The sequence below is a fragment of the Micromonospora sp. NPDC018662 genome (assembly GCF_044391475.1).
Classification (GTDB): domain Bacteria; phylum Actinomycetota; class Actinomycetes; order Mycobacteriales; family Micromonosporaceae; genus Micromonospora.
The window spans coordinates 318,341-431,989 of record NZ_JBISAC010000005.1 but is presented as its reverse complement, the minus strand read 5'-3'; the positions used below and the strand labels follow the sequence as shown (position 1 = coordinate 431,989).

General features: G+C 73.1%; 103 protein-coding genes and 2 pseudogenes (2 of these 105 only partly in view). 51 read left to right on the top strand and 54 right to left on the bottom strand.

Annotated features, from left to right (window positions below; genetic code table 11):
• On the bottom strand, positions 1–674 hold the 5' portion of the coding sequence (locus ACH495_RS18530) for a helix-turn-helix domain-containing protein (protein ID WP_396859009.1). 187 nt of this gene lie to the left of the window's left edge; the window shows 674 of its 861 coding nt (coding positions 1–674); the start codon lies at positions 672–674; the stop codon falls past the left edge of the window.
• A gap of 93 nt (positions 675–767) precedes the next feature.
• On the opposite strand from ACH495_RS18530, the gene yidD reads away from it, so the two are divergent.
• Positions 768–1,139 (top strand): membrane protein insertion efficiency factor YidD, encoded by a 372-nt coding sequence (gene yidD / locus ACH495_RS18525; protein ID WP_396859008.1) that lies wholly within the window; start codon positions 768–770, stop codon positions 1,137–1,139.
• A 21-nt stretch (positions 1,140–1,160) separates the two neighbouring features.
• Here the strand turns inward: yidD and ACH495_RS18520 are convergent, their stop codons facing one another.
• From ACH495_RS18520 to ACH495_RS18510, 3 genes are read right to left on the bottom strand one after another with little or no spacing between them, the layout of a single operon-like run.
• The gene (locus tag ACH495_RS18520; protein WP_396858937.1) at positions 1,161–1,895 is read right to left on the bottom strand and encodes a YqjF family protein; all 735 of its coding nucleotides are present in this window, start codon (positions 1,893–1,895) and stop codon (positions 1,161–1,163) included.
• Positions 1,896–1,900: 5 nt separating this feature from the next.
• Positions 1,901–2,266 carry a VOC family protein gene (locus ACH495_RS18515; RefSeq protein ID WP_396858936.1) on the bottom strand — a complete coding sequence of 122 codons (366 nt, stop codon included), beginning with the start codon at positions 2,264–2,266 and terminating at the stop codon, positions 1,901–1,903.
• 35 nt (positions 2,267–2,301) lie between these two features.
• Entirely contained in the window at positions 2,302–3,291 is a 990-nt protein-coding gene (locus tag ACH495_RS18510) for a hypothetical protein (RefSeq protein WP_396858935.1), read from the bottom strand.
• Positions 3,292–3,400: 109 nt separating this feature from the next.
• Between ACH495_RS18510 and ACH495_RS18505 the strand changes: the two genes are divergently transcribed.
• Positions 3,401–5,578: an MMPL family transporter gene (locus tag ACH495_RS18505; RefSeq protein WP_396858934.1), complete on the top strand. Its 2,178-nt coding sequence runs from the start codon at positions 3,401–3,403 to the stop codon at positions 5,576–5,578.
• Between the two features lie 60 nt (positions 5,579–5,638).
• Here ACH495_RS18505 and ACH495_RS18500 read toward each other — a convergent pair whose 3' ends face one another.
• Entirely contained in the window at positions 5,639–6,193 is a 555-nt protein-coding gene (locus tag ACH495_RS18500) for a PH domain-containing protein (RefSeq protein WP_396858933.1), read from the bottom strand.
• A 332-nt stretch (positions 6,194–6,525) separates the two neighbouring features.
• Between ACH495_RS18500 and ACH495_RS18495 the strand changes: the two genes are divergently transcribed.
• Positions 6,526–7,908, top strand: a complete 1,383-nt coding sequence (locus ACH495_RS18495) for a hypothetical protein (protein WP_396858932.1) — start codon at positions 6,526–6,528, stop codon at positions 7,906–7,908.
• A gap of 21 nt (positions 7,909–7,929) precedes the next feature.
• Here ACH495_RS18495 and ACH495_RS18490 read toward each other — a convergent pair whose 3' ends face one another.
• Entirely contained in the window at positions 7,930–8,592 is a 663-nt protein-coding gene (locus ACH495_RS18490; RefSeq protein ID WP_396858931.1) for a response regulator, read from the bottom strand.
• The gene (locus ACH495_RS18485; protein ID WP_396858930.1) at positions 8,589–9,728 is read right to left on the bottom strand and encodes a sensor histidine kinase; all 1,140 of its coding nucleotides are present in this window, start codon (positions 9,726–9,728) and stop codon (positions 8,589–8,591) included. Before ACH495_RS18485 ends, ACH495_RS18490 begins: the two co-directional genes overlap by 4 nt.
• A gap of 170 nt (positions 9,729–9,898) precedes the next feature.
• On the opposite strand from ACH495_RS18485, the gene ACH495_RS18480 reads away from it, so the two are divergent.
• Positions 9,899–10,411: a DUF1772 domain-containing protein gene (locus ACH495_RS18480; RefSeq protein ID WP_396858929.1), complete on the top strand. Its 513-nt coding sequence runs from the start codon at positions 9,899–9,901 to the stop codon at positions 10,409–10,411.
• Positions 10,412–10,486: 75 nt separating this feature from the next.
• Here ACH495_RS18480 and ACH495_RS18475 read toward each other — a convergent pair whose 3' ends face one another.
• From ACH495_RS18475 to ACH495_RS18460, 4 genes are read right to left on the bottom strand one after another with little or no spacing between them, the layout of a single operon-like run.
• Positions 10,487–11,563, bottom strand: coding sequence for a macro domain-containing protein (locus tag ACH495_RS18475; protein WP_396858928.1), 1,077 nt, complete (start codon positions 11,561–11,563; stop codon positions 10,487–10,489).
• A complete protein-coding gene (locus ACH495_RS18470) occupies positions 11,560–12,210 on the bottom strand; it encodes a DUF4433 domain-containing protein (RefSeq protein WP_396858927.1) in 651 nt (216 codons plus the stop codon). The genes ACH495_RS18475 and ACH495_RS18470 overlap by 4 nt, the downstream gene beginning before the upstream one ends.
• 36 nt (positions 12,211–12,246) lie before the next feature.
• The gene (locus ACH495_RS18465; RefSeq protein WP_396858926.1) at positions 12,247–13,608 is read right to left on the bottom strand and encodes a restriction endonuclease; all 1,362 of its coding nucleotides are present in this window, start codon (positions 13,606–13,608) and stop codon (positions 12,247–12,249) included.
• 12 nt (positions 13,609–13,620) lie between these two features.
• On the bottom strand, positions 13,621–13,845 hold the full coding sequence (locus ACH495_RS18460; protein ID WP_396858925.1) for a hypothetical protein: 225 nt from the start codon (positions 13,843–13,845) through the stop codon (positions 13,621–13,623).
• Between the two features lie 451 nt (positions 13,846–14,296).
• On the opposite strand from ACH495_RS18460, the gene ACH495_RS18455 reads away from it, so the two are divergent.
• Positions 14,297–19,693, top strand: coding sequence for an AAA domain-containing protein (locus tag ACH495_RS18455; protein ID WP_396858924.1), 5,397 nt, complete (start codon positions 14,297–14,299; stop codon positions 19,691–19,693).
• A 217-nt stretch (positions 19,694–19,910) separates the two neighbouring features.
• A complete protein-coding gene (locus ACH495_RS18450) occupies positions 19,911–21,164 on the top strand; it encodes a DNA sulfur modification protein DndB (RefSeq protein ID WP_396858923.1) in 1,254 nt (417 codons plus the stop codon).
• A gap of 155 nt (positions 21,165–21,319) precedes the next feature.
• On the opposite strand, the gene ACH495_RS18445 is transcribed toward ACH495_RS18450, so the two are convergent.
• Positions 21,320–24,391, bottom strand: a complete 3,072-nt coding sequence (locus tag ACH495_RS18445) for a DUF3427 domain-containing protein (RefSeq protein WP_396858922.1) — start codon at positions 24,389–24,391, stop codon at positions 21,320–21,322.
• 115 nt (positions 24,392–24,506) lie between these two features.
• Entirely contained in the window at positions 24,507–25,763 is a 1,257-nt protein-coding gene (locus ACH495_RS18440) for a helix-turn-helix transcriptional regulator (protein WP_396858921.1), read from the bottom strand.
• Between the two features lie 255 nt (positions 25,764–26,018).
• Here ACH495_RS18440 and ACH495_RS18435 point away from each other — a divergent pair, with 255 nt between their 5' ends.
• Together ACH495_RS18435 and ACH495_RS18430 are read left to right on the top strand one after the other, a co-directional pair.
• A complete protein-coding gene (locus ACH495_RS18435; RefSeq protein ID WP_396858920.1) occupies positions 26,019–27,002 on the top strand; it encodes an oxidoreductase in 984 nt (327 codons plus the stop codon).
• A gap of 212 nt (positions 27,003–27,214) precedes the next feature.
• On the top strand, positions 27,215–27,703 hold the full coding sequence (locus tag ACH495_RS18430) for a hypothetical protein (protein ID WP_396858919.1): 489 nt from the start codon (positions 27,215–27,217) through the stop codon (positions 27,701–27,703).
• Here the strand turns inward: ACH495_RS18430 and ACH495_RS18425 are convergent.
• On the bottom strand, positions 27,687–30,077 hold the full coding sequence (locus ACH495_RS18425; protein WP_396858918.1) for a hypothetical protein: 2,391 nt from the start codon (positions 30,075–30,077) through the stop codon (positions 27,687–27,689). The genes ACH495_RS18430 and ACH495_RS18425 overlap by 17 nt on opposite strands.
• 220 nt (positions 30,078–30,297) lie before the next feature.
• Between ACH495_RS18425 and ACH495_RS18420 the strand changes: the two genes are divergently transcribed.
• Positions 30,298–31,221 (top strand): S-4TM family putative pore-forming effector, encoded by a 924-nt coding sequence (locus ACH495_RS18420; protein ID WP_396858917.1) that lies wholly within the window; start codon positions 30,298–30,300, stop codon positions 31,219–31,221.
• Between the two features lie 43 nt (positions 31,222–31,264).
• Positions 31,265–31,645, top strand: a complete 381-nt coding sequence (locus ACH495_RS18415; protein WP_396858916.1) for a hypothetical protein — start codon at positions 31,265–31,267, stop codon at positions 31,643–31,645.
• A 14-nt stretch (positions 31,646–31,659) separates the two neighbouring features.
• Here the strand turns inward: ACH495_RS18415 and ACH495_RS18410 are convergent, their stop codons facing one another.
• From ACH495_RS18410 to ACH495_RS18395, 4 genes are all read right to left on the bottom strand, one after another.
• Complete coding sequence (locus ACH495_RS18410; RefSeq protein ID WP_396858915.1) at positions 31,660–32,334, bottom strand: hypothetical protein; 675 nt, start codon at positions 32,332–32,334, stop codon at positions 31,660–31,662.
• Positions 32,335–32,511: 177 nt separating this feature from the next.
• Positions 32,512–34,533, bottom strand: a complete 2,022-nt coding sequence (locus ACH495_RS18405; RefSeq protein ID WP_396858914.1) for a DEAD/DEAH box helicase — start codon at positions 34,531–34,533, stop codon at positions 32,512–32,514.
• Between the two features lie 155 nt (positions 34,534–34,688).
• Positions 34,689–35,216, bottom strand: coding sequence for a flavoprotein (locus ACH495_RS18400; protein ID WP_396858913.1), 528 nt, complete (start codon positions 35,214–35,216; stop codon positions 34,689–34,691).
• A 99-nt stretch (positions 35,217–35,315) separates the two neighbouring features.
• Positions 35,316–37,529, bottom strand: a complete 2,214-nt coding sequence (locus ACH495_RS18395; protein ID WP_396858912.1) for a choice-of-anchor J domain-containing protein — start codon at positions 37,527–37,529, stop codon at positions 35,316–35,318.
• A gap of 167 nt (positions 37,530–37,696) precedes the next feature.
• Here ACH495_RS18395 and ACH495_RS18390 point away from each other — a divergent pair, with 167 nt between their 5' ends.
• The 5 genes from ACH495_RS18390 to ACH495_RS18370 all read left to right on the top strand — a co-directional run bounded on the left by ACH495_RS18390 (position 37,697) and on the right by ACH495_RS18370 (position 42,024).
• Complete coding sequence (locus ACH495_RS18390; RefSeq protein ID WP_396858911.1) at positions 37,697–38,977, top strand: AAA family ATPase; 1,281 nt, start codon at positions 37,697–37,699, stop codon at positions 38,975–38,977.
• 63 nt (positions 38,978–39,040) lie between these two features.
• Positions 39,041–39,265 (top strand): hypothetical protein, encoded by a 225-nt coding sequence (locus ACH495_RS18385; RefSeq protein WP_396858910.1) that lies wholly within the window; start codon positions 39,041–39,043, stop codon positions 39,263–39,265.
• Positions 39,266–39,320: 55 nt separating this feature from the next.
• The gene (locus ACH495_RS18380; protein WP_396858909.1) at positions 39,321–39,629 is read left to right on the top strand and encodes a DUF6403 family protein; all 309 of its coding nucleotides are present in this window, start codon (positions 39,321–39,323) and stop codon (positions 39,627–39,629) included.
• Complete coding sequence (locus ACH495_RS18375; RefSeq protein ID WP_396858908.1) at positions 39,626–40,978, top strand: hypothetical protein; 1,353 nt, start codon at positions 39,626–39,628, stop codon at positions 40,976–40,978. Before ACH495_RS18380 ends, ACH495_RS18375 begins: the two co-directional genes overlap by 4 nt.
• Positions 40,975–42,024 (top strand): hypothetical protein, encoded by a 1,050-nt coding sequence (locus ACH495_RS18370; protein WP_396858907.1) that lies wholly within the window; start codon positions 40,975–40,977, stop codon positions 42,022–42,024. The genes ACH495_RS18375 and ACH495_RS18370 overlap by 4 nt, the downstream gene beginning before the upstream one ends.
• 27 nt (positions 42,025–42,051) lie before the next feature.
• On the opposite strand, the gene ACH495_RS18365 is transcribed toward ACH495_RS18370, so the two are convergent.
• Entirely contained in the window at positions 42,052–42,618 is a 567-nt protein-coding gene (locus tag ACH495_RS18365; protein ID WP_396858906.1) for a snapalysin family zinc-dependent metalloprotease, read from the bottom strand.
• Positions 42,619–42,806: 188 nt separating this feature from the next.
• Between ACH495_RS18365 and ACH495_RS18360 the strand changes: the two genes are divergently transcribed.
• The 5 genes from ACH495_RS18360 to ACH495_RS18340 all read left to right on the top strand — a co-directional run bounded on the left by ACH495_RS18360 (position 42,807) and on the right by ACH495_RS18340 (position 48,549).
• A complete protein-coding gene (locus ACH495_RS18360; protein ID WP_396858905.1) occupies positions 42,807–43,373 on the top strand; it encodes a Uma2 family endonuclease in 567 nt (188 codons plus the stop codon).
• Between the two features lie 204 nt (positions 43,374–43,577).
• Positions 43,578–44,291, top strand: coding sequence for a hypothetical protein (locus ACH495_RS18355; RefSeq protein WP_396858904.1), 714 nt, complete (start codon positions 43,578–43,580; stop codon positions 44,289–44,291).
• Between the two features lie 13 nt (positions 44,292–44,304).
• Positions 44,305–44,565, top strand: coding sequence for a hypothetical protein (locus ACH495_RS18350; RefSeq protein WP_396858903.1), 261 nt, complete (start codon positions 44,305–44,307; stop codon positions 44,563–44,565).
• A complete protein-coding gene (locus ACH495_RS18345; protein ID WP_396858902.1) occupies positions 44,562–44,978 on the top strand; it encodes a hypothetical protein in 417 nt (138 codons plus the stop codon). The genes ACH495_RS18350 and ACH495_RS18345 overlap by 4 nt, the downstream gene beginning before the upstream one ends.
• 37 nt (positions 44,979–45,015) lie before the next feature.
• Complete coding sequence (locus tag ACH495_RS18340; protein WP_396858901.1) at positions 45,016–48,549, top strand: AAA family ATPase; 3,534 nt, start codon at positions 45,016–45,018, stop codon at positions 48,547–48,549.
• A 694-nt stretch (positions 48,550–49,243) separates the two neighbouring features.
• Here the strand turns inward: ACH495_RS18340 and ACH495_RS18335 are convergent.
• From ACH495_RS18335 to ACH495_RS18300, 8 genes and pseudogenes are all read right to left on the bottom strand, one after another.
• Positions 49,244–50,098 (bottom strand): ABC transporter permease, encoded by an 855-nt coding sequence (locus ACH495_RS18335; RefSeq protein ID WP_396858900.1) that lies wholly within the window; start codon positions 50,096–50,098, stop codon positions 49,244–49,246.
• On the bottom strand, positions 50,095–51,108 hold the full coding sequence (locus ACH495_RS18330; RefSeq protein WP_396858899.1) for an ATP-binding cassette domain-containing protein: 1,014 nt from the start codon (positions 51,106–51,108) through the stop codon (positions 50,095–50,097). The genes ACH495_RS18335 and ACH495_RS18330 overlap by 4 nt, the downstream gene beginning before the upstream one ends.
• A gap of 32 nt (positions 51,109–51,140) precedes the next feature.
• Positions 51,141–51,233: pseudogene (locus ACH495_RS18325) on the bottom strand (NADPH-dependent FMN reductase); the annotation flags it as partial.
• A gap of 102 nt (positions 51,234–51,335) precedes the next feature.
• On the bottom strand, positions 51,336–52,319 hold the full coding sequence (locus ACH495_RS18320; RefSeq protein ID WP_396858898.1) for an aldo/keto reductase: 984 nt from the start codon (positions 52,317–52,319) through the stop codon (positions 51,336–51,338).
• Positions 52,320–52,378: 59 nt separating this feature from the next.
• Positions 52,379–52,597 (bottom strand): helix-turn-helix domain-containing protein, encoded by a 219-nt coding sequence (locus tag ACH495_RS18315; protein ID WP_396858897.1) that lies wholly within the window; start codon positions 52,595–52,597, stop codon positions 52,379–52,381.
• Between the two features lie 176 nt (positions 52,598–52,773).
• Entirely contained in the window at positions 52,774–53,628 is an 855-nt protein-coding gene (locus ACH495_RS18310) for an aldo/keto reductase (protein ID WP_396859007.1), read from the bottom strand.
• Positions 53,629–53,747: 119 nt separating this feature from the next.
• Positions 53,748–54,917 (bottom strand): endonuclease, encoded by a 1,170-nt coding sequence (locus ACH495_RS18305; RefSeq protein WP_396858896.1) that lies wholly within the window; start codon positions 54,915–54,917, stop codon positions 53,748–53,750.
• Positions 54,918–54,957: 40 nt separating this feature from the next.
• Complete coding sequence (locus ACH495_RS18300; protein WP_396858895.1) at positions 54,958–55,935, bottom strand: LysR family transcriptional regulator; 978 nt, start codon at positions 55,933–55,935, stop codon at positions 54,958–54,960.
• 38 nt (positions 55,936–55,973) lie between these two features.
• Here ACH495_RS18300 and ACH495_RS18295 point away from each other — a divergent pair, with 38 nt between their 5' ends.
• Together ACH495_RS18295 and ACH495_RS18290 are read left to right on the top strand one after the other, a co-directional pair.
• On the top strand, positions 55,974–56,852 hold the full coding sequence (locus ACH495_RS18295) for a serine hydrolase (RefSeq protein WP_396858894.1): 879 nt from the start codon (positions 55,974–55,976) through the stop codon (positions 56,850–56,852).
• A gap of 155 nt (positions 56,853–57,007) precedes the next feature.
• Entirely contained in the window at positions 57,008–57,991 is a 984-nt protein-coding gene (locus ACH495_RS18290) for an MBL fold metallo-hydrolase (RefSeq protein WP_396858893.1), read from the top strand.
• A gap of 10 nt (positions 57,992–58,001) precedes the next feature.
• Here the strand turns inward: ACH495_RS18290 and ACH495_RS18285 are convergent, their stop codons facing one another.
• The 4 genes and pseudogenes from ACH495_RS18285 to ACH495_RS18270 all read right to left on the bottom strand — a co-directional run.
• Complete coding sequence (locus ACH495_RS18285) at positions 58,002–58,541, bottom strand: DUF1697 domain-containing protein (RefSeq protein ID WP_396858892.1); 540 nt, start codon at positions 58,539–58,541, stop codon at positions 58,002–58,004.
• A 14-nt stretch (positions 58,542–58,555) separates the two neighbouring features.
• Positions 58,556–59,311, bottom strand: coding sequence for an FkbM family methyltransferase (locus tag ACH495_RS18280; RefSeq protein ID WP_396859006.1), 756 nt, complete (start codon positions 59,309–59,311; stop codon positions 58,556–58,558).
• A gap of 13 nt (positions 59,312–59,324) precedes the next feature.
• A complete protein-coding gene (locus ACH495_RS18275; protein ID WP_396859005.1) occupies positions 59,325–61,100 on the bottom strand; it encodes a sulfatase in 1,776 nt (591 codons plus the stop codon).
• 24 nt (positions 61,101–61,124) lie between these two features.
• A pseudogene (locus ACH495_RS18270) lies at positions 61,125–61,942 on the bottom strand (CDP-alcohol phosphatidyltransferase family protein); the annotation flags it as partial.
• Positions 61,943–62,099: 157 nt separating this feature from the next.
• Between ACH495_RS18270 and ACH495_RS18265 the strand changes: the two are divergent.
• Positions 62,100–62,603 carry an ArsR/SmtB family transcription factor gene (locus ACH495_RS18265; protein ID WP_396858891.1) on the top strand — a complete coding sequence of 168 codons (504 nt, stop codon included), beginning with the start codon at positions 62,100–62,102 and terminating at the stop codon, positions 62,601–62,603.
• A 32-nt stretch (positions 62,604–62,635) separates the two neighbouring features.
• Positions 62,636–64,099: a serine hydrolase domain-containing protein gene (locus ACH495_RS18260; RefSeq protein ID WP_396858890.1), complete on the top strand. Its 1,464-nt coding sequence runs from the start codon at positions 62,636–62,638 to the stop codon at positions 64,097–64,099.
• 79 nt (positions 64,100–64,178) lie between these two features.
• Here the strand turns inward: ACH495_RS18260 and ACH495_RS18255 are convergent, their stop codons facing one another.
• The 5 genes from ACH495_RS18255 to ACH495_RS18235 all read right to left on the bottom strand — a co-directional run bounded on the left by ACH495_RS18255 (position 64,179) and on the right by ACH495_RS18235 (position 68,703).
• A complete protein-coding gene (locus tag ACH495_RS18255; protein WP_396858889.1) occupies positions 64,179–65,597 on the bottom strand; it encodes an amino acid permease in 1,419 nt (472 codons plus the stop codon).
• An 89-nt stretch (positions 65,598–65,686) separates the two neighbouring features.
• Entirely contained in the window at positions 65,687–66,202 is a 516-nt protein-coding gene (locus tag ACH495_RS18250) for a hypothetical protein (protein ID WP_396858888.1), read from the bottom strand.
• Between the two features lie 85 nt (positions 66,203–66,287).
• On the bottom strand, positions 66,288–67,016 hold the full coding sequence (locus tag ACH495_RS18245) for a hypothetical protein (RefSeq protein WP_396858887.1): 729 nt from the start codon (positions 67,014–67,016) through the stop codon (positions 66,288–66,290).
• Between the two features lie 2 nt (positions 67,017–67,018).
• On the bottom strand, positions 67,019–67,807 hold the full coding sequence (locus ACH495_RS18240) for an ABC transporter permease (RefSeq protein ID WP_396858886.1): 789 nt from the start codon (positions 67,805–67,807) through the stop codon (positions 67,019–67,021).
• Positions 67,804–68,703 carry an ABC transporter ATP-binding protein gene (locus ACH495_RS18235; RefSeq protein WP_396858885.1) on the bottom strand — a complete coding sequence of 300 codons (900 nt, stop codon included), beginning with the start codon at positions 68,701–68,703 and terminating at the stop codon, positions 67,804–67,806. Before ACH495_RS18235 ends, ACH495_RS18240 begins: the two co-directional genes overlap by 4 nt.
• Before the next feature lie 133 nt (positions 68,704–68,836).
• Between ACH495_RS18235 and ACH495_RS18230 the strand changes: the two genes are divergently transcribed.
• From ACH495_RS18230 to ACH495_RS18210, 5 genes are all read left to right on the top strand, one after another.
• Positions 68,837–70,072: a sensor histidine kinase gene (locus ACH495_RS18230; protein ID WP_396858884.1), complete on the top strand. Its 1,236-nt coding sequence runs from the start codon at positions 68,837–68,839 to the stop codon at positions 70,070–70,072.
• A 53-nt stretch (positions 70,073–70,125) separates the two neighbouring features.
• Complete coding sequence (locus ACH495_RS18225; protein WP_396859004.1) at positions 70,126–70,854, top strand: response regulator; 729 nt, start codon at positions 70,126–70,128, stop codon at positions 70,852–70,854.
• A gap of 135 nt (positions 70,855–70,989) precedes the next feature.
• Positions 70,990–71,601 (top strand): hypothetical protein, encoded by a 612-nt coding sequence (locus ACH495_RS18220; protein WP_396858883.1) that lies wholly within the window; start codon positions 70,990–70,992, stop codon positions 71,599–71,601.
• A gap of 149 nt (positions 71,602–71,750) precedes the next feature.
• Positions 71,751–72,392, top strand: coding sequence for a DUF6642 family protein (locus ACH495_RS18215; RefSeq protein WP_396858882.1), 642 nt, complete (start codon positions 71,751–71,753; stop codon positions 72,390–72,392).
• Between the two features lie 31 nt (positions 72,393–72,423).
• On the top strand, positions 72,424–72,888 hold the full coding sequence (locus ACH495_RS18210; RefSeq protein WP_396858881.1) for a PPOX class F420-dependent oxidoreductase: 465 nt from the start codon (positions 72,424–72,426) through the stop codon (positions 72,886–72,888).
• Here the strand turns inward: ACH495_RS18210 and ACH495_RS18205 are convergent, their stop codons facing one another.
• Positions 72,889–73,530, bottom strand: a complete 642-nt coding sequence (locus ACH495_RS18205) for an NAD(P)-dependent oxidoreductase (RefSeq protein ID WP_396858880.1) — start codon at positions 73,528–73,530, stop codon at positions 72,889–72,891.
• A 60-nt stretch (positions 73,531–73,590) separates the two neighbouring features.
• Entirely contained in the window at positions 73,591–74,823 is a 1,233-nt protein-coding gene (locus tag ACH495_RS18200; protein ID WP_396858879.1) for a serine hydrolase domain-containing protein, read from the bottom strand.
• Between the two features lie 66 nt (positions 74,824–74,889).
• Here ACH495_RS18200 and ACH495_RS18195 point away from each other — a divergent pair, with 66 nt between their 5' ends.
• The 5 genes from ACH495_RS18195 (at position 74,890) to ACH495_RS18175 (ending at position 79,072) form a co-directional block, all read left to right on the top strand.
• Entirely contained in the window at positions 74,890–75,483 is a 594-nt protein-coding gene (locus ACH495_RS18195; protein ID WP_396858878.1) for a pentapeptide repeat-containing protein, read from the top strand.
• A gap of 292 nt (positions 75,484–75,775) precedes the next feature.
• A complete protein-coding gene (locus ACH495_RS18190) occupies positions 75,776–77,182 on the top strand; it encodes a hypothetical protein (RefSeq protein ID WP_396858877.1) in 1,407 nt (468 codons plus the stop codon).
• 168 nt (positions 77,183–77,350) lie between these two features.
• A complete protein-coding gene (locus tag ACH495_RS18185) occupies positions 77,351–78,226 on the top strand; it encodes a hypothetical protein (RefSeq protein ID WP_396858876.1) in 876 nt (291 codons plus the stop codon).
• Between the two features lie 101 nt (positions 78,227–78,327).
• On the top strand, positions 78,328–78,669 hold the full coding sequence (locus tag ACH495_RS18180) for a DUF1330 domain-containing protein (protein WP_396858875.1): 342 nt from the start codon (positions 78,328–78,330) through the stop codon (positions 78,667–78,669).
• A 91-nt stretch (positions 78,670–78,760) separates the two neighbouring features.
• Positions 78,761–79,072, top strand: coding sequence for a hypothetical protein (locus tag ACH495_RS18175; RefSeq protein WP_396858874.1), 312 nt, complete (start codon positions 78,761–78,763; stop codon positions 79,070–79,072).
• 22 nt (positions 79,073–79,094) lie between these two features.
• Here ACH495_RS18175 and dacB read toward each other — a convergent pair whose 3' ends face one another.
• Both dacB and ACH495_RS18165 read right to left on the bottom strand, forming a co-directional pair.
• Positions 79,095–80,678 carry a D-alanyl-D-alanine carboxypeptidase/D-alanyl-D-alanine-endopeptidase gene (gene dacB, locus ACH495_RS18170; RefSeq protein WP_396858873.1) on the bottom strand — a complete coding sequence of 528 codons (1,584 nt, stop codon included), beginning with the start codon at positions 80,676–80,678 and terminating at the stop codon, positions 79,095–79,097.
• 64 nt (positions 80,679–80,742) lie between these two features.
• Positions 80,743–81,459 carry an MIP/aquaporin family protein gene (locus ACH495_RS18165; RefSeq protein ID WP_396858872.1) on the bottom strand — a complete coding sequence of 239 codons (717 nt, stop codon included), beginning with the start codon at positions 81,457–81,459 and terminating at the stop codon, positions 80,743–80,745.
• 235 nt (positions 81,460–81,694) lie between these two features.
• Between ACH495_RS18165 and ACH495_RS18160 the strand changes: the two genes are divergently transcribed.
• Complete coding sequence (locus ACH495_RS18160; protein ID WP_396858871.1) at positions 81,695–81,976, top strand: iron-sulfur cluster biosynthesis family protein; 282 nt, start codon at positions 81,695–81,697, stop codon at positions 81,974–81,976.
• A gap of 1 nt (position 81,977) precedes the next feature.
• Here ACH495_RS18160 and ACH495_RS18155 read toward each other — a convergent pair whose 3' ends face one another.
• Positions 81,978–83,078: a hypothetical protein gene (locus ACH495_RS18155; protein ID WP_396858870.1), complete on the bottom strand. Its 1,101-nt coding sequence runs from the start codon at positions 83,076–83,078 to the stop codon at positions 81,978–81,980.
• 186 nt (positions 83,079–83,264) lie between these two features.
• On the opposite strand from ACH495_RS18155, the gene ACH495_RS18150 reads away from it, so the two are divergent.
• Positions 83,265–84,596: a cellulose binding domain-containing protein gene (locus ACH495_RS18150; protein WP_396858869.1), complete on the top strand. Its 1,332-nt coding sequence runs from the start codon at positions 83,265–83,267 to the stop codon at positions 84,594–84,596.
• Between the two features lie 53 nt (positions 84,597–84,649).
• Here ACH495_RS18150 and ACH495_RS18145 read toward each other — a convergent pair whose 3' ends face one another.
• From ACH495_RS18145 to ACH495_RS18135, 3 genes are all read right to left on the bottom strand, one after another.
• The gene (locus tag ACH495_RS18145; RefSeq protein WP_396858868.1) at positions 84,650–85,321 is read right to left on the bottom strand and encodes a PepSY domain-containing protein; all 672 of its coding nucleotides are present in this window, start codon (positions 85,319–85,321) and stop codon (positions 84,650–84,652) included.
• 139 nt (positions 85,322–85,460) lie between these two features.
• Positions 85,461–86,738 carry a sensor histidine kinase gene (locus ACH495_RS18140; protein ID WP_396858867.1) on the bottom strand — a complete coding sequence of 426 codons (1,278 nt, stop codon included), beginning with the start codon at positions 86,736–86,738 and terminating at the stop codon, positions 85,461–85,463.
• On the bottom strand, positions 86,735–87,427 hold the full coding sequence (locus ACH495_RS18135) for a response regulator transcription factor (RefSeq protein ID WP_396858866.1): 693 nt from the start codon (positions 87,425–87,427) through the stop codon (positions 86,735–86,737). The genes ACH495_RS18140 and ACH495_RS18135 overlap by 4 nt, the downstream gene beginning before the upstream one ends.
• 104 nt (positions 87,428–87,531) lie before the next feature.
• On the opposite strand from ACH495_RS18135, the gene ACH495_RS18130 reads away from it, so the two are divergent.
• The 3 genes from ACH495_RS18130 to ACH495_RS18120 all read left to right on the top strand — a co-directional run bounded on the left by ACH495_RS18130 (position 87,532) and on the right by ACH495_RS18120 (position 89,157).
• Positions 87,532–87,999: a septum formation initiator gene (locus ACH495_RS18130; RefSeq protein WP_396858865.1), complete on the top strand. Its 468-nt coding sequence runs from the start codon at positions 87,532–87,534 to the stop codon at positions 87,997–87,999.
• A 110-nt stretch (positions 88,000–88,109) separates the two neighbouring features.
• Entirely contained in the window at positions 88,110–88,514 is a 405-nt protein-coding gene (locus tag ACH495_RS18125; protein ID WP_396858864.1) for a hypothetical protein, read from the top strand.
• Positions 88,515–88,764: 250 nt separating this feature from the next.
• The gene (locus ACH495_RS18120; RefSeq protein ID WP_396858863.1) at positions 88,765–89,157 is read left to right on the top strand and encodes a cupin domain-containing protein; all 393 of its coding nucleotides are present in this window, start codon (positions 88,765–88,767) and stop codon (positions 89,155–89,157) included.
• Between the two features lie 52 nt (positions 89,158–89,209).
• Here the strand turns inward: ACH495_RS18120 and ACH495_RS18115 are convergent, their stop codons facing one another.
• Complete coding sequence (locus ACH495_RS18115) at positions 89,210–90,373, bottom strand: threonine synthase (protein WP_396858862.1); 1,164 nt, start codon at positions 90,371–90,373, stop codon at positions 89,210–89,212.
• A gap of 8 nt (positions 90,374–90,381) precedes the next feature.
• A complete protein-coding gene (locus ACH495_RS18110) occupies positions 90,382–91,416 on the bottom strand; it encodes a DNA polymerase ligase N-terminal domain-containing protein (protein WP_396859003.1) in 1,035 nt (344 codons plus the stop codon).
• Between the two features lie 70 nt (positions 91,417–91,486).
• On the opposite strand from ACH495_RS18110, the gene ACH495_RS18105 reads away from it, so the two are divergent.
• A complete protein-coding gene (locus tag ACH495_RS18105; RefSeq protein WP_396858861.1) occupies positions 91,487–92,269 on the top strand; it encodes an aldo/keto reductase in 783 nt (260 codons plus the stop codon).
• A 59-nt stretch (positions 92,270–92,328) separates the two neighbouring features.
• Here ACH495_RS18105 and ACH495_RS18100 read toward each other — a convergent pair whose 3' ends face one another.
• Positions 92,329–93,468 (bottom strand): cellulose binding domain-containing protein, encoded by a 1,140-nt coding sequence (locus ACH495_RS18100; protein WP_396858860.1) that lies wholly within the window; start codon positions 93,466–93,468, stop codon positions 92,329–92,331.
• Positions 93,469–93,689: 221 nt separating this feature from the next.
• On the opposite strand from ACH495_RS18100, the gene ACH495_RS18095 reads away from it, so the two are divergent.
• The gene (locus ACH495_RS18095) at positions 93,690–94,796 is read left to right on the top strand and encodes an FAD-dependent monooxygenase (RefSeq protein WP_396858859.1); all 1,107 of its coding nucleotides are present in this window, start codon (positions 93,690–93,692) and stop codon (positions 94,794–94,796) included.
• A 129-nt stretch (positions 94,797–94,925) separates the two neighbouring features.
• Positions 94,926–96,683, top strand: a complete 1,758-nt coding sequence (ctaD, locus tag ACH495_RS18090) for a cytochrome c oxidase subunit I (RefSeq protein WP_396858858.1) — start codon at positions 94,926–94,928, stop codon at positions 96,681–96,683.
• Between the two features lie 433 nt (positions 96,684–97,116).
• Here ctaD and ACH495_RS18085 read toward each other — a convergent pair whose 3' ends face one another.
• From ACH495_RS18085 to ACH495_RS18070, 4 genes are all read right to left on the bottom strand, one after another.
• Positions 97,117–98,343, bottom strand: coding sequence for an MFS transporter (locus ACH495_RS18085; protein ID WP_396858857.1), 1,227 nt, complete (start codon positions 98,341–98,343; stop codon positions 97,117–97,119).
• Between the two features lie 62 nt (positions 98,344–98,405).
• Positions 98,406–98,987, bottom strand: coding sequence for an isochorismatase family protein (locus ACH495_RS18080; RefSeq protein ID WP_396858856.1), 582 nt, complete (start codon positions 98,985–98,987; stop codon positions 98,406–98,408).
• A 14-nt stretch (positions 98,988–99,001) separates the two neighbouring features.
• Positions 99,002–100,288 (bottom strand): nicotinate phosphoribosyltransferase, encoded by a 1,287-nt coding sequence (locus ACH495_RS18075; protein ID WP_396858855.1) that lies wholly within the window; start codon positions 100,286–100,288, stop codon positions 99,002–99,004.
• Positions 100,289–100,304: 16 nt separating this feature from the next.
• Positions 100,305–102,977: a LuxR C-terminal-related transcriptional regulator gene (locus ACH495_RS18070; protein ID WP_396858854.1), complete on the bottom strand. Its 2,673-nt coding sequence runs from the start codon at positions 102,975–102,977 to the stop codon at positions 100,305–100,307.
• Between the two features lie 194 nt (positions 102,978–103,171).
• Here ACH495_RS18070 and ACH495_RS18065 point away from each other — a divergent pair, with 194 nt between their 5' ends.
• From ACH495_RS18065 to rdgB, 9 genes are all read left to right on the top strand, one after another.
• On the top strand, positions 103,172–104,734 hold the full coding sequence (locus ACH495_RS18065) for a hypothetical protein (protein WP_396858853.1): 1,563 nt from the start codon (positions 103,172–103,174) through the stop codon (positions 104,732–104,734).
• Positions 104,735–104,849: 115 nt separating this feature from the next.
• Entirely contained in the window at positions 104,850–105,140 is a 291-nt protein-coding gene (clpS, locus tag ACH495_RS18060) for an ATP-dependent Clp protease adapter ClpS (RefSeq protein ID WP_343443222.1), read from the top strand.
• Positions 105,137–105,640, top strand: coding sequence for a DUF2017 domain-containing protein (locus tag ACH495_RS18055; RefSeq protein ID WP_396858852.1), 504 nt, complete (start codon positions 105,137–105,139; stop codon positions 105,638–105,640). The genes clpS and ACH495_RS18055 overlap by 4 nt, the downstream gene beginning before the upstream one ends.
• Before the next feature lie 55 nt (positions 105,641–105,695).
• Positions 105,696–106,184: a Mov34/MPN/PAD-1 family protein gene (locus ACH495_RS18050; RefSeq protein ID WP_107162394.1), complete on the top strand. Its 489-nt coding sequence runs from the start codon at positions 105,696–105,698 to the stop codon at positions 106,182–106,184.
• Between the two features lie 69 nt (positions 106,185–106,253).
• Positions 106,254–106,601 carry a MoaD/ThiS family protein gene (locus tag ACH495_RS18045; RefSeq protein ID WP_396858851.1) on the top strand — a complete coding sequence of 116 codons (348 nt, stop codon included), beginning with the start codon at positions 106,254–106,256 and terminating at the stop codon, positions 106,599–106,601.
• Between the two features lie 10 nt (positions 106,602–106,611).
• Positions 106,612–107,577, top strand: coding sequence for a PLP-dependent cysteine synthase family protein (locus ACH495_RS18040; RefSeq protein ID WP_396858850.1), 966 nt, complete (start codon positions 106,612–106,614; stop codon positions 107,575–107,577).
• A gap of 223 nt (positions 107,578–107,800) precedes the next feature.
• Positions 107,801–108,547 (top strand): MBL fold metallo-hydrolase, encoded by a 747-nt coding sequence (locus ACH495_RS18035; protein ID WP_396858849.1) that lies wholly within the window; start codon positions 107,801–107,803, stop codon positions 108,545–108,547.
• A gap of 54 nt (positions 108,548–108,601) precedes the next feature.
• Positions 108,602–109,330 (top strand): ribonuclease PH, encoded by a 729-nt coding sequence (rph, locus tag ACH495_RS18030; RefSeq protein WP_396858848.1) that lies wholly within the window; start codon positions 108,602–108,604, stop codon positions 109,328–109,330.
• Entirely contained in the window at positions 109,327–109,950 is a 624-nt protein-coding gene (gene rdgB / locus ACH495_RS18025; RefSeq protein ID WP_396858847.1) for an RdgB/HAM1 family non-canonical purine NTP pyrophosphatase, read from the top strand. The genes rph and rdgB overlap by 4 nt, the downstream gene beginning before the upstream one ends.
• A gap of 103 nt (positions 109,951–110,053) precedes the next feature.
• On the opposite strand, the gene hutH is transcribed toward rdgB, so the two are convergent.
• The 3 genes in view from hutH to ACH495_RS18010 are tightly spaced (each overlapping or abutting the next) and all read right to left on the bottom strand, a layout consistent with a single transcriptional unit that may run on beyond the window.
• On the bottom strand, positions 110,054–111,592 hold the full coding sequence (gene hutH, locus ACH495_RS18020) for a histidine ammonia-lyase (RefSeq protein WP_396858846.1): 1,539 nt from the start codon (positions 111,590–111,592) through the stop codon (positions 110,054–110,056).
• Positions 111,589–112,788, bottom strand: a complete 1,200-nt coding sequence (gene hutI / locus ACH495_RS18015) for an imidazolonepropionase (protein WP_396858845.1) — start codon at positions 112,786–112,788, stop codon at positions 111,589–111,591. Before hutI ends, hutH begins: the two co-directional genes overlap by 4 nt.
• On the bottom strand, positions 112,785–113,649 hold the 3' portion of the coding sequence (locus ACH495_RS18010; RefSeq protein WP_396859002.1) for a formimidoylglutamate deiminase. It continues 482 nt past the right edge of the window; 865 of the gene's 1,347 nt are visible here — the last part of the coding sequence; its start codon lies off the right edge, out of view; it ends in the stop codon at positions 112,785–112,787. The genes hutI and ACH495_RS18010 overlap by 4 nt, the downstream gene beginning before the upstream one ends.

The following is a 113,649-nucleotide window of genomic DNA, read 5'->3' as shown; positions in this document are numbered from 1 at the left end:
CAGTCGCCGGCCGCCACCGGCAGGCTGTCCAGATCGTCCGGCACCGGCGCGCCGGTCACAACCGCGTGCCAGTAGTCCAGCTCGGTGCCCTCCGCCCGGGACCCGGCCAGGTCGTCGCTGACGTTGACGACGCCGCGCGGCTCCTGGTCGGACAGCGCCTCGATCCGGCGTACGGTGGCCGGGTCGACGCTCTTGACGAACGCCACGATGTCCGGGTTCATCCCCTCGTGGACCAGCGGCACCCGGGCCTTGCGGCCGGCGAGGTGGAACACGTCCTTGGCCACGATCCGGTAGTCCATGGTGGTGCTCCCTTCGACGACGAGCCGGAAGGACATCCGGGGCTGGGACCGCAGCACCGCACCGGTGCGCCGCGCCTGCGCCGGGCCGACGCCGTGCACGGCCCGGAACGCGCGGGCGAACGCCTCGTTCGAGCCGTAGCCCCAGCGGACCGCCACGTCGAGCAGCGACTCCCGGTCGGCGAGCACGTCGGCGCCGGCCAGCGTGAGCCGGCGACGGCGCACGTACTCCGACAGCGGCATCCCGGCCAGCGCCGAGAAGAGCCGCCGGAAGTGGTGCTCCGACGTGCAGGCGACGCGGGCCAGCGCGGCCACGTCGAGCGGCTGGTCGAGCCGTTCTTCGAGGTGGTCCATGGCCTGGTTGAGCCGATCCAGCACCCGATGCTCCTTCCTCATGACGCCCTCGACGCTATGGTTCCGCCCCACCCGTCGGGGCGACTGGCGGGGGTGTCGCATCATGGCCTCGTGATCATGCGGAAGCGACGCCACAAGAAGAAGAAGGACCGGGACTGGTGCGACTGCGACTGCGACCTGCTCGACTGTGACGGCCCGGGCTGCTGCGACCTGGGGCTGTTCTCGACGCTGCTCACCGTCGGCTCGGTGACCGCCGGCCTGGTGCGGACGCCGGCCGTGGACCGCGCCGGCCGGGCCGCCATCCTGGGTTATCGGCGCTGGCTGTCGCACCGCTGGCCGGGGACCTGCCGGTACACGCCGACGTGTAGCGCGTACGGGCTGGCCGCGGTGGAACGGCACGGCCTCGCGGTGGGTGGCCGGATGGCCGCCGACCGGGTCCGCCGGTGCCGCCCCGACGTGCCGCGCGGCACCCACGACCCGCTGCGCTGACCGCCGGCCGCCGCGTGCCGGTCAGGGGACCGACGTGGGACCGCCGAAGACGACCGGGACGCCGGGGGAGTGCAGCACGCTCACCGGCGGCCCGTCCGGTGCCGGCAGGCCGGCGGCGGTGACCAGCTCGTCGTCCAGGTGCAGCAGCTCGGCGCGGTGCAGCGGCCACTGCGGGTGCCAGTTCGGCAGGTGGCGGGTGCGCCCGTACGCCCGGGTGTGCAGGCCCCACCGCGCGGTGAGGAAGTGCTCCAGCGGCGTCGGCTCGGCGATCGGCACGCCGACCCGGACGGTCATCCGGCTGGTCGCGCCCGCCGGGCCGGGCCAGCGGCGCCGGCAGCGGTAGGTGAGCGTGTCGCCGGCCCGCTCCAGCCGCATCGCCGACCACTTGTAGGGCAGGCGCAGGGCGAGCTGGGCGACCAGCACCGGCACCAGCCGGGACGCGTCCAGCGAGCGGAACACCACCGCCCGACGGCCGGCGCCGTCGACCGAGTAGAGCCGCACGTTGGTCTCGGCGAACGTGCCGAAGTAGGGCACGCCCGGGCCCCGGCCGAGCCCCAGCCCGACCATCCGGAAGCCGATCAGCCCGACGTAGGTGAGCCCGTCGAGCGTGTCGGGACGGGTGCCGGCGGGCAGCAGCGGCGCGACCCGCTCCGGTGGCGCCGCCCAGTGCAGGAACGTGAGATCGTGCCAACGCTGCGCCAGCCAGGCCCGACGGATGGCGCGTGCGGGCGCGTGCTCGACCGGCTCGACCTCCACCGCTGTCACTCCGGCCGGTGGCAGACCGCCTCGACGTTGTTGCCGTCGGGGTCGCGGACGAACGCGCCGTAGTAGGCGGCGTGGTATTCCGGCCAGACCTTCGGCGCGTGCAGCACCTCGGCGCCGGCCGCCACCGCCGCGTCGTGGAACGCCCGCACGGCCGCCCGGTCGGGCGCGGTGAACGCGATGTGCACCGGCGCCGGGGCGGCGTCGGCCGGGGCGGGCTCGACCCAGAAGTCGGGCGTGTCGACGCCGTAGCCGATCGGCCCCGGCTCCATGATCCGCCGGCCGCCCAGCGGGGCGAGGACCGTGTCGTAGAAGGCGCCGCTGGCCCTCAGGTCGCGCACCGCTACGGAGAAGTGGTCGAGCACGTCGCCTCCCTGTGATCGTCGAGAACCCCGTCAGGCTACGAGCCCACTACGACACTTCCGGGGCGATCGAGGGCCACGCCCCCGGCCGCGTGCCGGGCCGCGCGCCGCCGCCGGGCGGTGTCCACGCCGACGAGCAGGCCGGGCAGCGCGCCGAGCAGCCAGATCACGCCCACCGGCCAGTGGATCAGCGCGCCCACCGCGCCCCGGATCCGCGGCTCGTCGCCGAGCACGTAGGACGCCTCCGGATCCGACGTGCGGCAGGTCAGCGTCCACGCCCCGGCTGCCGGCAGCCGGACCGAGGCGACCCAGTCGAACGCGGTGGCGTCCGTGCCGTAGCCGCCGGGCGGCACGCGGACCGGCTCCGCCACCCGGACCGCCGCGTCGGCGCCGGTGAGCCGGCAGCCCGGGTCCGCCGTCGAGGAACTCACCCCGAAGATCGCGTACGCCCCGGGCGCCGGCACCGTGACCCGCCCGGCCGACGTCGCGTAGGGGCCGGTGCCGCCGTACTCCGTCGGGGGGTTCCCGACCGTGCTGCCCTCGGCGCCGAGCCGGACCGCGGACTGCGCCAGCAGCGCCCCGAACACGACGGCGAGCGCGCCGACCAGGTAGCCGCGCCGCGACGGCGGCCGGTCCCGGCGGGCGCGGAGCGTGCCGGCGGCGTACCCGACCAGCGCGCCGGCCACCGCGAGCGCCAGGCCGCCGAGCAGCGCGCGCCCCCAGCGGGCCTCGCCGGCCAGCGGCGCCACCCACCGGAAGAACGCCAGCGACGCGCCGAGCAGCACCGCCGTGACCGCCACCGCCGTCGCCACCGCGAGCGCGGGGCCGGCGACGCCACCCCGGCGGGGCTGACCGGCCGCGACCACGGCGGCGAGCACCGGCGCCGCCAGCACCGGCCACCACAGCGCGGGGGCGACCGTCGGGTCCTCCTCCCACCGGTGGGTCCACTCGAAGAAGAGCAGCGGGACCGGCACGGTCGCCAGCAGCCACGCCGCCAGGACGCCCGGACCGGGCCGGCGAACACTCATCCACCGATCCTCGCACGTGTCCATCGACGTGGGAGCGCGTGCCGTCCGAAAAGGATTGGTCACCGACGGTAGGATGCTCGACGAGACAGTCGAACTCACGGGGGAAACGATGTTCGAGCGACTGGGCAGATTCGTCGTCGGCAAGGCGTGGTGGGTGATCGGCGGCTGGGTCCTCGCCGCGATCGCCGTGGTGGTCACCAGCCCGTCGCTGAGCGACATCACGTCTGCCGACCAGGAGAGCTTCCTGCCGCACTCCTACGAGTCGGTGCAGGCCACCGAGTTGGGCGCCAAGGCGTTCCCGCAGGCGGCCACCGCCACCGCCACCATCGTGGTCGAACGCGGCGACGGCAAGCCGCTCACCGCGGCCGACCAGGCGCGCGTCGGGCAACTCGCCCAGACGCTCAAGGGCCGGAACATCCCGCAGACCTCCGGCTACCTGACCGGCCCGCCGGCCGTCGCGCCGGACCGGTCGGTGCAGATCATCTCCGTCGGTCTCGACGCCGAGACGCCGGGCGACCCGAAACTGCTCGACGCCGTACGCGACCTGCGCGCCGCGCTCGGGCCGGACCTGGCCGGCAGTGGCCTGACCGCCGGGGTGGCCGGCGACGTGGCCAGCTTCGTCGACAACGAGAACACCTTCAACTCGGCGTTCGCGGTCGTCGGCGTCGCCACCATCGTCCTGATCATCGGACTGATCCTGATCATCTTCCGCAGCCCGATCGCCGCGCTGCTGCCGGTCGTGGTGATCAGCGTCGTCATGTCCGTCACCACCGGGCTGGTCGCCGCCGCCGGCAAGGCGTTCGACCTCAACGTCAGCCAGGACCTCCAGACCATCCTGCTGATCGTGCTGTTCGGCATCGGCACCGACTACATCCTGTTCCTGCTGTTCCGCTACCGCGAACGGCTGCGCGCCGGCGACGACAAGCGCACCGCGATGATCGTCTCGGTGCAGCGGGTCGGCGAGGTCATCACGTCCGCCGCCGGCGCGGTCATCGTCGCGTTCCTGGTGTTGCTGCTCGCCTCGCTCGGCTTCTTCGGCTCGCTCGGCCCGGCGCTCGCCATCGCCGTCGGCGTCATGCTGATCACCTCGCTGACCCTGATCCCGGCCATCGTGTCGCTGCTCGGCCGCTGGGTGTTCTGGCCGTCGAAGGCGTGGCAGCGCCCGCTTAAGGCGACGCTGTCCCGGCGGCTCGGCACGATCGTCGGCCGCCGGCCCGCCGTGGTGGCCGCCGCGTCCGGCGCGCTGCTCGTCGCGCTCGCCGCCGGCGTGCTCAGCTACCAGGCCGACTACGACTTCAGCGCCGGCTTCCCGCAGGACACCGAGTCGGCGCGGGCCGCCAAGGACCTCCAGCGCGGCTTCGCGGCCGGCGCGCTCGCGCCCACCGAGGTCTACCTGACCACCGGGAACGGCACCCCGCTCACCGACCAGCAGGTCAACGACTTCGCCGCCGCGTCGGCCGACGCGCCCGGCGTGGCCCGGGTGCAGCCGGCCGAGCGCAGCACCACCGACCCGAGCGTCGCCCGCGTCAACGTGCTGCTCGACGAGAACCCGGTCTCCAACGAGGCGATCACCCTGGTCCGCGACGACCTGCGCGACGCGCTGCACGACAGGGCCCCGCAGGGCACCAGGGCGCTGGTCGGCGGCCCGACCGCGATCTTCGCCGACATCAACTCCGCCAACAACCGCGACCTGTCGGTGATCCTGCCGGTCGCCGCCGCCCTGATCGCGCTCATCCTCGGGCTGCTGCTGCGCAGCCTCGTCGCGCCGATCTACCTGGTGATCGCCGTGCTGCTCAACTTCGCCGCCACGCTGGGCGCGACCGTCTATCTGTTCCAGGGCCTCCAGGGCAAGCCCGGCGTGACGTTCCAACTCCCGATCATCCTCTACCTGTTCGTGGTGGCGATCGGCACCGACTACAACATCCTCATGATCGCCCGACTCCGCGAGGAGGCACGGGAGGGCCACGAACCGCACCGCGCCGCCGCCATCGGGGTGGAACACGCCGGCCCGACCATCGCCGCGGCCGGGCTGATCCTGGCCGGCACGTTCGGCGTGCTGATGCTCGCGCCGATCTCGTTCCTCCAGCAGATGGGCTTCGCGGTGGCGATCGGGATCGTGCTGTCCGCGTTCGTCATGTCGATGTTCTTCGTGCCGGCGCTGACCGGGCTGATCGGGCACACGGCGTGGTGGCCGGGGCACGGCGACGAGCGGCGCGACGGGGGAGGGCGGCACGCGGCGCCGGCGCCAGAGCCAGAGCCGGAGCCGGTGAGCGAGGCCCAGGTCTGACGGCGGCCCGCCCCCGGCGGGGTCAGCTCCCGCCGGGGCGGACCAGCCCGACGGTGGAGGTCACCGCGTCAACAGGCGGAGGACGATCGCACCGGAGAAGATCGCGAACAGCGCGAGCGGTGCCCACCAGTCGGGGAAGCGGCTGCGGGTACGGCGTGGGCCCTCCTCGGTCCGCCGCTCGGCGGCGATCACGCGGAGGCGGTCCACCAGGTTCTGACGCTCGGATCCGCCGGTGTTCAGCAGCGAGTCGGAGAGACCCCAGGCCCGGACTCGTTCTCCTGAGGTCAGGGTGATGCGGACCGAGAGCTGATCGAGGTGGACAGCCGCCACCTCGCGGTAGGGGATGCGTTCGACAGCCAGCAGGTTGACCACCTCGAAGTGGTCGCGCCGGGCCGCCAGTCGCGTGCGGAAGCCCATTCGGAAGCAGATCCAGCCCATGACCGCGAAGAAGGCCGCGGCAGCGACGTCGAACGGGATGCCGGCCAGGCTCGGCCCGGACAACTCCCTCGGGACGGCCACCACCACGAACAACAGGAGGAGCCGTCCGATCCATCGGTCGGCGATGCCGTAGAAGACCCGATCCCTGCCGCTGCGCCCCATCGGGTCGACGCGCACGCTCCCACCCCTTCCGCCACCGTGCTGGCCCGCCAGGCCATCGGCCCGCGGACCGTAGCAGAGGACGCGCCTGTCCCCGGGCCGGAGCGGCCCGCCGCAACCGGCGTCGACGACCTCCAGCGCGCTCCGTCACCGACTCGGCAACCCGCTGCCGGTCACGGGTCACAGCCGGGTGACGCCGGCCGGAACAGGCTCGGGGTCCTGCCCGCGCGCAGACCGAGGAGTGATCCCCCATGCGACACCTCAGGTGGCCCCGACCTTTGCCGCGTCTCTCCCGACCCCTCCCGGTCGCCGGTCTGGCGGCCCTGTGCGTCACGTCGTTCGTCCTGGGCGTGGCGGTCCCGCACGGCCTGTCCCGAACGGCGCTGGCGGCCACCCCGGTCGCCGCGCCGCAGCCGACCCCGAGCCGGCAGTGCCCACCGAACGACCCGAACCTGTGGCCGTTCGGGGTCGTGTGCGGCCGGGACTTCGACGTCCCGTCGCCGCCCGAGGCGCCGAGCCTGGTGCCGACCATCGCCACCAAGACGACCACCCGCCTCTGGGGCACCGACCCGTTCCAGGAGGCCGTGTCGGTGACCCAGCACATCTGGCCGGCGGCGTTGCCGGAGAACGCGCCGGGGGAGACCGACAACGTCCCCGACCGGCCGTGGGGGCTGACGCTGGTCACGCCCGACGACCCACTCCAGGCGATCTCGGCCGTGCCGCTGCTGCACTTCCCGGACGACGCCCCCATCCTGTACGTCACCCGGACCGGCATCCCGACGGTCACCTTGAACGAGATCAAGCGACTCGGTGACACCGGCATCGTCCGCCGCAACGACGTCGACGCCTTCCTGGTCGGTGCCGCGGCGAACGACGCCGTCAAGCGGCAGCTCACCAGCATCGGGGTGAAGTGGGAAGCCGTCACCGGCCGGAACGTCTTCGAACTGTCGAACAACATCGACAAGCTCTACGGCAGCATCCAGAACCCGGACCTGGGCGTGCCGCAGATGGAGACCAGCGCCAGCACCGGCGGCAACGGGGCGCAGGACGTGCTGATCGGCTCGGCGGACGGACGCGACTGGCAGTACTACCTGCCGGCCACGCACTGGGCCTCGCACATGCCGGCCGGGCTGCTCTGGGCGCACCGCAACAGCATCCCGGCCGCCACGATCGAGGCGCTCAAGCGGCGCAACGGCCACGCCCTGATCTACGTCTTCGGCGGCCCGGACCAGATCTCGGCCTCGGTGGTGAAGACGCTCGGCACGTACGGCAGCGTCACCCGCGTGGACGCCGACGACGCTGTCGCGTTCAACACCCCGGCCACCACGACACCGTTCAACCTGTCCGTGGCGTTCGCCAAGATGTGGGACCCGGCCGGCATGATGGGCTGGAACATCCTGGGTCCCGGCCACGGCTTCACCCTGGTCAACATCGACAACTGGCAGGGCGCCGTCGCGTCCGCCCCGCTGTCGCACCTCGGCTACCACGCACCGCTGCTGTTGACCGACAACTCCGGCAAGCTTCCGGACGAGGTGGAGAACTACTACAAGATGGTGGCGCCGACGTTCATCACCACCCCGGCCGACGGGCCCTACAACATGACGTTCGTGATCGGGGACTACTCGATGCTGTCCTGGCCGCTCCAGGCGCACGTCGACTTCATCTCCGAGATGTCCAACCGGCGGGTCTGGAAGCAGTCCACCGGCGGCCGGTACGGCGACGGCGGCAACTGATCGACGCCCCGCCCCGGCGGTTCAGCTCCCGCCGGGGCGGACCAGCCCGCTCTCGTACGCGATCACCACGAGCTGGGCGCGGTCGCGAGCGGCCAGCTTCTGGAGCAACCGGCTCACGTAGGTGCGCGCGGTGTCCGGGCTGAGGAACAACGCCGCCCCGATCTCCGCGTTCGACCGCCCGGCGCCCACCTGCGCCAACACGTCCCGCTCCCGGGCGGTGAGCCCGGCCAGCCGCGCCGGGTCGGCCACCGGCGAGCGGGCCGCCGCGGCGAGCACCCGGCGCGTGACGGCGGGGGAGAGCAACGCGTCCCCGCCGGCCACCACCCGCACCGCGTCCCGCAGCGCGTCCGGCGGGGTGTCCTTGAGCAGGAAACCGGCCGCCCCGGCGGAGATCGCCTCGAACAGGTACTCGTCGTCGTCGAACGTGGTCAGCATGACCACCTGCACGCCGGTCAAGGTGGGATCGGCCAGGATCCGCCGGGTCGCCGCCAGCCCGTCCCCGCCGGGCATCCGCACGTCCATCAGCACCAGGTCGGGCCGCTGCTGGAGGACCATCGCGACCGCGCCGACGCCGTCGCCGGCCTCGCCCACCACCACGATGTCCGGCGCGCGTTCCAGCAGCGCCCGCAGCCCGGTCCGTACCAGATGCTGGTCGTCCACCACGACCACGCGGACCGGGTTCACGCGGCGACCCGCGCGAGCGGCAGGTCCGCGTACACCCGGAAGCCGCCGGCCTCGACGGCGCCCGCCGCGACCGTGCCACCGAGCAGCGCGACCCGCTCCGCCATGCCCCGCAACCCCTGGCCGGCGCGGCCCGGCGACCCGCCGCGACCGTCGTCGACCACCTCCACCGTCAACCGACCCGGCAGCGCGCGCACCGCGACCGTGACCCGGCCGGCCCTGGCGTGGCGCACCACGTTCGTCAACGCCTCCTGCACCACCCGGTAGACCGTGCTGCCCACCACCGCCGGCAGCGCCGCCACCGGCCCGTCGACGCGCAGCTCCACCGCCAACCCACCCCGGCGGACGCCGTCGACAAGCGTCGGGAGCTGCGCGAACCCGGGCGCCGGCTCGTGTGGGCCCGGCTCGCGGCGCAGCGTGCCCAGCGTGGCCCGCAGCTCCGCCATGGCGCTGCCGCTGACCGCGTGGATCGCCGCCAGCGCGGTCTCCGCCTGCGCCGGCTCGTGATCGGCAAGCGCCTCCCGCGCCACCGCCGACTGCACCGTGATCACCGACATGGTGTGGCCCAACGTGTCGTGCACCTCCCGCGCGATGCGCAGCCGTTCCGCCTCCACCTGCCGGGCCGCCTCCCGACGACGGTCCGCGGCCGCGGTCGCGGCCTGCCGGTGCAGCGCCGCCCGCAGCGACCGCCGGTTGCGCACCGCGTCCCCGAGCGCGATCACCGCCAGCATCAGCGCCGCCTCCGAGCCCAGCGCCGCCCCCACCACCACCGCGACGTCGTCGCCCTCCACCAGCCGGGCGGTCACCGACACCGTCAGCAGCCCACCGGCCACCAGCGCGGCCGGCACCACCCGCCCCCGCTCCGCGACCCCGTAGAGCACCGCGGCGGCCGGCGCCGCCACCCCGAGCGGCGGCAGGTCCAGCGCGTAGTACCCGAGGATGCCGACCGCCGTGGCCAGCAACGCCGGCAGCGGCCACCGCCGCGCGCACCACACCAGCGCGGCGAACCCGACCCCGAACGCGCCGGCCAGCGCCGCCGCACCGGCCGAGGTCGACTCCGTCGCCACGGCCACCACGACCAGGCCGAGCGTGGCCGCCGCGAGCAGCGCGTCGGCGCGGGTCAGCGAGAAGTCCGGCACGGAGCCGAGCCTAGGTCCGCGCGGCCCCTCGGCGCTGTCGCCCGCAGGCGTCAGGGACAACCCCCGGTTGTACGCCGAGAGGCGACAGCCGTGCACGCCGCCGCGCGGACGACGGCTGCCTGCCGCCGACCTAGCGTCGTTGACGTCCCCTTCGCGTGAGGAGAAGCATCGTGTCCCGCATCAAACTGACGTGGCTCGCGCTGATCGTGATGGTCTGGGCGGCCATGATGTCGTTCGGCGGGGTCGCCGCCGAGACCGTCATGCTCTACCCGAACATCTTCAACGACCCGCCCGCCTCGCTCGACCGCGCCCGCGCGTTCCTGGTCGACGGCGGCCCGCACGACTACTTCCCGCCGCTGGGCGCGTCAGTGGTGCTGAGCAGTCTCGCCGCGACGCTGCTCACCTGGCGCGACCGCCGGCTGCGCTGGTGGGTGGCCGGCGCGACAGTGGTCTTCCTCGCCTGCGAGTTCCTGTTCTCCGCGGTGTTCTTCTGGCCGCGAAACGAGATCATGTTCGTGGACCCGCCGGGGACGCACTCGCCGCAATACCTGCGGCAGGTGGCGTCGGAGTTCGTCGCCGGACACTGGGTGCGGTTCGCGGGTGGGGCGGTGACGGCCGGGTTGGCGTTCGTCGCGCTGCTGCGGTTCGTCCGTGCGACCGCGCCGGCGCGTGAACGCGGCTGACCTGCGGCGTCGGCGGGGTGCCACCGACCGGCAGGCGGCAACTGACCGCCCGACCTGCTCTCGGCGATGGTGGCCTCAGGTCCGTGCCGGGCTCGGCAGCAGCCCGACGTCCTGGAGCCGGCCGTGGGCCATTCGGATGTGGGCGGACGTGAAGAGCCGGGCCTTGCGCCCACTCCACGTGCGCACCCGATCGATCAGCTCGTCGATGTCGGTAGCCGGAGGATGTAGCTCGGCGGCGTAGTGCACCGTCGCCAACAGTTCGAGGCTGTACGGTGCCTCGAAACCGTCGACAAGCTGCGCGAAGCGGTCCAGCAGCGCGTCCGGGGCGGGATGTGCGGTGAACCAGGCAGAGATGTCGTCGGCCGCGCCGTCGACCAGGCGGACCGGCTGGAGCTCCTCGACCCGGGCGGATCGATCGCCGAACCCGGTGAGGTAGTGCCCCTCGATCCGGTCGAGGACGTGGTTGAGGTTCTCCGCGTAAGGGCCGTATCGCCCACGAGCGAAACGGAGGCGAAGGGGTTGGCCGAGCACTTGGAGGAAGTAGGCGATCTTCTGGATCTCCAGCACGGTGACGCCCTCACGGGGTTCGAGCGCGCGGGCGCGGTCGACGTAGCGCTCGATCGCGCGCAGCAGCGTGGCTCGGCCAGGAGTGAGCCCGGGCTTTTCCGTGGCCACCGGCATGTCACCGGGATCGGGGGCACCTTCGGGGGGGAACAGCAGCACCCGGACCTCGGGAAGCGCGGCGAAAGCCTCTTCGATCATGGGCTGAACCTCACCCCAGGCGAGACCGCCGTTGCCGCAGCCCAGAGCCGGGACCGCAACTGAAGTGATCTTCCTTTGGCGCACCACGCGGACCAGATCCGCCAGCCCTGAGCGGATGTCTTCGATCCGGGAACTGGCACGCCAGTGACCCTTGGTGGGAAAGTTGATCACGTATCGCCGGGGACCGAGGCGAGCTGAGTCGAAGACGAACATTTCGCCCAGCTTGACCTCTTGCGCCGCGCAGGCAGCTCGGTAGGCGGTGTAGTTGGCCGGGTAGGCGCGCTTGAACTGAAGGGCGATGCCCTTGCCCATGACACCCACCGTGTTGACCGTGTTCACGAGGGCCTCGGCATCGGCGGTCAGGAGGTTGCCATGGCTGATGACGATCACTCACGCACCTCCCCTCGCTGGTATCCGTAGTACCAGTGCTGTCTGACATCAACGTACGCGTCGATGATGCCAGCAGCTCGGAGGATGTGGACGACCTGCGTCCTCCGAGCCTCCGTCCGCACGACGAAACCCGTGATCAGGTCGAGCGGGAACTCGCGGTGGACCAGCAATTCGGCCATACGGCGTCGGACCCGGTCGGAGTCCTCGGGAACGTTCTTCCAGTACTTGGCTCGCATCAACGGCCAGTCCACCAGCGCGGCCAGGTCGCCGAGGGCTCGGGAGAAGGTGGTCACTCCCGCGGCGCAGTTGCCGTGGCTTGCCACCCAGGGCAGGCCTGCTCCATGCACCCGATCGATCGAAGTCACCAGGTAGACGAGCGGATCGTCCCCGCCGGGGTAGCAACCTTCCCTTCCGTCCCGATGCTCCCGCGAGATCCGATACATCATCGGCGACAGGGGCGCGAAGTAGAACGGCACGTAGTCCGCGACGACGCCACCGGGTGGACAGGTGACCGGGCGGGTCCGGCGACTGGCCTTGATGTCAGCGGCGCCGACATCGGTCCTCAGGTGCGCGCCAACAGAATTGTCAGCAAGCAGCTTGCCGGCGGAGAGGACGCTCGGAAGATTGTCGATGTGCGTGAAGTGCATGATCGGCGCACACTCGGGCTTCGCTGGGCGCACCGCTCAGTCCAGTTCACCGGGGTCGATCCGTGCCTTCACCTCCGCATGCTCCGCGAGCAGGTAGAGCAGGTTCGAACCGTCGATCAGCTCCAGCGGCTTCCCGGAGGCGAACTCGTAGGAGGCCGGACCGTAGCCACTGGTGGTCACGAGGATTCCCTTGGACGCACCCTCGTTCTGCAGGGTGCCGAACAGGTCGCGGACAGCGGAGACGTCGACCGTGTTGCGGTACCGCTTGGCCTGGATGACCACCTTGCCGCCGAAGATGGGTCGGGGGTCGAAGGCGACGCAGTCGACGCCGCCGTCTCGGGACGGTCTGGTCTGCTTGGTGTCCAGGCCCATCCTGGCGAAGAGGTTCTGGATCAGGCTCTCGAACTCGGTCGGGCTGAGCTTGAGCAGGTTCGGCCGCTGGTCCAGGTCGGCAAGTACGTCGACCTCGTCGACGAAACGCTTGTCGACCATGTCGAACTCGAGCACCGGCCGCACCGGCGCCAGCTCCGCCGGACGCTTGGAAACCGAGGCGTTGAGGTGTTGCAGGCAGGCCAGCGGCTCGACCAACTTCAGATTCAGCCCGGTGAACACGTCCCGGGTGGTCCGAAGCGTGACGAGGCACGGCTGGACGGACGCGCCGGTCCGCGGGTCGGTCGTGTCGACGATTCCGTTGAACACCACCGTCTCCACGAGTCCGGAGCGGTCAGCCTCGAACAGTTCATGCACCGTCCGCAACGTGACCTGGGCGACGAGATTCGCGTACCGTTCCTTGATCTCCTTGGCCGGGCGGGCAGCCGTGGTGATCTCGTCGCGCGACTTGACGTACCGGTATTCCCGGACCGCAGGGATCACGTCCAAGGTCGGCAGGTGGTACTCGACCACCAACTGCCGGGGCTCCGGCACATAGGCGAGCCGGTAGTGCTGAGGGAAGTCGTCCGGGTAGACCGAGTTGCCCAGCACCATGCCGAAGTATTCGACAACGGGGTCGGGCTCGGCGGCGGCGAGGGCCGCCGCGAAGCGCTCGATCTCCGCGTTGTGCGCATTGACTTCCGCGTCGACCTTCGCGCAGTGCTGCTGGTATTTCTGGTGGGCGGCCGACAGCCGGCGCTGCCGATCCGCCTCGGCCGCCGCGTGCTGCGCCTGAGCCTGCGCGAACGCCTGCTGTGCCGCCGCCATCTGCTGCTGGTGGCGCGCCTGGCCGCCGAACATCTTGCTGATACCGCTGGGGGCGGGAGGAGCGAAGCGCCGCCAGTCCGGAGGTGGCAGCGGGGTGCCGAGGGGTCCGGGGTCGAAAGGCGGGTGCTTCGCGGACCGCCGCAGGCGGCGAAGGTCGATGTGGTCGTCGACCTCGAGCGTTGCCGAGAGGAGTTTGTCCAACTCGTCGAGGTGCTACTGGAGGTCTGCGTTGTCGGCGACCACCTCGGCCGCACGCGCCTCCGCGTACAGCCGTTTTCTCTCGCGTTCGTTCGCCGCGCTGGCGCGCTGCGCGGCCTTCATCGCGCGGTCTGCCTCGCGGCGCATCTGCTGATGGTGTCGGTAGGCGGCGGCCTGAGCCTGCTTCTGGGCGCGCACCTGCCGCGCATGCGCCCGTTGCATCTCCTTGAGGATGCCCACAGTCGTTCCTCGGTGTCAGGAGGGTTGCGGAGTCGACACCATAGCCAGCGACCGCGACACGTGGACCGTGCCGAGCGAGGAGTTGGTCGTTGCTCGAGCGCAATTGGTCGCCATCCTCCCGAACGAGCCGGATTTTCATGTCAGATCTCAGACAGATGCCCTCAGTCCAGGCCTATCGCTCGGTGGAGGCTGATTGTGGACTGTCGGCGCACTCGCCCGCCGGAACGGACCGCGATCGTGCCAGCTCGGTCAGTGAATTCCTGACGACCGAGGACTCCCGCTCACGGGACTCCGACCGGTAGGGTCCGAGGACCGCCATGGGGAGGTCGGTCGTGATGTACGTGTTGTCGCGGCACATGTCGCAGTCGAGCCGAAATCTGCGGATGCTTCCAGCCCCGCCGGACTGACCACTCGGATCTTCGAACCTGCCCGATCAACACAAAGGGTGCGCATGCTCTCCCGCTCGACGTCCACTGTCGAACTCCCGTCGGTGATCCTCGACCGAGCCACCTCCCTGGTCGACTACCTCATGGCCGTGCGGGCGCAGATGGAGAAGCCCGCCCGGACGGTGCCGCACGCCGACGCCTTCTGGCAGCACGACCTGCCCGCCCATCCGGACTGCCAGGTCGGTGTCTCGCCGGACGGCAGCAGTTGGTTGCGGGTGGGTCTGCCGGCCGCCCCGAAGCCCCTGCGCCCACCGGCGGAGTTCGTCCCGCATCTGGCCAGCCCGGTCTCGTACGACAGCGAACCGCGCCTGGCGGCTGACGACGAGACGGTCGAGCGACTCACCGACCGCTTCGCGCAGTGGCGGGAACGCGACTGGCGTCCCTGGGCGGAACAGGCGCGGCGCACCGAGACGGTCCGCGGGCTGCACCGCGGCCTGTTCGACCTCAAGCATCGCCTCGACATGAACGCCGCCACCCAGGAGCTGGTCTGGGGCCACGGTCTCCTGCGTGCGGAGATCGACGCCCATCGGGTGCACTATCCACTGGCGGCGACGCCTGTGGCCATCGAGTTCGACGCCGACCGGTCGATGATCCGGGTGGTGCCGCAGGGGCCCGCCCGCCTCCAGACCGACCCGTTGACCGGCCTCGACGAGCGCTATCTCGGCCAGCTCCTCGCGCTCGCCGGCTCCGGCGGGCAGCTCGACCTCGACGTCTGGGACGACCTGAGCCGGGTGGAGTTCCTGGAACGGGCGCTGCGCCGACTCGGCCTCGACCCGACCGTCCGGGCCGTCGGCGAGCCCGCTCCGGCTGGCCCGTACGCCCACGACACCGGCGTGCTCTTCGTCCGCCCCCGGCAGCGGATGCTCCGGCGGTTCCTCGAGGAGCTCCGGGCCCGCCTGCTCGCCCAGGACACCGCGACCATCGGCGCGCTGGCGGCCATCCTCGCCCACGAGCCGAGCCGCCTGGAGATGCCGCACGACCAGCCGGATCGGTGGACACCGCTCGGCGAACGGCTGCTCATGCCGCTGCCCACCAACGAGGCGCAGGAGTCCATCGCCCGCCGGCTCGCGCAGCACCGCAACGTCGCCGTGCAGGGGCCGCCCGGCACCGGTAAGACGCACACCATCCGCAACCTGATCTGTCACCTCATGGCGCACGGCAAGCGGGTGCTGGTGGTGGCGCAGAAGGAGGACCCGCTGCGGGTCCTGCGGGACGGGCTGCCGGCGGAGATCCAGTCGCTCTGCCTGGCCGTCCTCGGCCGGTCCACCGACCAGCTCGTCCAGCTCCAACTGGCCGCCCGGGAACTCTCCGACCGCGGCGCGACGCTCGACAAGCGCGCCGAGCAGAAGCGGGTGGACCGGCTGCGCCGGCAGCTCGAGGAGACCGAACGCGATCTGGGGCAGGCGCTCGGCGCGCTGCGGACACTGGCCGAGAACGAGTCGGCGCACCACGAGATCGACGGCGTCCGCCTGTCACCCAGCGACGTGGGCACCTGGCTGCGGGAGCGCGCCGACCGGTACGGCGACATTCCCGACGACATCCCTCCGCACCTCGACCTGCCGCTGACCGTCGAGGAGTTCACCGACCTGCTCGACATCGCCCGCCGTACGAAGCGTCAGGACCGGGCCCAGGCGTTGCGGCACCTGCCGACGGTGGCCGCGTTGCCCGCCGCCTCGGCCCTGATGGCCGCCCGGCGGGACCTCGCCGCCGCTCGCACGGAGCTGGACCGGCTCGCCACCGACGGCGTGCTGCTGCCGGAGGTACGCGCGGTCGGCCGCCCGGCGCTCGACGACCTCGGCCGGCAGTTGCGGGAGGCCCACGCCATCCTCGCCCGGCGCGAGGGCGCCTGGACGGACCGGCTGGCCACGCTCCTCCAGGCCGACCCGAACTGGCGGGCCATGTGGACCGACCACGTCGAGGCCGTCCAGCGGGCGCTGACCGAGTTCGGCCAGGCGGCCCGGGTGGTCGCGGCGCACCGGGTCGACGTGCCGGAGGCGCACCTGGCCGAACCGCGCAAGCTGATGGCGCAGCTCGGCGAGCTGCGGCAGCGCTTCGCCGCAGGCAAGGGGGTCAGCAAGCTCTTCCAGGGCACGCTCGCCAAGCTCGCCGCCGAGTGCCGCATCGACGGCGAGGGCCTGCGGAGCGCCGACGACGTGGACGTGGTGCTCGCGTACCTGAACCTGCGGCGCCTGCGGCAGGAACTCGACACCCGGTGGGCCTACTGGCGCGGCCCGCTCCAGTTGCCGCCCGTGGCCGGCGACCAGCCCGAACTCTGGGTGGGCGGGCTGCTCACCGACGCGGCCACCGCCCTCGACTGGGACCGGCGGGGGTGGCCCAGCCTGCACGCGACCGTCCGTCGGCTGGTGCCCCGCGTCGAACAGACCGTCGACGTGCGCCGGCTGGCCGCGCTCACCGAGCTGGTGGCCCGGTCCGCGACCGTGTTCGAGCACGACCGCCTCGCCGCCGAAGAACGGGGTCTCGACGCCGCGCTCCAGACCGGCATGTCCACCGACGACGCCAGCGAGCTGTGGCGGCTGTTGGACCAGAGCCGGCAGGGCGACCTGTCCGCCTGGGACGGCATCCTCGACGAGGTACGCCGGCTGGCTGCCCTCCGGCCCGACGCGCAACGATTCACCCAGCTCACCGACCGGCTCCGCCCGGCGGCACCGGCGTGGACCGCCGAGATCGACGCCGGCACGGCGACCGCGCTGGCCGGCACCGGCGGCGACTGCCCGCACCGGTGGCAGTGGCGCCGCGCGCAGACCTGGTTCGACACCGTCGTGGGCAGCGTCGACCCGGTCGTGCTCGGCCGCCGCGTCGAGCAGACCCGGGACCGGATCCGCCGACTCACCCAGGAACTCGTCGTGGCCTCCTCCTGGCTGGAGGTCTCCAAGGCCCTCGACGACCGCCGGCGGGCCGCGCTCGCCGACTGGACCACCGCCCTCCGCAAGATCGGAAAGGGTACGGGGAAGAACGCCGCCCAGTGGCAGGCGCACGCCCAGCGGGCCATGAGCGCCGCGGTCGACGCCGTTCCGGTCTGGGTCATGTCCGTGGACCGGGCCATCGAGCAGTTCACCGCCGGGGCACACTTCGACGTGGTGATCGTGGACGAGGCGTCCCAGGCCGACATGTTCTCCCTGCCGGTGCTGAGCCTCGCCGAACGCGCCGTCGTGGTCGGCGACGACCAGCAGATCGGCCCGCAACTGTCGTTCGTCGGCACCGTCGCCGGCCTGATCAACTCGCACCTGGTCGACGTGCCGTCGGCTGAGCACTTCGACCCGGAGAGCAGCCTCTACGACCACGCCGTCCGCCGCTCCCCGGAACGCATCCTGCTCACCGAACACTTCCGCTCCGTACCGGCGATCATCGGTTTCTCCAGCCAGACCTACTACGGCGGGGAGATCGAGCCGCTGCGCACCGACCGGCCGGCGGGCATCGGCGAACCGGTCGTCGCGGTGCACGTGCCCGCCGGCATCCGGCAGGACGTCGCCCCGTACGGAAACGTCAACGTCGCCGAGGCGGAGGCCCTCGTCGCGCAGGTCGCGACGATCGTGGCCGACCCGGCGTACGAGGGACGCAGCATCGGCGTGGTCAGCCTGCTCAGCACCAGCGGGCAGGCGATCTATCTGCTCACTCGGCTCCGGGAGGAGATCGGCGAGGAGGAGATGGAACGACGCCGGATGCGCGTGGGTGACTCGTACACCTTCCAGGGCGACGAACGCGACATCGTCCTGGTCTCGATGGTCGTCGAACCGCACTCCGGGCCGGTCTCCGCGTTCACCAAGCGCGACCACCACCGGCGGGTCAACGTCGCCGCCTCCCGCGCCCGCGACCAGCTCTGGGTCTTCCACTCGGTGCAGCCGGCCGACCTGCGCGAGGACGACGCGCGCGGACTGCTGCTCACCTACTGCCAGAACGTCAACGCCGCCGAGGAGGCGTACGACGACCTGGAGCGGCGCTGCGACAGCGACTTCGAACGCGAGGTGCTGCGGCGCATCCTGCGCCGCGGCTACCGACCGCTGCCGCAGTTCCGCATCGGCGGCTACCGGATCGACTTCGTGCTGCCCGCGCCGGACGGCCGACGCCTGGCCATCGAATGCGACGGGGACGCCTACCACGGACCGGACCAGTGGGAGAGCGACATGCGCCGACAGGCGGTGCTGGAGCGCGTCGGCAACTGCGTGTTCGTCCGGATCCGGGGCAGCGTGTTCAGCCGGGACCCGGGGGCGGCGCTGGAGCCGCTCTGGCAGCGCATCGACGAGCTGGGCATCAGCGCCGCCCCACCTGCTGTCGCCGCGGTTCCGCCTGCTCCCGTCGTCTCGCCTGTCGCCTCCGCTCCGCCTGTGATCGACGCCGAGGTGGTGCGGCCCGTAACTGCCCCGGCCATGGCCGATGGTGACGAGCGGACTGAGCCGGTCGTCCCGACCGTCACCGTGATCGAGACGGTGCGGCCCGAGGGTGCGCCGGAGGCCGAGTCGCTGCGCCGAACCGAGGACGAGGCGGCGGCCGACGGCATGGTTCCCGTGCCGGTCGGCTACCGCAACGTCGCCTGGCTGCGGCCCTACGAGGCGGTGGCCGCCACGGACTGCTACAAGCAGTGCCGCGACGTGCCGATCCGACACGAGGGCAGGGTGCTCGGGTGGGCCCGGTACTACGACAGCGCCTCGCCGGAAGCCCGTAAGTATCGGGCCAACGTCCGGGTGGAGCGGGCACATCCGACCGGCGCGCGGCTGGTCTGCTGGGTACGCCCGCACGAGGCGAAGGCAGTGATCGGCGCGGCCGCCATGAAGCGGGACATGCCCGTGGAGGACAGTCGGGGCAGGCACGCCGGCCTGGTGCAGTATTTCCCGCCGACCAGCCCGGCCGCCGTCCGGTTCCGCAGCGTGACCCGGCTGCTGCGGCTGACCGGCGGCGACGGACCGGCCAGTCCCGCGCCCGATCCGCAGGCCGCTCTCACCGCCCCCGTCGTTGCCGTGCCGCCCGCAACCGAGGTGCCGGACCGCCAGGCGCTGGAGAAGGCGTTGCGACAGGCGATGGTCAGCGTCAGCGGCCGAGCGCCGGAGTCGGGCGAGGCGGTGCCCGAGGCGGCTGACCGGCGGGCGTTGGAGACCGCGTTCCACGAGGCGATGGTGCGCACCTATGAGCGGGCCCGGGACGAGGCGCACTACAACGCGACGCTGCTGCTGCGGATGGTGACAGAGAAGGGCGGCCTGGCGACGGCTCGGCAGTTGTTGCACCATCCGGTGGTGTCGGACGGGTTCACCGCGCTGTGGGAGCGAGGGCGGGTGGACCTGACCGCGGAGGCGGTGGTGATCCGGCCGGGGTTCCGGGAGCTGTTCACCGAGGAGGAGTTGGCGGTCGCCAGCAGCCGGGTGGTGGAGGCGTCCGCGCAACTGTCGTGAGGCCGGAGTCGGCCCGCCGGCTGACCGGCTTACCTTCGTGCGCGACGCCCATGAGCTGGTCGGCAGAGCAGAGAGTCCGGGCTACTAGGCGTCTACCTCTACAGAGTCGACGTCTTACGTGCGAGAAGCCACGTAGAACGTGAACAAGTTGACGTCCTACGTGGACTTCACTACAGTGCGGACTGTCATCCTCCATATAGGACGGAAGTGCTTGTCGATGTTCTTCGCTGAGCTGGGACTAACCCAGCATGACTCCCTGACTGCTGCTCAGCAGGCCGCAAGTGAGGCAGCGTCAGCGTCAGGTGGCCGGTCGTTCACGTGTGTCGTCTTTCAACAAGGCGGTCGCCTCATGCTTACGACCGCCTTCTCTCACTCCTTTCTTGTTAAGCACGTGGTCGCTGAGCCCGCAGTTAAGGGCGGAAACCCGCGTATGGCGACGAACCGCCCGATGGATACGGCTCATGTCCGGGCTATCAGCAAATATTTGACCGAGAATGAGCGAAACTACATCCTACCGCCGGTGACCCTCAATGTTCGGTCAGTTCCGGCAGTACACATCCCACGCGGAAACTTCGCTACGACGGTCGGGTTCGTCGTTATCGGCGACGAAACTCGATTCTCGGTGACAGATGGGCAGCACCGACTCGCGGCGATCATGAAGGCGAGCGACTCTATCACTGATCCGGATTCCACCTTCATGAGTGACAGCGTGTCGGTTGTCATCGTCGTCGAGCCGGACCTAGCCCGTATCCACCAAGACTTCGCTGATGCAGCGCAGACGAAGCAAATTCCCGCTAGCCTCCTTGCTGCCTTCAATACCCGTGAGCCGCTGAACAGGGTTTTGACCAAGGTTGTCGATGGCTCTAAGCTTCTACACGGGCGAATTGATGAGACTTCGAAGAGCCTTTCAAAGAACTCTCCCGCCATCTTCCTGCTCAATCAGGTGCGCGGCATGGTTAAGGAGATTCTATTTCATGACTACGCGCTGAGTGAATCTAGTATTCCGGCGAGAAGTAACCAGGTAATCGGTACCATCGAAAAGCAGGATTCCTTCGTTGAGCGAACCCTGTCGATGATGGAAGTCTTGACCGAAAATATGGTGCCGTGGAATGCGATTGCGAGCCTACCGACCTCCGGTGGTCCGGCGAACCAGGTCGTCGATTATCGCAAACAATACATCAACATGACTGCCACGGGTCTGGTTATCATCGGCCACGTAGCGTATGAGATCGAAAAGAATCAAGATCCTGCTTGGCGAACGGCTCGCTACGTCGATCTTGCCACAAAGATTGACTGGCGGCGTGATGCCAATATCTGGGAAGGAACTATTATCTCTGGCGACAAGATCAGCACCACTCGGGCACCGGGGCGTCTGGCGGCGGCTAGGGTCATGGCGGCAATTGGCTTGGTGGCGTCGACGAGCCTTGGGGATGATCCCCTGCCGGGGACTGAACCTCTGGTGAGTGCCTGATTCGAACCTGGGCATGCTGGCAGGCTCGGCTGGTTTTCATGAAACTGCCGGTCCTGCCAGCACCGCAAGGCGGCCGCAGGTAGCGCTTTGGCGGCGGCAAGATGATCAGCGGGTTCAACCAGTAGAAGCAAGCATTCGTGCGCCAGCATGATCAATCATGCGGCGATCGTCCTCGCTGTGGCATACACGTCAGCGGGTAACGGATGTCTCAGCAACCAGAGAATTCGCATGGGTCGATCTCCGGTGTGCTCCTGGTACGTCATCGACCCCGCATAGAGATAGGCAGGCGCCCCCAGGTCGCGGTCGGCCATCTTGGTCTCCCGGATGAACAGATGCACGGCCGACTTCTGCCTGACGTGGTCGACATACCGCCGCCCGGTCGCCGACGCCGCCGATGTGGTGCTCTGCGACTCCCACTGGAACAGCCTGTCGGTGATGGCCCGGTCGGCGTACATCGTCGTGGGGGAGTAGTGCTCGGCCGACTTGACCAGCGTGACGAAGAAGAGATCGGCCTGCTCGTTCGGTAGCCACTTCACGCCCTCGCGCAGCGACCCCGGGTTCGCCATGCCGAACGCCGCGCATGCCTCGTTACGGCTGTAGCGGGCGTGCACCCGCAGCGGCACCCGCCCCGAAACCGGCCGCTCGGTGACCCGGTGAATCCGATCGCGCAGCACGTCGGCGACCTGCCGTAGCTCCGCGCAGCGCGCCGACTCCGCCCAGAGCCGCTTGAGCCGGGCGTCGCGCTCGGTCAACGGCACCGCCGGCCCCCACAGGCTGAAGTGCAGCATGTCGAGCAGCCGCCCCGACGGCGGTTGCTGGCCGGCCGCCACCTGACGGATGAGGTCAAGCCGGTCGACGTCGTCGACGTGCAGCATCCGACCGATGGCCCGACCGAGTTCGCGGTCGTCCGGGCCACCAGCGGACGGGTCAAGCCCGGCCAGGCGTCGCAACCCCGCCCAGCCGCCGACGCTGGCCGACCGGTAGACGTCCTCGATCTCCAAGCCGGTCTCGTGCAGGAAGTCGGACAGGCCGACGTCGCCAAGCTGCCGGAGTTCCGCCACCAGCGCGTTCTTCGATGTCGGCAGTGCCGACTTCAGGTTGGCGAGCACGATGTCCTTCGCCACCCGGTCCAACTCGATGTGGCAGCCGCTGGGCAGCGACGGGAAGTCCTCCCGGACGGCCGACTCGACGGCCCGCCGGCTGACGCCGGCCAGGGCCCGCCACCGCAAATCGAAGCGGAAGTTGGCGTGTTGGCCGCCGATGAAGTCGAGCACCGTCAGGCACGGCTTGTCGTCGTCCAGCCGCAGCCCTCGGCCGAGCTGTTGAAGGAAGATCGTGGCGCTCTCGGTGGGCCGCAGCATGAGGATCGTGTCGACCATCGGCAGGTCGACGCCCTCGTTGAACAGGTCGACCGTGAACAGCACCCGCAACTCCCGCTTCCGGAAGCGGTCGATCAGCGCGTGCCGCTCACCGCGATCGAGCGTCGACGTCACCGCCGCTGACGGCACGCCGTGGCGGGTGAACCAGTCGGCCATGAACTCGGCGTGCCCGATGCTGACGCAGAAGCCGAGCGCCCGCATCCGTGCCACATCGGCGATGCGGTTGACCGCCTGGAGAATGAGCCGCGCCCGCGCGTGGTTGCCGGTGTAGACGCCATCCAGGTCGCCCTTGTCGTAGCCCTGGCCGCGCTTCCACCGCACCCGCGTCAAATCCACGTCGTCGTGTAGCCCGAAGTACTGGAACGGTGCCAGCAACTGCCGCTCCAACGCCTCCCACAGATGCAGTTCCACCGAGGCGCGGCCGTCGAACCACCGGCGTACGTCCCCGCCGTCGCTGCGGTCGGGGGTTGCGGTCAACCCCAGGAGTACGCGCGGCCGAAGCCGCTCCAACAGCCGCGTGTACGTCGGCGCTTCGGCATGGTGGAACTCGTCGACGATCACCATGTCGTACGACTCGGGGTTGATCTCCTGCCGAGACAGCGACTGGATCGACGCGAACACGTGCTTCCAGCCGTCCGGCCGATCGCCGCCGACCAGGGTTTCGCCGAAAGCCCCATCGCCCATCACCTGGCGGAACACCGACCGGCTCTGCCGCAGGATCTGCTCCTGATGCGCGACGAAGAGCAGCGAGTCGACCTGCCCGGCCCGCTGGAGTCGGCGATAGTCCAACGCCGCCACCACCGTCTTGCCGGTGCCGGTCGCCATCACCACCAGATTCCGCCAGCGACCGTGCACCAGCCGCTCGGCGTTGAGGTCGTCTAGGACCTCCTGCTGGTACGGGAACGGCCGCACGTCCAGGTTCGCGATCTCGGTTGGTGCTTCGTCGGCGCGCTCCCCGCGTAGCGCGACGCGCAGCCGATCGGCGTCCTTCATCGGGTCGTACGCCTCGAACGCCGAATCGTTCCAGTAGTCGGCGAACGTCGCCTCGAACGTGTCGATGACGTGCGGTTGCTCCAGGTTCGAGATGCGTACGTTCCACTCCACGCCGTCGACCAGCGCGGCCTTCGACAGGTTGGACGAGCCGACGTACGCGGTGGTGGTGCCGTTGTTGCGCCGGAACAGCCACGCCTTGGCGTGTAGGCGCGTGGTCCGGGTCTCGTAGGAGACCTTGACCTCAGCTCCCAACTCCGCGAGCCGATCCAGGGCGCGCTGGTCGGTGGCACCGAGGTACGTGGTGGTGATGACACGGACGCGACCACCTCGGTCGATCAGCTCCCTGATCGCCGGCTCGATGATGCGCAGCCCGTACCACTTGATGAAGGCGCAGAGCAGGTCGACTGCATCCGCGGACGCCATCTCGTGGCTGACCTCGTGCCCGATCCGTGGCTGATGCCGACCATTGACCAGCAGTGCGCCGGTGGAGAGCGGCGTGGAGGGGCGGATCGGGAAGACCGGCTCGGCTGGTGGAGTGGGAGGGGCGGCGATGGCGTGCAGGAGGCGTTGGGCATCGGCCACCTGGTCGTCGGCGGTGACGGCACGAGGCTCGGCCTCAGCGATGTGTGCGGCGATGCGGTTCGCCAGGTCTACCTGCCTGGCGACCTTGTTCTCGCCGCCGCCGACCGCGAGCAGCGCCCGCCGCGCGAGGGCGGCGAGGTGACGGGCGAGCACATCGTGCGAGTCGGCCGGGTCAAACTTCTCGTCCTGGACGAGTGCGCCCCGAGTCTTGCGAAGGCGTACGGCCAACTCGTGCGTGATGAGGTGTTCGTAGATTCCCGGCTCAAGATCCATCGCCTGACACCCTAGGCAAGGATCGAAATCGTTGGCACCGGCGAACCCGTCACGATCGGCTCAACGTCGGACATCTGACGGAAGCCGGTCCCGACGACGCGTGATGCCTTTCTCGTTATGCCAACAGGCCGGCTCGCTGTGCAAGCGGTCGTAGCCCTGGGGTTGCCGCTCGCCTCTCCTTCGTCATGAGATCGAGCAGGATGGCCCGTGCTTGGACGTTCGCATGCACCGCCTCGGCGGCCACCCGCTCGGCTTCCAGCAGATGCAGCACCGCAGTGGACCTGTCCGTCGATGACATGAACGCGGCTGCGGCCAAGTCGATGTGCACCTGAGCCCGCCGCCCGACGATGACGGGCGGAAGCCGTGAGGTGTCGAGGCGCGACCCGAGTTCCAAAGCGTGGTCGGGCTTCCGGGACCGGACGGCCGCAGAGACGGAATGGATGGCGACGTTCGTCGGACCGAAGGCAGTCCACAGCCGGTTTCGTTCCGCGCCCAGGTCGGCTGCCAGCCGCTCGGCCTGTGACAGGTATTGAGCTGACTCCTTCGTGTTGTCCTGCCCAGCGGCCATGACGGCGGCCAAGAGAAGCAGTGCCCCGTGAGCGGAGAGCACGTCGGGACTGGCCGTCGGATTGCTGGCGGCGAGGTGATCGATGCTGCTGCGTGTGATCTCCTCGGCCTCGCCCGCTCGGCCAGGCATCCGGAGGAGACCGCAGGCGGCCTGGTATGCCGCGATCGCCACGAGAGCCTGGTCGTCGCTGATCTTCGCGGCGGTTGCGGCCCGGTCCGCCGTGAGGAGCGCAGTCTCTCCATCGCCGACCTTGGCCGCGAGCTTGGCTGCCGCGAGGTAGGCGGCGGCGAGCAAACGGAAGGCGTCCCTGCTGTGGGACCCCGAGGGGTTGTTTGTCAGTTCGGTTGCCTGGCGCAGCACGTCGGGCAGCAGGCGGGTGGCGGACGAGTAGCTCGCTCGCTGGTAGAGATCGTGAATTCGCCGAACAGACCGTCGTAGCTGAGCGAGGGACTGTGCTGGCCCGGCCGGCGGCGTGAGGTAGTCGGTCAGGAAGCTCCGTAGGTTACCCAGAAGCTCCGGTCGCGCAGCGCTGGCGCTGTTGGCTTCGTAGTCCTCAGGTCCGTCTCCCATAGCCCGTCCTCGGCGCTTGGCCACTGACACGTCGGCGAGCATGCCATCGACTTGTTCGAGCGTAACGCCCAACGCGAACGCGATCCGGGTTCGGTGCCAGGGGTGCGGATCCGTCTCGGCGTTCTCCCACCTCACCACCGTGGACCGCTCGACGCCCAGGATGTCGGCCAAGCGTTCCTGGCTGTACCCGAGAGCCTTCCGTCGCTGGCAGAACCGCTGCCGCTTCAGCGCCATGCTCAGCCTCCCTCCGCTCTGTCGTCAATGTAGTCACGATGCGTCGAACTCGTGGGGCGGCGTATGCCTCATTTATGCGTCATACGGGCTCCTTCGGCGCTGTAGTTCCGCACCCCGTCCAAGCCCGAAGCTGATCGCATGGCCCGGGGCGGGTGCTGGGCTCCGGCGGTGCCGCGTCCCCCGATTCGTGGCTGCCCGCCGACCCCGCCCGCCCCGGCGCCCCGTCCACGACACCCGACCCGGAGGCGCCCGCCAATGTCAGCCGCACCCACCGACCTCCCCACCCCGACCACCGACGAGGAGCCGAAGCCACACGTGACCGACGAGGCACTGCTGCACACCTCCCTGCTTCGGCTGCTGGACGGCGGCGGCGACCGGGCCGGGCGCCTGGCGTCGCTGCGGGTGCTCGGGTCCGCGTACCGCGGCTTGGGGTGGCGGCCCTGGCACGCGGCGCCGATCGGCGCCGCGCTGCTGGCCTCGCGCGACGTGCGCCGGCGGCGGGTCTGGCGGCTGGTGGAGCGGACCGCCGCGCGGGTGGGCGACGGCCCGGCCTGGTGGCCGGCCGAGGTGATCGGCCACGAGCGCGACGTCGACACGATCGCCGTGCTGACGGTACGGCCCTCGCCGCGTCTGCCGTTCCGGGCCGGGCAGGCGGTGCCGGTGTGCACGCCCCGCCGGCCGGGGCGGTGGCGGTGGTTGTCGCCGGCCAACGCGCCGCGCGCGGACGGCACCGTCGAGTTCCACGTCCGTGCCGTCGGCTGCGTCTCCGGCAGCCTGGTCCACGAGATACGCCCCGGCGAGCTGCTCTACCTCGGCCCGTCCGCCGATTCCGGGCTGGAGCTGGCCGGCGGTGCCGACGATCTGCTGCTGGTGGCCGGCGGCACCGGGTTGGCGCCGCTGCGCGCCCTGGTCGAGCAGGTCGCCGAGGCGCCCGCCGGCCGGCGGGTCACGCTGGTCGTCGGCGCGCGCACGTTCGCCGACCTGTACGACGCGATCGCGTTGGACAAGCTGCAACAGGCCCACGACTGGCTGACCATCGTGCCGGTGTTCTCCGACGACCCGGAGGCCGAGCCGGCCGAGCAGGGCACCGCGATCGGCCTGGCGATCCACCACCACCGGCCAGGTCAGCACGTGTACGTGTGCGGGCCGCCCGCGATGCTCGCCGCCGCCCGCCGCTGGCTGCCCATCGCCGGGGTGCCCGCCGACCGCCTGCACCTGCCCACGCTCGGACAGCGGTGACCGCCGCATGGTGAACATCGAAAATCGACGTGCCGAATGTGCAGTCCGCAATTGGCAGTCGGAAAGAATCGACGCTGGAAATTCCACGCAGTGGTGGCGAAAATATCGGCATGGCGACAGGGTGCGCCCGGCGCTACCCCTGGTGATCAGGGAAGATGCCTTCCTATTCTGGTTGGACAGAGGGGATTATCAATGTCCAGCGGGGGTGTGAAATGGCGTTTTCGCGTGCGTACCGAATGGTGGTGGCCGCCGTCCTCGGCGGGTTCCTGATCAGCGCGGCCGGGCCCGCGCCGGGGATCGCGGCGGCGAACCGGGAGATGACCGACTACCTGGCGGCCCACCCGGGTGGGGTTCCGATGAGCGCCAACGAGATCAGCTACGGCGACGGCGCGGTGCTGGTCACGCTGCGCGCACCCGTCGGCACCTACGCGCTGGCCGACTGCCCCTATGGGTGGTACTGCTTCTACGACCGGCCCAACTTCGGCTATCCCCGGGGCAAGCTCTCCGACTGTGGCCGGCAGAACCTCGCGACGTGGCAGTGGCAGTTCCGGGTGGCGTCCGCGCACTACAACATCTCCAGCGGATCGGTCACGTTCTACTACGGCACCACCGCGTTGTTCAGCGTCGGCGCCGGCAACCGGGTTCGTGCCGACGCCGCGCCCTATCGGGACTGGGCCAACTACGTCAACCGTCCTTGTTAGTCGGCTTCGGATCGGCGCACGGCCGGTCGACGATGGTCGAGGTTCGCCCGCTGTCGAGGAACAGATAGGAGGCGAGCGTCTCGTTGCCGGCGCCGATCTTCTCGTGGCTGAGCAGCCGGCCGGTCCGCTCGTCGAACTGCAACGTCTCGCGTTGACCTTCGCCGTTGTCGGCGCTGATCGCGTACCCGTCCCGGCCGCCGCGGTCGGGGTAGCTGCCACTGTCGATGACGCCCTCGGTCCTGGCGAGCAACCGCAGCAACGTCACCCGCTGCGGCACCGAGAGCGGCCAGAACCGGTGGAACTCGGCGACCAGTTCCAGCAGGCCGGCCGCGTTGCGCAGCTCCGGCGGCCTCGCGTCCAGCAGGCTGGCGACCTGCGCGCGCAGCTCGGCCGGATCCTCCGACGGTGCCGGCGGCACGTCGGTCAGGTCGCTCGGGCCGAGCGGGGAGACCTTCGCCCGGGCCCGCCGGCCGTGCTCGACGGCCTGGACGGTGCGCCTACCGGTGCCCTCCATGGTCCACCAGAGCCGCTCCTCGCGGAACCGGTCCGGCCGGTCCGAGTGCGGCTTGAGGTCCTTCGGTGACCACACACGCAGGCAGATGTGGGCGTACCGGCCCCGGCTCGGCGGCTCCGACCGCTGCGCCACCCGGGCGGCGATCCGGTCGAGCTGCACGCCCGGGCCCACCGGCTCGAACGGCGTACCCGCACGGTCGTCGTCACGGCTGGTCGGCGGCGTCTCGGTCCGGTTGGCCGGTGGCACCGTGAACGGCGGCTGGGCGTTCCGGTTCGACGCGCCTTCCGCCGCCAGCAGTGGCACGAGGCTGAGGCCGAGCACGACGAGAGTCAGCGGGCCCCGGAACCGACGCCGGCCATCCTTGCCGGCCGGTACCCACCGCCCGACACGGGCGCGCCGCCTCCCGTCGATCCGGTTGGCCGCGGCATTCCGGTTGCGGGAGTCGGGCGACCGTTCGGCCGGGGCTGGATCCAGGGTGGGGCTCGCGTTGCGGGGCTGAGCCGGCGTCGCCCGGTGCCGCCCCGACGCGCCCGGATCATGCCCGTCGCCGGGAAGGAGGTACAGGTCGGGCGCGTTGACCCGCGGTCGGGCGATGTCCAATGGCCAGGGCGGCGGCCCGCCGACGCCGGCGGCCGGCGGTGTCACCTCGCGGTGGTGCTCCGCGCGGTGCGCCTCCAGCAGATGCGCAGCCAGGCAGAAGCACCACCGGGCGCCGTCCGGACTCACGTTGTCGTAGGTGGTGGCGGCGAGCGCGTGCACGACCAGCGACAGCCGGAACTGCGTACGCCACTCCGGACGCCAGTTGCCGTTGTCTGCGTACGCCATCCCGACCTCGTGCGTGAGCCGAACGATGTCGGCCAGCGCCTTCGGCAGTTGGCTCGGCGCGGGCTTGTCCGGCTCGACCAGATAGCGTCGGAGCGCCTCCGCCTGCCGGGGCGGCAGGCCGGGCGGCCACGCCCCGTCCGGGCCGGGTCGCGGCGTCACCCACCGCAGGACCATGGACACCAGAAAGGCCCCCAGGTCGCGGGCCAGCGACGCCCGGCTCTCGTACGACTCCAGGTCGATCATGAAGAACGTGGTCGGGCGGGGAGTGCCGTCGACGGTCGCCGGGATCAGCAGGTTGCCGCCGTGGAGGTCCCCGTGCGATCGCGCGACCAGGTAGCGGATGCGGAGGTCGCCGAAGAGTCCGCCCGACTCGGCCAGCCGCAACGGATTCGGCAGCATCCTGCCGTCGACGTCCAGCCAGTCGCCGTCCAGATCGCCGAGCCCCAGCCGGTCGGCGGCCGGGCGGATCGCCCCCAGCGCCTTCGCCACCGTCAACTCGCGCGCGACGTACGCGCGCACCGTGGTGGCGGTGGTGGACGGCCCGCCGTTCCCGGACGGGCGGTTCCAGTCCGTCGGCAGGGCGGTGACCACCTTGCGGCAGGCCGCGACGAGGAGGCCGTCGTCCTCGATCGCGTCCAGGGCGACCACCGGGTCACCGCCGTTGGCGACGTCCTGGAAGGAGAGGTGACGGCCGTCGCCGACCGGATGCCAGCCGTGGTGCTCCTTGACCATGTGCCGCTTGGCGAAGCCGCCTCCCTCCGCCTTCGCCAAGGCGTGCCGGCCCGACTCGGGTGATCCGTGCCCGCCCGCCGGATGGACCTTGACCAGCTTCTTGCGGTCGCCGGTCAGCCCCGGGCCGGTGGGGCTCTGCAAACTGATGGTGAACAGATAGGCGCCGGTGTATCCACGCAGTGGTTCTTCCTGCGGCAGCACCTCGGCGGTGCCGCCCCTGCTGGCCGCCCATTCTTGCAGCGCCGCCAGCACGGGCGCGTCCTCCCGGAGCCACGCCGGTGTGTCGTCGAGACCTTCGTCCATCGTGGTCGTTGAGCTTTCTGGTGATGAGGGATGGGCTGTGCTCGGGACTGAGTCCCGGATCAACGTACCGGACTCCGGTCAAAGTGCCCATCAACTCACATGGTCGGACGAATTACTACTTACTGGTAGTTAAGTGATTACGCTAAGATGTGATCAAAAAGCGGACAGTGACATCTAGCGGCGTGGATGTAAGATCGGGTCGGCGGACCGGGAGGTTGACGTGACGGACCGGACTGATTCCCTGCTCAGGCGTCAGGTCGACCCGGCCATGATGTCGCTGCTGCGAGCCATGTCGGTCTGCCACTCCCGCGCCCAACGCCTCGACGCGCTGCGCACCACGGTCTCCGTGACGGTCGCCGGCGTCGGCGCGGCGGTCGCCTTCATCGGCGTGTCGGCCACCGCCGTCACCGCGCTCGGCGCGCTCTGGGCCGTGGTCAACGCGCTCGGGCTCGCCACCTGGTCACGCGGGCAACTCCGGCGCGCGGCCACCATCCAGGAGATGTTCGACGTCGACCTGTTCGGCCTGCCCTGGAACGAGGTGGCGGCCGGGGACCGGGTCACCGCCCCCGAGATCAGCCGGCTCGACCGCGCGTTCCGGGGCACCGAGCGCTACCTGCGTGACTACTACGAGATCCCGGAACTGCCCGCACCGTACGACGTCCTCGCCTGCCAGCAGCAGAGCCTCGGCTGGGGCGCCCGGCTGCGCCGCCGCTACGCGTACACCGTGCTCGCCGCCGTGGCGACCTGGACGGCGGTCGGCATCGGCTACGGGGTGCTCGCCGGCCTGACCGTGGCCCACCTGCTGCTCGCCTGGTTCGTGCCGTCGCTGGGCGCGCTGCTGCTCGGCGTCGAGATCTACCGCGGGCAGCACGAGGTCGCGATCGAACGCGACCGGGCCATGGCCATCGTCCACGGCCACCTCACCTCGGCCGTCCGTGACCCGTCGACGAACGCCGACGACCTGCTCACCGTGGCCCGCCAGGTGCAGGACCTGCTCTTCCACAGCCGCTGCACCCAGCCCCGCGTGCCGAACTGGTTCTTCCGGCGGTTCCACGCCGCGGACCGGGTCGACTTCCAGTCCACCATGGCCGGTCTGGGCCAGGTGCTGCATGCGCCCGCCCCGGCGACCCGACTCGACGGCTGAACACGGGGCCGCGCGGAGCGCCCGACGTCGGTACCCTCCTCGGATGCCGCACACCGAAGACCCGCTGGCCGGGTTCACGCCGGCCCGGGCGTACACCAAGGATGTCGTCGCCGACGCGCCCGCCGCGCCCGGCGTGCACCTGGTGCTCGACGGCGGCGTGGTCGCCTACGTCGGCTACACCGGCAACCTGCGCGCGCGGCTGCGGCAGCACCTCACCGGCAACCGCGACTCGTCGGTGCTGCACGACCAGGTCGGCCAGCTCCTCGACACGCCGGGCCGCGCCGCGACCCGCGACGACATCGCCGGGTGGCTGGGGCGGTGCGAGGTCCGCTGGCAGGAGACCGACAACCCCGAGGGTACGAAGGAAGCGCTGGTCCTGGCGCTGCGTCCCCGCTTCAACCGTCAGGTGCCCAGCTCCCGCTGACCGGCCGCTCTGCTCTAGTTTCGGTCGCCGACATGCGGTGCGCGGAACCATGCTTCATCGCCGAGCGCACCGAGATAGATGTACGAGACGCCTCGAGCCCCCTCGCCGACCGGAGTGAAGAACTCCCTCGCCTCGTTGATGTACAACCGGCCGCCCTGGTATCCCTTGACCCTCCTCAGGCGGTGGGCGAGTCTCCGGGCCGCCTCCAGTCCTACGACACTCGAGAGAAGCTCCTGCCGGGTGCCCTGCGTGCTGGTTCCGACGCGGCGGTAGATGTCGTCGCCACCAGCGGCCAGGACGTGCCGAATCCCGATGTGCGGCCCGGGCCAGGGATCGCCGGGAGTCAAGCCCGGTGGTGCTACCGGGCTGAGCGTCCGTCCTTCGAAATCGAAGTCGAGCAGCTTGCGGTGGGTGCCGGCGAAGAAGTAACCCCCGCCCGTGCGAGGCACCAGGACATGGCGGAACTCGTTGATGTAGAAAATGCCGCCGAGTCGCTGGCTCTGCAGGTCCTTGATCTCGTTGACCTTGGCGACGAGCTTCTTGTGCCGGTTGTTGGTCCTCAGGTGCTCGCCGTTGCTGTCGCGGTAGATCAGTCGAACTTCCCAATCACCGCTGTGTCCGCGAACAATCGAGTACTTGGCGTCCTTGTTGCTGTTGGGCGGTGACAGGACGGGGTACGGCTGGATCACGCTCGCTCCTGAGATGGCGGGTCGAATCGATGCCAGACGTACGGGTCTCTGCCGTACCGCCGGGACGTCCGGCGAGCCTAGGCCGGCCGGCCCGATACCGTCCACAACAGATCCGGAATCATCCTCGTTATTGGCCGTCTTCCCGACATCGGTGCCCACGGGTGGGATCGCACTTCATCAGGACGGCCAGGAAAAGCCACCCGGTACGTGGGCCAGAAACCGCCGCTGGCCGCCTTCGAGGTACCAAGCCCGACCGTCGCTGGTGACAAAGAAGCTAATTCCTCTGTCAAATAGCTGACGCCATCCTTCCAGTGCCCGCCGTGCGTTCGCCACCAGATCCGCGGGTGCCGCGCTGTCGGTCCGAGCGAACTCGGTCACGCCGCCCGGAAGGCGTCGCTCGATGACACCGCCCATCTTCTGCCGGAGGCGGAAGGAACCTCCACCCTTGTCGAGTTGCCCACGAAGCGGTGTTCCTGGCGTCAACGTGCTCGGATCCTGACCCCCGTCCGTCGGTGACGTCTCCCGAGGTTCGGCCTCGAACGAGTCGGAGAGTTGTCCAGCGACGTGTGGGCCGGCGCCGGCCGGGCCGTCCCCCCAGACGAGGACGAGACGATGGGCCGGGGTTACCCGGAAGCGCCCTCCGGGACGTCCACGGACCAGCTGAACAAGCGACGCCGCGTGCTGCGGGTTACGGATCACCGAACCTGAGCTGTTCGTGACCGTTCCTAGGGTGTCGACCGAGTACTCCTGGCCGCCGAACGTGCCCTGCCACTGCACTGGTGTGCCAGGCGCTCGGTAGCCCAATCGCGCCCACTCCTGCTCCTCGGTCGGCCGAGGGGTGGCGGGCGGTCCGGGCATCCGTTCCTTCGCCTTCTCCGGGTCGAGAGACCAGCGCCAGTAGTGGTTCGCGCCCTCGCCGGTGAGGTCGGCCCAGTCCTCCTTGGCGTAGATCTGCTCGTCCACCGTGCCTGCGACGTAGATGAGGTGCATGTCGGCGTGCTTGCGCGGAGCGGAGTCATCGAAGCGGCGACGCAGCACCCTGCCGAGTGCCTGGATCCGCTGGCGAACGCTGGAGGTCGCCGCGACCGACACGCCGAGGTCTGCCTCCGGTACGTCGATGCCTTCGACCAGCGACTTCACGGAGACCAGGATCTGCGCCTGGCCGTGCCGAAACGCGTCCAACGCCGCCACCCGTGTTCGGGCGGCCAAGCGGGAATGCTCCAGCACGACGGATGTTCCCGTCAGATGCTGCCGCAGGTGCTCGTACAGGTCCTTTGCCTCACCAACCCGCTCGTGAAACATCAGTACGCGGCGGGCTGTATCCGCCCGGAGAGCTTCTTCGATGATCTGGTGGGCCACCCGGCCGCGTTCGAGGGCGCGGTAGAGCAGATCCTTCCGCCGGCTCGCGGCGGCCATGTATCTGCGGGCGACCGCGGCCACCTCGTCCCCGCGTCGCTGCAACTGCTGCACTCGCCCGACCTCGAAGCCGAGCGAGCGCAGTTCGTCAGCGAGATCATCCACCTGCCGGCTTATCTTGTCGTACTCGCGCCGTTCCTCATCGATGAGTTGGATGCCATGGTGATGAATCTCGTAGTCCGGCAGCCAGCCGGCGACACGTGCGTCGCGCAGGGTGAAGCGGTGCACGACGGGACCGAGACCCTGGCCGACGAGTTGCTCGTCGTAGCGCAGAGGCTGACCTGACTCATCGAGTTCCTCGCGATCCGGGGTAGCAGACAGGCCGAGTCGATAGTCGGCCTTCGTGTCCAGCACCCGGGAGAAGGTTCGCGCTCCCGCTCGATGGCACTCGTCGACCACCAACATCAGAGGTTGTGCGGTCTGCGCCGCAGCGGGAAGTTGCTTGGCGGCGGTGTTCAACACCGCTACCAACGCCCTGCAGCGGGAAAGATCAGCTGAGCCTCCGGCACCGAGCAGGCCGATCTCGGGTCGCTCCAGGTTCGTGTACCGCTCCAACGCCGCCTGCCACTGCCGGGCCAGCGCCTCGGTGGGAACAACCACAGCCAGCCGCAGTTCGGGATCGCGTTCGGCCGCGCGCGCGGCGCAGGCGAGCGCGATCAGCGTCTTCCCACCACCGGTGACGATCTCGAGCGTTCCCCGGTGCGCGCCACCAGTGCCACCGACCCACGCCTCGACGGCCTCTGCCTGCCAGGGCGCCAGTTCGAAGCCACGGGTCCTGATCACCGAGTCTCCCAGCGTGAACGAGTCGGTTGTGGTGCCGCTGACGCTACAACGAGCACGACGGTCGCGGGCCGGCCTGGCACCAACTCCAGGTAGCGGATCCGCGTACCTGATCGGGCCGGCAGTCCGGCGGCGGCCGAGTCTCGCCGGCGTGCAGCTCAGCCTCGGGGCCGGGCGGCGCGCAGCGCGTCGACCACCGCCGCCCACCGGCTCGGCGTCATCTCGTCCGGCGCACGCAGCACATCCCCGTCGTGCACCACCACCCCCGCCTCCCGCAACCGTCGCAGGTTCGGCAGGTACGCCGGGTGCGCGGCCAGCGCGGCGTTGACCCGGGGGAAGACGTGGATCGGCAGCCCGGTGCCGAGCAGCTCGTTGAGGATGCCCAGGGCCAGCGTGTCACTCGCCCCGGACGCCCACTTGTTCAGCGTGTTGAAGGTGGCCGGCACGACCGCGGCGGCGTCGGCGGGCGGGTGCGGCTCGGGGTCGCCGGGGCGGCGCCACTGCACGCGTACCGGATGACCGGTCTGCGCGGCGAGCGCGTCGCGGTCGAGCCAGCTTCCCGCGACGGGGGTGGCGATGAGGCAGACCCGCCACCCGTCGGCGGCGAGCAGTTCGGCGAGTTCGCCGATCCGCTGGGCCGGGGGAGCGGCGCAGACGACGAGGTGGAGCACCGGCGCGTCACTCATGCCCACAAGTCTTACCCGGAAACGGCCCCGCCCGAGCACCGTCTCGGGTGCTCGGGCGGGGCGAGGTGTTAATAGGGGGCCCTTCCTATACCGAATGCGTTAAAAGGGGGCCCCGCCTTTCTGGGTGATGCCGTTGACCTTCAGCGTGTACGGGGCGTACTGCTGGACCTGCTCGGTGGGCTCGTCGTAGGCGACCACGGCGACCACCTTCGGGAAGAGCGCGAGCAGCGCGAGCTGCGCCCGGTTGAGCGTCAGGCTCGACTTACCGTCGAACTCGAACTGCCAGGCGAGCGAGTGCTTCTCGTCCAGGCCGATGAGCCGCACGTTCCAGTTGTGCACGGCGATCGGCTTGATCTCGGTGGGCGAGTCGAACGCGGCCAGGCTGCTGCCGTCGCTGACCGGGGTGCCGCCGAGCGTGACGTCGTCGACGAGCAGGCCGCCCTCGTTGACGCCGCCGTCGCTGACGTAGCGGAAGCCGAGCAGGATGTTCTTGCCGGCGTACGCGGACAGGTCGAAGCTGTGCGGCTCGAACCCGTTGGTGGTGCCGTTGAGCGCCGGGCCGAGCGGGCCGTCGGTGGTCTTGTCGCCGGCGATCGCCGTGTAGGTGGCGCCGCCGTCGGTGGAGACGACCACGTAGCCGTAGTCGAAGCCGAGCTCCGCGCCGTACTTGGCGAGGAACCGCAGCGTCGGGTCGGCGGTCGGCACGGTCACCGGGGTGACCGCGGCGGCGTCGGTGTTGTCGGCGTTGCCGGAGAACAGCACCGGGTTGCCGGCGCGGTCCGGGTCGTCGGTGACGACGGTCCAGGCCAGCGGCAGCGCCGGCAGCGTCTTCGCGCCCTGGAACGACAGCGACCGCAGGTCACGGCCGCGCAGCACGGTGCCGTCGGCCTTCGCGAGCGGGACGTAGTCGGCGCCGTTGGGCGCCGCGCCGGGCGTGGCGTACGCGGCCGGGTTGGCCAGGTTGACGGTGGAGCGCAGGCTCTTCGTGGTCACCCGGCTCTTGGGTACGCCGAGCATGACGCCCCTGCGCGACTCCCCGACGATCTTGTCGACCAGCGTCATGGTCTGGTAGTCGTGGATCACCTGGTACATGTTCTTCGCGCCCTCGGCCTTGAGCGCCGCGTCCAGGCTGGCCAGCCCCTGCAGGTCGGCGTCGTTGTGCAGCCGGTGCACGATGTCGTTGCCGTAGCGGTCGTACAGGAACTGGATGAACGCGTACGCGTTGCCGTAGTCGGCGAGCACCGCGTTCGGGTTCGGGCTCTCGCCCCAGAGGTTCAGCGAGTTCTCCGGGCCGCCGCAGTCGCGCGGGTTCGCGTTGTACGGCGTCTGCACCGTGCCGAAGCCCTGCTGGCAGTAGAGGTGGCTGTCCGCGCCCCGGTCGAAGACGGTGGCCTTCGTGTCCACGTACCCGGTGAGCGTCTGCGCGAAGTCGGACAGGCCCTCGTTCATCCAGGTCGTCTCGAACGGGTCGCTGTAGTAGTGCGCCAGGTGCTGCCACTCGTGGGCGAACGTGCCCTCGTAGCTGAACGGGCGGGCCGGGCGGCTGGTGCACAGGTCGTCGGTCGGCTCGTTCGGCGGGTTCGCGCCGGTGCGGTGCAGCCAGTCGAACGCGTCGACGGTCATCACGTTGCGGTCGAACAGCTCGTTGAGCTGCGCCGAGAAGAAGCCGGCGATGTAGGTCGGCGCGGCCGGGAAGTCGTAGTAGTTGTCGTCCCGGACGTTGTCGATCAGGGTGACCGTCTTGTTGCCGCCGCCGGTGTAGTCGCCGCCGTTGCCCTGCGCGTCCGGGGGGATCTGGGCGTTGCTGCCGTCGCGGTCCGGCGGCCGGCTGAACGCCACCGTCTCCTTCGGGTACATGTTCGTGTCGAACTCGTGCACGAAGCTCTGCACCTGCGCGTCGGTGATCTGCGTCGACGTGGGGATCTGGTTGCGGCAGTCGTCGGCCGGGAACGCGATGTCGTTGGCGACCCACACCTCGACGTTGTCGCCGACGCCGCGCAGCGTGTAGTCCTTGCGGTAGTAGCTGCCCTGGAAGTCGTCCATGCCGAGCCACTGCCGGACGGTGCCGACCGGCGGCGTCGGGGCCGCGGCGGCCTTCGACCGGGCCTGGGTGCGCTTCTGGTAGCGGGCCGGGGTCTTGACCGGCTTGCCGTCGAGCGTGAAGTCCTTGCGGGTCAGCTCGCGGGTGTCGTCGACGACCGGCTTGGCCTTCGCCGTGGCCGGTGCGGCGGACGCGGCAGTGGCGGGCAGGACGCCGAGGAACGGTAGGACGAGTGCGATGGCTGCGGTACCGGCGATCCGGCTGCGTGCCATTGGCCCCCCTTGTCGGGTGTGCGGAATCCGGCCGACGGGGTCACCGTCGTGTGCGCCGGAGAGACATTCACCGTCGTTCGTACGCCACACCGTTGCCTTTGGCAACCAGTTGAACGTGTTAAGAAGGGGCCCCGCCTCTACCGAATCCGTTAAGAAGGGCCCCCGCCTTGCAGGTCATCGAGAGTGTGCTGCGCGATGTGCGCGAGGGCGCGCACCGGGGCGTCGTCGTCGACTCGCCGCCGGGCGCCGGCAAGAGCACGCTCGTCGTGCGCGCGGCCGCCGAGCTGGCCGTCACCGGGGACCCGCTGATGATCGTGGCGCAGACCAACGAGCAGGTGGACGACCTCATCGACCGGCTCGCCCGCCGGGCCCCCGAGCTGCGGATCGGCCGGCTCTCCGCGACCGACTACCGGCCGACCGAGCGGGTGACCGGGCACGGGACGGTCCGGGTCGCGGCGAAGGTCGCCGACCTCGGCGGGCCGGCCGTCACCATCGGTACGGCGGCCAAGTGGGCGACCGTGCCCGAGGGCTCCTGGCCGTGGGCGATCGTGGACGAGGCGTACCAGATGCGGGCGGACGCGCTGCTGCGCGTGGCCGGGCGGTTCGAGCGGGCGCTGTTCGTCGGCGACCCCGGGCAGCTCGACCCGTTCTCCGCCGTCGAGACCGCCCGCTGGACCGGCCTGACCTGGGATCCGATGCAGTCGGCGGTGGCCACGCTGCTGCGCCACAACCCGGAGCTGCCGGTGCACCGGCTGCCGGTGTCGTGGCGGCTGCCCGCCTCCGCCGCGCCGGTGGTGTCCGCGGCGTTCTACCCGTTCACCGGGTTCCGCGCCGGCACCGGGCCGGCCGACCGGGCGTTGACGTTCACCGCGGCCGGTCCGGGTGACGGCTACGACGCCTCGGTCGAGCTGGCCGCCGCCACCGGCTGGGCGTTGCACGAGCTGCCGGCGCGGCACACCGTGCGTACCGATGCCGAGGCCGCCGCGGCCTGCGCGGAGCTGGCGCTGCGGGTGTTGCGGCGCGGCGCGGTAGCGGTCAGCGAGGCCGCGCCCGGCGGCGCGCCGGTGACCGCGGACCGGATCGCCGTCGGGGCCGCGCACCGCGACCAGGTCGCGGCCATCCGGGCCCGGCTGGGCGCGGCCGGCGCGGGCGTCACGGTGGACACCGCCAACCGGCTCCAGGGCCGGGAGTACGACGTGACGATCGTGCTGCACCCGCTCTCCGGCCGGCGTGACGCGACCGCGTTCCACCTGGAGTCGGGGCGGCTGTGCGTGCTGGCGTCCCGACACCGGCACGCCTGCGTAATGGTGGCCCGGGCCGGCATCGGTGAGCTGCTCGACGCGTACCCGTCGACCGAGCGGGTGCACCTGGACGTGCCGGTGAAGTTCCCGGACGGGTGGGAGGCCAACCAGACCGTGCTCACCCACCTGGACGCGCACCGGGCCTGAAACACCGACGGGGCAGTCCGTTTGGATCTTCCGGCGGCGGCGGGCGGTGGGCACGATGTCCGGATGCATCCTCACGACCCGTACCAGCCGGACCCGTACCAGCAGCAGCCGCCGCCGTATGCCGCGTACTACCCGCCGCAGCCGGAGGAGGACGGGATCAACTGGACGACGGTCCTCTGGGTCGCGGTGCCGGCGCTGCTGGTGATCCTGTGCTGTGCCGGGTGCGTGGTCTCGGGGTTCGCCGGGGCGTTCATGGACGGCTTCCAGGAGGGGTACTCGTCGTCGTAGCCGGCGGGCCGCACCTCGACGCGCGCGGCTGGCGGCGGTGCGTTAGACAGGGATCATGACCGTGAGCGTGCTGCCCTGGCTGGGCGGGGCCGTGGTGGCGGTGGTCGCCGGGTTCCTCGCCACGGCGCTGCCCCGCCGCCGCGAGCGCGACCGGGCCCGGCGGGTCGCCTGGTCGTCGGCGCGGGCGGCGATCCACGACGCCACCGTCAGCCGGGACGCGACCAGCACGCCGGTGCCCGAGGCGGAGCGGCTGCTGGCCCGCGCCGAGCTGCTCGCCGCCGCGCGCGACGGCGGCGCGGACGCGGCCCGCGAGGCGACCGCGCACGCGCGTCGCGCCGACGCGCTGTGGCGGGCCGGCCGATGAGGGTACGCCGGGAGCTGCTGCGCTGGTCACTGCTGGCCGTGGCGGCGGCGGTGCTGGCGGTGTTCCTGGTGGCGCAGCGGCAGAGCGTCGACGTCAGCTACGGGCGTTCGCCGTCGTCCGCCGCGCTGCCCGAGGAGGGCTCGGCCGGGGAGTTGAGCGACGCCACCGTCCCCTCGGTCGAGGAGATGACCGCGCTGGTCGCGGCCGACCCGGTGGTGCGCCTGCCCGGCGCGGTCGCGCGCTGGGACGAGTCGCGGGTCCGCGCGGCCATCGGCGGTGACGACACCCGGATCCTGGTCGCCCCGCCAGGGCTGGACGAGGCGGAACGCAAGCGGGTCAAGGACGTGCAGAACGCCGCGATCCGGATCGTCGGCACCGAGGTCAGCGGTGGTCTCTACCTGGCCACGGCGGACGACCTGCCGGGCTGGCGGGCGCAGTTCGCCACCGGCGACGTCACCGGGCAGGTGCTGGCGCTGCTCGCCGGGCTCCGCAAGCAGCCGTCCCCACCGGACCGCGACGACCTGCGCTGGCGGGAGCCGACCGCCGCCGAGCTGGCCCCGGTGACCGCCGCGCTGCGCGCCACCGGCCGGTGGATCGGCCCCGGCGCCACGCTGCGCGGGCTGCCGGCGAACGCCGCGACGGACGCGTTCCCGGACGGGGCCTGGTTCGTCGTGCTGCCGGCCCAGCCGTACGGGGCGCCACTGCCGGCGTACGGGCCGGCGCTGCACCGGCTCGCCCCGGACCGGCCGGTGGTGGTGATGTACGGCGGCTGGATCGAGTACCACGGTCCGGGCGCGGCGGACTTCGCCGAGGTGGCCGGCGCCAGCTTCTACGCGCAGTACGGCGGCCGGCTCAGCCGCTACGCCTACCCACAGGTCAACGTGCTCGGCGCGTACCTGGCCCGGGTCACCGACGTGCGGTACGCGGGGCTGTTCGACAGGCCGCTGCCGTACCGGCCGTTCGATCCGCTGCGGGTGGCGTTGCCGGCGCTGCCGTGGCTCTTCGCCGGCTGCGTGGCCGGGTTCGTGGTGCTGTCGATCCGGACCGTGCGCGGCGCCGGCCGGGGCCGGCCGGACGACGTCGGGCCGGGCGGCACGCCGGCGCGGCTGGCCGGGCTCTCCGCGCTGGCCGTGGAGCTGTCCCTGCTCACCGACGCGCGCAGCGACCCGGCGCTGGTGCGCGGTGTCGGTCGACTGCGCGCCGCCCGGTACGCGCTCGACGACGGGCTGCCCGACCGGCACGTACGCGGGCTGCTGGCGGACGCGGCGGCCGAGCTGGACGGCGTGGCCCGGGGCGTGCGGATGCCCGGCTACCGGCCGGACGTCTACCTGCGCGGGAGGCTGTCGTGACCGGCACCGAGCGCCGGCGGGCCGGGACCGCGCGTCGGCGGGCCGGGACCGCGCGTCGGCGGGCCGGCACCGAGCGCCGGTGGGTGGGCACCGCGCGCCGGATGCTGGGCCGGCTGGTCGGGACCGCGTTCGGCCGGGCGGTGCTGGCGTGCCTGGTGCTGGCCGGCTGGGCGCTGTGGACCGGCGGCCTGTTCGACGGCCCGGCCGCCCGGCAGGTACGCGCCTCGTCGGTCTACGCGGCGCCCGGCGTGGACCTCGACCGGGCCGCCGCCGAACGGGTCATCGGCAACCGTCGGCTGGTGGTGCTGATGATGCGGCCCGGCAGCGACCTGGCCGGGGCGTGCGACGACACCGAGCGGGCCACGCCGGGCACGCTGGTGCTGGCGATGAGTCGGGACGGCGACGACTGGGACACGTACGGCTGTTCCCGCCTCGGCGGCGACAGTCCGCGCGACATCGGACGTTCCGTGGTGGTGGAGAGCGTGATCGGCCAGGGCGCGGACGCGTTCGTGGACCGGCCGATCGAGGCGCTGAAGGTGATCGTGCTCAACTACGACCGGCTGGTCCGCACCGGCCTGGTGCCGGACGGCGGTCGTACCATCAGCCCGTCGCTGCCCCGCTACCTGCTGGCCGGCGGCGCGCTCGGCGGCGTGGTGGCCGGCGCGGCGGTGCTCTGGTTCGGGGGCCGGCGGGCCGGCCGGCTGGCCGACGCGCGGCGGGCCGGGCGGGACGCACGCGCCGACGAACGGGCCGCGCTGGGCGCCGCCACCGCCGTGCTCGCCCAGCAGATCATCGACCTCGAACGGGCCGGCGGGCCGGGCGGGTCGGCGTACCGGCGGTTGGCCGCCGACTACGTCGGGCTGCTCGACGAGGTGTCCGGGTCGGAGCCGGGGGATGCGGTGGGCCGGCTACGGGAACGGGTGGCGGAGCTGAGCCGACGAGCGGCGGAGCTGGCGGACGAGGCTCCCGGTGGGACGTCGGGACAGGCGGCGCGCGCGACCTCGGGGACGGGACCGGCGCGGACGCGCGGACGGGGCCGGCGGTGACCCGCCGACCCCGTCACCGGAGCGTCGTCAGCCCTGGGCGCCCACCGTCGCGGCGGCCGGCCAGCTGCCGCTGAAGACCTGGGCGGGCGTCGCGCTGCGGGCCGCGAAGCCGAACAGCGAGTCGACCCGGGCGGCCTCGGCGGAGCTGGGGTACGGGTTGGTGCAGCTCGTGCCGGCGCTGCCGCCGGACATGAGGATGGCGCAGTTGCCGTTGTAGTTGTCCGGCAGGCCGAGGATGTGGCCGATCTCGTGCGTCATGATGCGCAGCGGCGAGTACTGCTGGGCCTGGTTGTAGTCGATGACCACGCGACCGTTGCCGAGGCTGGTGCGCTGGGCGTACGACCCGCCGCCGTAGGTGTAGTAGATCATCAGGTTCGACCCGCACTGGGCCATGTTGATGTTGTTGGTGTAGTTGTTCCAGATCGACGCCGCCTGCACCGCGGTGCTGGCGAACGGGCCCGCCTGGCTGGTGTTGAAGCAGACGTTGCGGACCGCGGCGGAGGCCGGTGCCGGGTTGACGGCGACCGCGCCCAGCGCCGTGAGTGTCACGGCCGCGAGGGTGGCGAGGATCCGGGACAGCTTCGGCGTACGCATGGTTCACACTCCTGGGGATGGGGGGTGTGCGGACGCCGACAGCCTATAGATAGCGATCGATCGATATCAAGGGCTGCGCCGCAACAACCCGGCCGAGGCCATGGTGGCGGCGCGGCCCGGTAGGCCCGTCTGCCGCTGAAGCTGCGATATCTTGAGGTCGTTGGCCGACCGCCCATCAGGAGGTGGGTATGACCGCTGCCATGGTCGCGCCGGCCTGGATGCATGAACAGGTCACCGCCGAGCAGTACGCGACGTGGACCGAAGAGCAGTGCGCCGGAATCGAAATCGTGGACGGAATGGTGCTGGTGCGCCCAAGTGCCGCCAAGCGGCACACCCGCCTGGCCAGACTTCTGGCGAACGCCCTGGACGCTGCTGCGGGGCCGGAATGGAACGCGGACACCGACCTCGATGTCCGGCTTCAGGACGTGCCGCTGAACAACCGTCGCCCGGACGTGACGGTCTACCGGGCGGAGAGCATCGACGTCGCTCCGACCCGCCCCGAGCATGTGCTACTGGTGGCCGAGGTGGTCTCTCCGGGGTCGGAGACGACCGACCGGATCGTCAAGGCCGACCAGTACGCGAGGGCCGGAATCCAGTTCTACTGGCGGGTCGAGCAGGTCGCCACCGGTGTCCCCCTCCTCTACACGTACGTCCTCGACCCGGCGACCCGCCGCTACCGCGAAGGCGAGGTCTTCACAGATGCCGTGAAGCTCACGGTTCCCTTCCTGTTCGAGGTCGATCTCAGCCAATTCTGATCGACCGGTGCTTCGCGTCGGGTAACGCCCAGCCCGCCGCCCGCCGCGACCCCGTCCGTGAATGGATCCGGGTCGGCACAGGAACGGTCATTCACGCCGCCGGGAATCCCCGGTTTTGCTGTCGTGGTCCCGTCACGCGCGGTGTTCCACTGATCGCTTCCGGTCGATAGCGTCGCACCACTGGCCGTCGACGAAGGGCCGACAATGGACAACACCGGACACCCGCTCGACCGCAGGCGGCTGCTCGCCGGCGCGGCGGCGGCCTCGACGCTCACCCTGACCGGCCTGGCCGTCGCACCCACCCCCGCCGGCGCGGCGGCGGCCCCGACAAGCGCCGGATCGCCGCTGGTGACCCGGGACCGGATCGCCACCGCCGCGCTGCGCGCGCCCGACGGCTCCGCGCCGGCGGTCCGGATCCGGGCCGACCTCCACGACCGGCTCGCCGCCTGGCTGGCGTTCTGGTCGGCGAACTCCCCCCGCGCCTGGAGCACGCCGACGCAGGTGGCCGCCCGGGTCGCGCCGGCCGGCGACGCGCTCGACCTGCACGCGATCCGCTACCGCCGCGACGACGAGTCGCGGGCCGGCTTCGCCGCCGCCCGGCGGGACGCCACGCACCTGGCCACGCTGGCCAGCCTGCACCACCACTTCCCGCGCGTGCGGATCCGGCCGGACGGGACGATCCGGATCGGGGACGGGCTCGCCGGCTTCACCGGCACGCCGGAACAGATCGCCTTCGCGGTCGCCGCCTGCCGCGAGCTGTGGGGCGACGCGGCGGCCACCGCCGGCCGCTGGGCGGAGCACGCCGGCCGGGTCCTCGCCCGCGCCGGCCGGCCCGCCGACGCCGCCTCGCACGCCGGCTGGGCGGCCTTCACCCGGACCAGCCTGCGTCGCGGGCTGGGCACCGAATCGTACGAGTGACCGGAGGAGACAGATGGCCCGCAACGAGTTCCGCTTCGTGGTCGACGGCGTCGACCTGACACCCGACCAGCAGACCCTGATCGCCGGCGAGATCCAGAAGGCCGGCCTGGCCGCGCTGCGGACCGCCAACGCCAAGCTCGTCAACCCGCTCACGCTCGGCCACGGCAACATCAAGCTGCGGCCCGAGTGGTACGGGCTCTGGGTGCTCGACGGCGTGCTCGCGCAGGACCTCGGCCAGAAGATCAACGACATCGGATTCTGGATCCAGCGGTGACCGACGCCGCCCGATCGGCCGGCCCGCCGGAGCGGATGTGCCCGAGCACGCCGGCGTCCAACGCCACCGTGTTCCTCGGCATGATCACGCCGGCGGGCCGGGTGGCCTACGTGACGCCGGCCGTACCGGCCGAGGTGGCGCTGGCCGGGATCGACGACTCCGACGAGCCGGTCGAGTCGCGGGTCCGGCTCGCCGGCCCCTGCGTCACCTCGTCCTGCGGCTTCTGGACCGGCTCGCACTGCGGGCTGGGCGCCCGGATGGCCGCCTCGTACGCCGAGGCCGCCCCGCCGGCCGAGGAGACGCTGCCGAAGTGCGCGATCCGGCGTACCTGCCGGTGGTTCGCCGAGCAGGGGCCGGCGGCGTGCCCGGCCTGCTCGCACGTGGTCACCGACGCCCGACAGCCGATGAGCTGACCCGGCTGTCGGACCGGTCGACTAGCGTCGGGAGGTCATGGAGCCGCGGTTCGGCGAGGGGATCATCGGGCGGGAGCACCCCGCCGGGTTGCTGCGCGCCGAGGTGGCCCGGGTCGTCGACAGCCACGGCGGCCTCGTCCTGGTCACCGGCGAGCCCGGCATCGGCAAGACCACAGTGGTCTCGGCCGCCGCCGACGAGGCCCGCCGGCGCGGGGCGCTGGTGCTCGGCGCCGCCTGCTGGGACTCCGACACCGCCCCCGACCACTGGCCCTGGGTGCAGGTGCTGCGCCGGCTGACCCGGTCGGCCGACGACCCGTCCGGCGCCCGCGCGGCCGCCGACGCCGGGCTGGCGGCCCTGCTCGGCGAGCGCGCGCCGGACGACGACCCGACCGGCGGCGGCGCTCCGCCCGAAGCCCGCGACGACGCCGGAGTGGGCGACGACGGCGGTGCGGGCGGCGACGGCGGTGCGGGTGGCGACGGCGGTGCGGGTGGCGACGGCGGTGCGGGTGGCGACGGCGGCGCGGGCGGCGACGGCGGGCCCGGTGGCCACCGCGGATCCGGGGTGGACGGGGGCCGGGACGAGTTCGCCCGGCACGACGCGGTGACCGGCGCGTTGGTCGCGGTCGCCCAGCACCGGCCGGTCGTGGTGGTCCTCGACGACCTGCACTGGGCCGACCCGGCGTCGTTGCGGCTGCTCCGGTTCGTCACCCAGCACACCTGGTTCGAGCGGCTGCTGGTGATCGGCACCTACCGCGACGCCGAGGTGGAGGCCGACGACCACCGGTTGCGCCCGCTGCTGCTGCCGTTGGCCGCGAAGGCCACCACCGTCACGCTGACCGGCCTGGGGCGCGACGAGGTGGCCGCGCTGATCCGCCGCACCGCCGGCCGGGAACCGGGCGCGGCCCTCGTCGACGAGGTGCACCGCCGCACCGGCGGCAACCCGTTCTTCGTCGAGCAGACCGCCCGGCTCTGGCACACCGACGGCCTCGCCGACACCATCGCCCCCGGCGTACGGGAGGCGGTGCGGCGCCGGCTCGACCAGCTGCCCGCCCCGGTGGTCGAGGCGTTGACAGTGGCCGCCGTGCTGGGCCGCGAGTTCCACCGGCAGACGCTGGCCGCCTGCCTGCCCGGTCCGGCCGCGCAGGTCGACCGGCTGCTCGACCGGGCCGCCGCGGCCCGGCTGGTGCTGGCCCGGGGCGGTGGCCGGTACGCCTTCGTGCACGACCTGGTCCGGGAGACGCTCTACGACGGGCTGCCCGAGCATGAGCGGCGCGTCCGGCACGCCGCCGTGGTCCGGGCCGTCGACCGCGCCGACGACGCGCTCGCCGACCGGCTCATCCCGGCCGACCTGGCCCGCCACGCCTGGCTCGCGGGTCCCGAGCTGGACCCGGTACGCGCCGGTGACCTGCTGTTGGCCGCCGCGCGGGACGCCAGCGACCGGCTGGCCGTGGAGGAGTCGGTGCGGCACTTCCGGCGCGCGCTGAGCCTCGCCGACGAGCCGACCCGGCGGGTGCGGGTGCTGCTGGAGCTGGCCGGTCTGCTGCACCACGCCGGCACGCCGGGCGAGGCCGAGCAGTTGTTTGTCGACGCCGCCGCGCTGGCCCGCAAGCTCGACGACCCGGCCGTGCTGGCCCGGGTGGCGCTCACCGTCCGCAGCCAGCACTCGGCCACCCGCCGCCGGCTCGACGCCGACGCGCTGGTCCGCGAGGCGTACCAGCGGTTGATCGGCCCGCCCGAGCCGGAGCGGTCGACGCGCGCCCTGGTCACCGACCTCATCACCGCCACCGAGACGCTCGCCCGGCACGGCCGGGACGACGAGGCGCTCACGTTCAGCCTGTGGGCCCGCCACGACACCACCTGGGGGCTGGGCACGGCCGAGGAGCGGGCCGTGGTCACCGCCGAGATCCGGGAGGTGGCCCGCCGCGGCGGCGACCGGGACACCGAGCTGTGGGCCACGTCGCTGCGCTGGGTGGCGCTGCTGGAGCTGGGCGACCCGGCGTACCGGGACGAGTTGGCCGCGTTCGTCGCCGGCTGCCGGGCGGGCGACGTGGCCCGGCAGCGGATGGCGGCGGCCGTGGACAGCGGCATCATCGCCGCCTTCCGGGGCGACTTCGCCGCCGCCGACGCGTGCTACGCCGAGATGGACGGCTACGGCGAGTGGGAGCACTCCGACCACGCCTTCATGGCACATCACCTGCGCTGGTCGCTGCTGGTGCTGCGCGGGCGGCTCGCCGAGGCCGAAGCCGTGCTCGACCGGCCCGGCGCGGCCAACCACCCGCAGGTGGAGCTGCTCCGGGCGATCACCGTCGCCGAGCGCGGCGACGCGGGCGCCGTGCTGCGGCTCGTCGGCGGCATCGAGGCGGCCGGCACCGCGTACCCCCGGCCGGTGTCGGCGCTGTGGCTGCGGCTGCGGGCCCAGGCGGCGGCCGTGGACGGCGACCCCCGCCGCTGCGCCGAGGCGCGGGCAGCCCTGGCGCCGCACCGCGGGCGGTGGATGGTCGCGCTGTTCGGCTGCGACATCGGCGGGCCGGTCGACCTCTGGCTGGCCACCGTGGACGCGGCGGAGCGGAGGTGGGACGACGCGGTCGCCGGCTTCGCGGCGGCCCGCGACGCCGCCGACCGACTGGGCGCCCGTCCCTGGTCGGTGCTCGGGCGGGCCGGGCTGGTCACCGCGCTCGCCGGGCGTGGCGGGCCGGGTGACGCGGCCGAGGCGGCCCGGCTGCGGGCCGGGACGGTGGCCGAGGCGCGGGAGTTGGGCATGGTCCAGGTGGTCGAGCGGCTCACCACGGCCGACCGGCCGGCCGGCCCGCGGGCCGCTGACGACGGCGCGGGCGTGTCGACGTCTCGGGCCGGCGCGACCGCTCCGGTCGGGGCCACGACGTCGGCGGGTGTCGCCGGTCGGGGCGGGCTGGCGGGTGGTCCCGGTGTCAGCGGTTGGGCCGGCATGACGGTCGATGCGGGCACGCGCGCCCGACCCGGTTCCGGTGGCGGCCCGGACGCGGCGGCCCACGGCGCCGACGCGGGCCGGCCCGACTTCCGCCTCGACGGCCCGGTGTGGCGGCTCGCCTACGCCGGCGTGGTGGTGCACCTGCCCGACGCCAAGGGCCTGCACGACCTGCGGCTGCTGCTGAGCCGGCCCGGCGTCGACGTGCCCGCGGTCGAACTGCTCGACCCCGCCGCCGGCGCGGAACTCGTCGCCGCCCGCCGTCTCGGCGCCGACCCGGTGCTCGACGACCAGGCGAAGACCCGCTACCGGCAGCACCTGCGGCGGCTCGACGACGAGATCGACCGGGCCGCGCTGCGCGACGACGAGCGGCGGCTGGCCGCTCTGGACGCCGAGCGCGCGGCCCTGCTCGACCAGTTGCGCGCCGCCGCCGGGCTGGCCGGGCGCAGCCGCCGCCTCGGCGACCAGGCCGAGCGGGCGCGCAAGGCGGTGACCGGCCGGATCCGGGACTCGCTGCGCCGGATCGAGCAGCGGCACCCGGCGCTCGCCGCCCACCTGCGCGAGTCGGTCACCACCGGCCGCACCTGCCGCTACCAGCCGGCCGACCCGGTGCCCTGGCGACTCTGACGCGCCGCCCCGCCCCACCCGTCTCGCCCTGCCCTGCCCCGCCCCGCCTCACCGATCGTGGACTTGTGGCATCTCCGATAGCGGCACCAATCCGACATTTCCTGGTGCCACAAGTCCAAGCTCGGGCGGCACCCCGCCTCCGACGCCGTGATCATGAAGTTGACGGCAGCGTTGATCTCCATTGATACCGCTAACCTCATGATCGCCCCGCGCTTCCGTTTCTCGCCCTCCCGTCGGAGCCCTCCGCGGGGTTGATCAAGGAGTTTGCGTCGGAGTCGATCTCCGCGACGACGCAAACTCCTTGATCAACCGTCCGCTTCCGCCCGGGTGGAACCCCACGGGTGTCTGCTGGGCCGTGACACCCATCACGTTCCACTCGGGTGCCGGGTGGGGCGGAAGCGGGACAGGGAGCAAAGCCTGGTCACCGACCGGCGCCACCCCACTCGGTCGGTTCGCCACCCAACGCGCCCACCCGACCAGATGATCATGTAGGTGACCGCGCCGGGAAGCGCCCTCGAACCCGCACCCTCACGAACCCGTGACGACCCCGCTCACCGATCGAGGAAGAGGTGGGGGGTGGAGCGGTGGTGCGTGGCCCGGGGCGGCCTCGACCCCACCACTTCGCCGAGGTGGTGGGGTCGAGGTGCGTCGGACCCCGCCACCTCGGCGAGCTGGTATGGATCAATGGGCGGGGTCAGCGCCGGTTGTAGCGGCGCATGGTCAGCGTGCCGAACACCACCACGAACCCGGCGCTCCACAGCAGCAGCCACATGGTGTTCGTGGCGTCCGTGGACCCGGCCATCGCGGCCCGGACCGAGGCGACCAGGTGGGTCACCGGGTTGACCTTGACGAACGCCTGCAACCAGCCCGGCATGGTGGCCGGCTCGACGAACACGTTGCTCAGGAACGTCAGCGGGAACAGCACCATCATGCTGACGCCCATCACCGACTTCTCGCTGCGCAGCACCAGGCCGAAGAACGTCCACACCCAGGAGAACGCGAACGAGAAGACCACCAGCAGGCCGATCCCGGCCACCACCCCGGGCAGGCCGCCGTCGGGGCGGAACCCGAGCACCAGCCCCACGGCCAGGATGACCACCGCGGCCAGGATGTAGCGCAGCACGTCGCCGAAGATCATGCCGACCAGCGCCGCCGGCCGCCACACCGGCAGCGTCCGGATCCGGTCGAAGACACCCTTCTCGATGTCGTTGTTCAAGCCGACCCCGGTGTACATGGTGATCATCACGACGCTGGTGACCATGATGCCCGGCAGGAAGAACTGGAGGTACGCGCGCGGGCTGTCGGCGAGCGCGCCACCGAACAGGTAGGTGAACATCAGCACCATGATGATCGGGAACGCGGTCACGTCGAACAACTGCTCCGGCACGTGCTTGATCTTCAGCACGGCCCGCCAGCCGAACGTCAGCGACGCCGACAGCGGCCCCGGCGGGGCCGGTCGCTCGCCGGGCGCGAGCACGGTGGCCAGCGCCTCGGTGGACGGCACGTAGACGGACGGGGCCCGCCCGGTGGTGGTCGCGGTGTCGCTCATCGGGCCGCCTCCAGTTCGTCGTCCCGCTCGTCCGCCGCGACGGCCGGGTGGTCGGTCAGGGCCAGGAACACCTCGTCCAGGCTGGGCTGGCCGAGGGAGAAGTCGTCCACCACGATGCCGGCGCGGGCCAGCTCGCCGAGTGCGCGGGCGGCCTGCTCGCCGGCCTCCAGGTCGGTGCCGTCCTCGCCGACCCGGGCGGTGAGCGCCACCGGGTCGGCCGCGAGCTGCACCGGCACGTCCAACGTCGTACGCAGCACCTGCTCGGCCCGGGGCCGCTGCCCGGCGTCGCGCAGTCGCACGTGGACGGTGCCCGACCCGACCGACGACTTCAGCTCGCCCGGGGTGCCCTCCGCGATCACCCGGCCGTGGTCGACCACCGCGATCCGGCCGGCGAGCTGGTCCGCCTCGTCCAGATACTGCGTGGTCAGCAGCACCGTGGTGCCGTGCGCCACCACCGCCCGGACGATCTCCCACACCTGGTTGCGGCTGCGCGGGTCCAACCCGGTGGTCGGCTCGTCCAGGAACAGCAGGTCCGGCGTGTTCAGGATGCTCGCCGCGATGTCGATGCGCCGCCGCATCCCGCCGGAGTACTTCTTCACCTGCCGGCCGGCGGCCTCGGTCAGCCCGAACGCGGCGAGCAACGCCTCGGCCCGCTCCCGCGCCGCCGGGCGGCCCAGCCCGAGCAGCCGGCCCAGCAGGACCAGGTTCTCCGCGCCGGTGAGGTCCTCGTCCAGCGAGGCGTACTGGCCGGTCAGGCTCATCCGGGCGCGGACCGCGTCGGCCTCGGCGACCACGTCGTGGCCGAAGACCCGGGCCGAGCCGCCGTCGGGACGCAGCAGCGTCGCCAGCACGCGTACGGCGGTGGTCTTGCCGGCGCCGTTGGGGCCGAGCATCCCGTAGACGGCGCCGGCGGGGACCCGCAGGTCCAGACCGTCGAGCGCCCGGGTCGAGCCGAACGACCGGGTCAGGCCGTCCGCCTCGACGGCCAGCCCGGTGTTCCGGTTACTCATGATCACTACCTCTCTGCGTCGCGTACCGGCCGACCGACCGGCTTGGCCTGCCACTCGTCGTACGCGAAGTCGATCGTCTGTTTCAACGAGGCCGGGAAGCTGTGGTTGTACTCCGGGGTGACCACTGTCCGGCACTGCCGGCCTCACCCCTCAGACGCCAGACGGCCCGCCAGATCGGATCTGGCGGGCCGTCTCGTCGGGGGCCACCGCAGTGCCGCTCTGCTCGGTCAGCCGGCCGCGTCCAGTCGGGTGCGCTGCTCGGCGGTCAGCTCCAGGTCGACCGCGCCCAGGGCCTCGTCCACCTGCGCCACCGAGGAGCAGCCGACCAGCGGGATCGCCGGCACGTCGCCGCCCATCAGCCAGGCCAGCACCACCTGGTTGACCGTGGCACCGGTCTCGGCGGCCACCGCACTCAGCGCCGCCAGCCGGGCCGGGTTGCCGGGCAGGGCGTACGCCTCGCCGAGCCGCTCCGGCTTCGCGTACGCGCCCTTGAGCAACGGCGAGTATGCGACCAGGGTGAGCTGCGGCTCGGCCCGCAGGTAGCTGGCCAGATCGGGGCCCACCCAGCCGACGTCGCCGTCCGGGTCCAGGTCGCTCGGCAGGTCCACCCGGGGCGGCAGGTAGCTGCGGTGGTACTGGAGCACCTCGTACCCGGGCAGCCCGGCCGCCGTCGCGAGGGTCCGGGCCCGCTCCACCCGCCAGGCGCGGTGGTTGCTCGCGCCCAGCAGCCCGACCGTGCCGTCGGCGACCAGCTCCGCGAAGCCCTCCACCGTCTCGCGCAGCGGGACGACCCGGTCCTCGATGTGGGCGTAGAGCAGGTCGATCCGGTCGACGCCGAGCCGTTCCCGGCTGCGCTCGGCGGACTCGCGGATCACCGCTGCCGACAGTCCCTCCGCGTTGTCCAGGTAGCTGGTGCCGGGCGCGAGCGGGCGGGCGCCGAGCTTGGTGGCGAACACGACCTCGGGGCCGATGCCGCGGCTGCGCCGCCAGCGGCCGAGCAGTTCCTCGCTCTCCCCGCCCTGGCCGCCGTTCTGCCAGAAGGCGTAGTTGTCCGAGGTGTCGACGAACGTGCCGCCGGCCTCGACGTACCGGTCGAGGACGGCGTAGGAGGTGGCCTCGTCGGTGGCGGTGCCGAACAGCATCGCGCCGAGGCTGAGCACGCTGACCTCGCGGCGGGTGGCCGGATCCGTGCCGATGGTGCGGTAACGCATGTCTGGGTCCTCCCCGTCGGAGCGGTTGCGTCACCCTGCCCCTTCGAGCGTGCGCGAAGTCAAACCCCGGCCAGGGGCCGGCCGACGAGCCTGTCGCCGGAGACGGACCGCTGGTAGAGCACGCGGTGCCGGTCCCGTCGGCGGCGCACCAGGCCGGAGCGCAGCAGCACGCCCAGGTGGTAGGAGACGGTCGCGGGGGCCAGGTGGTGCCGGTGGCTCAGCTCGCCGGTGGAGCGCGGCACGTCCAGGTCCGCCAGGAGTTCCGCCCATTCGAGCACTGTCGAATCATTGGCGTTCGCCGGTCGCGATGGTCTGCAATGGCGGGGCAGCGACGACCGCGTCCCGCACGAGGCGCGGCCGGTGGTGCGCGACCAGGACGCGGCGGGCCGGTCAAACGGGGGTCGGCCCGCCGCGTGGGCGGAGGAGGGGCCGGCGCGGGCCCTCCTCCGGCCGGTCAGCTCGGCACGTAGTCGAACGTGTCCGGGTGCGCGCCCTGCCGGCCGTCCTCGCCCTTGTCCAGGCCGCCGAGCCGGTCCATCGCGGCGTCGTCGAGGGTGAAGTCGAAGATCGCGAAGTTCTCCTCGATCCGCTTCGGCGTGGTCGACTTCGGGAAGACGATGTCGCCGCGCTGCACGTGCCAGCGCAGCACCACCTGGGCCGGGGTGCGCCCGACCTGCTCGGCGAGGTCGACCACGGTCGGGTCGTCGAGCACCTTGCCCTGCGCGATCGGCGACCACGCCTCGGTCATGATCTGGTGCGCCCGGTCGTACGACCGCACCTCCTCGTTGCCGAAGTAGGGGTGCGCCTCGATCTGGTTCACCGCCGGCACCACGTCCGCCTCGGCGGCCAGCCGCTCCAGGTGCGCGACCTGGAAGTTGGACACGCCGATCGACCGCACCCGACCGTCGCGCCGGAGTTCCTCCAGCACCTTCCAGGTGGAGACGAAGTCGCCGTCGTAGAGCGTGGGCAGCGGCCAGTGGATCAGGAACAGGTCGAGGTAGTCGAACCTCATCTCGGCCAGCGACTGCTCGAACGCCTTGCGGGCGTCGTCCGGGCGGTGGAAGCCGTTGTTCAGCTTGCTGGTGACGAAGACGTCGCCCCGGTCCAGCCCGGAGGCGCGCACCGCCTGCCCCACCTCGGCCTCGTTGCCGTACATCTGCGCGGTGTCGATGTGCCGGTAGCCGATCTCCAGCGCGGTGCCGACCGCCCGGGCGGTCTCCTTGGGGTCGATCTGGAACACCCCGAAGCCGAGCTGCGGGATGGAGTTGCCGTCGTTGAGTGAGATGTCCGGAACGCGGGTGGCGGCCATGTCGTGTCTCATCTCCGATCGTTCGGGGGTGCCCGGAAGCGCTTCCACGTGGCCGCTCCCGGGCCGTGCCACCCGGTGTTCCTACCCGATCGAAGGGCATCCTCACGTCTGGGACAACGTCAACCCCAGATGGAGCGTGCCCACTCGGGGTGGTCGACGAACGGGTTGCGGTTGCCCTGCCAGCGCTCGTAGATGCGCTGGTTACGGCGCTGTTCGAACGCGTCCGGCGGGTCCTGCTCGTTCCAGGTGAGCAGCTTCGACAGCCGGCCGAGCCGGGGCGCGGTCCCGTTGGCCACCGAGTCGTTCGGCTCCAGGTCCGGCCAGCCGTCGTCGCCCTCGTACCGGATCGCCATGTAGAGGATCATCCGGGCGACGTCGCCCTTCACCGCGTTGCGCGGTTCGAACGAGTCGGCGTCGGTGTAGCAACCGGGCGCCTCGGCCACCGCGCCGCCGCCGGCGTCGAAGTCCTTGTTGCCGCGCAGCGAGTTGACCGACACGTCCTCCGGTCGCAGGTGGTGCACGTCGGTGCCGGGGCCGGTGGCGGTGCCGAAGTCGCCGTGCGACTTGGCCCAGACGTGCTCGCGGTTCCAGTCGTTCACGCCGCCGCCGTTGCTGGTCTTGCTCTGCGAGCGCCCGCTGTAGAGCAGGATGACGTTGGCCGGGTTCGCCGGATCCTGGTCGGTGTCCTTGAGCGCGTCCCACACCTGGTCGTACGTGAGCTTGGTCTGGGTCCTGATGATGGTGTGCAGGGCGGTGCGCAGCGCCGGCCCGGTCTTGCCGGTCGCGGCGGCGTAGTAGCCGCTGGGTGACGTGGTGCCGGTCGGTGTCGGGGTCGGGCTCGGGGTGGTCCCGCCGCCGAGGCTCATCGCGCTCGGGTCCTTCAGCCCGCCGTGGCTGAAGTATGCGGTCAGGGTGCCGGTGGCGGTCACCTGCCGCCCCCGGAGCGACGGGTTGGTGAGCAGCCCGAAGGTGCTGCGCCAGGCGGCGGTGACCTGCACGTACAGCATCCGGCCGGTGCTGGTCTCGGTGGCCTGGTCGGCGATCGCGATCGCGGTGTCCGCGGTGAAGCCGGACGTGACCACCGTATTCGTCGCGGTCGGTTGGCCGATGACGTAGCCGGTGACGGTCGCGGCGCGGCCGTCCTGGGCGGCCAGTGCCTGCGTCACGGTCAGGGTGGTGGCCGCCGACGCCGCGCCGGTCACCGTCAGTGGGGTCGCGACGGTGACGGTCAGCACGACCGCCGCGATCAGCCGCCCGGGTCGCGAGCGGGTGACGCTCTTCATATTCATGACCAGCGATGTTAGTTGGTGTCGGATGAACTCCGGGAGATCACGGCGACAACTTTTCGTCCTGCCCGGCCTCGAAGAGCACCGGCCACGGTCGGGCCGCGGGAGCGACAAGCGCCGGTCCGACCGGCGTCTCCGGCGCCGCCAGCACCTCCGCGGCGAGCTGCCCGAACATCGGCGCCGCCGGGTGCGCCCCCCGGCTCGGCCAGGCCGCGGAGATCCGCCGTGCCAGCGGTGCGCCGGCGAGCGGCCGCCAGGCGATGCGGGGTTCCCGACGCGCCAGCGCCGCCGGCTCGACGGCCACCGCCCCGCCGGCCAGGAGCAGTCCGAACAGGAACTCCGGGTTGCGCGCCGGTCGGACCCGGGACGGGGCGAAACCATGCTGCCGGCAGACCGTCAGCAGATGCTCGTGCCAGCCGGGGGCGGTGGCCGGCGGCGCGGTGACCAGGTCCAGGCCGGCCAGGTCGGCCAGCGCGACCTCGCGGGCCCGGGCCAGCGGCGAGCTCCGGGGCGACAACGCCCCGACCGGCACGTCCACCGGCTCCCCGAACCGCAGCCCGGCCTCCTCGACCGGATGGTGCAGCAAGCCGACGTCCAGCCGGCCCTCCGCCAGCATCCGCCGCTGTTCGGCGCTGGTCAGCTCGTGCAGATCAAGATCGAGCCCGGGCGCGCGGGCGGCCAGCCCGTCGAGCAACGCGCGCAACGTCACCGCCGGGGTCTCCGGGGGTACGCCGGCGCGCAGTACCCCGAGCGTGCCCCGGCGTACCTGGTCGGCGAGGTGCCGCAGTCGGCGTTCGCCGGCGAGCAGGTCGTCCGCCTCGCCGAGCAGCAACTGACCGGCGGTGGTGAGACGGACCTGCCGTTGCGACCGGTCGAAGAGCGTCGCGCCCAGCTCCTGCTCCAGCCGCCGGATCGACTGGCTCAACGGCGGCTGCGCCATGCCCAGCGTCTCGGCGGCCCGGCCGAAGTGCAGCTCCCGGGCGACCACCACGAAGTGCCGCAGGTGTCGCAGCAGGTCCACCCGCGCACCCTAGCGTTCGCGCTGGTTACCGTGTCGGGGTGGATGCGGCGCAGCGGGTCGGGGAGATCTTCGGACGGGCCGGGCTGAGCGGGTGCCTGCACGTCGCCGACGTGGACGACCCGTCGCGCGAGGTGGCGCTGCGCGCCGACGAGCAGATCGTCATCGCGTCCGTCTTCAAGATCCTGCTGGTGCTGGAGTTCGCCCGGCAGGTCACCGCCGGCCAGCTCGACCCCGGCGAGCGGGTGCTGGTCGGCGCCGCCGACCGGCTGGGCGGCTGGGGTGTGGCCGGCTGCGCCGACGACGTCGAGGTCTCCCTGCGCGACCTCGCGTACTTCGCCATGTCGGTGAGCGACAACACGGCCGCCGACCTGCTGCTGCGCCGGGTCGGCCCGGATGTGCTGCCGATGCTGGCCGCGGAACTGGACCTGCCGCGTACCCGGATCGTGGGCGGACCCCGGCAACTGGTCGAGACGATGCTCGCCGACGTGGGCGCGCGTACCGAGGCCGACTTCGCGCGGATCTTCCCCACCCTGCCGCCGGAGCGGGTCCGGGCCATGCGGGTCTTCGACCCGGACCACACCACCTCCAGCACCGCCCGCGAGCTGACCCGGCTGCTCGGCCTGGTGTGGCGGGACGAGGCCGGCCCGGCGGAAGCCTGCGCGACGGTCCGGGAGCTGATGGCCCGGCAACTCTTCTGGACCCGGCTCGCCGCCGGCTTCCCGCCCGGGGTCCGGGTCGCCGGCAAGACCGGCACCCTGCCCGGCCTGCACCTGGAAGCCGGCGTCGCGGAGTATCCCGACGGCGGCCGGTACGCCGTAGCGGTCCTGGCACGCACCGAGCGGCTCAGCACCCGCCGCATCGACGCGGACCTGGCGATGGGGGAGGCAGCCCGGGCGGCGGTCGAGTCGTTGCGCTGATCTTTCGGACCTCGACCCCGGTGGGCACCGGCTCCGGCCTGCGGTGATATCGGAACGGATATCGATCATTCCGTCGCTCGATCTTGGACGCCGCCGCTCATGCGGTGGTGGAGTGGGCCTACCGATCCACCGATCCCGAACGGGGAGGACGACCTGTGCCCGAGAACCAACCGTCCCGCTACGCCCGCCGCCGCTTCCTGCGTGACACCGCCGTCGGCGCCGCCGCCGTCTCCACCGCCGGGCTCGTCGCCGGCGCCCCGGCCCCCGCCGCTCCGAGCGCCCCGGCGGGCCGGCCCGCCGGCCGCGCCGGCGCGGTGAGCTTCCGCTGGTGGGGCACGGCCGGGTGGCGGATCGACATCGGCGACCGGACCGTGCTGGTCGACCCGTACCTCAGTCGATTCGACACCGGCCTCTTCCGGGGGGCGTTCCACCCGGACACCGCGCTGACCGTGGCCGCCGACGTGGTCGACCGGTTCGCCGACCGCGCCGAGAACATCCTGGTCACCCACACCCACTGGGACCACTTCAACGACGTGCCGCACATCGCCGCCCGGACCGGCGCCCGGGTCCTGGGCACGCTCACCGCCCACCATCTCGGGTTGGCGTACGGGCTGCCGACCGGGCAGCTCGCCCCGGTCAAGGGCGGCGAGGTGCTCGACTTCGACGGCTACACGGTCGAGGTGGTCGGCTCGCTGCACAGCCGCAACGCGGGCTGGTCGATGGCCTTCCCCGGGGTCCGGGTCAGCCCGCCGCCGCGGCCGGCGAAGATCTCCGACCTGCCCGAGGGGGACACGTTGGCCTACCAGATCCGGGTCGACCGCGGGCCGTCGGTGTTCTTCATGGGCGCCAGCGACCTCGACGAGCGCAACCTCGCCGGCCTGGCGCCGGACGTGGCGATGATCGCCTCCGCCGCCACCACGTCCGTCGCCGACTACGTGCCCCGGCTGATGGCCGCGCTGGACCACCCGAAGGTCGTGGTGCCGGTGCACTGGGACAACTTCGAGACCCCGCTGACCAACCCGCCGACGGTCGCCGCCGCCGACCGGGCTCGCCTCGACGCCCTGATCGCCGATGTGCGTCGGGTCTCGCCGCGCAGCCGTGTGGTGGTGCCCGAGTACCACACCGCGTACCGGTTCTGACCGGTCGCGCTCAGCCGGCGGTCAGGTCGCGCAACGCCAGCACCGACTTCCAGTTGCGCGCCGTCGCCACCACACCCAACTTCTTCTCCAGGTACGCGGTGGTGAACTTCGTCCGCCCGTAGTTGCCGGCCGGGTAGTGCAGGTGCAGCTCCCGGCCGGCCAACGCGTACGCCATCTCCTCGCCGGCCGGCACGGCCAGCTCGCCGACCCGGGCCGGGTCCGGCGCGGCGGACAGGAACACCACCAGCACCCGGGTCGGGTCGTCCTGCCGCCCCGCGTACGGGCTCGCGCCGGCCAGTGCGGCCAGCTCGGCGCCGTCGCGGACCAGCACCGGCACCCGCAGGCCCAGGTCGTCGGCGAGCCGCGTCGCGATGCCCTCGGCGAGCACCTCGTCACGGGTCGGCGGAGCGGTGAACACCACGTTGCCGCTCTGGAGGTAGGTCGTGACGTCGGTGTGGCCGAGGTCGGTGACGACGCGCCGCAGGTCCGCCATCGCGAGCCGGGTGGCGCCGACGTTGACGCCCCGCAGCAGGGCGGCGTAGCGGGTCATGGCCGCCAGCCTAGTCAGGCACGCGCCAACCGGGCGTAGACGTCGCCGGAGCGACCCGCCGGCCGGTACGTCTCCAGCAGCCGCACCAGCCCGGCCGCGTCGAGCCACCCGTCGGCGGCGAAGCGCATCGTCTCCACCGGGGAGTAGTTGTAGTGGTAGCCGCCCGCCGACGCGCCCAGCCGTTCCACCTGGTCGAGCACCGCGAGCGCGGCGTCGTGCGCCGGCGGGAGGTACTCGAAGGAGAGCGCGCGCACCGGCCGGCTCAGCCCGGCCAGCACGTCGCCCTCGAAGCCCTCCACGTCGACCTTGCAGAACGCCGGTACGCCGTGCCGGGCGACCAGGTCGTCGAGCGTCACCACCGGCACCTCGATCGAGCGGTCCCACCGCACCCCGGCGAAGCTCGGGTCCGCCGTCACCGAGTCGATCCAGGACGACGACATGGTGGACACCGTCGGCGTCGCGGACGACAACTCCAGCCGCGCCTGCCCGGCGCGGGCGCCGACCGCGACGGGTTCGACGACCACGCCGTCGTCCCGCCCGAACGCCAGGCGCAGCACGCGCAGGCAGTCCGGCTGCGGCTCGACCGCGACCACCCGCGCGCCCAGCCGACGCCAGGTGCGGACCCGGCCGCCGACGTGGGCGCCGATGTCGAAGCCCAGGTCACCGGGGCCGAGGAACTGGCCGTAGAGCTGCCGGGCCCGGCGGTGCTTGGCCGGCTGGCCGTGGTAGATGGCCAGGGACCGGGTGATCCCCCAGGCCCGTGCGAGCATCGTCACGACGTTCCTAACTGTGAGTCCTGGACTGCGGGCCGAACGCCCGCAGGAACCGGTCGCGGAACCCCTCCATCGGCCAGACGGGCGCGTTCGGGGCCGGGTTGAGGCCGGCCTGCCAGCCCCAGCCGGCGACCCGGTCGAGCACGGCCGGGTCCTTCGCCACGACGGTGACCGGCACGTCCCGGCCGGCCCCCTCGCCGGTGATCGCCCGAGCCGGCTGGTGGTCGCCGAGGAAGACCAGCACGAGGTTCTCGTCGCCGTAGCGTTCCACGTAGGAGATCAGCGTGCGCAGCGTGTAGACGACCGACTGACGGTACGCCTTCCGGGTGCCCTCGTCCGCGCGGTCGGCGCGGTTGGTGCCGGTGAAGACCGACCCGTCGCCTAGGTCGTCCCAGTCGACCAGGGGCGGCACCGGCGACCACGGGAGGTGACTGGACAGCAGCGGGATCTCGGCCATCACCGGCGCGTGCCCGGGTGCCCGCTCGGCGCGCTGGAAGGCCTCCAACGTGAACTGGTCCGGCGGCGAGGAGAAGCTGAACGTCGGACCCCGGTAGCCGAGGTCACCGGCGCCGTAGACGCGGTCCGGGGCGAAGAAGTCCGCCTCCGGCCAGGCCCGGGTGAGGGCCGGCATGACCAGCGAGGTCCGCCACCCGGCGCGCTTGAACGCGCCGTTGAGGGTCAGGCGGTCGCTGCGCACCAGGTTCGTGTAGCGGAGCTGGTTGTCGGCCCGGATGCCGGACATCAGCGTGGCGTGCGCCAGCCAACTGCCGCCGCCGGTGGTGGACGAGGTGAGGAACGCGCTGCGGCTGCCGTAGCCGGCCGCGGTCAACCGTCGCGTCCCCTCGTCGAGGACGGCGTCCACCGCGGGGGCCAGCTCCGGGTCCTCCACCGCCACCCGGCCGTAGCTCTCCACGAACGTGACCAGGACGTCCTTGCCGCGCAGCCCGGTCAGCAACTGGTCGCCAGGGGTGTCCCGGAACGGGTCGCCGGCGAGCTGGTCGTTGAGCCGTTCCTGGTCGTGCAGGCCGGCGTTGACCTGCCGGGTGCGGTCGTACACGCCGGCCGCGACCGTGCCGGCGGCGATCGGCAACCCGGGGACGATCTGCGCGCCGAGCACCGCGCAGGCGACCCAGGCCGCGCCGAGCGCGGCGGCGGCGCGGGCGCTCACCCCCCGGTGACCGGCGACCAACCGGGCGAGTCGCCGCACCGACAGTGTCACCAGCACCGGTACGGCGACGACCGCGGCCACGGCCCCGACCAGGGCCCCCACCTCGGCGGCCCGCCCGTACGACTCGGACAGGAACTCCGCGCCGGCGCTCAGGAACGCCCAGTCCGCGATCAGGTCGAAACGGCGGTCCAGCACGGAGGAGAAACCGAGGTCGGTGATCTTCAGGACCAGCACCAGGCCGAGCAGCGCGCCGAGCACCGTGGCCACGACCCGGCGCGGCCCCGGCGGCAGGACCAGGAGCAGGGCGACCGCGATCAGCCCCTCCACCGGGATGCGGAGGAACGCGGCCGGGGTGAGGTCGTTGACGTCGGTCGGCAGGATCAGGGCGGCCAGCACCAGCCCGGCGGCCAGCACGGTGACCGTCCCGGACCGGATCCGGCGGCGACGCCCGCCGGGGGCGGCCGGGGCCCCGGTGACGTCGGTCCGGGCGCTGGCGTCCGGGGCCGCGGTCGGGTCGTCCGGGGTCGCGGTCGGGCCGCCGGTGTCCGGGGTCGCGGTCGGGGCGTCAGCGGTCGCGGTCGGGGCGTCCGGGGTCGCGGTCGGGTCGTCGCGGGTCATGGGCGCCGACCGCCGACCTCGGCGCGGCCGGCCAGCACCGGGGTGCTGTGCTCCCAGCCGGCCCGGCGGGCCGCCGGCACGGGGGAGCGCACCGCCGCCGGGCGGGCGGCCTCGGGGCGGCCGATCTCCGGTCGGACGGCCTCCGGGCGGGCGGCCCCGCGGTGCCGCCAGCGCCACCACACGTCCCGGCCGAACGACTCGACGAGCAGCGCCAGCGCGCCGACCAGCACCGCGGCGGCCAGCGTCACCGGCAGCGCGTCCGTCGCCACCACGGCCAGCGCGATGCCCTGGACCGCGGCGACCGTCTTGCGCCAGTAGCGCGGCGGCAACGGGCCGTTCAGCCAGGGCAGCACCCAACCGGCCGCGACGAAGGCGTACCGCATCGCGCCGATCGCCAGCACCCACGGGCCCACCTGGTCGGCGACGTGGACGCAGAGCACCAGGACGAGGAAGGAGTCGACCTCCATGTCGAACCGGGCCCCGAGCGCGCTCACCGTGCCGGTGCGCCGGGCCACCTGCCCGTCCACCCAGTCGAGCGCGAGCGCCACCGCGGTGAGCCCGACCAGCACCGCGACCGGGGTGGGCCGGCTGAACGAGTCCACCACCAGCGCGGTCACGCCGCCGGCCAGCGTCGCCCGGCCCAGCGTCACCCAGTCGGCCGGCCCGAGCCGGCGCGCGCCCGAGCGGCGCAGCCCGTGCCCGAGCGCGGCGAGCATCACCACCCCGTGGACGAGGCCGGCCAGCCAGCCGGCCCGGCCCAGGCCGACGGTGCCGGCGAGACCCGCCAGCACGCCGACCTGAAGGATCGCCCCCGCGAATGGATCAGTCCGAACCACTGACACTGTGCCTCCGAGTTGCGCGCGTACGACCCACCGGTCTGTACGCAGAACATGCCCGAACGGTTCGCGCTGATACCGAAAACGCACGATCAGGAGCATGCTCACACCATCTTCGGTTGCACGTAGCTACGTACTTCCGTACTTTGGGATGGTGGCGAGCGTGGAGGCACGGCTGGCGGCCCTGGAGGCACAGGTGGCGCGGTTGTCCGGCGACCGGGTGCCGGCACCGGTCACGGACGCCCACGAGCCCACGGCAGACGACGTGTTCTGGGCGCTCGACGGCCTCAAGCGACGACTACCGGTCGACGGCACCGGCGCGGTGCTCTACACCGGCACCGTGCGCACCGGCGACCGGCACTACGACTGGCAGTACGGTGCCAGCGTCGACGACCTGCTCGACGGCGACTGGCCGGCGCTTGCCGGCACGCTCACCGCGCTGGCCCACCCGGTCCGGTTGCGACTGCTGCGGGAGATCCTCGGCGGCCGGCACGGCACGGCCGAGCTGGCCGACCTCGACGGCCTCGGCACCACCGGGCAACTCCACCACCACCTGCGGCAGCTCGCCGCCGCCGGGTGGCTGCGCAGCGGCACCCGTGGGCGCTACGACATCCCGCCCGAAAGGGTGGTTCCGCTGCTGGCCATCCTCACCGCCGCCGGCCGCTGACCGGCCCACCGCCCCCGACGGAAGGCAGCATCATGCGTACCTCGACCGTCCTCACGGTCGCCGCCGGCCTCGCCGCGGCGACCATCGCCGCCGGCCTGATGCCCCGAGCCCCGGAACTCGGCCGGCAGCAGACCGGCGACGCCGACCTGGCCGCCACCGTCCGCGCCGCCGTCGACGACCCGCAGGGCCTGCGCGGCCTCGCGGTGGCGTCGATCGACGGCGGTCGGGTCCGCGTCGCCGGCCTCGGCGACCGGGCGCCCGGCGGCCCGGCCGTCGAGCCCGGTACCCCGTTCGAGATCGGCTCGGTCGGCAAGCCGCTCGCCGGGATGCTGCTGGCCCACCGGGCGGCGACCGGCGCGGTACGCCCCGACGACCGGCTCCGCGCCGTCCTGCCCGGCGTGACCGGGCCGGCCGGCGAGGTCACACTCGCCGAACTGGCCAGCCACCGGTCCGGGCTGCCCCGGCTACCGACCGGCCCGTCCACGCTGGCCCGGAACTGGTGGACCTCCGTCACCGCCGGCAACGCATACGCCGGCGCCGATGTGGACCAGGTCGTGGCCGACGCCGGCGGCACCGAGCCGGACGGTGCCCGGGGCACGGTCTCCTACTCCAACCTCGGCACGTCGCTGCTCGGTCAGGGGCTAGCCGCGCAGGCCGGCGTCGGCTACCCGGAGCTGGTCCGGCGGGACGTGCTCGGCCCACTGGGCATGACCGCCACGGTGATCGCCACGGATGCCACCCACCTGCCCGGTGGGCGTGCCGAGGGCGCCACGGCCGGCGGCCGGCCCACCGAGGAGTGGGTCGGCGCGGGATACGCCCCGGCCGGCGTCGGCGTCTGGTCCACCGCCGAGGATCTGGCCCGGCTCACCGCCGCGATGCTGGCCGGCACCGCGCCCGGCGCCGACGCCGCCACGCCCCGCTTCGACGACGAGGGCGACCGCCGGATCGGCTACGGCTGGTTCACCAGCCGGCACGGCGACCGGGAGATCGTCTGGCACAACGGCGGCACCGGCGGCTTCCGGACGTACGTCGGCTACGACCGCGCGGCCGGCCGGGGAGTGGTGGTGCTCGGCAACACCGCTCGCGACGTCGACGCGCTCGGCCTGCGGCTGCTGGGCGTCCGGGGTGAGGCGGCCCGCGAGTCGACCGGGCTGCTGGGCTGGATCGGAGCCGGCCTGGCGCTGGCGTTCAGCGTCCTCGGCGGCCTGTCGCTGCGGAGCACCGCCCGGCGCGGGCCGGACCGGCTCACCGTGCTCTCCGCCGCGGTCTGGGCGGTGCTCTCCCTCGGCCTCGGTCACCGGTTCGGCGACTGGTCGGTGGTGCCGGCCTGGATCTGGCCGTTGGGGGCCGCGTTGACCGGGGTGGCCACGGCGCTCGCCGCCCGCCGCTGGCGCGGCCTGCCGCTCGTCGCCGGTGCGCCGCCGTGGCGTCGGTGGACCGGCGCGGTGCTCTCCGCCGCCTTCGGCGCGTTGACCGTGGTGGTGCTCGCCGCCTGACAACCGGCGGAGCCGGTCCCGGTTCGCCGGCCGTCGCGGTCAGCGATGCGACATCGCGGTCAGCGCGGTGGCGTCGCGGTCAGCGCGGTGGCGTCCCGTCGGCGTCGCGGCCGGCCAACGCCGAGCGGCGGTAGCCGTACAGCGCGTAGATGATCGCGCCGAGCAGGAACCAGACGCCGAAGCGCAGCCAGGTCACCGGGTCGAGGAAAGTGATCAGCCAGATCGAGAACACCGCACCGAGCGCCGGCACCACCGGCATGCCGGGCAGCCGGAACGTCCGGGGCGCGTCCGGGCGGCGACGGCGGAGCACGATGACCGCCACGCAGACCACCACGAACGCCAGCAGGATGCCGATGTTGGTCAGCTCGGCGGCCTGCCGGATCGGCAGGAAGCCGGCGATCAGCGCCGAGGCGACGCCGACGATCCAGGTGACCCGGCTGGGCACCCGGCGCACCGGGTGCACCTTGGCGAACCAGGCCGGCAGCAGCCCGTCCCGGCTCATCGAGAACCACACCCGGGTCACGCCGAGCATGAACGTGAACATCACCGTGAGGATGCCGATGATCGCCCCGACCGCTATCACGCTTGCCAGCCCGGAGAGCCCGACCGAGGCGAACGCGGAGGAGAAGCCGCTCTCCGGGTCGATGTCCCGGTAGTTCTGCATGCCGGTGAGCACCAGCGTGGCCAGCACGTAGAGCACCATGGAGATGACCAGCGACCAGATGATCGCCTTCGGCATGTGCCGGCGGGCGTCCCGTGACTCCTCGGCGGCGGTGCTCATCGCGTCGTAGCCGAACACCGCGAAGAACACGGTCGCCGCGCCGGTGATCGCGCCCCCCACGCCGAACGGGAAGAACGGCGAGTAGTTGCCGGTCCGCACGTGGAAGAACCCGACCACGATCACCAGCAGCACGACGGCGACCTTCAACCCGACCACGAACGTCTCGAACCGCGCCGCGGCCTTGATGCCCCGGTTGAGCAGGTACGCGATGAGCAGGCAGAGCACCGCCGCGAACAGGTCGACCCGGTGCCCATCGCCGGTGCCCGGCGCGCCCAGCATCCAGGCCGGCAGGTCGGCGCCCAACTGGTTGACCAGGAACCCGAAGTAGCCGGAGATGCCGATCGCCACCACCGCCACGATGGCGGTGTATTCGAGCAGCAGGTCCCAGCCGATGAACCAGCCGACCGCCTCGCCCAGCACCGCGTAGCCGTAGGTGTAGGCCGAGCCGGCCTTCGGGATCATGCCGGCGAACTCCGCGTACGACAGTGCGGCGGCGGCGCTGGCCAGGCCCGCGATCAGGAACGACACCAGCACGGCGGGACCGGCGGTCTCGTTGGCCACCGCGCCGGCGAGCGCGAAGATGCCGGCGCCGATGATGCCGCCGACCCCGATCGCGGTGAGCTGCCACAGCCCCAGCTCGCGGGAGAGCCCCTCCTCGGTCTCGTCGGCGATCTGCTCGACCGGCTTGCGCCGGAAGATGCCCTGCCCGACCGTCATGTTGGCCCCTCCCGCCGACGCGCTGCGAGCCGTGGTCATGCCACGGAACGACGGTAAGGCCTCGCGCCGAAGATCGCAGCCCGTGGCGGTCAGGTGGCGCGCAGTGGCGGCAGGCCCAGCGCGGCGCGTACCTTGGTCGCCTGCCGGACGCCGTCGTGCGCGCCGGCGGCCCGGATTTCCCGGCGCAGCTCGGCGGCGCTGCCGGCGGAGGTCGCGAGCTTCCAGTGGCGCAGCGCCACCTCGTGCTCGGCGAGCAGCGCGGCCATCGGCGCCTGCACGGCGGCCGGCCAGCGGACCGCACGCAGCTCACCGGCGCAGCCCTCGTTGGCGGTGGCGACGGCGGCGGCCCGCTCCCGCACCGACCGCCACGGCCGGCCCGCCTTCTCGGCCTCGGCCAGCTCGTCCCGGGCGATGTCGTACGCCGCCACCACGGCCAGGTAGCGCCCCTTCGCCTCCTTGGCCGTCAGCGGCGCCACAGTGCTCGGCGAGGCGCTCGGCGGCGGGAGGGCGACCTGTTCGGTCCCGTCGCCGCCGCCGCATCCGGCGAGCACCAGAAGCACCACCAGGCCCGACGGTGCGAGCCGCCAACGCACAGAACCTCCCATCGCCCGAGTGTAGAGCCCCTCCACCCGCCCCCTGTTTCACGGGAAGAGTGGCTATTCCGCGTCCGATGGCCACTCTTTCCGTGAATCAGCGCGGGGTGGGCGGGGTGGGTGGGTGGGTGGGTGGTGGGGGAGTGATCGGCCGCCAGTACTGGCGGCTTCCCTCGTCCCGCACCACGACGCCGAGCCGGGCCAGCTCCCCGTGCAGCTCCCGGACCTCGGCGTCGTGGCTGTCCTTCAGCGCCCGCTGGCGGGCCCGCAGCAGCGCGTCCGCGCCGGCTGGCAGCCCGGGCAACCCGGGCACCCAGCGCCGGTACGCGTCCCGGTGCGGGTCCTGGTCGACCCACGGCCAGCCCCGCCCGGTGAACGCCGCCCGCAGCCGTCCGGCGTTCAGGTCGGACCCCTCCCGGGCCAGCTCGCCGCCGGCCGCGTCCACCAGTACCAGCGCCTTGCCGTCGACGAACACGGCGGCCACCTCGACCCGCGCGACGTCCCGGTCGTGCCCGTCCCGGTGCAGCCGCACCGACCGGTGTCCGACCGTGACCCGCAGCCGTTCCCGGACGCCCACCACGGCCAGGGCCAGGCCGGCCAGCGCCACCACCGCCGCGCCGAACGGGTACGACCACCGGTCCGGCCACCGGTCGAGCAGCTCGAACGCGTCCTGGAAGGGAAACCAGGCCAGCCCGGCGATCCAGCCGGACGCGGCGGTCAGCCCGACGCCCAGTCCCGCCCCGAGCAGCGGGAACCCGGCCCACATCACCACCAGCTCGCCGGCCCCGCCGTCGACCACGACGGCCCCGGGCTCCGGGTCGGTCACGGTCAGGACACCTCCCGCCGCAGCGTGCGGAGCAGGCCGGCGACCAGCGGCAGCAGCATCCAGACGGCCAGCGAGACCGCCAGCCGGCCCCACTGCCCGGCAGTCATGTCCGGCTCCAGCAGCGGCGCCATGGTGAGCGTCGTGTCCAGCCAGCCGGCCGGTTCCCGCAACGCCTCGATCATCGCGGACAGCAGGCTCCACACGGTGGGCAGCAGCAGGTAGGTGACGATCGCCAGCGGCGTGTTCAGCAGCAGCAGGCCGAATCCGGCGCCCATCAGCACGTTCGCCACCTGGAACACGACCGCGTACGGCAGCAGCTGCCAGTCGAGGGTCCACACCCCGGCTCCGCCGGTGGCCCGTGCGGCGAGCGTGCCGACGGCGGCGACGGCCAGGCTGACCAGTACCGAGCCGAGCGCGGCCAGCACCACCGCGACGAGCTTGGCGACGATCACCCGCTGGCGGCGGGGGACCAGCGCGAACGTGGTCAGCGCGGTGCGCTGCGACCACTCGCCGGTGATGGAGAGGATGCCCAGCACCGGCAGCAGCAGCCCCACCGGGAGCAGCGACGGGGTGAAGAAGGCGGTGAAGGTCTGGTCCTCCGGCTCGACGACGAAGAGCTGCACCACCACGATGCCGGCGGCGATCAGCCCGATCGTGACGAGCAGCCAGCGCCCGGCCCGGGTGTCGGCGAGCTTGCGCAGTTCCACAGCGGTCAGCCGGGCCAGTGCGGGACCGGGGACGACCGGCTCGCGTCGGTGCGGCGCCGTGGTGGGGACGGTGGCGGTGGTCATCGGACGGCCTCCTTGGTCGACGCGCCGGCGGTGAGGGTGAGGAAGAGCTGTTCCAGGCCGCCGGTGCCGGCCGGGCGCAGTTCGGTGAGGACCAGCCCGGCGTCGGCGGCCGCCTGGCCGACCTGCGCCGGCTCGGCGCGGACGACGAAGCCGCCGTCGGTGCCGGCGGTGGCCGGCAGCGCGGCACGGTCCAGGGTGAGGCGCAGGGCCTGCTGGTCCCGGGCGCGGACCAGCGTGCCGGCACCGGCCAGCAGCTCGTCCTTGCCGCCCTGGGCGACCACCCTGCCGCCGCCGATGACCACCAGCCGGTCGGCCACCGCCTCCACCTCCCGCAGCAGGTGGGAGGAGAGCAGCACGGTGCCGCCCCGGTCGGCGTAGTCGCGCAGCAGACCGCGCATCCAGAAGATCCCCTCCGGGTCGAGGCCGTTGGCCGGCTCGTCCAGGATCAGCACCCGTGGGTCGCCCAGCAGCGCCAGCGCCAGGCCGAGCCGCTGCCGCATGCCGAGGGAGTACGCGCCGACCCGCCGTCGGGCGGCGGTGTCGTTCAGCCCGACCAGGTCCAGCTTCGCCGCGACCTGTCCCCGGTTCACGCCCATGGTGCGGGCGGCCAGGGTGAGCGTCTCCCGTCCGGTGCGACCGGCGTGCTGGGCCGAGGCGTCGAGCAGGACGCCGATCTCCCGCCCGGGGTTGGGCAACTCCCGGTAGGGCCGGCCAGCGACCGTGGCGCCGCCCGCGCTGGGCGGCGTCATCCCACAGATCATGCGCATCGTGGTGGACTTGCCGGCGCCGTTGGGGCCGAGGAAACCGGTCACCGTGCCCGGTTCGCAGCGGAACGTGACGTCCTCGACGGCGGTGTGCGGGCCGTACCGCTTGGTCAGGTGGTCGACTTCGATCATGCGGAGAAGCCTGCCGGGGCCACCCGGTCAGCCGCTGCGGCCGGCGGTCGGCGCCGGCACCGACCTCGGTTCACCGCAGGCGTCGACTTTGGTAGCTGGCAGCCGGTCCGGACGGCTCCCTAGCATTGGGCAGGTGAGCAGCGCCGTCGTACCCGATCACCCCTGGCTCCTGCCGGGCTCCCTCGTGCCCGCCCGGGCCGCCCGCCGGACCCCGCGGGACTGGTTCGTCGACAGCCTGCTGTTCCTGGCCGCGCTGGGCTGGGTGCTCCTCGCGCACGACGACGCGGTGAGCGGGAGACCGGAATTCGCGCTCAACGCCGGGCCGAGCTGGCTCGCCGACATCGACCTGTTCGTCGGCCTGCTCGCCGCCGGCGCGCTCTGGCTGCGCCGCCGCTGGCCGGTCGGGCTCGCGGTGGCCACCGCGCCGCTGACGCTCTTCTCGGTCACCTCCGGGGCCGCGCTGCTGGTCGTGCTGTTCACCGTGCTGGTCCACCGGCCGCTGGTGGTGGGGCTGACGCTGGTCGGCTGGCATCTGGCCACCACGTTGCCGTTCATCGCGGTCCGCCCCGACCCGGCCATGCCGTTCTGGGCCGCCGTGGCGTGGACCGTGCTGTTCATCGGCATCGTGGTGGCCTGGGCGATGTTCGTCCGGGCCCGCCGCCAACTGGTGCTGTCGCTGCGGGACCGCGCCGAGCGGGCCGAGGCCGAGCAGCAGCTCCGGCTCGACCAGGCCCGGCAGCTCGAACGCGGCCGGATCGCCCGGGAGATGCACGACGTGCTCGCCCACCGGATCTCCCTGCTCAGCCTGCACGCCGGTGCGCTGGAGTTCCGTCCGGACGCGCCCCCGGAGGAGGTCGCCCGGGCGGCCGGGGTGATCCGGGCCAGCGCGCACGCCGCGTTGCAGGACCTGCGCGAGGTGATCGGCGTGCTGCGGGCCGAGGTCGATTCCGGGGCCACACCCGAACGGCCGCAGCCGACGCTCGGCGACGTGCCCGCGCTGGTCGCCGAGAGCCGTGAGGCCGGGGTACGCGTCAGCGTGCGGGACGAGGTGACCGAGCCGGCCGAGGTGCCGGCGGCGATCGGGCGCAGCGCGTACCGGATCGTGCAGGAAGGGCTCACCAACGCCCGCAAGCACGCCCCCGGGGCGGTGGTGACGATCCGGCTGGCCGGTGGGCCCGGCGAGGGGCTGGCGGTGGACATCCGCAATCCCTGGCCGGTGGGCGGGCCGGCCACCTCGATTCCCGGCACCGGCACCGGGCTGGTGGGCGTCGCCGAACGCGTCACGCTGGCCGGTGGACGGGTCGACCACGGGCGGGACGCCGACGGCGACTTCCGGCTGGCCGCCTGGCTGCCCTGGGGCCCGGCATGAGCGAACGCACCGAGCGGAGCGAGGGCCGTGAGGGCATGCCCGGTCGGTACGGCATGAGCGAACGCACCGAGCGGAGCGAGGGCCGTGAGGGCATGCCCGGTCGGCACGTCGTGAGTGCGCCGGTGCGGGTGCTGATCGTCGACGACGACCCGCTGGTCCGGGGCGCGCTGTCGATGATCCTCGGCGGCGTACCCGACCTGACGGTGGTGGGTGAGGCGACCGACGGCGCCGAGGTGCCGGCGGCCGTCGCCGCGTACGCCCCGGACGTGGTGCTGATGGACATCCGGATGCCCCGGGTGGACGGGCTGGCCGCCACCGAGGCGCTGCGGGCGGCGGCGGACCCGCCCGAGGTGCTGGTGCTGACCACGTTCGACGCCGACGAGCAGGTGCTGCGCGCGTTGCGGGCCGGGGCGAGCGGCTTCCTGCTGAAGGACACCCCGCCGGCCGAGATCGTGGCGGCGGTGCGCCGGGTCGCGGCGGGGGAGGCGACGCTGTCCCCGGCGGTGACCCGCCGGTTGATCGCGCACGTCACCGCCACCGCGCCCACGCCCGCCCGGGATCCGCGCCGGGAGCGGGCGGTACGGCTGCTGAGTGGGCTGTCCGAGCGGGAGCGGGAGGTGGCGCTGCTGCTCGGCCGGGGCCGGACCAACGCGGAGATCTCCGCCGAGCTGTTCATGAGCGTGGCGACCGTGAAGGCGTACGTGTCGCGGTTGCTCACGAAGCTCGACCTGAACAACCGGGTGCAGGTGGCGCTGCTGGTCCAGGACGCCGACCTGGTCTGACGGCCGACGTGGGCCCAGCCGGTCTCGGTACCCGGCCGGCAGGATTGAACTGTCGCCGGTGTCCGGCCGTACCAGTGGGCGAGGATGTGGTGCGGCCGGTCCGCCGCACCGCTGCCGAGCTGCGGGAGGCCTGCCGTGCGTGTTGGTGAGCAGTCGACGGATCCCATCGACAAGGTCCTGGGCGAGGTGCCGATGCCGGCGCCGTTGACACCCGAGGACGTCCGCCTCGCGGTCCGGGCGGTGGTGGTGCACGCCGCCGAGGAGTGGCCCGCGGGGCCGAAGTGCCGCAACGACGGATCGGCGTTCCCCTGTCGGTTGCACCGCTGGGGGCGCCGGGTGCTGGAGGCGCACGGCCTCAACGAGCGTCAGATCGACGCGTTGATCCGGCACGGCAACCCGTTCGTCCACGTACCGTTCCCGTTCGTGCTGACCGGTCCGTCGGCACGACCGACCGCTGCCCAGGCAGCCCGACCCGGCCCCGCCCAGGCTGCCCGGCCGGGTCCGGCCCAGGCTGCCCGGCCGGGTCCGGCCCAGGCTGCCCGGCCGGGTCCGGCCCAGGCTGCCCGGCCGGGCGCGGGTCAGGCTGCCCGGCCGGGCACCGCCGTTCCGGCCTCCCGGCCGGTCGCCGGCCAGACGTCACGCGGCCCCGTCCCGCGGGTCGCCGCGCCGCCGGTGCGGCCCGGGCCCCGTCCCGCCGCCGGCCGGCCCGCCCCCGCCGCCCGGCCGAGTTGGCCCCGGGCGAGCTGATCTCCGCCGTTCGACAGCGGTGTTAAGAAGGGGCCCCGCCTCTACCGAAAGCGTTAAGCGGGGGCCCCTCCTTACACCGGGGCCGGCGAGGGGGCGCGGTAACGTCTGCTGGCGGGCTCGGGGTCGACCCGGGCGGGGGAGGTGCGGCGTTGGCGCGTGGCGGCGTGTTCTGCGTCGAGGGGCAGTGGCACCGCGACCTCAACGAGCGCGGGTCCGTCCTGCCCACGCTCGAACTGCTCGAACGGCTGGGCCGCATCCGCTACATCCACAAGGACGCCGCCACCCGCGACGAGCTGTTCTACTTCCTCGACCGCTGGCTGCTCAAGCAGTACGCGGACCACCGGGTCGGCTTCTTCGCCATGCACGGCGAGCCGAGCCGGCTCTGCCTCACCGACTGGGATTCCGTCGAGCTGGCCGACGTGGCCGAGCGGATGGCCGGCCGCGCCGACGGGCGCCGCCTCTACTTCGGCAGCTGCTCGGTGCTGCGCGCCTCCGACGCCACGCTCCGCGGCTTCCTCGAGGTCACCGGCGCGGCGCTGATCTGCGGCTTCACCCGCGACGTGGACTGGGTCGAGTCGGCCGCGTTCGAGACCGTGCTGCTCGACGTGCTGGCCAACGGGCAGCGGCACAACGCCGCCGAGCTGCGGATGGGCTCGGCGCACTGGGCGCCGCTCGCGGCGTACCTCGGGTTCCGGGTGATCTACGCGAACGGCCGCGCCTGGCGGCCCACCGCGCGCCCGCGCGTGCCGGAGCAGGTCGCCCCGGGCCGGGCCGCCGGCCGCCCGCGCTGAGATCCGGCCCCCGGCCTGGTAGAACCGAGGCATGCCACGCAGCATCGCGCGCAACACCCGGGTCGACCGGGACGCCCTGACCGAGTTCCTCCGCCCCCGGCACCGCGTCGTGCTGATGACCACCCGGGCCGACGGCCGCCCGCAGTCCTCCCCGGTCTCCTGCGGCGTCGACGCCGAGGGCCGGCTGGTCATCTCCACCTACCCCGAGCGGGCCAAGGTGACCAACATCCGCCGCGACCCCCGCGTCTCCGCCTGCGTCCTCTCCGACGACTGGAACGGCCCGTGGGTGCAGGTCGACGGCGTGGCCGAGGTGCTCGACCTGCCCGCGGCGCTGGAGCCGCTGGTGGACTACTTCCGCAGCATCTCCGGCGAGCACCCGGACTGGGACGAGTACCGGGCCGCCATGGTCGCGCAGGGCAAGTCGCTGATCCGGGTCACGATCGAAACCTGGGGCCCGATCGCCACCGGCGGGTTCCCGGCCCGGCTCGCCGACTGATCAGTACGCGGCGGTGAACCGCGCGTTGCCGAACCGGGGGTTCTCGATCTCGTCGACGATCGCCACCGCCAGGTCCTCGTAGGTGAGCACCGAGCGGCCCTGCGCGTCGGTCACCGGGTGGTCGGCACCGGTGCGGTAGTGCCCGGTCCGCTCGCCGGGGTGGAACTCCAGCGGCGGCGGGGAGACGTACGTCCAGGTCACCCCGTCGGCCGAGGAGCGGTAGAACTCCAGGGCGTCGGCCTGCCCCTGCGCCGAGTCGCGGTACTCGGCGGGGAAGTCCGGCTCGTCCAGGAACCGGGTGCCGTTCGGCGTGAGCAGCGTCGCGCCGCCGCCGACGTGGATCACCCGAGGCGGGTCGGGCAGGTCGCGCAGCGTGTCCACAAGCGTCCGCGCGGCGTCCCGCCAGAGGGCGCGCTCGCCGCCGCCGATGGCCACCACCAGCACGTCCGCGTCCTCGGCCAGCTCGCGTACGCTCCGCGCCGCTGTCGCGTCGCCGGTCACCGTGCGTACGCCCGGGGGCAGGTAGCCGACCGCTTCCGGCCGGCGGACCGCGGCGGTGACCCGGTGTCCCCGTTCGGCCGCCTCGGCGGCGATCCGGGAGCCCGCCGTCCCGCCGGCGCCGAACACGACGATGTTGCTCATGCCTCACAGGCTAGGCAGCGCGCGGCCGGGCGGGTGCCGTTCCGCCGAACCGGTGCCGCGTCAGTCGACCAGCGCGGAGTAGACGAGCTGGCGCAACTGGCTGCGCAGCGGGTACGTGCTCGACGGCATGAGCTGGGTGAACAGCAGCGCGGTGACCTCCTCCACCGGGTCCACCCAGAACGCGGTGCTGGCCAGTCCGCCCCAGTAGAACTCGCCGACGCTGCTCGGCACCCGCGACGGAACCGGGTCGAGCACCACGGCGAAGCCCAGCCCGAAGCCGATTCCGTCGAGCACGGTCTCGGAGAACCCCTCCGGCGAGAACGAGGCGAGGTCCCGGCCGCCGGGCAGGTGGTTGCGGGTCATGAAGCGGACCGTGCGGGGGCCGAGCAGGCGCACCCCGTCCAGCTCACCGCCGCGCAGCAGGAACTGGGTGAAGCGGTGGTAGTCGGCGGCGGTGGAGACCAGCCCGCCGCCGCCGGAGTGCCAGCTCGGCTCCGCCAGCGCGGCCCGGCCGACGCCGTCGACGCGTACCGCCTGGCCGGTCGCCGGGTGCGGGGCGTAGAGCGCGGCCAGCCGCTTGGCGTCCGCCGCGTCGACCCACCAGCGGGTGTCGGTCATGCCGAGCGGGCGCAGGATCCGCTCGGCGAAGAACGCGTCCAGCGACTGCCCGGAGACCACCTCGACCAGGCGGCCCAGCACATCGGTGGAGACGCCGTAGTTCCAGCTCGTGCCGGGCTGGAAGAGCAGCGGCAGCCGGGCCAGGCCGGCCGAGGCCGCGGCGAGGTCCGCGCCGGCCGGCACGCCCAGATCGAAACCGGCCGCCCGGTAGAGGCCGTCGACCACCGAGACCTGGGCGAAGCCGTACGTCAGGCCGGCGGTGTGGGTGAGCAGGTGCCAGATCCGGATCGGCTCGGTCGTCGGCACGGTGTACGGCTTGAGCACCGAGCCCCGGTCGTAGACCCGGACGTCGGCGAACTCGGGCAGCCACCGGCTGACCGGGTCGGTCAGCTCGAACCGGCCCTGCTCCCAGAGCATCATCGCGGCGACCGAGGTGATCGGCTTGGTCATCGAGTAGATGCGCCAGAGCGTGTCCGCCTCGACCGGCGTGCCGGCCTCCCGGTCGCGCAGCCCGTACGTGGCCGAGTGGGCGATCTCGCCCCGCCGGGTCACCACGACCTGCCAGCCGGCGAGCCGTCCGTCGTCGACGTAGCGGCCGAAGTGCTCGTCGATCCGCGCCAGCCGGGCGGGATCGAAGCCGACGCGGCCGGGATCGGTGCTCACTGCGACGCTCATCCCCGCGAACCTACCCGCCGGTACGGCGAGCGGGAAGTGTCGGCCGGCCCCACTAGTGTCGGCGGCATGCCGGAGCTCGTCGAGGACGTCACCTACCGCCAGCAGGACTGGTACGCGGAAGAGCTGGTCGACCGGCACTTCACCCGCTGCGAGTTCTTCGACGTCGACCTCACCGAGGCGGTCAGCCGGGGCGCGGTGTTCACCGAGTGCGTCTTCGGCACCGTGGCGTTCAACGCCTCCCGACACGTCGACTCGGCGTTCACCCGCTGCACGTTCACCCGGTGCAACCTGTTCGAGGCGGAGTTCACCGGCTGCAAGCTGGTCGGCAGCAGCTTCGACCGGTGCGACCTGCGCCCGCTGCGGGTCGACGGCGGCGACTGGTCGTTCGTCGCGCTGCCCGGCGCCGATCTGCGCGGGGCGCGGATCACCGACGTCCGCATGCGGGAGGCGGACCTGACCGGCGCCGACCTGACCGGCGCGGTGCTCACCGGCGTCGACCTGTCCGGGGCCCAGCTGCACGCCACCAAGCTGACCCGCGCCGACCTGCGCGGCAGCGACCTGTCCGCGCTCGATCCGACCGCTGTGGAACGGGCCGGGGCGCGGGTCGACGTCGAGCAGGCCGTGGCACTGGCCCAGGCGCTCGGCTTCCAGGTCGGCTGAGCCCGCCGGCCCCTCGCTCCGCACCTCGTCGACCCGGGGGCATCCTCGGTCGTGACGGTGCGTTACACCTCCCGGGAGAAGAGTCCCTGACGGCGATATACCTCTGGGTCATAATTATGACTCAGGGGTATATCGTGCTGAACCGTCCCCTCTTTCCGGGGCCGACGCGCCCGAGCTGCGGCGGCGGAAATTGGTTCGCGTCGACGGCTTCTCGAAGATCGAAGCGTGTGTCATCCTGCCCTGCGGCGAGCCGCGGTGACGGCCGCCGGCTCCGGCGGCCGAGGGAGGGGCGGTGGCTGAGGAGAACACCACGCAGTCCGGGATCCGGGTCGGCGGTTGGCTGCCCGCCGTACCGGTCGAGCCGGCCGCCACGCCGCGACCACCCGCCGGCCCGCGTCGCCTCGCCGGCGATCCGGGCTCGGGCGCGAGGGAGCCGGCGGAGCCGGCCGGCGCGAACGTCTCCCCGGCCGACGACGCCGCACCGGCCCCGAGCGAGGTGGCGGTGCCGCCCGGTGATGCCGCCGGACCGGTCCACGCCGTGCACGCCGGGCCCACACCGGTCGACCGGGGGCCCGGCGGTTCGACGATTGTCCGGCCGGCGTCCGTCGGGCCGGCGTCCGTCGGGCCGGCGTCCGTCAGGCCGGCGCCCGGCCCGGCCCCGCTGATCGGGCACGCTCCGCCGCCGAATCGTGCCGTGTCGCGGGAGGGGGTCGGCCGGCGATCGGCGGGCGTGGACCCGTTCGGGGACGGGAGGTCGGCGGTGGCCGGCCGGCACACGGCCCCGGAGAGCCTCCGTACCAGGCTCGCCGGCCTGGCCGGCCCGTTCGCGGTCCGGCTGCGGGGGACGTCGGTCCGGCTGCGGAGGGCGTCGTCCGCCCGGCTGCTGCACGACCTCCGCGCGGTCGCGGCGCGGCCCGCGCCCGAGGACGCGGCCACCCGGGTCGGCGCCGCGCGGGCCCGCCGCCGGCGCCGGCGAACCGTGTTGGCCACCGCCGTGCTGACCGCGTCGGTGGTCGCGCTGGCCTACTCCGCCCGGTCGCCGGCGCCGCCCGAACGCGGGCGGACCGTGCCGGCTGCCGGGCCGGCGACGCCGACGCCGGCGCCGACCGCGGCGCCGCCCACTGTCGTCCCGGCCACCGGCGACCCGGCGCTGCCCGGCGATCCGCTGCTCGGGGTGGACCAGGAACCGGTGCCGCCGACGGTGTCGCTCACCCTGCTCGGCACGCGGGACTGGCGGCACTGGGGCGGCGCGGGCGCGGACAGCGTCCAGCGCAAGCAGCGCGGCACCGGCGAGATCGAGGACCCGGGCGGCGGGCGGTTGGAGCACAACGCCGGGGTCTCCGGCCTGAGCTGGACCGACGGCACACCGACGGCGCGGCAGGAGGGCACCCGGACGGGCGTGTTCCGGCGCGGCGCCGGCAAGACCTTCACGCTCGGCGTGGCCGGCAGCGGGGACCTGCGGACCGTCCGGCTCTTCGTCGGGGTGTTCTCGGCCGGGGCCCGGCTCGACGTCTCACTATCCGGCGGTGGCGATCCGGCCGTCCGGGAGGTGGCCCTCGCTCAGGGTGACCGCTTCTACCAGTACGTCGTCCATTTCCGGGCGCCACGCGGGCAGCGGTTGTCGATCACCTGGCGGGCGCTCGCCGTGACCGGTGGGCAGAACGACGGGGTGTCGCTGGAAGCGATCACGGTAAGCTGACCGACCGCGTGGCTGGACGGCGGTGGGTCCGTTCTGCTACCACTTGGTAACGAACTGGAAACGCCCGTCGGCTCACATATGGCGCAAACGGCCGGCCGGTGACACCGTGAAGCCCGTCGCGCTCCGGCCGCTTCCGGCGGCGCCGCGTGAGACGAAGCGGAGGGTGTGGTGGGCGAGGAGGACCGTTCGCGAACCGGCCCCGGCTCGCATCGGGAGGGCCGTCCGCGTACCCGGTCCGCGCTGCGCCGGCTGCGGCGCCGACGGCGGATGGCGCTGGAGGGCCTGGCCGCGTTCCTCTGCCTGGCGGCGCTGGTGGCCTACCTCGGCACCGAGCGGCACGACGCGCCCCGCGAGGAGAGCGCGGCCCTACCGGTGGCGCCCACCGGCCGGGTCGGGTTGCCGAGCGACGCCGACGGCGCGGTCGCCACCCCCGGGCTGCGGCCCCGGCAGCGCCCGCCGTCACCGAGCCCCACACCGTCCACCGTGGCGCCGTCCACGGTGGCGCCACCGACCGTCGCGGTCAGCCGCGCCGAGGTGCCCGCCTCGGTCGACCTCACCGCCGTGGGCGCCGTCGACTGGGTCCACTGGGGGCTGCTCGGCGCCGACCGGACGGTCCGTAAGCGGGGCGGCTCCGGTGCGATCCGGGACGAGGGCGGCCGGGGCAAGCGGGAGAGCTTCAGCAACAACCCGGAGGCGTACGCCTGGCGCGACGGCACGCCGGTGGCCTCGGCCAGCGGCACCATGTCCGGGGTCTACACCTGCGACCAGGGCAACGGTTTCCGCCTCGCGGTGACCGCCGACGGGCAGTCGCGCACCGTGCACCTCTTCGCCGGGCTCTGGATGGCCCGTGGCCGGCTCGACGTGCGGATCGCCGGTGGCCCGGTCAGCACACTCCGGATGGAGGACCCGCACACCGCGCTGACCGCCGACTTCTCCGTCCGGTTCCGCGCGCCGCGCGGCGCGAAGCTGCTGCTGAACTGGACCGTGGAGGAATCCCTCGGCCAGTGCGGCAACGTCAGCCTCCAGGCCGTCGCGTTGCGCTGACCGCGCTTACCTCCCGGGTAATCGACCCGGCGCGGGCCGTCCGCGCAGAATCGGTGGCACCTGCCGCGCCGGGGGACCGGCGCCGTCACCGGGGAGGAAGCATGCCCGCGTTCGCGCTCGCCAGCCTGCGTCCCGCGCAGCTCAACGACGAGATCCTGGAGTACATCGAGAAGGTGCAGTCGACGCTCGTGCCGTTCGGCGGGCGGTTCCGGGTGCACGGCGCCCAGCCGGAGGTGCTGGAGGGACGGTGGCCGGGCACCGTGGTGATCGTCGAGTTCCCGGACGTCGAACGCGCCCGCGCCTGGTACGCGTCCCCGGCGTACCAGGAGATCCTGCCGTTGCGGACGCGGAACATCGAGGGCGAGACGATGATCGTGGACGGGGTCGGTCCGGACTACGACGCCGCGCGTACCGCCGCCCGGATGCGGGCCGCGCTCGGCTGAACCGTCGGGACAGTTTGTCCGTCGCGCGTCGGGCCGGCCGTCGTACCGTTCCGGGGTCCCCGCCCGTCCATCCTCTGTGGAGGCCCGACCGATGACCCGCCCCGCGTCCCTCGCCCCCGCCCGTCAGCCCTCCGATCGTGGCGGGCTGCGCGACATCCCGCTGCCGCCGTACGTGACGGTGGAGGACGTCCAGTTCGCGGTGCGGGCGGTGGTGGTGCACGCGCCACGGACCTGGTCGGGCGGGACGATCTGCCGCAACGACGCCAGCCCGCACCCGTGCCGGTTGCACCGCTGGGGGCGGCGGGTGCTCACGCTGCGCGGGCTGCCGCCGGCCGAGATCGACGCGCTGGTCGAGCGGGGCGACCCCGCCGCCGCCCCGCGCCCGTACCGGCCCGGCGCCTGAGCGGCGGGCCGGCGCGGACCGGTCAGCAGAGCGCCGGCTTGACCCAGGAGCACTCCCGCCCCTCCGGCACCCGCGGCGAGTCCGGCGCGGTGGGCACGGTCCGCCGGGTCGTCGCCGTCTCCTTCTCGGTGTACGTGGCCAGCGCGATCGCGATCTGGTCCTCCAGCCCCTTGACCGACGAGGTCAGGTAGTTGTTGAGCACGATCGAGAAGGCCAGCAGCCGGCCGTCGGCGTCGGTGACGTAACCGGAGAGGCCGGACGCGCCGGTCAGGCTGCCGGTCTTGGCGTGCACGTTGTTCGCGGCGGGGGTGCCCACCATCCGGCTGCGCAGCGTCCCGCCCACCAGCCGGTCGGTGTTGCCGGCCACCGGCAGCGCGGCGTACCAGGTGTCGAACCAGGGTTCGGCGCGGACCGCGGAGAGCAGCGTCACGAACTGGGCGGGCGGGATCAGGTTGCGCCGGGACAGGCCGGAACCGTCGCGCTGGCGCAGCGTGCCGGTGTCCATTCCGGCGTCGCCGACGTATTCCCCGATCGCCGCCAGCCCGGCGGCCCAGGTGCCGGAGCCGGAGAGCACCCGGCCCAGTTCCTTCGTGAGCACCTCGGCGTGCCCGTTGTTGGAGAGCTTGAGGAACGGCACCATCAGGTCGGCCAGCGGCATCGAGTCGTGCCGCGCCAGCGGCCGGGCGGTGTCCGGGGTGGCGGTGCCGAGCACGGTCCGGCCGAGCACCCGTACGCCGTGCCGGCGCAGCGCGGTCCGGAACACGTCGGCGGCGTACCCGGTCGGTTCCCAGACCGTCACCCAGTCGCTCTCGGTGGCCTGGCCGACCGCGATCTGGCCGGTCACCACGACGGTGTTGCTGCCGTGCTCCCGCTCGATGGAGATGGTGGTCTCGCCACCGGTGACCGTCTCGGCCCGGTTGTCGACGCGCAGCCAGCCGTTGTCCGGGGTCATCGAGACCTTCGGCCGGACGCCGGCCCGCGTGCCCGGCGCGACGTCCACGATGACCGTGCCGGCGTCGTAGTCGGTGTCCGGCGCGACGGTCAGCGCGGACACCTGCGCCGCGTAGTAGTAGGGCTCGTCGTCCCAGGTCCAGTCCGGACCGAGCCGGGTGCGGTCGTAGCGGGTGTCGTCCGCGACCAGGTTGCCGGTCACCACCCGTACGCCGGCGGCGGCGACCTGCTCGGCGAGCCGGTCGTAGTCCGCCGCGAGCATCGTCGGGTCACCGCCGCCGCGCAGGTAGAGGTCGCCGGAGAGCAGCCCGGCGCGGCGCGGCCCGTCGGCGCTGACGTCGGTGGTGAAGCGGTGCCCCGGGCCGAGCAGTTCCATCGCCGCCGTCGAGGTGAGCAGCTTGGTGTTGGAGGCGGGGACGAGTCGCCGGGTTCCGTTGCGGTCGTAGAGCGTGCGGCCGGTGGTGGTGTCGACCACGACCACGCCCGCCTGCGCACCGTCGAGCCGGCTGTCCGCCAGGATCGCGTCGATTGTCGCGTGCAGCCGGGTCTGCGCCGGGGTGGGCGCGTCGGCCGTGGCGGTGGTGGTGCCGGCGGTGGCCGCGGTGGCGACCAGCACCAGCGCCGCGAGCGCCCGGGGAAAGAGACGACGATGCATGTGCAGATGCTGCCATGGCGGTTTCCTGCGGGAAAGGGCCCGGAGCGAAAGGTTATTGCCGAACTCAGGTCCGCGGTGTGGCCACCCGCTCGGCCGGCCCGGGCCCGCCCGCACCCGGGCGCAGGATCAGCGGCGCCACCAGGGCGGCGAGCGCGCCGCCCAGCAGCGGGAAGACGATGAAGACCCAGAGCTGGCGCAGCGCCGTGCCGCCCTGGAACAGGGCCGGGCCGAACGACCGTGCCGGGTTGACGGAGGTGCCGTCCAGCGTCAGGCCGACCAGGTGCGCGGCGGCCAACGCGAGGCCGATCGGCACCCCGGCGAACGCGGCGTGCTCGCCCCGCCCGGTCACCACCAGCACCACCAGGACGAAGAGGAACGTCAGCACCGTCTCCAGCACCGCCGCGCCGCCCAGGTTGATGTGCGCGCCGTACCCGTTGGTGCCGAGCGCGCCGGTCTGGTCGACCACGTCACCCCATCGGGTGAGCGCCCAGATCACGAACGCGGCGACGGTGGCGCCGGCGAACTGCGCGATCCAGTACAGCACCGCCCCCAGCGGGGAGATCTTCCCGGAGAGCAGCACACCCAGCGTCACCGCCGGGTTGATGTGGCTGCCGGAGAGCGGCCCCATCGTGTACACCAGCGCCAGCATGGTGAATCCGAAGGCCAGGGCGACCACCACCACGCCGCCTTGGACCCGGGCGAAGACGGCGCTGCCCACGCCGAAGAAGATCAGCAGCAGCGAGCCGAGGAACTCGGCGACGTACCTGCGCGGGTCATCCATGCCCCGAGCTTATGGAGCTGCCGGCGGATCGGAGGAGAAACCGCTGTTCACGACCGATAACCCGGCTCTATTTGACGGATGGCGCGGCAGCGGGCACGGTGGGTGGGAGGGCCGTCCGAGCGCCCTCCTTCGTGCGGCGCGAAACAGCGTTTCGTCCGCTTCCGGGTCGCGAGCCGACCGCGTGGGCCGAGTCGCCCGCGAATCCCAGAGCAACCCAGCCATGAGGAGTTCCGCCATGCTGACCATGACCGACAACGCCGTCCTGGTGATCCGTGACCTAGCCGCCCAGCAGGACGTGGCCGACGCGGGCGGGCTGCGCATCGCCGCCGACACCGAGGCCGGCTCGCTCTCCATCGAACTGGTCGGTGAGCCCGTGCAGGGCGACCAGGTGGTGGACGCCCAGGGTGCGCGGATCTTCCTGGACTCGGACGCCGCCGAGCTGCTCAACGACACCTCGGTCGACGCGGTGGTCGACGACGAGGGCGTGGTCCAGTTCGGTTTCACCGAGCAGGAGTGACTCAGCCGGCGCGGCGGGACTCCCCGCCGCGCTGCGGCCGGCCGGCGCGTCCCCACTCCGGGGTGTCCTGGCCGGGCCGCCACGAGTCGCCGCGCTGCTCGTCCGGCCGCCCCAGCGCGGCCAGCACGTGGGCCAGGTGATGCGAGGTGCTCCAGGCGAGCCAGTTGGCAGGCGAACCCGCCCCGGCGCCGCGCCGGGCCCGGCGCAGCACCTCGTGATCGCCCCAGGAGAAGCCGGCCCCGGCCGCCGGCCAGTGCGGGGCGGCCACCAGCGTGCGGCACAGGTCGGCGAGGCGCTCGTCGCCCCGGCCGCCCCGCCGGCACCAGCGGTAGATCCACCATGCGCCGTGGTCCGCCCACCGCAGCGTCGGCAGCCGGTCGCCGGGCGCGTCCGCATCGCGTACCGCGCAGCCCACCCCGTAGTCGCCGTAATCCAGCCGCAGGTCGGCCAGGCGTTGCCAGAGCAACCAGTCGTAGCGGTCCAGGCGGACCGGCTCGTCGACCGGGAGCCGGGACAGCGCCGGCGGCATCCCGCCCGCCGCCACGGTCACCGTGCGCCAGGCGTGCCGTCGGGCCCACTGGGCCGCGCGCCGGACCCGTGGCTCGGCCAGCCGGACGTCGGCCAGGCAGCAGACGTCACCCGCGTCCAGCAGCAGGTCGCACTGTTCCGGCACCAGCCCGGTGGACCGCCACACCCGTTCCGCCGCGGCGGTGGTGGCGTCCGGCCCGGCCCGGTCCGGCCCGGTCCGCAGCCGGACCACCGCCCGGCCCGCCCCGGCCCGGGCCGCCGCGCCGTGGGCGCTGAGCCGGCGGTCACTCTCCGCCAGCCCGATCACCGGCACCAGGGGTACGCCCCAGCGGACCGGGTCGTGTTCCGGGGCGTCCGGCAGCGCCGACACGTCGACGGCCGGCAGCAGCGAGGCGGGGAGCCGCCGCAGTGCCTCCACCGTGCCCGGTTCGTCGGCCGGGACGTCGACGATCGGGGCGAGCAGCGCGGCGGCGGTGTCGTCGAGGTGGGCCAGGGCCTCCAGCTCGCCCCGCCGGCCGGCCAGCACGGGACGGTAGACCGGGTCCGGCGGCCGGCCGCCGGGTGCGGACACCATACTTCAATGTAGCGACTCGATTGCTCTCCGTCACCGTCCCGTTCGGCTGACGAACGGCCGCCATTGACACGCCGGTCGTCCCGGTGGTGGCATGGTCTCCGCGGGCACGGCCGGGCATGGACGGGCAACCATGACCACCCCTGAGCCGCCCCGTGCCCGGGTCGGCCCGCCCGGAAGGCCACCCCCATGACCCCGCAGTCCCGCCTCCGGCTCGGCGCGGCCCTGACCGCCGCCGCCGCCGCGCTGCTCGTTGCCGGTCAACTACCCGCGCTCGCGGTCGACGACCCACCCGCACCGGTGACCGGCAACGCCACCCACTTCGACGGCCTCGGCTCCCCTTACGGCGGCTGCGGCCTGCCGCAGTCCGAACTGGACTCGCCGGACTTCGTCGCGCTCAACGTCTACGACCTGCCCGGCGACTACACGTCCTATCCGGTCCGGCCGCTGCCGCCGGCGCAGGCGGACCGGATCGGGCTGTGGAACAACGGCCTGAACTGCGGGCGGTTCGTCCGGGTGACGATCGGGGACCGCTGCACCGGCACCAACGACGGCGCGCCGGGGCAACCGTTCTGCCGCAACGGTTCCTGGGTCGCCGACGGCTACAACGGCGCCACCCTCACCATGGTGGTCGCCGACTCCTGCGGCGACGGCAACGCCTGGTGCCGGGACGACCGGAACCACCTGGACCTGTCCACCGCCTCACTGAACCGCTTCGCGCGCGGCGGCGTGCCGGTCGGCGACCTCTATCCGAGCCACTGGAACAACCGGCAGGTGTCCTGGTCGTTCGTGCCGGCGCCCAACTACTCCGGCGACCTCCGGATCGCGTTCCTGCGGGGCGCCCAGCGGTACTGGCCGGCCATCGCGGTGTCCCACCTGCCCAACGGCATCCACGGCGTGGAGTACCTGGCCGACGGGGTGTGGCGGGCCGCCACCATGAACAGCGACATGGGCCAGTCGTACGTGCTCGGCGCCACCACCGTCGGCGGCACGGACTTCCAGATCCGGGTGCGGGACGTCACCGGCGCGCTGGTGGGCGGCGGCCGGGTGTACCGGTTCGCGCTGCCGGCCTCGTGCGGCGGCACCTGCTCCGCCGCGTACACGCCGGTCACCTACACCACGTCGGACGGCCCGACGGCCCCGCCGAGCCCGACGGTCTCACCGAGCCCGAGCGTCCCGTCGAGCCCGAGCCCGACGCCGACCACCCCGCCGCCGTCCGGCTCGGGTTGCGCGGCGACCTGGACGGTCACCGGCGCGTGGGCCGGCGGCTTCCAGGCCGAGGTGACCGTCCGCAACACCGGCACGTCCGCCGCCACCGGCTGGACCAGCGAGGTCACCTTCGCCGGCGGGCAGCGGCTGGTGAACGCGTGGAACGCCGGCGCGACGCAGGCCGGCGCGCGGGTGACCGCCACGAACGCGGCCTGGAACGGCGCGCTGCCGGCCGGCGGCGCCACCGGTTGGGGCCTGGTCGTCTCCGGCGACAACCAGCCGCCGTCCGAGCTGCGCTGCACGCTGCGGTGACGCGCCCGGGGGCCGGATGCGGAACGGCTCCGCACCCGGCCCCCGGCCGGCGGTCAGTCGTCGTCGCCGTGGCGACCGTGGTCGTCGTCCCGGTCGTGCGTGCCGCGGTCGTCGCTCCGGCCGTGGTCGTCGCGCCCGCCGTCGTCGTCGCCCCGGCGATGGTCGTCCCGTGCGCCGTCGTCGTCTCGCCCGTTCCGGTCGTCCCGTGCGCCGTCGTCGCGCCCGTCCCGGTCGTCCGTGCCGGCCCGCTGCCGGTCGGCCGCCAGCACGGTGCCGGTCACCCGGTCGACCTTGACCTCGTGCCGCCAGCCGTCCCGGCTGACCTTGACGCTCCACGCCGGACGGCCGTGCTCGGTCTCCGCCTCGATCTCGGTGACCCGGCCGCCCCCGATCCGCGTCAACGCCACCTCGGCGGCCCGCTGCCGGCTCACCGTGCCGCCGGCAGCCCGCGTCGGGCCCGCGTCGTCATCCGCACCCCGGCGGGCCGGGTCGTCGTCGTCGCCGGTCGCCGTCCGGGCCGGGTTGTCCTCGCCGTTCGTGCCCGACCGGGCCGGGTTGTCCTCGCCGCTCGTCGCCGTTCGGGCCGGGTTGTCCTCGACGGTCACGGCGGCCGGGGCGGTCCGGCCGGTCGACCGGTCGGCGGCGGTCGCGCCGAGCGCCGCGCCGGTCACCGCCAGCACGGCGACTCCACCGGCCGCGGCCAGCATCAGGGAGGTACGTCGCATGGTTGCCACCTTTCCTCGGTTCGTGCCGTCGAGACTGCGCGCCGGACGGTCGGGGCCGCGCTAGCCGAGGGACAAGGCGGGGTTAAGGCGCGTCGTCACCGGCGAGACGACCATTGGCCGGCGACCCGGCGCGGAACGGTCACCCGAGCGGCGCGACGCCGAGCCGCAGCACGATCCGGGCCCCGCCGCCGGCGGCGGTGGACAACTCCAGCTCACCGCCGCTCGCGCGGGCGGCCCGCTCGGCGATGTCCAGACCGAGCCCGGTCGACCCGGCCCGGCTGGCGCCGCGCCGCACCGGGCCCGGCGGCAGCCCCGGGCCGGCGTCCGCCACGGTGAGCGCCACCCGGTCCGCCTCCGCCGCGAGCCGCACCGTGAACGGGGTGCCGTCGGGCGTGTGGGCGAAGACGTTGCCCAGCAACGCGTCCACGGCGGCGGCCAGCTCGTCACCGCTCAGTCGCACCGGCAGCGGACCGGGGGCGAGGTCGAGCGTCACGGTCCGGCCGGTGTCCTCGGCGAGCACCGACCAGAACGTCACCCGCTCGTCGACCACCGTGGCCGCGTCGCAACCCTCGCCGGTGGCCGCCGAGCTGCGCCACCGGGCCTGCCGGATCACCCCGGTCACCGCCCGCTCCAGCCCGTCCGCCGCGGCGGTCAGGCGGGCGGCGTCGTCCGGGTCGCGCAACGACTCGGCCTCCAGCCGCAGCGCCGTCAACGGGGTACGCAGCCGGTGGGACAGGTCGGCCACCTGCTCGCGTTCCTCGCGCAGCAGGATCTGGATCCGCTCGGCGAGGTGGTTCAGCGCGCCCGCCACCTCGCGCAACTCGGTCGGACCGGCCGGTTCGACGCGCGCGTCCAGCTCGGCGTTGGCGAGCCGGTGCGAGACGGCGGACAGCGCGGTGATCGGCCGGACCAGCGTGCCGGCCAGCCGGTCGGCGACCACCAGGCCGACCAGCACGAGCAGCGCGCCGAGCAGCGCCAGCACCTGCCAGGCGCGGGTCACCCCGGCGGTCAGCTCGGCGCGGGGGACCAGCGTCCGGATCACCCCGGTCCCCTCCGGGCGGCCCTGCACCGCGACGACCACCTCCCGCCCGGCGGCGGACTCGACGGTCAGGCTCTGCCCCCGGGCGGCCAGCGTGACCGCCGGGGTGCGCGGCGCCGGCGCGCCGAGCACCGTGCCGTCGGCGAGGAAGACGCTCACCTCGCGGCCGGTGTCGACGGCGAGCTGGTCCACCGTCAACCGGACGGTCTCCGGCGCCGCGGTGCCGACCACGGTGACCAGAAGCTGCACGTCGGCGGTGGCCCGGGCGGTCGCGCGGTCCGCGGCGACGGTGCGCACCAGCACGGCCAGCGGCACCAGGAACGCCACCATGACGAGCACCCCGACGGCCGCGACCAGCAGCGTCAGCCGGCGCCTCACCGGCCCTGCCCCGGCACGTCGAGCCGCACCCCGACCCCGCGCACGGTGTGCAGGTAGCGGGGTGCCTGGGCGCTCTCGCCGAGCTTGCGGCGCAGCCAGGACAGGTGCACGTCGACCGTCTTGTCGGCGCCGCCGTACGGGATGCGCCAGACCTCGGTCAGGAGTTCCCGCTTGGTGACGACCTGGCCGGGCCGGGCGGCGAGGTGGTGCAGCAGGTCGAACTCGCGTGGGGTCAGCTCCACCGGCGTGCCGTCCAGCGTGACCTGCCGGGACCGCCTGTCGATCCGCAGCCCGCCGAGCACCAGCGCCGCCTCCGTCGCGCCGCCGCCGGCCGCGCGTCGCAGCACCGCGCGGATCCGCGCGTCCAGTTGCGCGGCGGTGAACGGCTTCACCAGGTAGTCGTCGGCGCCGGCGTCGAGCAGGCGCACGATCTCGACCTCGTCGTCGCGGGCGGTCGCCACCACGACCGGCACCGCGCTGACCGCACGCAGCATCCGCAGCAGCTCGGCGCCGTCCAGATCGGGCAGCCCGAGGTCGAGCACGACCAGGTCGGGCCGGTCGTCCAGGGCGTCGCGCAGCCCGCCCAGGGCGGTCGACGCCGCCGCGACGGCGTGCCCGTACTCGCGCAGGGCGCGCAGCAGCGGAGCGCGGATGGTCAGGTCGTCCTCGATGAGCAGCAGGCGCGCCACGCAACGGAGGGTAGCCGCTCGACCGGCCGGCGACGGCGTCCGTTAACCGGACCTTAGCGTCGCGCTACGACCGGCCCAACCCGCTCGCGGGGCACACTCGGGGCATGGATCGCCGTACCCTCCTCGCCGTCACCGGCTGGCTTGCCACGACCGCCGCGGCCACGCTCGTCGGGCTGGCCGCCGTCGACCTGGCCGGCGCGGGCATCACCGGAACGGCGGGCGGGGTGCGCACCGAGCGGGACGTCGCCCGCGCGCTCGCCGTACCCGAGCCGGGGCCGAGCGGCGCGGTCGGCGCGGGCCCGGTCGCGACGCCGACCGGCACGCGGTCGGGCACGCCGGCGCCGACCGGCGCGTGGCGTGGCTTCGTGACGGAGGGCGGCAGCGTGGTCGCCGAGTGCGGCCCCGGCGGGGTCCGCGTGGTGACGTCGGCCGCGGCGCCCGGATACCGGGCGAAGGACACCGACCTGGGGCCCGACGACCACGTCGAGGTGCGCTTCCTCGGCGAGGAGCGGGAGTACGAGATACGGCTGCGCTGCCGCGGCGGGGTGCCGACGAGAGACCCGGAGGACTGAGTATTCCCAGCTCAGAGCCGGTGACTGTCCAAGATCGGACAGTGCTGTCGCTGGATGGTGGGCGGCGTGGCGACATAGCTTCGGAAACAGGAGAGGGAGAGAGGACCACCATGTCCAGCCCCAGATCGAGGAGGGGAGCGACCGGCCAGCCCACCCCGAGCGCGCGCGAGGCCGCGCACGTCGACACGCAGATCACCTCGGGCTCGTCGGCCGGGCTGCCGCCCACCGCGCGCGTGCTGTTCGCCGTGGTCGACGCGAGCGGCACGCTGATCCGCGGCCTCGGCGCGACGTCGGCCACCCGGCTCGCGGCCGGGATGTACCAGGTGGCCTTCGACCAGGACGTCGCCGGGGCGGCCTACGTCGGGACGATCGGCCCCGCCAACGGCGGCGGGCTCGCGCAGCAGGGCGTCATCACGGTGGCTCCCCGGGCCGGCATCGCCAACGCGGTCTTCGTCGAGACGCACGCCGCGAGCGGGCATGCGGACCGCCCGTTCCACCTGGCCGTGCTCGCCTGACGGGGCGCACGCACGAGCGCACGGCGCCGCACGACCGTCCGGTCGTCACGTCGCCGCGCTCTGGCCGTCTCCCACCGTCGCAGCCGTACGGCGGTACGTCAGCGGGGACCTGGCTCGACCGGCCCAGCCCGCACCGGTCTTGTCGGGTGCAGATGCCCGTCCGGAGCGGATCCAAACCTGACCGGCGTGGGGAATTCCACCATCTGCCAGTCCCGGCGTGGTGGGCACGCGAACGGGGTATGAGCCGGGCATGGAGCATTTCACGATCGCGACCGTCGCCGAGAAGAGCCCCGACTTCCGCCGCGTGCTCTGGACCGGGGAGCACACGCAGTTGGTCATCATGACCATCCCGCCGGGCGGCGAGATCGGCGAGGAGGTCCACGAGGGCATCGACCAGATCCTCACCTTCGTCAGCGGCACCGGCGAGGCGCGGGTGGCCGGGGAGAAGAAGGAGGTCGTCGCCGGCGACCTGGTGGTCGTGCCGGCCGGCACGAAGCACAACTTCGTCAACACCGGGCCCAACCCGCTGGTGCTCTACACCGTCTACGGCCCGCCGGAGCACGCCGACGGCGCGGTGCACCGGACGAAGGAGGAGGCGGACGCCGCCGAGGAGGCCGGCGAGGACGAGCCGCCCACGGCCTGACTGTTAAGAAGGGGCCCCTCCTATACCTGAAGCGTTAAGAAGGGGCCCCTCCTTACACCAGGCCGGGGTACTTGATGCCGGCGCCGGTGTTCAGGACGACGACGCGCTCGCCGGGGCGGATCCACCCGCCGGCGCGCAGGTGCCGGGCGGCGGTCAGGCAGGCCGCGCCCTCCGGGCAGAGCAGCAGCCCCTCCCGGGCGGCGAAGTCGCGCAGGTCGGCGACGATCTCCGCGTCGTCCACCGCGATCGCGGTGCCGGCGCTGTCCCTCAACGCGGCCAGGATCAGCTCGTCACCGAGCGGGGCCGGCACGGTGATGCCGAACGCGACCGTCTGCGCGTCCCGCCACGGGGTGGCACGCGCCTCGCCGGCCGCGAACGCGCGCACGATCGGCGCGCAGCCGGTGGACTGCACGGCCACCAGCCGGGGCAGCCGGTCCTCCACCCAGCCCAGCTCGCGCAGCTCGTGCAGCGCCTTGTGGATGCCGATCAGCCCGACGCCGCCGCCGGTCGGATAGATGATGACGTCGGGCACCTGCCAGCCGAGCTGCTCGACGATCTCGTACCCCATGGTCTTCTTGCCCTCCAGGCGGTAGGGCTCGCGCAGCGTGCCGGCGTCGAAGATCCGCCCGCCCGAGTCGGCGACCAGCGCGGCGATCTCCCGGCCGGCGTCGTTGATCAGCCCGTCGATCAACCGCAGGTCGGCGCCGGCGGCGAGGCACTCCTGCCGGCAGATGGTGGGCGCGGCCAGCGGCATGGCGATCGTCGCGCCCATCTGAGCCCGGGCCGCGTACGTCGCCCAGGCCGCGCCCGCGTTGCCGTTGGTGGGCATGGCGATCCGCTCGACGCCCAGCTCCTTCGCCCGGCTCACGCCGACAGTCGCGCCCCGCGCCTTGAACGACCCGGTCGGGGTGAGCCCCTCGTCCTTGACGATCAGCTCCGCCACGCCGATCTCGTGGCCGTACGCCGGGGCGTGCCACAGCGGCGTCCAGCCCTCGCCCAGCGTGGTGACGAACCGCGGATCGGCCACCGGCAGCAGCTCCCGGTAGCGCCACAGGTCGGCCGGGCGGAGCCCGAACTGCTCCGGGGTGACAGTGGCGGCGACCGTGGCCAGGTCGTAGCGGGCCAGCAGCGGGGACCCGCAGCCGCACAGGTTCTGCGGCTTGTCGGCCGGGTGCTCCAGGCCGCAGCGCGGGCACTCCAGGTGCGTCAGGTGCACGGTGGTCCTCAGCTCGCGTCGATGCTCAGCCAGTGCCGGCTGCGCCGACCCGGCTCGTACGGGGAGTCGAGGCGCTTCGCCACCACTCCGGGGAGCCCCTGCTCACGGGCGGCCCGCAGGGCGTCCGCGCCGACCCCCGGGAACCACGGCGGAGTCTGCCAGTGCGGGCCGGCGAGCGCCAGACCGTCGAGCCCGCCACGCCGTTGCGCGTACGGCACGTCGAGGCTGGTCACGCCCTCCAGCCAGAGCAAGTCGACGGCGAGGAACTGACCGTCCCGCTTGCTGGGCGGCTTGACCCGCCCGGCCGGGTCGATCCGCACCAGCACCCCGTCCAGCACCACCTCGTTGGGGGCCAGCTCCTCGGCCATCGCCCGCAGCCAGGGGTAGTCGGCGGTGATCTCCGCGTCGTCGGCGTCGAGCAGCCGCAGCCGGCCACCGGAGACGTACGCCATCGCCCGCACGCCCGCCCAGCGCGGCTCGTACCCCCAGGCGTCGGCGTCGCGCGGCAGCCGCTTCCCCTCGGTGGGGCGCATCGGGCGGACCAGCTCGGGCATCGGCGTCCAACCCGCCGGCGCCGGGTCGGTGCGCCGGACCATCCAGTCCCGGCCCCGGCCGCCGGTGGCGAACAGGACGTACCGCCCCGTGGTGCGCGCGCCGTCCAGCACCACGATCACCTCGTCGTCGCGCCACTTCTCCGCGCGGTAGGTGCCGGTGTCGTGGACGGTCATCCGCCCGCCGCCGTACTCGCCGGCCGGGATCTCGCCGGCGAACGTGAGGTATTCCATCGGGTGGTCCTCGGTGTGCACGGCGAGGTGGTTGCGGCCCGGCTCGCGGGGCAGGCCGCGCGGCACCGCCCAGGAGGCCAGCACGCCGTCGTGCTCCAGCCGCAGGTCCCAGTGCAGGCTGCGGGCGTGGTGCTGCTGGATGACGAAGCGGGGCGCCCGCCCCGCCGGCCGCTTCCGGCGCGGCGCCCGCTCCGGCACCGGTTCCGGGGTACGCGCCGCGTCCCGCTTGCGCCGGTAGTCCTCCAGCCGGTCCGCCACAGCCGTATTCTCCGGCATGGCCGGGCCGAGCGCCGGCATGGCGGCGGCGATCAGGGGTAGAACCGTCGGCATGGACCTCGACCAGCCCACCCTCCCGCTTCCCGGCGACGTCCGGATCCCGCTGCTCGGCTTCGGCACCTGGCAGGCCACCGGCGAGGACGGCTACCAGGCCGTGCTCGCCGCGCTGGACGCCGGCTACCGGCACCTCGACACCGCCACGATGTACGGCAACGAGAAGGAGGTCGGACGCGCGATCGCGGAGAGCGGGCTGCGCCGGGAGGACCTCTTCATCACCACCAAGCTGCCGCCGGACCGGGTGGGCCGGGAGCGGGCGACGATCGAGGCCAGCCTCGCGGCGCTGGGCACCGAGTACGTCGACCTGTGGCTGGTGCACTGGCCGCCGTCCGCGCCCGGCGACAGCATCCCGATCTGGCGGGAGATGCTGGCCGCCCGGGACGCGAACCTGGCTCGCGCCGTCGGGGTGAGCAACTACTCGACCGCGCAGCTCGACGAGCTGATCCAGGCCACCGAGGAGACGCCCGCGGTCAACCAGATCCGGTGGAGCCCGTCGCTGTACGACCGGCAGACGCACGCCGCGCACCGGGACCGGGGCGTGGTGCTGGAGGGCTACAGCCCGTTCAAGACCAGCGACCTGTCCGACCCGGTGCTGGTGCGCATCGCCCAGGCGCACGACGTCTCGCCGGCCCAGGTGGTGCTGCGCTGGCACATCGACCACGAGATCGTGGTCATCCCGAAGTCGGTCACGCCGGAGCGGATCCGGGCCAACGCCGACGTGTTCGGGTTCTCGCTGACCGCCGAGGAGATGCGCGACATCGACGCGCTCGGCGGCTGATCCGACGTACGGAACGGGGCGCGGTCCGGACGGACCGCGCCCCGCTCACGTTCGGGTGGTCAGCCCCGGGCGCAGGTGGCGCCGTTGAGGGTGAAGCTGCTCGGCGCGGAGAAGCTGCCGTTCAGCGTCGCCTGGTAACCGAAGTTGGTCGACGCGCCGGGGGCCAGCGTGCCGTTGTAGTCGACGTTGCGCGCGGTCACCGCCGAGCCGCTCTGCGACACGGTGGCGTTCCACGCGCTCGTCACGTTCTGCCCGGAGGGCAGGTTGTAGTTGAGCGTCCAGCCGTTGATGGTGCTGTTGCCGGTGTTCTTGACCGTCACCTCGGCGGTGAAGCCGTTGTTCCACACGTTCGTCGACCGGTAGGTCACGGTGCAGGCCGTGTTGCCCGAGGGCGGGGGCGTGGTGGTCGGCGGCGTCGAGGTGGGCGGCGGGTTGCTGCCGCCGGTGTTGACGCTCTGCGAGAACGAGTTCACCGCCAGGCCGACACCGCCCTGCCACGGCTCGAAGCCGGCCTGGATGCTGGTCAGGTACCAGTCGTTGGTGATCGCGCCCCGGTTCCGGGTGTCGTTGATGAACGCCATCGCGTCGAAGCTGAAGCTGGGGATGGCGGACGGCGCCACGTACGAGATGACGTTGTTGGAGCCGTTGCTGCCCCGCCAGACCTCCCAGGTCCGGCCGGCGATGGTCGTGTTGCCGACCGGGGAGCCGATGGGCTGGATGGAGCCCTGCCGGTTGAGCCAGATCATGATCTCCATCTGGTTCACGCCGTCCTTCTTGGGCGACGGGTCGAGCCAGATGTCGTACGCGGCGTCGTAGGTCGCGCCGCTGACGTAGTTGTAGCTGATGCTGGCCGGCGCGTTGCTGATGTTCTTCACCTGCACCGGCAGGTTCGTGCCGGGGGAGCAGTTGGTGTAGTGGCAGCCCACGAAGATCGAGGGGTAGGAGACCGGCGCCCCGTTGGTCGGCGCGGAGCCGTCCGCCCGGGTGATCGAGAAGCCGGTCGAGGTGACGTTGATGCACTGCTGGGCGCTGGTGCCCCAGCGGTTGTTCTGCACCACGTACTTGCCGCCGATGGTGGTCGAGCCGTACTGCTCGCAGATCTGGGTGTCGGCGGAGGCGGTGCCGCCGAGCGCGACGGCGACGATGCTGCCGGCGGCCAGCAGGCCGGCGGCGGCGATGGCGCGGAGTGAACGCTTCATGATGCTCCTTGGCTCGGCGCGGGGGCGCCGGTGGTGTCGAGGGATACGGGCGGGAGCGCTCCCATGTTCACCGAAACACATTTACATGTTTGAAACGGATGCGCAACTGAACCGGTTAATAAGCTGGAGGAAGGGGTCCCCGGGCACTTCCGTGCCCTGGTCGCAGCGAGTAGTGTCTTGCCTCCAACGCGTTCCGACCCCCTCCGGAGGCGTACTCCACGATGGGTGGTTCTCCCCTGCGCATCCTCGTCGTCGGCGCGGGCATCGCCGGCCTCGCCGTGGCCCGGGCGCTGCGTCTGGCGGGGTTCCGGCCGGACGTCACCGAGCGGCTGCCGCCCACCGAACGCACCGACACCGGCCTCTACCTCCCCGGCAACGCGGCGCGGGCGATGCGCCGGCTCGACCTGGACGGGCCGCTGCGACCGCTCGGCCAGGTGATCCACCGGCAGCGCTTCCTCGACGCCGCCGGCGCGCCGCTGTGCGAGGTCGACCTCGACGCGCTCTGGGCCGGGGTGGGGGAGTGCCGGGCCCTGCCCCGAGCCGAACTGCACCGGGTGCTGCTCACCGGCGCCGGTGGCGCGGTCCGGCACGGCGCCGAGGTGAGCACCGTCGAACCCGGGCCCGTCAGCGTCGCGGTCGGCTTCACCGACGGCACCGGCGGCGAGTACGACCTGGTCGTCGGCGCGGACGGGCCCCGCTCCGCGGTCCGCACCCTGGCTGCCCTCGGCGGCCCGCCCCGCCCCGCCGGGCAGGTGGTCTACCGCGCCGTGGTGACCGGCGGCCCGCGGGTCACCGACTGGACCGCCCTGCTCGGCCAGCGGGCCGGCTTCCTGATGGTGCCGCTCGGCGCCGGCCGGCTCCACTGCTATGCCGACGAGGCCGGCACCACCCTGCCGACCGACCCGCTCGCCCGGCTGCACGAGCTGTTCGACGACTACGGCGGGCCGGTGCCCGAGGTGCTCGCCGCGCTGGAGACGGTGCACGTCGAGCGCACCGAGGAGGTCGAGTTGGGCCGCTGGTCCCACGGCCGGGTGCTGCTGGTCGGTGACGCCGCTCACGCCGTCGCGCCGACGCTCTCCCAGGGCGCCGCCATGGCGTTGGAGGACGCGGTGGTGCTCGCCGAGTCGCTCCGGGACGCCGGCAGCGTCGACGCCGCCCTGATCGCGTACGAGAGTCGGCGTCGGCCGCGTACCCGCTGGGTGCGGGACCGGACCCGGGACCGCAACCGCACCCGCGACGTGCCGCCGCCGCTGCGCGACCCGCTACTGCGCGGACGCGGCGGCCGGATCTTCGGCGAGCACTACCGGCTACTCACCGGCCCGCTGTAGAAGCGCCGAAGATCGTAGCCGCCCACCCCACGCGGCGGGGCCACCTACCGGGGACTATCCTCCTTGCGGATGACGGCTGCGCCGATGACCAGCGCGCCGAGCGGGACAACCCAGAACCGGAGGCCACTCGTGACCACCGTCGCACCCAAGCCGGTCGTGACCCGGCCCTGGCCGGTCCGCGAGCCGGTCAAGGGGTCGGCCCTCGCGCGGCTGCTGCGCACCACGGACGCGAAGCAGATCGGGATCATGTACATGGTCACCGCGTTCGCGTTCTTCATGATCGGTGGCCTGATGGCCCTGATCATGCGCGCCGAGCTGGCGCGACCGGGGCTGCAGTTCCTGTCGCCCGAGCAGTACAACCAGCTCTTCACCATGCACGGCACGATCATGCTGCTGTTCTTCGCGACGCCTATCGTGTTCGCCTTCGCGAACTACGTGGTGCCGCTGCAGATCGGCGCGCCCGACGTGTCGTTCCCCCGGCTCAACGCGTTCGCGTACTGGCTCTACCTCTTCGGCGGCACGCTGGCCGTCGCCGGCTTCATCAGCCCCGGCGGCGCGGCCGACTTCGGCTGGACGGCCTACACGCCGCTGAGCAGCGTCGAGCACTCGCCGGGCGTCGGCGCCAACATGTGGGTGGTCGGCCTCGCCATCTCCGGTCTGGGCACCATCCTCGGCGCGGTCAACCTGATCACCACGATCCTGACCCTGCGCGCGCCCGGCATGACCATGTTCCGGATGCCGATCTTCACCTGGAACATGCTGGTCACCAGCCTGCTGGCCATCCTGGTCTTCCCGCTGTTGGCCGCCGCGCTGTTCGCGCTCGCCGCGGACCGCCTGATCGGCGCCCACGTGTACGACCCGGCGACCGGTGGGCCGATGCTCTGGCAGCACCTGTTCTGGTTCTTCGGGCACCCCGAGGTCTACATCGTGGCGCTGCCGTTCTTCGGCATCATCACCGAGATCATCCCGGTGTTCTCCCGGAAGCCGATCTTCGGCTACAAGGGCCTGGTGGCCGCCACCGTGGCCATCGCCGCGCTGTCGATGAGCGTGTGGGCGCACCACATGTTCGCCACCGGCCAGGTGCTGCTGCCGTTCTTCAGCTTCCTGAGCTACCTGATCGCGGTGCCGACCGGCATGAAGTTCTTCAACTGGATCGGCACCATGTGGCGGGGCCAGGTCACGTTCGAGACGCCGATGCTCTGGGCGATCGGCTTCCTGGTCACGTTCCTCTTCGGTGGCCTGACCGGTGTGCTGCTGGCCAGCCCGCCGATCGACTTCCACCTGCACGACTCCTACTTCGTGGTGGCGCACTTCCACTACGTGCTGTTCGGCACCATCGTGTTCGCGGTCTTCGCCGGCATCTACTTCTGGTTCCCGAAGATGTTCGGCCGGATGCTGGACGAGCGGCTCGGCAAGATCCACTTCTGGCTGACCATGATCGGCTTCCACACCACGTTCCTGGTGCAGCACTGGCTGGGCGCCGAGGGCATGCCCCGCCGGTACGCCGACTACCAGGCCGAGGACGGCTTCACCACGCTGAACATGGTCTCCACGATCGGCGCGTTCATCACCGGTATCTCGACGCTGCCGTTCATCTGGAACTGCTGGAAGTCGTACAAGACCGGCCCGGTGGTCGAGGTCGACGACCCGTGGGGCCACGGCAACTCGCTGGAGTGGGCCACCACCTGCCCGCCGCCGCTGCGGAACTTCGACCGGATGCCGCGGATCCGCTCCGAGCGGCCCGCGTTCGACCTGAAGTTCCCCGAGCTGGCCGCCGGGCAGAGCGTCGCCGGCCCGCCCGAGGGTGGCGCCAAGCCGCTGACCAGCGAGTCCGACGGCGGAGCCCGCTACCAGGAGGACCAGATGGGCCGCGTCGAGCAGAACTGACGCCCTGCCCCGACGGGCGCCGCACCCCTCCCGGGGCGCGACGCCCGTCGCCTTTTTCCCCGCCCTCGCCTTTCCTCGCCCTCACGTTGCCTCCGTTGATCAAGGAGTTTGCGTCGGCGATGGCCACCGCCCCGACGCGAACTCCTTGATCAACGGGGGTGACCCCGCCGGGCCCGGCACCGCACCAGCAGCCCGCACGACCAGACCGCCGGCCGCGCGCCAGCGCATTGGCGATCATGAGGTTGGCGGCGCGACACGCCGGCCCGGAACCCGTCAACCTCATGATCGCCGGGCGGAGCTCAACCTCATTGCGCGCAGGTGCGCGCACGCGCACACCGGTAGCCGCTCTTCCCCGGAAAGCGGGCCTGTTCCGGCCCGGATACCCACTCTTTCCGTGAAAGAGGGCGCACCGCCTCTGGGGGTGGGTGGGTGGTCAGGGGGTGGTGGGTGCCAACTCGGGGGCGGGCTTGGCGGTGTCGGGGGCGGACGGCGAGGTGCGGCGGTGGCGCAGCTCGACGGGGAGCACGGCCAGCGCCACCAGCACGCCGATCGCACCGGTGACCGCGAAGCCCCAGGCCGGCGCGGAGGCGTCGATCACGGCGCCGGCCAACGGCGCGCCCAGGGCGATGCCGATCGTGACGGCGGAGCCGTGCAGACCCATCGCCAGGCCGCGTACGCCGGGCGGCGCCAGCCGGCTGACCGCGTCGGAGGTGGCCGCGATGGTGGGTGCGCAGAGCGCGCCGGTCGGGATCAGCGCCAGGCAGAGCAGCCACCAGTGCGAGCCGCCCAGCCCGACCGGAATCGTGGTGAGGCTGAGCGCCGCCATCAGCGCCAGCGGGGAGAACGAGCGGCGTACCGCGCCGTAGGCGAAGCCGCCCACCAGCGAGGCGACCGCCCAGGCGGCCAGCACCGCGCCGGTCCAGCCGACCTCGCCGCCGGCGCGCAGCACCGCCACCACGGCGACGTCGGTGCCGCCCAGCACCAGCGTGGCGGCCAGGCTGACCGCGAGCACGGCGAGCAGGCGCGGGGTGAGCCACTCCCGGCGGGGCACCGCGACCCGCGGACCGGTCGTCTCGTCGGCGGCCCGGGTCGGTGGGTTCAACAGCCAGAAGCAGATGCCGGAGGCGACGATGCCGGCGCCGACCGCCCAGAGCGTGAGGCGCGGCGTGACGGCGGTCGCCAGCGCCACCGCGAGCGCGGGACCCACCATGAACGACAACTCGACCGACATCGAGTCCAGCGCGTACGCCGGGCGGCGCTGCTCCACCGGGACCAGCGCGGCGATGGACTGGCGGACCAGCGAGAAGACCGGCAGCGCGAGCAGGCCGGCCAGGAAGGCGGCGGGCAGCAGCACCGGATAGGACAGGGTGGGCGCGACGGCCCAGAACGTGCCCTCGACGACGGTGCAGAGCAGCAGCACCGGCCGCAGGCCGTGCCGGTCGACCAGCCGGCCGAGCAGCGGCGCGCCGATCGCCGCGCCGACGGTCGCCGCGGCGCCGACCAGGCCGGCGGCGCCGTAGCCCCGCCCCAGGTCGAGCACCACGTAGAAGGTGAGCGTCACCCCGACCGCGGTCAGCGGGATGCGGGCCAGCACCGACACCAGCAGCAGCGAGCGCAGGCCGGGCAGGGCGAGCGCCTCCCGGTAGGGCTTCAGATTCACGACGGCCGCACCTCCGGCGCCATCCTGGGCGCAGGGTACGACAGTCGCAAGCGATTACCTGGTCAAGCGGCCTTGATCACAGGTTCACCCACCATGGCGACCCCGGCGCCGTCGAGCGCGCGCAGCGCCACGTCGAGTGTTTCCGGCGCGACGGCGGCGGTCAGCTCCAGCAGCACGGTGGTGTGGAAACCCTCCCGGGCGGCGTCCAGCGCGGTCGCGCGTACGCAGTGGTCGGTGGCGATGCCGACCACGTCGACCCGGTCCACGTCGTGCCGGCGCAGCCAGTCGGCCAGGCACTCGCCGTCGGGCGCGTGCCCCTCGAAACCGGAGTACGCGGCCGCGTGCTCGCCCTTGTGGAAGATCGCCTCCACCCGGCCGGTCTCCAGCTCGCTGTGGAACTCGGAGCCGGACGTGCCGACCACGCAGTGCCGCGGCCAGGAGTCGACGAAGTCCGGCGGGTCGCCGAAGTGCGCGCCCGGGTCGACGTGGTAGTCCTTGGTCGCGACCACGTGGTCCCAGCGGCCCGGTTCGGCGGCGAGCAGCCGGGAGATGCCGCCGGCCACGCCGGCCCCGCCGCCGACCGCGAGGGAGCCGCCCTCGCAGAAGTCGTTCTGCACGTCCACGATGATCAAGGCGTTCGCCATCTGGTCGGTCCTCCTCAGGTCGCGGGTACGACGGTCACCGGAACGGCCGGGTCGCCGCCGGACAGTTTGAGCCCCTCCCACGGGATGGAGATCAGGCACTGCCGCAGGTGCTCCCGGGCGTCGTCCAGCGTGGGCAGCGACACCGGCTCGCCCGACACCACGTACGAGTGCTGGAGCAACCGGTCGTTGGGCTGCCGGTCCGGCACGCCCTGCGGCACGATGACCTCCTCGGTGGCGGTGCCGGTCGGCTTGTGCCGGCGGACGGCCACCTTCCGGCCGCCGATGGTGGACTTGTGCTCGGAGCGCTTCACCACCGGCCGCCCCTCCACCTCGACCAGCTTGTAGACCAGGCCGGCGGTGGGCGCCCCCGAGCCGGTCACCACGGCGGTGCCGGCGCCGTACATGTCCACCGGCTCGGCGGCGAGCGAGGCGATCGCGTACTCGTCCAGGTCGCCGGAGACGATGATCTTCGTTTCGGTGGCGCCGAGCGAGTCGAGCAGCTCGCGGGACTGCTGGGCGATCATCGCCAGGTCACCCGAGTCGATCCGGACCGCGCGCAGCTCCGGGCCGGCCACCGCGATGGCGTTGCGGATGCCCTGCGCGATGTCGTACGTGTCGACCAGCAGCGTGGTGTCCTTGCCCAGCGTGGCGACCTGGGACGCGAACGCGGTCCGCTCGTCGTCGTGCAGCAGGGTGAACGCGTGCGCGGCGGTGCCGGCGGTCGGGATGCCGTAGCGCTGCCCGGCGGCCAGGTTGGAGGTGAACCGGAACCCGGCCAGGTACGCCGACCGCGCGGCGGCGACGGCGGCCTCCTCGTGCGCCCGGCGGGAGCCCATCTCGATCAGTGCCCGGCCCCGCGCGGCGGTGACCATCCGGGCCGCCGCCGCGGCGACCGCGCAGTCGTGGTTGAGCACGGACAGCACCAGCGTCTCCAGCACCACGCACTCGGCGAACGTGCCCGACACGGTGAGGATCGGTGAGCCGGGGAAGAACAGCTCGCCCTCGGCGTAGCCGTCGACGTCACCGGTGAAGCGGTAGTCGGCCAGCCACTGGGCGGCCCGGTCGTCGACCACGCCGGTGCGGCGCAGGAAGTCGATCTCCGCCGGGTCGAACCGGAAGTCGCGGATCATCTCGATCAGCCGGCCGGTGCCGGCGACCACCCCGTAGCGGCGGCCGGCCGGCAGCCGCCGGCTGAACACCTCGAAGACGCAGCGTCGGTCGGCGGTGCCGTCCTGGAGCGCGGCGCTGACCATGGTCAGCTCGTAGTGGTCGGTCAGCAGCGCGGGGCGAAGGGTGCTCACCGCCCCAGCCTAGAGTTCAGGCCGGATCCGTGCCGTCGTGCCCCGGCATCGACCCCAGCGCGGTCCGCAGCTCGCTACGGCGGGTGACGCCGAGCTTGCTGTAGACGCGTTGCAGGTGGTTCTCCACGGTGCGGGTGGAGAGGAACAGCCGCTCCGCGATCGCGCGGCTGGTCAGCCCGGTGGCGGCGAGGCGGGCGATCTCCCACTCGCGGTCGCTGAGCGCCGGCCGGAGCAGTCGCAGCGCCGGGGTGGAGATCTCGTCGCAGCGGCCCAGCAGGTCGGCGAGGCGTTCCCGGGCCGACCCGGGAACGCCGGCTCGGGCGTCCCGCATCCGGTGCAGCGCCATCGCGGTCGCCTCGGCGGCGTAGACGACCAGCTCCCGGTCGGCGAAGCCTTCGGCGACCGCGAGCAGGTCCGCCGGGGAGCCGTCGAGCACGGCCCGACCGTACCGGGCGACCAGTGGTGGCAGCACACCGTCGATCTGTTCGGAGAGTTCCGCCAGGCGCTGCGCCACGGTGCGCCGGCTGCCGTCGGTGCAGGTCGGGCCGACCGGCGCGGCGGCCTGGTCGAGCCGGACCAGGTCGAGCAGGACGAGCAGCTCGTGGCCGGCGAGGCCGTCGTCGCGCAGCCGGTCGGCCAGCGCGCAGAGGTGCTTGGTGGCGCCCGGCAGGTCGCCGGCCACCGCCTGCGCGGCGCCCCGGGCCTGCTCCAGCCACGGATAGAGGACGGCCATCCCGGGCGCGTGCGTCCGGTCCGCCTCGGCCATCGCCTCTGCGGCGTGCGCCGCGTCCCCGCGCAGCGCCGCGGCCTGGGCGCGCTCGGCGTGGGCCAGGCCGGCGTAGACCCGGCTGGTGGTGAGCACGGCGCAGGCGCCCAGGCTGGTCTTGAGCGCGTCGTCGCCGCGCCCGCGCAGCCGGGCCGCGTACGCCTGGAGGATGGCCAGGTAGCCGGTGCCGAGCCGGAAGTCGCCGGCGCCGGCCAGGTCGGCGAACTCGTCGGCGACGATCGCGTCGATGCCGGCCAGGTCGCCGGAGAGCGCCAGCCGGGTGCCCCGGGCCAGCTCCATGGCGAGCTGGAGATAGGGCATGTCGGAGCGCCAGCACGCCGCCTCGGCCTGCACCCGGGCGATAGCGGTGGCGCTGCGCCGATATTGCCCCTGGGCGGCCTGGAGGTGGGCGAGCGTGCAGCGGGCCAGTTCCCGGGCGGCCATCGGGGCGGCCGGACGGTCCAGCACCTCCTGGGCCAGCCGCACCGCGACGTCGACGTCCAGCCGGTGCAGCCGCATGATGGCCTCGAAGGCGCGGACCCGGGCCCGGTCGGCGGGGTCGGACAGCTCCTCGCCGCGAACGGCGATCTCCTCCACCGTGGACTCCCGGTTGAGCCCCCAGTAGCTGACCATGCCCCGGACGGTCAGCCAGCGGCTCCGGCGCCGGTCGTCGTGGATCTCGCCGGCGACCTGGTCGAGCACCCGGATCGCCTCCTCCGGCCGGTCGCCGAACATGAGGATGGTGGCGAGCAGCTCCGCGGCGTCCGTGCCGCCGCCGGCCTCCAACGCGGCCCGGGCCAGCCGGGTGGCCAGTGGCACGTCGTACCGGCCGAACGCCTGGGTGGCCGCGTCGAGCAGCAGCGTCACGTTTTGCGCCGTACCCGAGTCGAGCCGCCACACCGCGACCCGCAGCAGATCGTCGCGACGGCGCTTGCCGACCTGTTCCAGCAGCCCGGCCAGGGTGGCCTGGAGCCGACGGGTGCGGCTGACCGGGCAGTGCCGACGCATCACCTCGCCGTAGAGCGGGTGGGCCAGGCGGACGTTGAGCCGCCGGTCGTCGCGGACCATGGTGATGAGCCCGCGCTCCTCGGCCACCTCCACGTCCGCCGGCTCGACCGCCCGCTCCAGCAGGTGCAGGCCCAGTGGCTCGCCGAAGGCGACCAGCTCCACCACCGCCCGGACGCCGGGAGTGAGCCGGCCGATCCGGGTGTCGATCAGGTCGGTGAGGGTGGGCGCCAGCTCCAGCCGGCCGGTCCACTTCCAGATCCCGTACGTGCGCCGCAGCTCGTCGCCGGCGGCCAGCACCAGCTCGCGCAGCAGCAGCGGATTGCCGGCGGAGAGCCGGAACAGCCGGTCGGAGGAGCAGGCGTCGACCGGGCCGCCGAGGATCGCGGCGAGCAGCCCGGTGGTCTCGCTGCGGTCGAGCGGGCCCAGCTCGACCAGGTCGACCAGGTCGTCGGTCCAGAGCGCGCGGATCGGCAGCGGGATCTGCTCGCCGTTGCGCAGCGTCCCGATCACGGTGGCGTTCTCCGAGCGGGCGACCAGGTGCACCAGCGCCGCCGAGGGCGGGTCGAGCAGGTGCGCGTCGTCGATGGCCAGCACGATGGGCCGGCCCGCGGCCTGCTCCTGGAGCAGATCCACCGCCCAGCGCAGGATCCCGGCGGGGGAGAGGCCCTGCGGTTGCGCGGCGGGGAGCACCTGGACCAGCCCGCCGAACGGCAGCGCGGCGGTGGTGGCGCTGGCCGCGACCGACCAGATCGCGAAGTGCTCGGGGGAGAGCGCGGCCACCCCCTCCCGCAGCAGGCGGCTCTTGCCCACCCCGGCGTCGCCGCTGAAGAACAGGCCGCGCCCCTCGGGGCCACCGATCGTCGACAACAGCCGGTGGAGTTCATCCGTTCGGCCGACGAACCCCCACCTGGTCATCGATGCAGCATATCGATGGGATGCCGTCCGCGTGCATGTCGTCACGCAGTAAAGTTGAGTAATCTGGGCGTTACTCGTGAGTACCGGATGCGTTCGGTGTCGGATGCCCGACACCCGTACTCTTCCGACATCCCCGCCGGGGAAGATTCCCCGCGACCGGGCCGAGCCCGATCGCCTCACCGGGAGGCCGCCTGATGAAGCCGGGTCCACTCCCTTCGGTCGACGTGCCCGATCCGCGCGGCCCGGCCGAGCCGCCGCGATGCGCCCCGCTCTCGACCCGCCTCGGCGTGACCGACCCCGGCCCGGACGAGCCACTCGCCGTGGTCGCGGCCGGCCCGGCCGGCGCGGGGCGGCGCGAGCTGATCGCCGGCCTGCTCGGGGTGCCGGCCGGGACGCTGGCCGTGCCCGCCGGCAGTCACCTGCTGGTCAACCACGCCAAGGTCGCCACCCGGGCGGCGTACGTCCCGGGCTACCGCCAGCCGCACGCCTACGGCATCGACCCGCTCGCCGCCGGTCCCGCGCTGGCCCGGCCGCCGCGCCGGGTCGAGCTGAGCCTGACCGATCCGCTGCTACGGCACTTCGCGGTGCTCGACACGCCGGACACCGCCGCGCTCGGGGTGGCCGGTGGCCGGATACTGCGGGACGCCGTGGGCCGGGCCGGCGCGCTGCTCTTCGTGATCGCCGCCGACCAGGCGTTCAGCGCGGTCGAGCTGCACCTGCTGGCGGAGGTGGCGCGGGCCCCGGTCGAGGTGTTCTTCGTCGTCACCCCGGGCGTGACCGGCTGGGCGGCGCCGGCGGACGGCGCGACGGCGGAGGGCACGGGGGCGTCCGTGCCGTCGCCCGGCCGGTCCGGCCCGCCCGGCCCCGCCGGTCCGCTCGACCCGGTGGTGGTCTCCATCGCGGCGCACCGGGCGGCGTTGTTGGCCGCGGTGCCCGCGCTCGCCCCGGCCCGGTGGTTCCCGGCCCGCCGCGCCGAGCTGCCGGACCTGCGCCGCGCGCTGGTCGGGTGGGCCGCCGTCGAGGGGCTGCGTCGGGCCAGCGCCCGGCCGCCCGAGCCGCCCGGCGCGCACGGCCGGGTGCCGGTGCTGGCCGGGGTGGAGCCGGCCGACCTGGCCGACCGGCTCGACCGCCAGGCCCGCTCCTGCGCCCAGCGGATCCGCCAGCACCTCGCGCTGGAGTTGGCCAACATCCACCTCCGGGTGGTCCAGGAGATCGTGTTCGGGGTCGGCTGCGCCGGCCTGCCGCAGTTGCTCGACCGCGAGCTGGAGGCGCTGTCGCTGCTCGCCACCGCGCAGTGCGACGAGGCGGTGCGCGGCATGGTCGACGACGCCGCCGCCCGGATGTTCGGCGCACCGCTCGCCGAGGGCGTACGCCGGCGGATCACCCACGCCGTGCGCTGGGGCCTCGCCGACCATCCGGACGGCCGGGAGCTCGACCGGGTGCTGCTGGTCACCAGCACCGCCGGGGTCGCCGCGTTGGCCGGCGCCGGCGCCCTGGACGCGCTGGCCGGGCTGCCCGGCGCGGCACGCGACGAGGCGCTGCCGCCGGTCGGTGTGGCGCTCAACGGCGGCTGCTGGCAGCACTGGCGGGCGCCGGGCAACGACGATCCGAACGCCGCCCGGTCCTGGGCCCAGCGCGCCCTGCGCGAGGTGGAACTCGAACTGTCCCGCGAGGTGTCCCGCCGCTTCGAGGTGATCCGTCTCTCGCTGGGCACGGTGCTCGCCGATGCTGTCGACCACGGCATCCTGCTCGCCTGAGGGCGGGGCGGCCGTGCGCCGTCCCGGCCCCGCGCAGGCGGTCCGGGCGGTCGATCCCGACCGCCGCGCCGTTCCGGTTCATCGGTTCGGCGGATCCGGTGGCACGATGGGGGGCATGGCGGCTCCACAGGTTGCGCCGGTCGAGACGCCGGACACCGCAGAGGTGCCGGTCTCCGACCGGCCATGGGTGACCATCGTCTGGGACGATCCGGTCAACCTGATGACGTACGTGACCTGGGTGTTCCAGAAGCTCTTCGGGTACAGCAGGGAGAAGGCGGAGCAGCTCATGCTGGACGTGCACCACAAGGGCAAGGCGGTGGTCTCCAGCGGGGCCCGGGAACGCATGGAGCACGACGCGGCGCAGCTGCACGCGTACGGGCTGTGGGCGACGGTGGACCGCTCATGAGCATGTTCCGTCGCCGGGGCGACCGCTACGTGGCCAGTTTCGCGGTCGACGAGGTGCGGGTGCTGCGCAAGGTCGCCTCCGAGGTGGTCGGGCTGCTGACCGACGGCTTCGACCACGGCGACCCGGTGGTCGGCCGGCTCTTCCCGGAGGTCTACCCGGACGACGACGCCGGCACCGCCGAGTTCCGCCGCTACACCGAGGGCGACCTGAAGACCGCGAAGATCGACCAGGCCGGCGCGATCCTCGCCGCGCTGCCCGACGGCGACGCGGGCGGCGAGGTGCGGCTGGACGCGGAGGCGGCCGAGGCGTGGCTGCGGGCGCTCAACGACGCCCGGCTGGCGATGGGCGTCCGGCTGGAGATCAAGGACGGCACCGACCTGGGCGAGGAGCTGGACGACGCGGTCGCCACGGACCCGGCCTCGTCGCGGGTGTTCCAACTGTCGGTCTACGCCTATCTCGGATACCTCCAGGAGTCCCTGCTCAACGCGCTGATCGACTGAGTGGTGACGGCGGCCACCTCGCCGCCCGGGGCGGCCAGGCGCTAGTCTGGTCGGCGTGCTGAGCATCGACCGGTCGATCATCGACGCGATCGTGGCCCACGCGCGCCGGGACCACCCCGACGAGGCGTGCGGCGTGGTCGCCGGTCCCGCCGGCAGCGACACCCCGACCCGGCACATCCCGATGGACAATGCCGCCCGCTCGATGACGTTCTACGAGTTCGACTCGATGGAGCAGCTGCGGGTCTGGCGCGAGATGGACGACCGCGACGAGGAACCGGTCGTCATCTACCACTCGCACACCGCGACGGAGGCCTACCCGTCCCGCACGGACGTCTCCTTCGCCGGCGAGCCGGGTGCGCACTACCTGCTCGTCTCCACCCGTGAGCCGGACACCGAGGAGATCCGCTCCTTCCGGATCGTCGACGGGGTGGTCACCGAGGAGCCGGTCGAGATCGTGGACGCCGCCGTGGACCCGAACGCCGTCCAGTCCTACATGTTCGGGCAGAGCCCGGCGACGGTCGACTACGAGTGTTCCGGCCGCTGACCCCCAGCGCCGGCACGCCCTTTCCTGTCCGTCACCTGGCACGACCCTGAACGAGGAGCACGAGACACCATGGCCATCGAGGTTCGCATCCCCACCATCCTGCGCAGCTACACCGGCGGCGCGAAGGTCGTCGAGGGCAGCGGTGACACGCTCGCCGACCTGCTCACCGACCTGGACTCCCGGCACGCCGGCCTGCGGGGCCGGCTGGTCACCGACGCCGGCGCGCTGCACCGGTTCGTCAACGTCTACGTCAACGACGAGGACGTCCGCTTCCTCGGCGCGCTCGACGCGAAGCTCAACGACGGCGACAGCGTGACCATCCTGCCGGCGGTGGCCGGCGGCGCGTTCGGCTTCGCCGCGGCGGCGGCGATCGCGTCGCACGCCGTCTCCGCGCGCGCCACCGCCGCCGTCCGCTAGGCGGCCGGCCATGGCGCGGTACGACAGCCTGCTCGACGCCTCCGGCGGCACGCCGCTGGTCGGTCTGCCCCGGCTCTCCCCGACCGTGCCCGACGGGGCGCCGCCGGTGCGGCTCTGGGCCAAGCTGGAGGACCGGAACCCGACCGGCAGCATCAAGGACCGCGCGGCCCTGTTCATGGTCCGGGCGGCCGAGGCTGCCGGGCGGCTCCGTCCGGGCGACACCATCCTGGAGCCGACCAGCGGCAACACCGGCATCTCGCTGGCCATGGTGGCGAAGCTGCGCGGCTACCGGCTGGTCTGCGTGATGCCGGAGAACGTCTCCACCGAGCGGGTGCAACTGCTCCGGATGTACGGCGCGGAGATCATCTTCTCGCCGGCGGCCGGCGGTTCGAACCAGGCCGTCGCCACCGCCAAGCAGATCGCCGCCGAGCACCCGGACTGGGTGATGCTCTACCAGTACGGCAACGAGGCGAACGCCCGGGCGCACTACGAGACGACCGGGCCGGAGCTGTTGCACGACCTGCCGGGCATCACCCACTTCGTGGCCGGGCTGGGCACCACCGGCACGCTCATGGGCACCGGCCGCTACCTGCGGGAGAAGGTCGACGGGATCCAGATCGTGGCGGCCGAGCCGCGCTACGGCGAGCTGGTCTACGGCCTGCGCAACATCGACGAGGGCTACGTGCCCGAGCTGTACGACGCCGGGGTGCTGTCCCGGCGCTTCTCGGTGGGCACCCGGGACGCGGTGCTGCGTACCCGGCAGCTCGTCGAGGTGGAGGGGATCTTCGCCGGCTTCTCCACCGGCGCGATCCTGCACGCCGCGCTGGCCGTGGCGCACGAGGCGGTCCGCGCCGGCCGCCGCGCCGACGTGGCGTTCGTGGTCTGCGACGGCGGGTGGAAATACCTGTCGACCGGGGCGTACGGCGGCACGCTGGCGGACGCGGAGGACGCGTTGGAGGGTCAACTCTGGGCCTGACGGCCCGGCGGCGGTCCGGTCGGTGGGACACACCGGCCGGATCGCCGCGATCTCCCGGATCCGGACGTGTATGGGTGTCACGTTGATGACAACTTCCGGTAGATGATTCTTGCCCGACCGGGCCGCCGCGTAGGCTGCGCAGCGTGGCGAGCGCGTCGATGGAGATCAACGGCGGGGCGGCTGCCGACGCGTCGACTACCCACGGTGAGATCGAGGCAACCGGATGCGACTGACCGTCCTCGGCTGTGCGGGCAGCTTCCCCGGCCCCGAATCCCCGTGCTCGGCCTATCTCATGGAGGCCGACGGGTTCCGCCTCCTGATCGACTTCGGGGCGGGTTCGCTCTCCACGCTGCAGCGCTACGTCGGGCTGCACGCCCCCGACGCCATCCTCCTCACCCACCTGCACTGCGACCACATGTTCGACGCGGTGAACTACGTGGTGGTGCGCCGGTACGCGCCGGACGGCCCGTACCCGCCGCTGCCGATGTACGCGCCCTCCGGCGCGCCCGACCGGTTGGCCAGCGCGTACGGGCAGGAGGAGGGTTCGGTGGAGGACGTCTACCAGTTCTACGGCCTCCAGCCGGGCACGTTCCCGATCGGCCCGTTCACCGTCACCGTCGACCGGATGAACCACCCGGTCGAGACGTACGGGGTGCGGCTGGAACACGGCGGCCGGGTGTTCTGCTACTCCGCCGACACGGCACCCTGCGAGGCGCTGCTGCGCCTGGCCCAGGACGCCGACGTGTTCCTCTGCGAGGCCAGCTACCTGGACGGGATGGACAATCCGCCGGATCTGCACCTGACCGGCCGGGAGGCCGGTGAGGCGGCCACCAAGGCGGGCGTGGGTCGGCTGCTGCTCACCCATCTCGTCCCCGCCTGGGGCAGCGAGTCGGACACCGTCGAGTCGGCAGTCGGCGCGTACGCCGGGCCGGTCGAGGTGGTCCGCGCCGGCGCCGGCTACGACGTCTGAGCGCACGCGGGCACCCGCAGGCGGTGCGATCGGCGTACCGCATAGGGTGCAGGCATGGCGCGACCTGACGGGCGGCGGCCCGACCAACTCCGACCGGTGACCCTGACCCGGGGCTGGAGCACCCATCCGGAGGGCTCGGTGCTCGTCGAGTTCGGCGCGACGCGGGTGCTCTGCACGGCCAGCGTCACCGAGGGGGTGCCGCGCTGGCGCAAGGGCTCCGGGCTCGGCTGGGTGACCGCCGAGTACGCGATGCTGCCCCGGGCCACCAACACCCGCTCCGACCGGGAGAGCGTGCGCGGGAAGGTCGGTGGGCGCACCCACGAGATCTCCCGGCTGATCGGTCGCAGCCTGCGCGCCTGCGTCGACCTTAAGGCGTTGGGCGAGAACTCGATAGTGCTCGACTGCGACGTGCTCCAGGCCGACGGCGGCACCCGCACCGCGGCCATCACCGGCGCCTATGTCGCCCTGTACGACGCGGTGAGCTGGCTGGCCGAGCGCAAGTCGCTCACCGGCAAGGTGGAGAAGGTGATGCACCGTTCGGTGGCCGCGGTCAGCGTCGGCGTGATCGGCGGTGCGCCGATGCTCGACCTCTGCTACGCCGAGGACGTGACCGCCGAGGTCGACATGAACGTGGTCTGCACCGGCGCCGGCGACTTCGTCGAGGTGCAGGGCACGGGTGAGGCCGGCGTCTTCGCCCGCGACCAGCTCGACGCGCTGCTCGACCTGGGCGTGGCGGGCTGCCTGGATCTGGCCGACGCACAGCGGAAGGCGCTCAACCTGTGACCGACAACAAGGTGCTCCTGGCCACCCGTAACCGTAAGAAGCTCGTCGAGTTGCAGCGGATCCTGGACGGCGCGCTCGGCGCCCACCGGATCGCCCTGCTCGGCCTGGACGACGTCGAGGAATATCCGGAGCTGCCGGAGACCGGCCTGACGTTCGGCGAGAACGCGCTGATCAAGGCGCGGGAGGGCTGCCGGCGGACCGGCCTGCCGACCATCGCCGACGACTCCGGCATCGCGGTGGACGCGCTCAACGGCATGCCCGGCGTGTTCAGCGCCCGCTGGTCCGGCCGGCACGGCGACGACCAGGCGAATCTCCAGCTCCTGCTGGACCAGGTGGCCGACGTGCCGGACGAGCACCGCGGCGCCGCGTTCGTCTGCACTGTGGCGCTGGTGCTGTCGAGCGGCAAGGAGCACCTGGTCGACGGCCGGCAGCCGGGGCGGCTGCTGCGCGCCCCGCGCGGCGAGGGGGGCTTCGGCTACGACCCGATCTTCCTGGGCGACGGGCAGGAGCGGACCAACGCCGAGTTGACGCCCGAGGAGAAGGACGCGGTCAGCCACCGCGGCAAGGCGCTGCGCGACCTGGCCAAGCTCATCGCCAAGGTCCTCCCCCCGAACGCCTGACCCCTCCGCCGCTGACCCCTCGCTGCTGATTCACGGAAAGAGTGGCCATCCGACGTCGGATAGCCACTCTTTCCGTGAATCAGCGCGAAAAAGGGGGTGGGGGTCAGGCGAGGGGGCCGGTCGTCCGCTCTATGGCGGCGCGCAGGGACGGGCCGGCGACTACGGAGCGGGCTGCCTCCATCAGCGGGGCGAGGAAGACGTCCGGGCCGGGGGCGCCGATCGTGTCGCCGAGCGCGTCCAGCGCGGCCCGGCCGGCGGGGGACGGCTCCAGTGGCGCGCGGAGCTGGAGTCCGCGTACCGCGGCCAGCAGCTCCACCGCGAGCACGCTGGTCAGGTTGTCCAGCACGGTGCGCAGTTTCTTGGTGGCCGCCCAGCCCATCGAGACGTGGTCCTCCTGCATGCCGCTGGTGGGCAGCGAGTCGACCGAGGCGGGGGCCGCCAGCCGGCGGTTCTCCGCGACGATGCCGGCGGCGGTGTACTGGGCGATCATCAGCCCGGAGTTCACCCCGGCGTCGGGGGAGAGGAACGCCGGCAGGTCCCGGTTGCGGGCCACGTCGAGCAGCCGGTCCACCCGCCGTTCGGCGATCGCGCCCACCTCGGCGGCGGCGATGGCCAGGTAGTCGGCGGCGAAGCCGAGCGGCGCGCCGTGGAAGTTGCCGGTCGACTCGACCCGCCCGTCCGGCAGCACCACCGGGTTGTCCACCACGGACAGCAGTTCCCGGCCGGCGACCACCTCGACGAAGTCGAGCGTGTCCCGGGCCGCGCCGGCCACCTGCGGCGCGCAGCGCATCGAGTACGCGTCCTGCACCGCGTGGGCCAGGTCGTCACGGTGCGAGTCCATCACCGCCGAGCCCTGAAGCAGCCGGTGGATGTTCGCGGCCGAGGCGGCCTGGCCGGGGTGCGGGCGGATGGCGTGCAGCTCGGGCAGGAACGGCCGCTCCGAGCCGAGCATCGCCTCGATGGCCAGCGCCGCGGTCACGTCGGCCATGGCGAACAGGTGCCGGGCGTCCCGGATCGCCAGCAGCAGCATGCCGAGCATGCCGTCGGTGCCGTTGATCAGCGCCAGCCCCTCCTTGGCGGCCAGCTCGATCGGGGCCAGCCCGACGCGGCGCAGCGCCTCGGCGGCGTCGAGCCGTTCCCCGGCCGGGCCGAGCACCCAGCCCTCGCCGAGCAGCACCAGCGCGCAGTGCGCCAGCGGCGCCAGGTCACCGGACGCGCCCAGCGAGCCGTGCTCCGGCACCCACGGGGTGATCTCGTGGTTGAGCAGGTCCACCAGCGCCTCGGCGACCAGCGGCCGGACGCCGGAGCGGCCGAGCGCGAGCGAGCGTACCCGCAGCAGCATCATGGCCCGCACCACCTCGCGCGGCATCGGCGCGCCCACGCCGGCCGCGTGCGAGCGGATCAGCGCGTGCTGCAACTCGGCCCGCCGCTCGGGCGCGACGAACGTGTTGGCGAGCGCGCCGAACCCGGTGGAGACGCCGTACACCGGGCGGCCGGCGGCCTCGATGCCGTCCACGATGGACCGGCTGGTCGCCATCGCCTCGACGGCGGCGGGGTCGAGCGCGACCGTGGCGGTGCCGCGGGCGACCGCGAGCACGTCGGCGGGGGAGACCCCGGTGGACAGGATGGTGACGGTGGTCATCGTGGCACTCCGTTGTGCAGAACCTGGCGGATCAGTGGCACCCCCGGCCGGTAGGCCAGGTGCAGGTGGGTCGGGGCGTCGAGGACGACCAGGTCGGCCCGGGAGCCGGGGGTCAGCCGGCCGACGTCGGTGCGGCGCAGCGCCGCCGCCCCACCGGCGGTCGCGGCCCACACCGCCTCCGCCGGGGTCATCCGCATCTCGCGTACGGCGAGCGCGACGCAGAACGGCATCGACGAGGTGTACGACGAGCCGGGGTTGCAGTCGGTGGCAAGCGCCACGGTGACGCCGGCGTCGAGCAGGCGGCGGGCGTCCGGGTAGGGCGACCGGGTGGAGAACTCGGCGCCGGGCAGCAGCGTGGCGACCGTGCTGGTCGGCGGCCCGGAGAGCCACTCGACGGTGGTCGAACCGGCCAGCGCGTCGACGTCGGCGTCGGACAGGTGGGTGCAGTGGTCCACGCTGGCCGCGCCCAGTTCCACCCCGAGCTGGACGCCCGGCCCGGGGCCGAGCTGGTTGGCGTGCAGCCGGACGCCCAGCCCGGCCGCCTGTCCACAGGCGAGGATGGCGCGCGCGTGGTCCACGTCGAACGCGCCCCGCTCGCAGAACACGTCGATCCAGCGGGCGTACGGCGCGGCGGCGGCCAGCATCGGCCCGCACACCAGACCCACGTAGTCGTCCGGGTGGTCGGCGTACTCGGCGGGGACCACGTGCGCGCCGAGGAACGTGGTGTCCTCGGTGAACTCGGCGGCGATCCGCAGCGAGCGGGCCTCCTCGGCGACGGTCAGGCCGTACCCGCTCTTGATCTCGACGGTGGTGGTGCCCTGCCGCCGCATCTCGGCGCGCAGCCGGCCGACTGTGGCGCGCAGCTCGTCGTCGGAGGCCGCCCGGGTCGCGCCGACGGTGGTGCGGATGCCGCCGCCGGTGTACGGCTCGCCGGCCATCCGGGCGGCGAACTCGGCGGCCCGGTCCCCGGCGAAGACCAGGTGGGCGTGGCTGTCCACGAAGCCGGGCAGCACCGCCGCGCCGTCGGCGTCGATCCGCCGGTCGGCGGCCGGCGCGTAGCGGGCCGGACCGACCCAGGCCACCTGCCCGTCCTCGACCAGCACGGCGGCGTCGCGGCGCACGCCCAGCGGGTCGCCGCCCCGGCCGTCGTTGGTGACCAGCTCACCGATGTTGTCCACCAGCAGGCTGCCCCTCATGGGGTCACCGCCGCGATCGAGTCCCTGAGTTCGGTCGGGACGTCAACGGTCAGGTGCTGGCCGTCGGCCACCACGGTCCGGCCGTCCACCACCACCTGCGTGACGTCGGCGGCGGTGGCCGCGAAGAACACGCCGACCGGCGGCACCCCGGCGGTGCGGGCGCTGTCCAGCCGTACCGTCACCAGGTCGGCCCGGTGGCCGACGGCGAGCCGGCCGGCGTCGCCCCAGCCGAGCGCGGCGTGGCCGGTCACCGTCGCGGCGGCGAGCAGTTCGGCGGCGCCGAAGTGCCCGCGTCTGCGGGTGCGCAACCGCTCGTCCAGTTCCACCGCGCGGGCCTCCTCGAACAGGTCGACCACGGCGTGGCTGTCGCTGCCCAGGCTGAGCGGGCTACCCGCCTCGGCGATCCGCCGGGCCGGGCCGATCCCGTCGGCCAGGTCCCGTTCGGTCGTGGGGCAGAGGCAGACGCCGGTGCCGGTGTCGCCGAGCAGCGTGACGTCGGCGGCGGTGGGATGGGTGGCGTGCACGGCGGTGGTGTGCCGGCCGAGCACGCCGTGGTCGGCCAGCAGCCGGGTCGGGGTGCAGCCGTGCACGGCCCGGCAGGCGTCGTTCTCGGCCGGCTGCTCGGAGACGTGCGCGTGCAGCGGCAGCCCGTGCCGGTCCGCCCAGCCGGCCACTGTGGCGAGCTGCCCGGCCGGCACCGCGCGCACCGAGTGGATCGCCGCACCGAGCCGGACGTGCCCGTCGGCCGGGCGGAACGCGTCGACCCGCTCCGCCCAGCGCAGCGCGTCGCCGTCGCCGAACCGGCGCTGCGGGCCGGCCAGCTCCGCGCCGTCCACGCCCGCGGTCAGGTACGCGGCGTCC

Coding starts and splice junctions, on each gene's coding strand:
- ACH495_RS18130 (WP_396858865.1), top strand. CDS start 87,532: ATGGATCGCCGTACCCTCCTCGCCGTCACCGGCTGGCTTGCCACGACC.
- ACH495_RS18195 (WP_396858878.1), top strand. CDS start 74,890: ATGCCGGAGCTCGTCGAGGACGTCACCTACCGCCAGCAGGACTGGTAC.
- ACH495_RS18450 (WP_396858923.1), top strand. CDS start 19,911: ATGTTCTTCGCTGAGCTGGGACTAACCCAGCATGACTCCCTGACTGCT.
- ACH495_RS18260 (WP_396858890.1), top strand. CDS start 62,636: ATGCGTACCTCGACCGTCCTCACGGTCGCCGCCGGCCTCGCCGCGGCG.
- hutH (WP_396858846.1), bottom strand. CDS start 111,592: ATGACCACCGTCACCATCCTGTCCACCGGGGTCTCCCCCGCCGACGTG.
- ACH495_RS18155 (WP_396858870.1), bottom strand. CDS start 83,078: ATGGTGTCCGCACCCGGCGGCCGGCCGCCGGACCCGGTCTACCGTCCC.
- ACH495_RS18175 (WP_396858874.1), top strand. CDS start 78,761: ATGACCCGCCCCGCGTCCCTCGCCCCCGCCCGTCAGCCCTCCGATCGT.
- ACH495_RS18225 (WP_396859004.1), top strand. CDS start 70,126: ATGAGCGAACGCACCGAGCGGAGCGAGGGCCGTGAGGGCATGCCCGGT.
- ACH495_RS18395 (WP_396858912.1), bottom strand. CDS start 37,529: ATGGCACGCAGCCGGATCGCCGGTACCGCAGCCATCGCACTCGTCCTA.
- ACH495_RS18385 (WP_396858910.1), top strand. CDS start 39,041: ATGCATCCTCACGACCCGTACCAGCCGGACCCGTACCAGCAGCAGCCG.
- ACH495_RS18065 (WP_396858853.1), top strand. CDS start 103,172: ATGAAGCCGGGTCCACTCCCTTCGGTCGACGTGCCCGATCCGCGCGGC.
- ACH495_RS18305 (WP_396858896.1), bottom strand. CDS start 54,917: ATGAATATGAAGAGCGTCACCCGCTCGCGACCCGGGCGGCTGATCGCG.
- ACH495_RS18505 (WP_396858934.1), top strand. CDS start 3,401: ATGTTCGAGCGACTGGGCAGATTCGTCGTCGGCAAGGCGTGGTGGGTG.
- ACH495_RS18510 (WP_396858935.1), bottom strand. CDS start 3,291: ATGAGTGTTCGCCGGCCCGGTCCGGGCGTCCTGGCGGCGTGGCTGCTG.
- ACH495_RS18330 (WP_396858899.1), bottom strand. CDS start 51,108: ATGAGTAACCGGAACACCGGGCTGGCCGTCGAGGCGGACGGCCTGACC.
- ACH495_RS18125 (WP_396858864.1), top strand. CDS start 88,110: ATGTCCAGCCCCAGATCGAGGAGGGGAGCGACCGGCCAGCCCACCCCG.
- ACH495_RS18435 (WP_396858920.1), top strand. CDS start 26,019: ATGTCAGCCGCACCCACCGACCTCCCCACCCCGACCACCGACGAGGAG.
- ACH495_RS18350 (WP_396858903.1), top strand. CDS start 44,305: ATGGCCCGCAACGAGTTCCGCTTCGTGGTCGACGGCGTCGACCTGACA.
- hutI (WP_396858845.1), bottom strand. CDS start 112,788: ATGAGGGGCAGCCTGCTGGTGGACAACATCGGTGAGCTGGTCACCAAC.
- ACH495_RS18335 (WP_396858900.1), bottom strand. CDS start 50,098: ATGAGCGACACCGCGACCACCACCGGGCGGGCCCCGTCCGTCTACGTG.
- ACH495_RS18210 (WP_396858881.1), top strand. CDS start 72,424: ATGCCACGCAGCATCGCGCGCAACACCCGGGTCGACCGGGACGCCCTG.
- ACH495_RS18320 (WP_396858898.1), bottom strand. CDS start 52,319: ATGCGTTACCGCACCATCGGCACGGATCCGGCCACCCGCCGCGAGGTC.
- ACH495_RS18240 (WP_396858886.1), bottom strand. CDS start 67,807: ATGACCACCGCCACCGTCCCCACCACGGCGCCGCACCGACGCGAGCCG.
- ACH495_RS18280 (WP_396859006.1), bottom strand. CDS start 59,311: ATGCTCGCACGGGCCTGGGGGATCACCCGGTCCCTGGCCATCTACCAC.
- ACH495_RS18365 (WP_396858906.1), bottom strand. CDS start 42,618: ATGCGTACGCCGAAGCTGTCCCGGATCCTCGCCACCCTCGCGGCCGTG.
- ACH495_RS18445 (WP_396858922.1), bottom strand. CDS start 24,391: ATGGATCTTGAGCCGGGAATCTACGAACACCTCATCACGCACGAGTTG.
- ACH495_RS18470 (WP_396858927.1), bottom strand. CDS start 12,210: ATGCACTTCACGCACATCGACAATCTTCCGAGCGTCCTCTCCGCCGGC.
- ACH495_RS18360 (WP_396858905.1), top strand. CDS start 42,807: ATGACCGCTGCCATGGTCGCGCCGGCCTGGATGCATGAACAGGTCACC.
- ACH495_RS18150 (WP_396858869.1), top strand. CDS start 83,265: ATGACCCCGCAGTCCCGCCTCCGGCTCGGCGCGGCCCTGACCGCCGCC.
- ACH495_RS18375 (WP_396858908.1), top strand. CDS start 39,626: ATGAGGGTACGCCGGGAGCTGCTGCGCTGGTCACTGCTGGCCGTGGCG.
- ACH495_RS18355 (WP_396858904.1), top strand. CDS start 43,578: ATGGACAACACCGGACACCCGCTCGACCGCAGGCGGCTGCTCGCCGGC.
- ACH495_RS18080 (WP_396858856.1), bottom strand. CDS start 98,987: ATGGCGAACGCCTTGATCATCGTGGACGTGCAGAACGACTTCTGCGAG.
- ACH495_RS18105 (WP_396858861.1), top strand. CDS start 91,487: ATGGACCTCGACCAGCCCACCCTCCCGCTTCCCGGCGACGTCCGGATC.
- ACH495_RS18165 (WP_396858872.1), bottom strand. CDS start 81,459: ATGGATGACCCGCGCAGGTACGTCGCCGAGTTCCTCGGCTCGCTGCTG.
- ACH495_RS18425 (WP_396858918.1), bottom strand. CDS start 30,077: ATGGACGAAGGTCTCGACGACACACCGGCGTGGCTCCGGGAGGACGCG.
- ACH495_RS18285 (WP_396858892.1), bottom strand. CDS start 58,541: ATGACCCGCTACGCCGCCCTGCTGCGGGGCGTCAACGTCGGCGCCACC.
- ACH495_RS18440 (WP_396858921.1), bottom strand. CDS start 25,763: ATGGCGCTGAAGCGGCAGCGGTTCTGCCAGCGACGGAAGGCTCTCGGG.
- ACH495_RS18040 (WP_396858850.1), top strand. CDS start 106,612: ATGGCGCGGTACGACAGCCTGCTCGACGCCTCCGGCGGCACGCCGCTG.
- ACH495_RS18340 (WP_396858901.1), top strand. CDS start 45,016: ATGGAGCCGCGGTTCGGCGAGGGGATCATCGGGCGGGAGCACCCCGCC.
- yidD (WP_396859008.1), top strand. CDS start 768: ATGCGGAAGCGACGCCACAAGAAGAAGAAGGACCGGGACTGGTGCGAC.
- ACH495_RS18145 (WP_396858868.1), bottom strand. CDS start 85,321: ATGCGACGTACCTCCCTGATGCTGGCCGCGGCCGGTGGAGTCGCCGTG.
- ACH495_RS18070 (WP_396858854.1), bottom strand. CDS start 102,977: ATGACCAGGTGGGGGTTCGTCGGCCGAACGGATGAACTCCACCGGCTG.
- ACH495_RS18455 (WP_396858924.1), top strand. CDS start 14,297: ATGCTCTCCCGCTCGACGTCCACTGTCGAACTCCCGTCGGTGATCCTC.
- ACH495_RS18415 (WP_396858916.1), top strand. CDS start 31,265: ATGCCGCACACCGAAGACCCGCTGGCCGGGTTCACGCCGGCCCGGGCG.
- ACH495_RS18055 (WP_396858852.1), top strand. CDS start 105,137: ATGAGCATGTTCCGTCGCCGGGGCGACCGCTACGTGGCCAGTTTCGCG.
- ACH495_RS18250 (WP_396858888.1), bottom strand. CDS start 66,202: ATGGGAGGTTCTGTGCGTTGGCGGCTCGCACCGTCGGGCCTGGTGGTG.
- ACH495_RS18205 (WP_396858880.1), bottom strand. CDS start 73,530: ATGAGCAACATCGTCGTGTTCGGCGCCGGCGGGACGGCGGGCTCCCGG.
- ACH495_RS18045 (WP_396858851.1), top strand. CDS start 106,254: ATGGCCATCGAGGTTCGCATCCCCACCATCCTGCGCAGCTACACCGGC.
- ACH495_RS18100 (WP_396858860.1), bottom strand. CDS start 93,468: ATGAAGCGTTCACTCCGCGCCATCGCCGCCGCCGGCCTGCTGGCCGCC.
- ACH495_RS18095 (WP_396858859.1), top strand. CDS start 93,690: ATGGGTGGTTCTCCCCTGCGCATCCTCGTCGTCGGCGCGGGCATCGCC.
- ACH495_RS18275 (WP_396859005.1), bottom strand. CDS start 61,100: ATGACCCGCGACGACCCGACCGCGACCCCGGACGCCCCGACCGCGACC.
- ACH495_RS18255 (WP_396858889.1), bottom strand. CDS start 65,597: ATGACGGTCGGGCAGGGCATCTTCCGGCGCAAGCCGGTCGAGCAGATC.
- dacB (WP_396858873.1), bottom strand. CDS start 80,678: ATGCATCGTCGTCTCTTTCCCCGGGCGCTCGCGGCGCTGGTGCTGGTC.
- ACH495_RS18160 (WP_396858871.1), top strand. CDS start 81,695: ATGCTGACCATGACCGACAACGCCGTCCTGGTGATCCGTGACCTAGCC.
- rph (WP_396858848.1), top strand. CDS start 108,602: ATGGCGCGACCTGACGGGCGGCGGCCCGACCAACTCCGACCGGTGACC.
- ACH495_RS18235 (WP_396858885.1), bottom strand. CDS start 68,703: ATGATCGAAGTCGACCACCTGACCAAGCGGTACGGCCCGCACACCGCC.
- ACH495_RS18035 (WP_396858849.1), top strand. CDS start 107,801: ATGCGACTGACCGTCCTCGGCTGTGCGGGCAGCTTCCCCGGCCCCGAA.
- ACH495_RS18400 (WP_396858913.1), bottom strand. CDS start 35,216: ATGAGTGACGCGCCGGTGCTCCACCTCGTCGTCTGCGCCGCTCCCCCG.
- ACH495_RS18120 (WP_396858863.1), top strand. CDS start 88,765: ATGGAGCATTTCACGATCGCGACCGTCGCCGAGAAGAGCCCCGACTTC.
- clpS (WP_343443222.1), top strand. CDS start 104,850: ATGGCGGCTCCACAGGTTGCGCCGGTCGAGACGCCGGACACCGCAGAG.
- ACH495_RS18180 (WP_396858875.1), top strand. CDS start 78,328: ATGCCCGCGTTCGCGCTCGCCAGCCTGCGTCCCGCGCAGCTCAACGAC.
- ACH495_RS18310 (WP_396859007.1), bottom strand. CDS start 53,628: ATGGCCGCCACCCGCGTTCCGGACATCTCACTCAACGACGGCAACTCC.
- ACH495_RS18200 (WP_396858879.1), bottom strand. CDS start 74,823: ATGAGCGTCGCAGTGAGCACCGATCCCGGCCGCGTCGGCTTCGATCCC.
- ACH495_RS18380 (WP_396858909.1), top strand. CDS start 39,321: ATGACCGTGAGCGTGCTGCCCTGGCTGGGCGGGGCCGTGGTGGCGGTG.
- ACH495_RS18430 (WP_396858919.1), top strand. CDS start 27,215: ATGGCGTTTTCGCGTGCGTACCGAATGGTGGTGGCCGCCGTCCTCGGC.